Here is a 115343-nt window from a genome sequence, read left to right as displayed (position 1 = left end):
ACGACGACGTGCCACACGCCGTCGGAGGACCGGTGCATCTCGTGGTTGACCTGGGAACGGTCCGCGTGGACGAGGGCGAGCTCGACGCGGGTCGCGCGCGGGGCCCAGAGCGCGAAGGCCGTGCCCCCGTCGACGACGTGCGCGCCCAGCATGGAGGTGTCGCCGGGCACGGGCAACGAGATCGTCATCGGGAGCCTCCTGAGGGACGCCGCACCCCCGGTTCTTCAGGGATCGGCCGGTGCAGCACCGCGCGTCACGGGGCGCGGGCCCGCCCATCATGCCTGTTTCGCCGCGCCCGCGTGACCGCTCGTGCCAGTCGGTCGCGCCCACCCGGCCGCCCGGGCGACGACCGCCATACCCGGGCCGGCCGCAGCCACACCGGGGCGCCCGTGTTGAGACGCTTCGCACAATATTCTTCGGCTATAGACCTGCGCCCACCGGCAGGCTTACGGTTCCCGAGCCTCGTCGGTGCGGTTGTCACGGTCGAGGTGCCCACCCCTCCACCTCTCGGGAGCCCCATGCACCTCCGCTCGAGGCGAGCACGTCTGCTCGTCGCCGCGTCGACCCTGCTCGTCCCCGCCAGCCTGCTGGCGACCGTCCAGACCGCGAACGCCGCCCCGGCGTCCGGGCTGGTCGCCCTGCCCTCCACGCTGCCGCGCTGGCTGCCGACCAGCCAGGCCCGGATCGCCAGCAAGGCGGCCGGGGTCGACGAGGGCAAGACCCTCGAGGTCCGCGTCTTCCTCGCCCCGAAGGGCGGCGCCGACGCCCTGTCGACGGCGGCGCTGGCCGTCTCCACACCGGGCTCGGCCAGCTACGGCCAGTTCCTCACCGCCGACCAGTTCCACGCGAGCTACGCCCCGACCGCCGCGGCCGAGCAGACCGTGCGCTCGTACCTCACGGGCCAGGGCCTGACGGTGAGCGGGACGGCACCGTTCCGCCGCTACGTCACCGCGAAGGGCACGATCGCGCAGCTCGACCAGGCCTTCCACGTCTCGCTGCGCTCCTTCTCCCACCTCGACCAGAAGGTCGTCGCGCCGACGAGCGCCGCCGAGCTCCCCGCCCAGGTCGCGAAGGCGGTCCTCACCGTCGACGGGCTGGACACGACGCAGGTCAAGATGACCCGCCACGCGGCCACCGAGCCGCCGGCCGGCTTCCGCAACGCCAAGCCCTGCAGCCGGTACTACGGCCAGGTCGCGGCCTCGAAGCAGGCCGACTTCAAGACGGCGCTGCCGAAGTTCAAGGACACGACGCTCAGCTACGCGCCGTGCGGCTACACGGGCCCGCAGTACCGCAGCGCGTACGAGGGCGACACCAGCCTGACCGGCGCGGGCACGACCGTCGCGATCACCGACGCCTACCGCTGGCAGCTCATCGCCAGCGACGCCGAGAAGTACGCCGCGCAGCACGGCGACGGCAGCTACGCCGCCGGCCAGCTGACCGAGAACCTGCCGGCGAGCTACAACAGCGAGGACCTCTGCGACCCCTCCGGCTGGAGCGGCGAGGAGACCCTCGACGTCGAGGCCGTCCACGCCATGGCCCCGGGCGCGAAGATCCGCTACTACGCCTCGTCCAGCTGCCTGGACGACGACTTCCTCGACACCCTGGCGCGCGTCGCCGACGAGGGTGTCGCGCAGGTCGTCTCCAACTCGTGGGGCGACGCGGGCGAGGTCACCTCGTCCGACGCGGTCACCGCGTACGAGACGATCTTCCAGCAGGCCGCCCTCCAGGGCATCAGCGTGCTGTTCTCCTCCGGCGACAACGGCGACGAGCTCCAGAACACCGGGCTCAAGCAGGCCGACTACCCGGCCACCGAGCCGTTCGTGACCGCCGTCGGCGGCACCGCGACGGGCATCGGGGCCGACGGCCAGCGCGTCTTCGACACCGGCTGGGGTACGCGGACGTACTCCCTGGCCAAGGACGCCAAGTCCTGGACCCCGGGCGGCTACCTCTACGGCGCGGGCGGCGGCGTCTCGTCGCTGTTCAACCAGCCGTCGTACCAGCGCGGTGTCGTGGCCAAGCAGCTCTCGGGCGGCCGGGCCGTCCCCGACGTCGCGATGGACGCCGACCCGCAGACGGGCATGCTCGTCGGGCAGACCCAGAAGTTCAGCGACGGCACGTACTACTCGGAGTACCGCATCGGCGGCACCAGCCTCGCCAGCCCGCTGCTGGCCGGCATGACCGCGCTCGCGGTGCAGAACAACCAGGGCCGGGGCTTCGGTCTGCTCAACCCGGTGATCTACAAGCGCGGGTCGCTCGTCGACGACGTGCTGCCCGTGAAGTCGCCCGACTGGGGCGTCGTCCGGGTGAACTACAACAACAGCGAGAACGCCGACGACGGCCTGTCCTACATCGTGCGGACCTTCGGCCAGGACGCCTCGCTGCCGACCAGCAAGGGCTGGGACCAGGTGACGGGACGCGGTGTCCCGAACACCTCGTTCCTCAAGCTGACCACGCCCGCCCCGACCGCCGCAGCGGTGGCGAAGCGGTAGTCGGAACCGTCTGACGAGGGTCGACCGACCCTCGAGCACCATCGGGAGGGGCGTCGCGCGAGCGGCGCCCTCCTGCGCGTCGCGACAAGTTACCCACGGGTAACCTCGGGCGCGTGAAGATCGTGGTCTGCGTGAAGCATGTTCCCGACGCGAGCGCCGACCGGGTGTTCGCGGACGACCTGACGGTCGACCGCGAGGGCACCGACGGGCTCCTGTCCGAGCTCGACGAGTACGCGGTCGAGCAGGCCCTGCGCCTGGCCGAGGCCGGCGACGACGTCGAGGTGGTCGTGCTCACCGTCGGCCCCGACGACGCGACCGCGGCGATCAAGCGGGCCCTGCAGATGGGCGTGGGCTCCGGGGTCCACGTGCTCGACGACGCGCTGCACGGGACCGACGTGCTCGGCACCAGCACGGTGCTCGCGGCCGCCGTGACGAAGGCCGGCGCCGACCTCGTGGTCTGCGGCATGTCCTCCACCGACGGGGCCATGGGCGTGCTCCCGGCGATGCTCGCCGAGCGTCTCGGATGGCCCGGCGCCACGTACGCGGGCCGCCTCGAGGTCGCCGACGGGCACGCCACGATCGTCCGCGAGGACGACACCGCCCGGCTGACCGTCGAGGTCGACCTGCCCGCGGTGGTGAGCGTGACCGACCAGTCGGGCGAGGCGCGCTACCCGTCGATGAAGGGGATCCTCGCGGCGAAGAAGAAGCCGGTGCAGACCTGGGACCTCGACGACCTCGGGCTCGACCCCGCCGACGTCGGGCTGGGCGCCGCCTGGGCCCACGTGGTCGGCGCAGAGCCGCGTCCCGACCGCGGCGCCGGGCAGGTCGTGGAGGACCGTGACGGTTCCGGGGCGGGCGCCGTGCTCGAGTTCCTGGCCGCCGGCCGCTACGCCTGACGCGTCCTCCCGACGCCCACCCTGACGAAGGAGCACGCATGCCCACGGTCCTGGTCCTGGCCACGTTCGCCGACGCCGTCCCCAGCCGGGCCACGCTCGAGCTGCTGACGCTGGCCCGCCGCGTCGGCGACCCGGTCGTCGTCGTGCTCGAGGAGGTCTCCGAGGCGGCCGCCGCCGTCCTGGCCGCCCACGGCGTGACGCGGGTGCTGAGCGTGCAGGACCCGGCGTTCGACGCCTACCTCGTCGCGCCGAAGTCGGAGGCGCTGACCCAGGTCGTCGACGCGGTCGGGCCGGCCCTCGTGCTGCTCACGTCGAGCGTCGAGGGCAAGGAGGTCGCCGGCCGGCTCGCCGTACGGCTGGGCGCGAGCCTGGTGACCGACGCGGTCGACCTCGACGCCGACGGCACGGCGACGAAGTCCGTGTTCGCGGGCGGCTGGACGACCCGGGCCCGCGGCGGCCGCGACGTCGGCGTGGTCACGGTGAAGCCCAACTCGGTGACCCCCGAGCCGGTCGAGGGCTGGAGCCCGGTGGCGGTCGAGCCGGTCGCCGTCACCCTGTCCGACGCGGCCCGCGGCGCCCGGATCACCGCTCGTGACCCGCGGGCCGGCAGCGGTCGCCCGGGTCTGACCGAGGCCACCGTCGTGGTGTCCGGCGGGCGGGGGACCGGCGGGGACTTCGCCGAGGTCGAGGCCCTGGCCGACGCCCTCGGGGGCGCGGTCGGCGCCTCGCGCGCGGCGGTGGACGCGGGCTGGTACCCGCACGCCTACCAGGTCGGCCAGACCGGGACGACCGTCTCGCCGCAGCTCTACGTCGCCGCCGGCATCTCCGGTGCGATCCAGCACCGCGCCGGCATGCAGACGTCGAAGGCGGTCGTGGCGATCAACTCCGACGGCGAGGCGCCGATCTTCGCCCTCGCCGACCTCGGCGTGGTCGGCGACCTGCACGAGGTCCTCGACGCCGTCGTCGCCGGCCTGAAGGCCGACCAGGCCTGACGGACCCCTTCGCCGAGGTTGGAGACTGGGGACGTGCGGAGCTACCTGGACCACGCGGCGACCACGCCCATGCGGGCCGAGGCCGTGGCCGCGGTCACGGCGGAGCTGACCCGGACGGGCAACCCGTCCTCGGCGCACGGTTCCGGTCGCGCCGCGCGCCGCGTCGTGGAGGACGCACGTGAGCTGATCGCCGCACGGCTGGGCGCCGAGCCCGCCGAGGTCCTCTTCACCGGCGGCGGCACCGAGGCGGACAACCTGGCGGTCAAGGGCGCCTACTGGGCGCGCCGGGACGCGGACCGGCGCGACGTGCTGGTCAGCGCGGTCGAGCACCACGCGGTCGGGGACGCGGCGCTGTGGCTGGCCCAGACCCAGGGCGCGCACGTCACGCTCCTCGACGTCGACGCGACCGGCCGGCTCGACCTGGACGCGTACGCCGCGGCCCTCGGCCCCCGCAGCGCGGTCGTCTCCGTCATGTGGGCCAACAACGAGGTCGGCACGGTGCAGCCGGTCGCCGAGGTGGCCGCCGCCGGCCGTGCGGTCGGCGCCGTCGTGCACAGCGACGCGGTGCAGGCCGTCGGGCACGTCCCGGTCGACTTCGCCGCCAGCGGCCTCGACCTGCTCACCCTGACCGCGCACAAGCTCGGGGGACCGGTCGGGATCGGCGCGCTGATCGCCCGGCGGACGACCGCGCTGGCCGCGGTCCAGCACGGCGGCGGCCAGGAGCGTGACGTGCGCTCCGGGACGCTCGACGTCGTGGGCGCGGCCGGCTTCGCCGCGGCGGTCGACGTCGCCGTCGCCACCCTGGAGGCCGAGGCGACGCGCGAGGTCGCCCTGCGCGAGGAGCTGTACGCCCGGATCCGCATCGCGGTGCCCGATGCCGTCCGGCACGGTGCGGCCGCCGCCGAGCGGCTCGGTGCGGGTCTGCCGAGCGTGCTCAGCGTCGGTCTGCCCGGCGCTCCCGGCGACGCCGTGGTGATGCTGCTCGACGCGGCCGGCGTCGACGCCTCCACGGGGTCGGCCTGCTCGGCCGGCGTCACCGCCCCGAGCCACGTCCTCACCGCGCTGGGCGTGCCCGAGGCCGAGGCGCGCAGCGTCGTCCGGTTCTCCCTGGGCCACACGACCACGCCGGCCGACCTCGAGCGGGTCTCCGCCGTGCTGCCCGACGTCGTCGCGCGGGCGCGGGCGGCGGCCGCGTACGTCTGACGCCACTAAACTCAGGGATCGTCGGGTACGAGCTGAGGGGACGGTCGGGATGAGGGTGCTGGCCGCCATGTCCGGAGGCGTGGACTCGGCCGTGGCCGCGGCACGGGCCGTGGACGCGGGTCACGACGTCACCGGCGTGCACCTCGCCCTGTCGAAGAACCCGCAGTCGTTCCGCAGCGGGGCCCGCGGGTGCTGCTCGCGCGAGGACGCCCACGACGCCCGCCGGGCCGCCGACCGGCTGGGCATCCCGTTCTACGTCTGGGACCTGTCCGACCGCTTCGCCGCCGACGTGGTGGACGACTTCGTGGCCGAGTACGCCGCCGGCCGGACGCCGAACCCGTGCCTGCGCTGCAACGAGAAGATCAAGTTCTCCGCCGTGCTGGAGCGCGGCCTCGCCCTCGGCTTCGACGCCGTCTGCACCGGGCACTACGCCCGGCGGGTGGGGGACGAGCTCCACCGTGCCGTCGACGACGCCAAGGACCAGTCGTACGTGCTCGGGGTCCTGACTGCGCACCAAGTCGCGCACAGCTGGTTCCCGCTGGGCGGCTCGACCAAGACCGAGGTCCGCGCCGAGGCGGCCGCCCGCGGGCTGTCGGTCGCGGCGAAGCCCGACAGCCACGACATCTGCTTCATCCCCGACGGCGACACCGCCGGCTTCCTCGACGCCCGGCTCGGGACCCGACCGGGGTCGATCGTCGACGTCGACGGCACGGCCGTGGGCGAGCACGACGGGACCCACCACTTCACCGTCGGTCAGCGCCGGGGGCTGCGCCTGGGCGTGCCCGCGGCGGACGGCAAGCCCCGCTTCGTCCTCGACGTCACGCCCGTCACCGGGACCGTCACCGTCGGACCCCGCGAGGCGCTCGCGGTGACCCGGATCGCCGGCGTGCGCCCGACCTGGACCGGCACGACGCCCGCGGGTCCGTGGCGTGGCCTCGTCCAGGTGCGCGCCCATGGCGCGCCCGTGCCCGCGACGATCGAGGTGCGGGCGTCGGCCGCGGACGGGGACGAGCTCGTCGTCGACACCGACGAGCCGCTGTCCGGGGTCGCGCCGGGGCAGGCCGTCGTCTGCTACGACGGCACCCGCGTCGTGGGCAGCGCCACCATCGCGAGCACCGTAGCGGCGCCGCGGCCGGCGCTGGTCCCGTGAGCGGGCCCGAGGTCGAGACCGCACCGCCGCTCGGCCTGGCCGACCGCCGTCCGCCCTCGGTGCTCTGGACCGGGATCGGGTCCTGGCCCGGCACCGACATGGGCGACGCGGTCAGGATCGCCTTCGCCGAGTGCCCCGACCTGCCCTACCTGCCCGAGCTCCCGGCCCGCGGGCCGGCGGCCCAGCTGGTCGGCCGGGGCGCGTCGGTCCTGTCCGGGCTGGCGGTCGACCTCCAGCCCGCCGGCTGGCGCCTCGCCGACGCGCCCAACCGGGACGCCCGTCAGGCACGCTCGCTCTTCCGGCAGGACCTGGACGACCTCGAGGAGGTCGCGCAGGGATTTGTCGGGGCGTTCAAGCTCTCCGTCGCCGGCCCCTGGACCCTCGCCGCCGCCCTGGAACGTCCCCGGGGCGACCGCGTCGTCGCCGACCACGGTGCGCGCCGCGACGTGGTGCAGTCGCTGACCGAGGGGATCGGCGCGCTGGTCGACGAGCTCCGCCGGCGGCTGCCCGACCTCGCGCTGGTCGTGCAGCTCGACGAGCCGCTGCTGCCGGCGGTGCTGACCGGCGGCCTGAGCACGGCCAGCGGGTTCTCGCGGCACCGCTCGGTCGACCGGCCCGAGGTGGCGGAGGCGTACAGCCAGCTCGTCGCTCACCTCGCCGCGACGGGTCCGATGGGCGCCGCGGCCGTCCCCGTGGTCGTGCACTGCTGTGCCGCCGGGGCTCCGGTGTCCCTGCTGCGCGAGGTGGGCGTGGCCGGCGTCGCGCTCGACCTCGGCCAGATGGGCACCGAGACCTGGGACGAGGTCGGCGAGGGGCTGACCGAGGGCCTGTGGTTCGGCGCCGGAGCGCTGCCCACCACGGGCACGGCACCGCTCGCCCGACCGGAGCAGGTGGCGACGCGGGTGCTCGCCCGGCTCGACGACCTGGGCCTCGACGCCGACGCCGGGCTGCGGACCGTGCTCACCCCGGCCTGCGGGCTCGCCGGCTTCGACAGCGACGGCGCTCTCGCCGCCCTGCGGGTCCTCCGCTCGGCCGCGGACATCCTGTCCGACCGCCTGCTCGGCTGACGCTGTATCACGTGGGGGACGACCCCCCACACCCCCGCAGGGGTTCCGCTCGCTGGCGCTCCCGGAACCCTGCCCGAGACCGGCTGCGGCACAATGACCGCGTGGCCCAGATCCGGCAGCTCCGCATCGTCGCGACCCTGCTCTTCGCCTTCGCCGTCGCGCAGGCCGGTCTGGGGTCGGGCTACCTCGACGGGGTCGCCCCGCTGCTGATCGCGCACCTGACGAACGCGTTCGCCGTCCTCGTGCTCGCCGTCATCGGCGCGGTGCTGGGCGTGACGCTGCGGCGTTCCGGTCGCCCGGGCTGGACCCTCTTCCTGCCGGTCGGGATCATCGTGGCGATCGCCGTCCAGATGATGCTCGGCTTCGCCGAGGTCAAGGGCGCGCACGTCTTCCTCGGCGTGCTGATCCTCTGCACCATCACGGCCTACTGCTCGTACGCCTGGCGCCTCCGGCTGCCGGAGACCGGCGCGACCACCGCGGCCGCGCCGACCTCGGCCTGAGCCCCGACCCCCCGGGCTAGTAGCCGGCGGGCTTCGAGGGCACCTCGAGCCAGCTCCGGAAGAACCAGCCCAGGTCCTGGTCGCTGACCTTCTCCGCGAGCGCGACGAACTGGCTGGTCCGCACCGACCGGCCGGCCTGGTTCTTCGACCACGCGCGCAGCAGGGTCTTCATCTTCGCGTCGCCGATCCGGTGGCGCAGGGCCTCCAGCGTCAGCCCGCCGCGGGTGTAGACCGGCTCGCCGAAGAGGTCGGCCGGGTCCTCCAGCGCGTTCGGCGCGGGCTTCCAGAGGTCGGAGGACGCGTCGTTCCCGTCGTACGTCTTCTGGAAGGCCTGCCAGGTGGTCGGCCCACCGTGCTCGGCGGCCCAGTTCGCCTCCGCGTACGTGGCGAAGCCCTCGTTCAGCCAGATGTCGCCCCAGTCCCGCGGGGTGACCGAGTCGCCGAACCACTGGTGCGCGAGCTCGTGCACCAGGGTCGAGTCGTCGGGGACGCCGTCGAAGAACGGCCGGGTCTGGGTCTCGAGCGCGTAGCCCACGCCGAGGTCCTGGATGACCATGCCGGTGCCGTCGAAGGGGTAGCGGCCGTACTGCTTCTCGCTGAAGGCGAGGACCTTCGGCAGCAGCTTGCGCTGCGCCTCGGCCTTGCCCAGGCTCGGCTGGACGAAGCTCCACGCGGTGATCTTGCGACCGTGCTGGAGCTTGACCGTCGAGCGGTAGACGTCGAAGTCACCGATCGCGGCCAGCGAGAGGTAGGTCGCCATCGGCTGCTTCTGGCGCCAGCTCCACGTCGTCCGGCCGCCGGAGGTCTTGCGGCTCCGGAGGACGCCGTTGGACGCGGCCGCGAGCTTCTTCGGGACGGTGAGGGCGACGTCGAAGGTCGCCTTGTCCCGCGGGGTGTTGTTGTTCGGGAACCAGGTCTGCGCACCGACCGGCTCGGAGAGGGCGGTGGCCCCGGTCTTGCTCGGGACCCAGCCGTCCTGCGCGCCGTCCGGGTCGATGTGGGTCACGGGCTTGCCGTGGTACTTGACCACGACCGTGAACGTCCCGCCGGCGGCCTTGGCCGGCGTGACGACGAGCTTGGTCCCGGTGCGCGCGAACGTCGCGTCGCGCCCCTCGACCCGCACCCGGTCGACCTCCAGCCCCTCGAGGTCGAGGGAGAACGACGACAGCTTCTTGTCGGCCTTCGCCTCGATCGTCGTGGTCGCCTTCACGGAGCCGTCGGGCGCGTACGCGAGCGCGATCTTGTAGTGCCGCACGTCGTAGCCGGTGTTGCCGATCTCGGGAAACAGGGAGTCGTTGACGGTCGTGCCGCCGGCGACCGGTGCGGGCGCGGCGGCCGGGGCGACGGTCGCGACCGGCGCGGCCGATGCGGCCATCGGTGCGAGCGGCAGCAACGACACGGCGAGGGCGCCGGAGCCGAGCGTGACCGCCCAGCGGCGGAGGGGAGGGTGCATCTGGTGCTCCTTGGTTCGACGCCCGGGCCGGCCGGACCCGCGAGCGCGGGTCCCGTCCTGGTGGGCGGGCGTCACGCTAACGGGAGCCGCTGACACCGGCCGGGTCAGGTCGCCGACGTCCCCCGACCGGGACGAGCAATGCTCCGCTCGGGCCCGTCCGCGCTCGACGCTCCCTCAGGAGGCGTCGTCGGCCGGCGCGTCCTCCGCGAACGCTCCGGGGCCGTCGGCCAGGAGCCGACGGAAGCCCGCCGCGTCGAGCTGAGGCGTGCCGAAGGCCTCCGCCTTGGTCAGCTTGGAGGCGCCCGGGCTGTCCCCGACGACGACGAACGCGGTCCGCTTCGAGACGGTCGAGGCCGCCTTGCCGCCGCCGGCCAGGATCGCCTCGGCGGCCTCCTCGCGGCTGAAGCCCTCGACCGTGCCGGTGACGACGATCGACAGTCCCGCCAGCGGGCCGGCGGGCGCCGTCACCACGGCCTGCGGCCCGGGGTGGCCCGGGATCTCGAGCCGGACGCCGGACGCCGCCCAGCGGTCGACGATGGCGGCGTGCCAGTCGACGGCGAACCAGTCGACGAGCGCGTCGGCGATGATCGGTCCGACGCCGTCGACCGCGGCGAGCTCGTCGCGCGAGGCCGCCCGGATCGCGGTGACCGAGCCGAAGTGCTGCGCCAGCGCGCGGGCCGCGACCGGCCCGACGTGGCGGATCGACAGCGCGACCAGGTAGCGCCAGAGGTCCCGGGTCTTGGCGACCTCGAGGTTCTTCAGCAGCTCCTCGGCCTGCTTGGACGGGAAGCGCGCGTCGGCGTCGAGCGGGGCGCCCGCCTCGCGCGCGGCACGGCGCTCGGCCGCGCTCGCGTTCCGCTGGAACGGTGCGAGCCGCTTCTCGGTGCCGTCCTCGGCGAGGCGCGGCAGCCCGGTCTCGGGGTCGCGCGGCACGACGCGGATCGGGAGCAGGTCGTCCATCGTGAGGTCGAACAGGCCCGACTCGTCGACGAGGGGCGGCGTCGCGGGGACCGAGGGCTGCGTGAGGGCGGCCGCGGTCACCTCGCCGAGCGCCTCGACGTCCAGGGCGCCCCGGGAACCGATGTGCTCGACGCGGCCGCGCACCTGGGCGGGGCAGCTGCGGGCGTTCGGGCAGCGCAGGTCGACGTCGCCCTCCTTGGCCGGGCGCAGCTCCGTCCCGCACTCGGGGCAGCGCGTCGGCATGACGAACGCCCGCTCCGTCCCGTCGCGCAGCTCGACGACGGGGCCGAGGACCTCGGGGATGACGTCGCCGGCCTTGCGGAGCACGACGGTGTCACCGATCAGGACGCCCTTCTCCTTCACGACGTCCTGGTTGTGCAGGGTCGCCTGGCGCACCTCGGAGCCGGCGACGAGCGCCTTCTGCATCACCGCGAACGGCGTCGCGCGTCCGGTCCGGCCGATCGAGACGACGATGTCGAGCAGCTTGGTGTGCACCTCCTCGGGCGGGTACTTGAACGCGGTCGCCCAGCGCGGCGAGTGGCTCGTGGCCCCGAGCGCGACGTGCAGGTCGAGGTCGTCGACCTTGACGACGATGCCGTCGATCTGGTGCTCCACCGAGGCGCGCTCCGCGCGGTACCGCTCGATGAACGCCCAGACGTCGTCGACCGTGTCGAGGACGCGGTAGTGGGTGGAGGTCGGCAGGCCCCAGGTCGCGAGCAGCTCGTACACCTGGCTCTGCGACGTGACCGGACCGGTGGGCACCGACTCCGCGCGCTCGATCTGCTCCACCGGCCAGGCCCCGATGCCGTGCACGAGCATGCGCAGGCCGCGGATCCGGGCCTCCATCAGGGCCAGCCGCTCGGGGCCCTTGCCCTCGGCCTTCTGCCGCAGCGAGCCGGAGGCGGCGTTGCGGGGGTTCGCGAAGAGCCGCTCCCCGGCGGCGGCCTGCCGCGCGTTCAGCGCGTCGAAGTTCTCGACCGGGAAGAAGATCTCGCCGCGCACCTCGACGAGCTCGGGGTGGCCGGTCCCGGCCAGGCGAGTCGGGATCGTGCCCATGGTGCGCACGTTCGGCGTGACGTCCTCGCCCGTGACCCCGTCACCGCGGGTCGCGGCCGAGGTCAGCACGCCGCGCTCGTAGCGCAGGTTGATCGCCAGGCCGTCGATCTTCAGCTCGCACAGCCAGCGCACGGGGGCGTCGGGTGCGCGCTTCGCGGCGTCGCGCTGGACCCGGCCCGCCCACTCGTCGAGCTCGGCCCGGCTGAAGACGTTGTCGAGGGAGAGCATCGGCTCGCGGTGCACGACCGGCGCGAACAACGTCGTCTCCGGTGCGCCGCCCACCGTCTGCGTGGGACTGTCGGGCCGGAGCAGCTCGGGGTACTTCGCCTCGAGCGCTTGGAGACGTCGTACGAGGTCGTCGTACTCCTGGTCGGAGGCGGTCGAGGAGTCGCCCTCGTAGTACTCGTGCCGCAGCTGGTCGATCCGGCCGGTGAGGTCCGCGACCTCCTTCGCCGCCTCGGAGGACGCAGCGACCACGGTGTCGGTCATCCCGCGAGTTTAGGGGCGGGCCGAGCGGCGGCCCCGAGGGCACGACCGAGCGTCAGGCGAGCAGCAGACCGACCAGCGCGCCCGGGGCGAAGAAGCCGGAGTCGTCGCCGATCCCGAAGCCCCAGCTGCCCGTCATCGCGTGGTAGACGTACCAGCCCACCCCGAAGATCGCGAGCATCGCGCCGAGCAGGACCAGGCCGACCCAGATGCGCATCCGCCGCTTCTGGCCCGTGCTGGGGACGAGCTCGGGACCCCACTCGCCCAGCCGGGGCTGCACCCGAGGCGGGGTGGCTCCGTTGAGGTTGAGGTCCGAGAACGCCGCGCGCAGCCGCATGGCGCCAAGGGTAGCGAGCACCAGGTCACGCCCGGGGTGCCGAGACGAGCTCACAGCCAAGCATCAGGTAGGCCGTCCCTCCGCGCCGTGGGGTCAGCCCGGGTGGAGGACGGCCACGCCGCGGGCCACGAGCACGAACCGCGCCGTACGCCCGACGAGCACGGCCACGGCGAACCAGCCCAGCCGCATCTTCGTCGCCCCGGCCAGCAGGGCGACGGCGTAGAGCGGGGGGAGGCCGGTCACCGCGGCCAGGAGCACGATCGGCAGGCCCCAGCGCTTCTCGCCCACCAGCCGCAGCAGGGCGGCGACCGCCCGGCTGAGCCGACGCCGGGTCGGGCCGGCCGTGCCGCGCCGGAACCGGGCCCGCTCGCGACGGATGAAGGGGAACTGCTTCCCGCGCCGCACCCCGAGGAAGAGCAGCACCTTGCCGAGGGTCTGGCCCAGCGCGACGCCGAGCACGACGGGCGCCGCCCGGCCGATCGAGGAGAGGCCCGAGACGACGACGTAGCTCTCGGCGTTCACGAGCGGCACCAGGGCGGAGAGCACGCCGTAGCCGAACGACGTCACGAGCTCGCCCAGCTCCGCCCAGCCGTACCCCTCCACGCCCACCCCCTGCCCGGCATCATGCCTGGCGAGACGGCGGCGCGCAGCCGGCGGGGGCTCAGCGTCGGCGGCGGGGTCCTAGGTGACGAGAGCGGCGAGGTGGTGGAGCCGGGCGATCTCGGAGTCGAGGAACACGGGCCCGCCCTGACGGCCGATGACGATGACCCGGTCCTGCGTGATGGGCGTGACGACGACGGTGCAGTCCCCCCAGCCGGGCGCCCAGCCGCTCTCGAGATCGAGCCGGTGCGTGACGTCGAAGGGCGCGAGCCGGCCGGCGAGCTCGGGACCGACGTCCGGGGCGAGCGTGGTGGAGAAGGTCATCTCGGGCCCACCCGGTCCGGTGGCGACGAGGATCGCCCAGTGCGACCGGAACACGACCGGGCAGAGCGAGACGAGGGTCTCGGCCGCGTGCACCGGGTCGGCGGTCATCCGTTCGAGCGCCTCGAGGTCGGACTGCAGGCCCCCGCCCTCGGGGTAGCGGGCGATCCACTCGACGCGCACGCCCTCGAGGTTCTGGCAGGCGCTGACCAGCGTCTCGGGCAGCTGGTTCGGCGGCAGGTCGACGATGAAGTCGTCGACGACGACGCCGTCCCCCTTCTCCACGATCTCGACGGCGTTGATGTCACCGCCGACGCCACCCATCGCGGACGCCACCGAGCCGAGCGAACCGGGCCGGTCAGGCAGGGTCACGCGCATGAGGAACACGGCCACATCGTCGCAGAACGGCGTTACCGAATCATGTCGAGCGCGTAAGAGGCCTGGTGAGCCGTGTCCGGCCGGACGGGCGCTGCGTGGCAACCTCTCCTCATGCCGCGCTTCGAGCCGTTCCGCGCCCTCCGCTACGCGGCGCCCGACCTGGAACCGCTGCTCGCCCCGCCGTACGACGTCCTCGACGCCGCCGACGTCGACGCGCTCCAGGCCCGGTCGCCGCAGAACGTCACGCGCGTGGACGTGCCGCGCGGGGGAGCGGACCGGTACGGGGTCGCGGCGACCACGCTCGACGGCTGGGTCGCCGACGGCGTCCTGGTCCTCGACCCGGAACCGTCCTTCACGATCTACCGGCTCCGGTTCGCCGACGGCCACGGGGTCGCGCGCGACGTGGCCGGGGTCCTCGGCGCCCTCGAGGTCGTGGACGCCGGCGCGGGCGGGGTGCTGCCGCACGAACGCACCACGCCGAAGGACTCGACCGACCGGCTCGAGCTGACCCGGGCGACGCGGGCCAACCTGTCGCCGGTCTGGGGGCTGTCGCTGGCCGCTGGTCTGGCCGACCTCCTGGCCGCTCCGGGCGAGCTGGTCGGCCGCCTGGTCGACGACGCCTACGGACGCCGTGTCGAGCACGTCTGGGAGCGCGTCACCGACCCGGAGCGGGTCCGCGCGATCCGCGACCTGCTGGCCTCCGACGACGTGCTGATCGCCGACGGGCACCACCGCTACGCGGTCGGCCGGACGTTCCGCGACGAGGTGCGCGCCGCCACGGGGCGCACCGACACCGCCGCCGAGCTCACGCTCGCCTTCGTCGCCGAGCTCGTGGCCGACCAGCTGAGCGTGGAGCCGATCCACCGGCTGTACTCGGGCGTGGACCCGGCGGCGCTCCGCGCGGCGCTCGAGCGATCCTTCGTCCTCACCGAGGTGGCCGGCGACGAGGGGACCGTGTCCGCGGTGAACGCCACGTCGATGGTCCTCCTCACCGCCGACGGGGCCTGGCGGCTGGACCCACGACCCGGCGTCCTCGACGGCGTCCGCGCGCTCGACGGGGTCTGGCTGGAGACGACGCTCGACGGTCTGGACCCGCAGGTGGCCTACCACGCCGGGGTGCAGCCCGCCCTCGACGCCGTGACCCAGGGCAGGGCGGTGGCCGCGGTGCTCGTCCGGCCGCCGAGCCTGGCCGAGATCGAGCGGACGGCCCGTGAGGGCCTGCTGATGCCGCCGAAGTCGACGTTCTTCACGCCCAAGCTGAAGACCGGGGCGGTGCTGCGACCGCTCGACCTCTGAGCGCGCGCCCGCGCCGGGGGAAACGGCTCGGAGACCGACCGGGCCGCGGTCCTAGGATGGAACTTCGCCCGCTGCGCAGCGGCGGGCGCAGACGCGCACGTGATCTAGAGGAGTACGCCCCGTGGCCTTGACGCCCGACGACGTGGCCGAGCTGGGCCGGCTGGCCCGGATCGAGCTGACCCAGGACGAGCTCGCCCACCTGGCGCCGCAGCTGGACGCGATCCTGGAGGCGGTCGCCAAGGTGTCCGAGGTCGCCGCGGCCGACATCCCGCCGACCTCCCACCCGCTGCCCCTGCAGAACGTCTTCCGCGCCGACGTGGTCCGCCCGTCGCTGCCGCGCGAGGCGGTCCTTGCGGGCGCACCCGCGGCCGAGGACGACCGGTTCCGCGTCCCGCGGATCCTGGGGGAGGACGCCTGATGAGCGACGACCTGACCCGCGCCACCGCCGCCGACCTCGCCGGGCGGATCGCCTCGGGCGACGTCAGCTCGGTGGAGGTCACCCAGGCGCACCTCGACCGGATGACCGCCGTGGAGCCCGCGGTGCACGCGTTCCTGCACGTGGACGGCGAGCGTGCGCTGGCCGCCGCCGCCGAGGTCGACCGGGCCCGCGCGGCCGGTGAGACCCTCGGGCCGCTGGCTGGCGTCCCCGTGGCGCTCAAGGACGTGCTGACGTACGCCGGCGCCCCGACCACCGCAGGCTCCAAGGTCCTGCAGGGCTGGGTCCCGCCGTACGACGCCACCGTCACGCGCCGCATGCTCGACGCCGGGCTGGTCATCCTGGGCAAGACCAACCTCGACGAGTTCGCGATGGGCTCCTCGACCGAGAACTCCGCCTACGGCCCCACCCACAACCCGTGGGACCTCGACCGGATCCCCGGTGGTTCCGGGGGCGGCTCGGCCGCCGCGCTGGCCGCCTTCGAGGCGCCGCTCGCGATCGGCACCGACACCGGCGGCTCGATCCGCCAGCCGGCCTCGGTCACCGGCACCGTCGGGATCAAGCCGACGTACGGCGGCACCTCGCGCTACGGCCTCGTCGCCCTGGCCTCGAGCCTCGACCAGCCCGGGCCCTGCGCGCGTACGGTCCTCGACGCGGCCCTGCTGCACGCGGTCATCGGCGGGCACGACCCGCTCGACTCGACGTCGGCGGACGCGCCCGTGCCGGACGTCGTGGGCGCGGCCCGTTCCGGGGACGTGCGCGGGATGAAGATCGGCATCGTGCGCGAGCTCGGCGGCGAGGGCTACGCGCCCGGCGTCGAGCAGCGGTTCCGCGAGGCGGTCGACGTCCTGTCCGGCCTCGGCGCGGAGATCGTCGAGGTCTCCTGCCCGAGCTTCACCTACGCGCTGCCGGCGTACTACCTGATCCTGCCGAGCGAGGCGAGCTCCAACCTGGCCAAGTTCGACGGGATGCGCTTCGGCCTGCGGGCCGGCGACGACGGCAGCCACGACGCGGAGGAGGTCATGGGGCTGACCCGCGAGGCCGGCTTCGGTGCCGAGGTCAAGCGCCGGATCATCCTCGGCACGTACGCGCTCTCCAGCGGCTACTACGACGCCTACTACGGGCAGGCGCAGAAGGTCCGCACGCTCGTCACGCGCGACTTCGAGGCGGCGTTCGCGCAGGTGGACGTGCTCGTCTCGCCCTCGACGCCGACGACCGCGTTCCGGCTCGGGGAGAAGGTCGACGACCCGCTGGCCATGTACCTGAACGACCTCTGCACCATCCCGTCCAACCTCGCCGGCAACGCGAGCGCGTCGTTCCCGGTGGGCCTCGCCCCCGAGGACGGGCTTCCGGTCGGTCTGCAGGTGATGGCGCCGCCGCTGGCCGACGACCGGCTCTACCGCGTCGGTTCCGCGCTCGAACGCGCGCTCGAGGAGCGCTGGGGCGGTCCGTTGCTGGCCCAGGCCCCCGAGCTCGTCCTGCGTCCCGAGCTCGTCGAAGGAGGACCCCAGTGACCACCACCGCCCCCGACCTCGTCCTGGACTACGACGACGCGGTCGCCCGCTTCGACCCGGCGCTCGGCCTCGAGGTGCACGTCGAGCTGAACACCGCGTCGAAGATGTTCTGCGGCTGCTCGACCGTGTTCGGCGCCGAGCCGAACACCCAGGTCTGCCCGACCTGCCTCGGCCTGCCCGGCTCGCTGCCGGTCGTCAACGCCAAGGCGGTCGAGTCGGCGATCCGGATCGGTCTCGCCCTGAACTGCTCGATCGCGGGGTGGTGCCGCTTCGCGCGGAAGAACTACTTCTACCCCGACCAGCCGAAGAACTACCAGATCAGCCAGTACGACGAGCCCATCGCGTACGACGGCTGGGCCGAGGTCGAGGTGCCCGACGACGAGGGCGTGCTGCGCACGTACCGGATCGAGATCGAGCGCGCGCACATGGAGGAGGACACCGGCAAGTCGCTGCACGTGGGCGGCGCGACCGGGCGCATCCACGGCGCGGACCACTCGCTGCTGGACTACAACCGTTCCGGGGTGCCGCTGATCGAGATCGTCACGCGCCCGATCGAGGGTGCGGGGAAGTACGCGCCGGCCGTGGCGCGGGCGTACGTGGCGATGCTGCGCGACCTCCTGCGCTCGCTCGGGGTGTCGGACGTACGCATGGAGCAGGGCTCGCTGCGCTGCGACGCCAACGTGTCGCTGCGGCCGACGCCCGAGTCCCCGCTGGGCACGCGGACCGAGACCAAGAACGTCAACTCCCTGCGCAGCGTCGAGCGCGCCATCCGTTTCGAGATCGGCCGCCAGGCCGCCGTGCTCACCGACGGCCGCCGGGTCAAGCAGGAGACGCGGCACTGGCAGGAGGGTCCGGGCACGACCTCGTCCGGCCGGAGCAAGGAGCAGGCGGAGGAGTACCGCTACTTCCCCGACCCCGACCTCGTCCCCGTGGCGCCGAGCCGCGAGTGGGTCGAGGAGCTCCGAGCGTCGCTGCCCGAGGCCCCGGTCAAGCGGCTGCGCCGGCTCAGCTCGGCCTGGGGCTTCAGCGAGGCCGAGCTGCGTGACGTCGTCGCCTCGGGTGCGGTCGACCTGGTCGCCGCGACCGTCGACGCCGGCACGACGCCGCAGGCCGCCCGCAAGTGGTGGCTGGGCGAGCTGACCCGCCGCGCGAACGCCGACGGCGTCGAGCTCGAGCAGCTGCCCGTGGGCCCGGCCGAGGTGGCGCAGCTCCAGGGCCTGGTCGACGCCGGCACGCTCAACGACAAGCTGGCCCGCGAGGTCCTCGAGGGCGTGCTCGCGGGCGAGGGCTCGCCGTCCGAGGTCGTCGAGAAGCGTGGCCTCGCGGTCGTCTCCGACGACGGCGCTCTCGGCGCGGCCGTCGACGAGGCCATCGCCGCCAACCCGGGCGTCGCCGACAAGATCCGCGCCGGCAAGGTCCAGGCCGCCGGCGCCCTCATCGGCGCGGTCATGAAGTCCATGGGCGGCAAGGCCGACGCCGGCCGCGTACGCGAGCTGGTCCTCGAGCGCCTGACGTAGCGAGAGTGCGCTCGCGCACCTGGATCTGTCGGTCTCAGGTGCGCAGGTGCACTGTCGCGAAGAGGTGCCGCCACTCGTCGTCGAAGCTGGGTGCAGGACCGCGGTAGCCGCCCTCGACGATCGCCTCGTAGACGGTGAGCACGACCGCTCGCGGGGACCGCATCCTCTCGGCGGTCACCCGGACCAACCGATTCTTGTCGGCCACCAGCTGCTCCTGGCGTCGGATGTCGCGGTTCCACTGGGTGCGGTCGGTGCGGTGCTGATCGCCCTCGTACTCGATGACGGTGCGATACGCCCACAGCAGCAGGTCCACCCGGCCGACCGGACGCCCGCGCGCGAGGACGACTGGGTTCACGTCGGGCTCAGGAAGTCCGGCCAGGACGATCACCAGCCGGAGCCGCGTCTCCTGCACCGAGTCCACCCGCGCGCGGACGAGAGCCGCCGCTCGTCGTGCGACGCGGGACCCTCGCCCCGACGCGATGGATGCCGCTGCGACGAGCGCTTCCGGAGTGGTGCATCCGAGGCGTACGAGCCAGTCCCCGGCAGCCACCAGCTCGACGAGATCGAGGTCGACGGCGCTGGCGACGAACGCGTCCTCGGGTCCGAGGGACGGGAGCTCGCCGACGGTCGCCAGCTGCGGTTGGGTGGAGGTCCGCCTTACCCGGACCTCGGGCCGGCGTACCGGATGGGGGTGCGTGGTGACGAACCGGAGCGGGGCAGCCCCGCCGAGGTCGACACCCTGCAGACGGAGGGCGGTCAGTCCGTCCGCGCCGGTGCCGGACGGCAGGACGAGCAAGGCCGCAGCGACACGGTCCCGCTCGCCCGGATCCTCGTCACCGAGGAGGTAGGCACCGCGGAGCTGGCGCCTCACGCTCCGACCACGCAGCCGTCCGCGACCGAGGCCCGGGCTCGCGGCCTGGGAGGTGGTGAACGGCTTGGGCACGCACCGACTCTGCCCGAAGTCGGCGGCCATGCGCCCTTGCCCTGTGGACAACTTCGGCCGCAACCGCGAGCGTGCGCTTGGGCACCCCTTCAGGGCTTCGAAGGGTGCGCGAGCGCACTCTCGACGGGGTGACCCTAGCTGCGGGTCTCCGCGTCGGTGGTCTTCACCGACAGCACCGGAACCGTCGACTCGAGGATCAGGCGCTGGGCGATGCTGCCGAGGACGGCCTTGCCGATGGGGGAACGCTTGCGGACGCCGACGACGAGGCGGGTGACCTCGGAACGTTCCTCGATGGCCTGCAGCACCTGCTCGACCTCGTCGATGTCGGAGGCGCCGTCGGGGACGACGACCTCGACGGGGACGCCCGCGGCGAGCCGGGAGGTGTCGAGCTCGGCGCCGGTGAGGTTGATCGCGGTGAGCTGCACGTGGAGCTGGGCGGCCTCGTTGGCGGCGGCCTCGAGGGCGGCGAGGCCCTCCGGGCTGTCGGTGACGGCGACTAGAACGCTCATGGGCTTCCTCCTGCGTCAGACGGGCGGCACCCCGCCGCCTGCTGGCATGATGCCGCACCCCCGCCGCGACACGTACGAGGGGTCGGTGCCGTGCCGTCCCTACCGGCCGAGCGCCTCGTCGAGGAACAGCAGCATCGTGCCGAGCAGCAGCCGGCGCGAGTCCGCGCGCCGGTACTCGTGGCCCTCGCCGGGGATCGGCAGGAGCTCGACCGGCCGACCGAGCTCGCGCAGCGCCGCGACGACCTGCGTCGCCTCGCCGTACGGGACGTTGGTGTCGAGCTCGCCGTGGGCGACGAGCAGGGGGACGTCGATGTTGGCCACCTGCTGCATCGGCGACAGCGCGCGCAGCAGCGCCCAGTCGCGCTCCGGGTCGCCGTACTTGGTCACCGCCGCGGCCGCGATCCACGGCTCGGTGTCGCGGTAGAAGGTGTGCAGGTCCGACATCCCGCAGATGTCGACGCCGGCGGCGAAGACCCCGGGCACGAAGGCGAGCATGGCCAGGGTGAGGTAGCCGCCGTACGAGCGTCCCGTCACGGCGACGCGACCCGGCTCGGCGACCCCGAGCCGGACGAGGAACTCCTCGCACGCGAGCACGTCGTCGAACGCGTCGCGCCGGCCGCGGACGTCGTCGGCGTGCACGAACGCGCGGCCGAAGCCGGACGAGCCGCGGACGTTCGGGGCGAACACGGCGATGCCGGCCGCGGCCATGGCCTGGTGCTGGGGGCTGAAGGTCGGACGTTCCTGGGCCTCGGGCCCGCCGTGCAGGCTGAGCATCGCCGGGCCGGGGCCGACCGAGCCCGGCGGGCGGTAGAGCCAGCCGGTCAGCGGCAGCCCGTCGCGCCCGTGCAGGAACTCCAGCGTCGGCGTGACCAGCCGGTGCGTCGAGCGGGGCGGGGTCGCCGTCGCGAGCGACCACGTCCGCGTCGCGACGTCGAGGCGCCACAGCTCGCGCGGCCGCTCGGGTCCCTCGACGGCCATGAGCGCCGTCGAACCGTCGCGGCTCAGCAGCATCCCGGTGACGACCGAGCCGGGTACGCCGTCGACGACCTCGGCCTGACCGGTCCAGGCGTCGACGAGCTCGAGCTCCGACCGGCCGCCGGCCACGTTCCAGACGAGCAGCAGCGTGTGCCCGGCGTCGTCGGCGTCCAGGCCCTCGAGCTCGGCGTCGGGTCGCGGGGCGAGCACGCCCGACTGCCCGCGCCAGCCGGCCGGGCCGAGCGGAATGGCCACGAGCTGACGGCGGGGGAGCCCGGCGTCGGTCGCCAGGTAGGCGATGAGCGGCTGCAGCGCGGCGGGGTGGTCGGGCGGGAGCGGGTCGCCGGGCGGGGCCGGCCGGACGATCGCCCGGTCGGTCGAGCCGGTCGCGGGGTAGGGGAGCAGCGGGTGGTCGGCGTCGGCGACCCGGTCGACCACGACGCAGAACTGCCGGCCCCGCTGGCCGTCCTTGAGCACGACGAAGTCCTCGTCCTCCGAGAGGTCGAGCACGCTGATCAGCTCGCCGCTGGCCAGCGCGTACATCTCGCCGTTCGCGGGGTCGACCAGGTAGGCCCGCGTCGGCTCGCCGGCGTGCTCGGCGGGGATCGACAGGCTGAGCCGGTGCCCGCTGCGGGTCCACGGCCCGAGCTCGGCGTGCACGGTCTCCGACCCCGCGACCCGGCGCGCGTCGGTTCCGTCCGGGCGGACGACCCAGACCTGCGTCTTGACGCCGCCACCGGTGGCGACGGCGACGGCGAGCCATCCGCCGTCGGCCGACCAGCTCACCGACACCACGGGGTCCTCGGAGAGCTCGACCAGCCGGGCCTCGGGCGGGGCGCTCTCGCCCGAGTCGGACGGGGGGAGGTCCTGCACCCACAGGCGCGGGCTGCCGGTGCGGTCGCTCACGAAGGCGATCTGCGTGCAGTCCGACGAGAGGGTCGGCGCCCAGCTGCCCCAGGCGTCGGTCAGCTCGTCACCCAGGCGTACGGCGTCGGCCAGGGACGGCGAGGGCGGCCGGCGGGCGGGCGCGACGGGGTGCCTGGCGACGTCGGCCAGGTCCTGGAACCCCTCCATCAGCCCACCCCGTGGTGCTGCAGCCACATCTCCAGCAGGCCGAGCTGCCACAGCGCGTTGGAGCCGAGCTGCGTCCGCGTCCGGTTGGGGTCGGCCAGGAGCGCCTGCACGGCAGCATCGGAGAACAACCCCCGGCGCCGCGCAGCCGGATCGGTCAGGGCGTCGCGCACCTTGGCCAGCATCGGGCCCTGCAGCTGCCGGATCCCCGGCACCGGGAAGTAGCCCTTGGTCCGGTCGATGACCTCGTCCGGCACGATGCCGCGGGCCGCGCACTTGAGCACGCCCTTGCCGCCGTCGGCCAGCTTGAGCGCCGGCGGGATGCGGCCGGCAAGCTCGACCAGCTCGTGGTCCAGGAACGGGACCCGCGCCTCGAGGCCCCAGGCCATGGTCATGTTGTCGACGCGCTTGACCGGGTCGTCGACCAGCATCACCGTCGTGTCGCTGCGCAGGGCGGCGTCCACGGCGGTCTCCGCCCCCGGCTCGGCGAACCGTGCGGCGACGAACTCGCTCGGTGCGTCGTGGTCGATCAGCCACTCCGGCGAGACGAGCCCGGACATGGCCGACCAGCGCCGGTCGAAGAACACCCCCGCGTACGCCTCCGCCGCGTCCTCGCGCGCGACCCCGGCCAGCGGCGGGTACCAGTCGTAGCCACCCAGCACCTCGTCGGCGCCCTGCCCGGACTGCACGACCTTGACGCTCTGGGCGACGTCCTCGCTGAGGAGGAAGAAGGCCACGCAGTCGTGGCTGACCATCGGCTCGCTCATCGCCGCGATCGCCGCGTCGACGCCCGGGAGCAGGCGTGAGTCGTCGATCGCGATGCGGTGGTGGTCGGTGCCGAAGCGCTGCGCGACGAGGGTGGAGTACTCGAACTCGTCGCCGCGCTCCCCGCCGCTCGACTCGAAGCCGATGCTGAACGTCTTGAGGTCGCGCTGGCCCGCCTCGGCGAGCAGGGCGACGACGAGCGAGGAGTCGATGCCGCCCGACAGCAGCACCCCGACCGGCACGTCGGCGACCATCCGCCGGTCGACGGCGATTCGGAGCTTCTCCAGGAGCGCCTCCTGCCAGTCGCGCTCGCTCCAGCCGGCCTGCTCGGCGTCGCGGGTGAAGGCGGGCGACCAGTACGTGCGCTCGGTCCAGGTCCCGTCGGGCTCGACCACCCGTACGGTCGCGGGCGGGAGCTTCTTGATCCCGTTCAGGATCGTCCGCGGCGGCGGCACGATGCTGTGGAACGTCATGTAGCAGGCCAGCGCGACCGGGTCGAGCGACGTGTCCGTGCCGCCGCCCTTCAGCAGCGCGGGCAGGGACGACGCGAAGCGCAGCCGCGAGGCGGTCTGGTCGAGGTAGAGCGGCTTGATGCCGAGCCGGTCGCGGGCCAGCACCAGCCGGCCGGTCGCGTGCTCGGCGACCGCGAAGGCGAACATCCCCAGGAAGTGGTCGACGCACGCCGTGCCCCACTGCGCGTACGCCTTGCCGATCACCTCGGTGTCGGAGGTGGAGAAGAAGCGGTGCCCGTGGCCCTCGAGCTCGGCGCGCAGGTCCTGGTAGTTGTAGATGCAGCCGTTGAACGCCACGGTCAGGCCGAGCGGGGAGTCGACCATCGGCTGGCCCCCGGCGGCACTGAGGTCGATGATCGACAGCCGCCGGTGCCCGAGGGCGACCGGCCCGCGCGCCCACAGGCCGGAGCCGTCCGGGCCGCGGTGCGCCATCGCCTCGGTGATGCGCGAGCAGGCCTGCACCTCCGCGTCGCGTCCGTCGAACCGGATCTCACCGGCGAGTCCGCACATCAGGAGGCTCCTTCTTCGTCGAGGTCTCGGTCGACGTCCCCGACGATCCACGTGTCCTTGGCCCCGCCGCCGCGCGAGGAGTTCACCACCAGCGAGCCCTCCGGGGCCATCCGGGTCAGCCCCAGGCTGCCGAGGCGGACGTCGTCGGGACCCGTGCCGGTGACGTACGCGAAGACGCGCAGGTCGACGTGGCGCGGCTGCAGCAGGCTGCCGGTCAGCGTCGGGTGCGACGAGAGGGCGACGACCTCCTGCGCGACCCAGCCGGCCGGGTGGGCGGCGATCTCGGCCCGGCGCTCGGCCACCTCGGCCGCCGACGCGTCCGGGCCGATCAGCACGCCCGCCCCGCCGTGGCCGTCGACCGGCTTGGTGACCAGCTCGCCCACGCGGTCGAGGACCATCCGGTACTCCGACGCCTCGCTGGTGCGGTAGGTCGGCACCGACTCCAGCGTCGGGTGCTCGTCGAGGTAGTAGCCGATCAGCTCGGGGACGTAGCAGTACATGGCCTTGTCGTCGGCCACGCCGTTGCCGGGGGCGTTCGCGAGGAGCACGCCACAGGCCTCCGCGACCGCGAACACCTCGGCCCCCACCGGTCGCCCCTCGGCGTCCACGAGGTCCACGAGCTCGACGTCCAGGCGGAGGTAGAGGGCGTCGAGGCGCTCGCCGCTCGCCCGGTGGCGCACCTCACCGTCCGCGACGACGAGGTCGTCGGCCTGCACGAGGACGAGGTCGGCGCGCTCGGCGAGCAGCTGGTGCTCGAACCACGCGGAGCTGGCGGGACCGCTCGTGAGCAGGGCCGCGATGCCGTCGTCGCGACCGCCGAGGACGGTCGAGCGCAGGAGCGGCATCGCCGCGCCCGGGTCGAGCAGGCCGTCGGGGCGGGGCAGGTCCGGCATGACGTCGTCGAGCAGGTCGCGGATCGCCAGGGCGTAGCCGGCGCCGGACGGGTTGCGGACGTTGTCCTCCAGCACTCGCCAGCCGCCGAACTCGTTGCGGACCAGGTCGAAGCCCATCACGGGGGCGCGGACGACGTCGGCCGGCAGCCGGCCCGCCTCCGCACGCCAGCCCGGCGAGCCCTCGACGAGCTCCGGCGTGAGCAGGCCGTCGCGCAGGATGCGCTGCTCGCCGTAGACGTCGCGCAGGAACGATTCGATCGCGCGGGCGCGCTGGGCCAGCCCCCGGGCGAGGTCCGCCCACTCGTGCGGCGACACGATCCGCGGCATCAGGTCGACGCTGAAGAGCTGCTTGGTGCCCTCGACCCCGAAGGTGACCTCGTGCTCGGCGACCCACGCGTCCCGGGCCCGGGCGCGCTCGTCGATGCGGTCGGCGTCGAGGTCGCGGAACACCTCGACCAGGTCCTCGTACGCCGGGCGCGGGCGTCGGTTGGAGCTCACGGCCTCGTCGCCGGCGCGGGAACGGTAGCGGCTCAGCTCCGGCGCCGCCGGCCGGGGACCGCCGGCCGGGCCGCGGGTCTCGGCCACCACCAGCTCCATCACGTCGTCCAGCCGCCCCCGCTCGGCGTACGCGGCCCGCTGCCGGTCGGCGGAGTTGCCCCGGGCGAGCGCGGACTCGGCGAGCCAGCGCACCTCGTCGTAGTCGCCCAGCTCGGTGAGCGGACCCTCCAGCCGGGCCACCATCGCCCGGACGGCGTCGGCGGCCGGGACGGGGCGCGGGTGGGGGCTGCGGTCCAGCAGGTTGCCGGACAGGCCGCCGCGCGCGGCCTGCCAGAGGGCGGCCCGGTGCATCGGCGCCGCGACCGGCTCGTGCGGGAGGCCCTCGGCGATCTCGATCTCGGCGGCGCGGACCGCGGCCCGGAAGAGCCCGGCGATGAGGATCGCGTCGTCCACGACCGGGCAGACGTCGCAGACCCGCAGCTCCAGGGTCGGCGCGTGCGAGGAGGGCCGGACGTCGAAGTAGGCCATCTTCTCGTCGGCGATGACCCCGCTCTGGATCAGGTCGGCCAGCAGCGCGTCGTACTCGGCGGCGGAGCGCAGCGGTCCGGTCGCCCCGGCGGTGGGCCAGCGCTGCCAGATGATCGTGCGGATCGAGGAGTAGCCGGTGTCCTGCTCGTTGAAGTACGGCGAGCTGGCCGACAGGGCGGTCAGCACCGGCAGGTCGCGGGCGATGCGCTGCATGATCTCGACCGCGAGGTCGCGGTCGGAGACGCCGACGTGGATCTGCAGCCCGCAGATCAGCTGCTCGTCGACGAGCATCCGGTACTGCTCCTGCATCCGGCCGTAGCGCCCGGTGGTCGTGAGCTCGAAGTCGGCGAACGCGGCGCTCGGGGCGGTGCCCACGGCCGCGATCCCGACGTTGTCCCGCGCGGCCTCGGTGACCAGCAGGCGGCGCAGCCGGAGCAGCTCGGCCCGCAGCCCGTCGAGGGTGTCGACGACGTCGGTGTTGGTCTCGACCGTCGTCCGCTGGATCTCCGCGGAGTAGTTGGCGCTCGGGAGCCGGGACAGCAGCTGCGGGGCCCGGCCGACCAGCTTCCAGCTGTCGAGGTCGACGAGGTGCAGCTCCTCCTCGGCCCCCAGCGTCAGCTCGGCGGGCACGCGGGTCCTCCGTCGACGCTCATCCACGGGACCCTAGGCCCGCCGTGTTACAGCCCGGTCAAGCCGACGGCGGGACCGGGCGCCGGGAGAAGAAGAGGAGGGCGAGCCCGACCAGGACGAGGACGGCACCGACCCAGAACCAGAACAGCACCCCGGACATCGCCGACCCCGGGAGGACGCCGAGGCCCTGACCGACCCAGAGCGCTCCGATCAGGATGGCGATCACGCCGATCACGCGGGCGGTCGTGCGGGCAGCGGTGCTTCTCATGCCGCCAGTCTGCTCGCTCGTCGGCGCGGGGTGCGCAGGCGCGCTACTCGCTGAGCTCGCTGCCCAGCAGCTGCTCGACGGCCTCCGGCTCGCCTACGAGGCGGACCCGGGCGGCCTCCGTCCGGCCGTAGGCGAGGAGCGTCAGCTCGCTGGGTCGACCCACGGCGGTGACGATCGGGGTGCCGGGCGCGGCGCGGATCGTCTCCGGCTCGCCGTCGGCCCCGACCGCACCCTCACGTTCCAGGACCACGCCGACCTTCGAGCGCCGGAACTGCGCCCGGGCCAGCAGCTTGAGCCGGCGCCAGAGCCAGCCCTCGACGTCCTCGGGCAGCTCGCGAGGCGGCTGCGGCTCGCCGCCCCCGCGCCGGACGTCCTCGTGGTGCACGAAGTACTCGATGGTGTTCGCGCCTTCGTCGACCCCCGGGATGGCGAAGACCGAGAAGCGGGCCGGGCCGTTGCGGACCTTGTCCACGAGCTCCTCGTACGGCCAGCGCGCCTTCGTCTCGGCCATCCGCCGCTCCAGGAAGCCGGCGAGCGGGCGCGCGACGATGCCCCCCGCGCCGACCGGGTCGGTCTCGCGGATCCACAGGTGCGCGGCGAGGTCGTGGGCCGTCCAGCCCTCGCACAGCGTCGGGGCCTCGGGGCCCACCTGGTCGAAGAGGTCGGCCAGCTCGGCACGCTCGGACTGGGCAAACGTCACAAGGGTGGACTGTAGTGCCGCCGGGCGGCGCGGCGTACCGCTGGAACGGCGGGGGAGACTGGCTGCCATGACGTCCTCGCCCGCCCCGTCGTCGGGGCTCGACCCCGCCATCGCCGCGCTGCTCAAGCGCGACGCCGCCGGGCTCGTGCCCGCGGTGGTCCAGGACGAGGAGTCGCGCGACGTCCTCATGGTCGGCTGGATGGACGACGAGGCGCTGCACCGCACGCTCACCACCGGACGCTCCACCTTCTACTCCCGCAGCCGCGACGAGTACTGGGTGAAGGGCGAGACGAGCGGGCACCGGCAGTGGGTCCGCGGCGTCCGGCTCGACTGCGACGGCGACACGCTGCTGCTCACCGTGCGCCAGGACGGGGCGGCCTGCCACACCGGCGACGCGACGTGCTTCGACGCCCGACCGCTGCCCGCCGTGGTCCTGGCGTGACGGCGCAGCCTGCGGAGACGGCCCAGGCGCCGCAGCCCCTGCGGACGGGACGGGCCCGCGCGGCCCGGCTGCGGACGCCCGCGCTCGGCGGCCTCGCCGTCGGCGCCGTGCTCGCGCTCGTGGCCGGCTCCCGCCCCTGGTGGCGGGCGGCGGGCGACGGGGTCTCGGTGGCGTTCACCGGGACGGAGTCCAGCGGCGGGCTCGCCCAGGCGCTCGCGCTCGTCGTGCTCGCCGGCGCCCTGCTCGCGCTGGTGCTCAAGAGCCGTGGCCGCCGCGTGCTGGGCGTGCTCCTGCTGCTGACCGGCGCGGGCGCCGTGGTCCTCGGCCTGGACCGGTCGCGCCCCGCCACGCAGGCCGTCCGCAGCCGGGTGCTCGAGGTGAGCCTGGCCGACCAGTTCGCGCTGGTCGGCACCGCCTGGCCGTACGTCTTCGCCGCCGCCGGGCTCGTGGTCGTGCTCGCGGCCGGGACCATGGCCCTCACGGCCCCGCGCTGGCCGTCCCGCACCGCGCGCTACGAGCGTCCGGCCGTCACCCCGGGCGCACCGGCGAGCCCCGCCGCGGCCGTCGCCGACGCCCGCCGTGAGGACGACCCGGCGGCGCTCTGGCGCCTCCTCGACGCGGGCGTCGACCCGACCGCGGCGGACGGCAGGCCCGTCGCCGAGCCGGGGAACCGGGCCGTCGAGGACCCCGCGGAGCAGTCCGACGAACATCCCGGCGACGAACGTTCATCCAGGAGGGCCGTTGTGCAGGAACAACCCTCCGGGGTCACAATGAACCGCCGGGTCGACACCCGGACCGACGAACCCACCTGACCCGGTGGAGCAAGGAGCAGCGTGATGGCAGCACCGTCCCGTGCAGCGGACCCGTCCGGCACGGCCCAGCGCTCCGAGATCACCGACCGGTCCGGGCAGCGCAAGAAGCCCGTCCACCACGGCCAGACGCTGGCCGCCTGGGTCGGCAGCCTGACCGCGATGGTGGCCGTGCTCATCGGCGGCTTCGCCGTCGTGTTCCAGAACTGGGTGGTCTTCGGCATCGGTGTGGCGCTGCTCGCGCTGGCCGGGGTCGCCGCCCTGGTTCTGCAGAAGATGGGGCACGGAGCCCGCTGAGGGACCGCGCCGTTCACGAGACGTAGGACTCAGGGGAAGACGTCATGGGAGTGCTCGACGACATCGTCGCCGGGGTCCGCGAGGACCTCGAGCTGCGGCAGGCCGACGTCTCGTTGGAGCGGCTGAAGGAGCGGTGCCTGCACGTCGACCCCGCGCTGGACCCGATGCCGGTGTTCCGCGGTCCGGGCGTCTCGGTCATCGCCGAGGTCAAGCGGTCGAGCCCCAGCAAGGGCGCGCTCGCGACGATCGCGGACCCGGCCGCGCTGGCGGCCCAGTACGAGGCCGGCGGGGCCGCGGTGATCTCCGTGCTCACCGAGCAGCGCCGGTTCTCCGGCACGCTCGACGACCTGGTCCGCGTCCGGGCCTCCGTGGACGTCCCCGTCCTGCGCAAGGACTTCATCGTCACCGCGTACCAGCTCTTCGAGGCCCGCGCGGCCGGGGCCGACCTCGCCCTGCTCATCGTGGCCGCGCTGAGCGACACCGAGCTGATCAGCCTGGTCGAGCGCGCCGTGTCCATCGGGCTCACGCCCCTGGTCGAGGCGCACACCGAGGACGAGGTGCGCCGCGCGGTGGACGCCGGCGCGCGGCTCATCGGGGTCAACAACCGCAGCCTGCAGACCCTCGAGGTCGACACGACGACCTTCGCACGGCTGGCCCCGCTGATCCCCGACGGCGTCGTCCGCGTCGCCGAGTCGGGCGTGCGCGGCCCGCACGACGTCATCGAGCTGGCCCGGGCCGGGGCCGACGTGGTCCTGGTCGGCGAGGCCCTGGTCACCGGCCGGGACCCGCGGACCGGCGTGGCCGACCTCGTGGCGGCGGGCGCCCACCCGGCCGTCCACCGCAGCTGACGCGCGCCCCACCACGCCCCACCGCTCCGCACCAGCACGAACCCAGCCCCACCCCTGCCACCCCGGCGAAAACGCCGCGGCCCCTTGGGTCTCCCGCCGTATCCTGCGCGGGAGCCCGCGACGAGCGGGCCGCACACGAGACGAGGTTGATCTAGTGGTCAGCGCACTGCCCGACGCCCGCGGACACTTCGAGCAGTTCGGGGGCAAGTTCGTCCCCGAGGCGCTCTGGGCCGCGCTCGCGCAGCTCGAGCAGGAGTTCCACTCCGCGATGGACGACCCCGGCTTCGGCGTGGAGCTCGCCGGCCTGCTGGCCGACTACACCGGTCGCCCGTCGCCCATCACCGTCGCGAGCCGGTTCGCCGAGCACGCGCAGCCGGCCGAGGGCCCCGCCCCGCTGATCCTGCTCAAGCGCGAGGACCTGAACCACACGGGCTCCCACAAGATCAACAACGTCCTCGGCCAGGCGCTGCTCACCAAGCGGATGGGCAAGACGCGCGTCATCGCCGAGACCGGTGCCGGCCAGCACGGCGTGGCGACGGCGACCGCGGCCGCGCTCTTCGGCCTCGAGTGCACCGTCTACATGGGCAAGGTCGACACCGAGCGGCAGGCGCTCAACGTCGCCCGGATGCGCCTGCTCGGCGCCGAGGTGATCGCGGTCGAGTCCGGGACGCAGACGCTCAAGGACGCGATGAACGAGGCGATGCGCGACTGGGTCGCCAGCGTCGACAACACGCACTACCTGATCGGCACCGTCGCCGGGCCGCACCCGTTCCCGCTGCTCGTGCGTGAGTTCCAGCGCATCATCTCGACCGAGGCGCGCGCCCAGGTGCTCTCCCGCTACGGCCGGCTGCCGGACGCCGTGGCCGCCTGCGTCGGCGGCGGCTCGAACGCGCTCGGCATCTTCGCCGACTTCATCCCTGACGCCGAGGTCGCCCTCCACGGCTACGAGGCCGGGGGCGACGGCGTCTCGACCGGACGCCACGCCGCGACCATCTCGGCCGGCTCGGTCGGCGTCCTGCACGGCATGCGCACGTACGTGCTGCAGGACTCCGACGGCCAGACCAAGGATTCGCACTCGATCTCGGCGGGTCTCGACTACCCCGGGGTCGGCCCCGAGCACTCGTGGCTCGCGTCGACGGGACGGGCGACGTACGAGCCCGTCACCGACACGGAGGCGATGGAGGCCTTCCGCCTGCTGACGCAGACCGAGGGCATCCTGCCGGCCATCGAGTCGGCGCACGGCCTGGCCGGCGCGCTCCGCCTCGGGCGCTCGTTGAAGCCTCGGGCCGACGGCGAGCCGGCGATCATCCTCGTCAACCTCTCCGGCCGGGGCGACAAGGACGTCGACACCGCGATCCAGTGGTTCAACGTCGACACCCGCGGCACGGGCTCGGAGTCCGGCCGCCCGGTCGGGACGAACCTCAGCGCCGACCCGGAGCTCGACCTGTCGTTGGACCCGAGCGGTCCGGCCAGCACCACCGCGGTCCAGCTGTGAGCGCGCCCTCGGCCGCGCAGGTCACGTTCGACCGGGGGCGTACGGGCGACGTCTTCGCCGCGACCCGCGAGCAGGGCCGTGGCGCGCTCGTCGGGTTCCTCACCGTCGGCTACCCGGACGTCCCGACCTCCCTGGCGGCGATGCGCGCGCTGACCGGCGAGGGGGAGAGCGCCGGCGTCGACCTCGTCGAGGTCGGTCTGCCCTACAGCGACCCGATGATGGACGGGGTCACGATCCAGCGCGCCGGCACCCGCGCGCTCGCCCGCGGCGTGCGGACGAGGGACGCGTTCGCGGCGGTCGAGACGGTCGCGCAGGCCGGCACGCCGGCGGTCGTCATGACCTACTGGAACCTGATCGAGCACTACGGCCCCGAGGCCTTCGCCCGCGACCTCGCCGCGGCCGGCGGCTCCGGCGCGATCACCCCCGACCTCACGCCGGACGAGGCCGCGGCCTGGTTCGAGGTCTCCGACGCGTACGGGCTCGACCGCATCTTCCTCGTCTCGCCGTCGTCCACCGACGACCGCCTCGACGCCACCGTCGCCGCCTGCCGCGGGTGGGTCTACGCGACCTCCGTGATGGGCGTCACCGGCGCGCGCGCGACGAGCTCGACCGCCGCGCCCGGCCTCGTCGAGCGCGTGCGCGCGGCGGCCGACGGCGCCATGGTCGGCGTCGGCCTCGGGGTCTCGAACGGGGTGCAGGCGCGCGAGGTGACGGAGTACGCCGACGCCGTGATCGTGGGCTCGGCCCTCGTCAAGACGCTGCTCGACGCCGAGGAGGCCGGCACCCCCGACGACCTCTCGGGTCTGCGCGCCGTGGTCGCCGACCTCGCGCAGGGCGTGGCCGGCCCCGCGGCGGCCGCGGGGACGACGACCGCGTGAGCCCGCTCGTCGGGCTGGCGCCGCTGTTCATCCCGAGCCCGAGCCAGAACGTCTGGCACCTGGGCCCGCTGCCCATCCGTGCCTACGCGCTGTGCATCATCGCGGGGATCGTCGTCGGCATGGTCATCGCGACCCGGCGGTGGCGGGCGCGGGGCGGCACCTCCGACGGGCTCGAGTCCGTGGTCGTCCTGGCCGTCCCCTTCGGGATCGTCGGGGCCCGGATCTACCACGTCATCACCGACTACGAGCTCTACTTCGGTCCCGGCCGCAACCCGGTCGACGCGCTCAAGATCTGGCAGGGCGGCCTCGGCATCTGGGGTGCCGTCGCGTTCGGCGCGCTGGGCGGTTGGCTGGTCGCCCGTCGCCGCGGGATCCGCTTCCCGGCCCTGCTCGACGCCTGCGCTCCCGGCATCGCCGTGGCCCAGGGGATCGGCCGGCTCGGCAACTGGTTCAACTCCGAGCTCTTCGGCCGTCCGACCACGCTGCCGTGGGGGCTGGAGATCGACGCGCGGTTCCGCCCGGTCGGCTTCGAGCAGTACGCGACCTTCCACCCGACGTTCCTCTACGAGCTGATCTGGGACGTCCTCGTCGCGGTCGTCGTGATCCTGCTGGACCGCCGCTTCCGGCTGGGCCACGGCAAGGTCTTCACGCTCTACGTGCTCTTCTACACGCTCGGCCGCTTCTGGATCGAGGCGCTGCGGATCGACACCGTGAACGAGATCGGCGGCTTCCGGCTGAACAACTACACCTCGGTGATCGTCTTCGTCGGCGCGGCGCTCGTGCTCGCCTGGCTGGTGAAGAACCGGCCCGGGCGCGAGACCGTGGTCGAGCGTCCGGTCCCCGTGGAGGCCGGCAGCGCCACCGAGGACGGGACCGACGCCGGCACCACCGAGGCCGACGCCGAGTCCGAGGTCGAGACCTCCACGGCGGAGAGCCCGGAGACCGAGGACGCGGTCGAGCCGGGTCGCCCGCGCGCCGAGGGCTGACCGCAGCCGGGGCCACGTCCGCGCAGCGTACGAGTCCGCGGGCACCCGGTCGGCTTCGGTACGCTAGGGCTACCTAGCACCTCGGTCGCGCCACCCCGTCGACCCAGCACGCCAGCACCGTGACGCCGACGACGCAGCGCAACCAGACGCTCGTCCAGGCCGAAACATGATCAGGATGCCCGTGTCCCTGCGTTAGCATCCTCACCGCTCCTGGCCAGCGACGTCCTGGGTGCGCCACGCTCGTGCCCCTCGTCGAGCCCTGCCCGACGCAAGACGACAGGAGTCCACCCACGTGACTCTGCTCTCCACGCCTGCCGTGCCCGCAGCCTCGTCCTTCCGCCGCCCCCAGGCCCAGGGCCTGTACGACCCGGCGCTCGACCACGACGCGTGCGGTGTCGCCTTCGTCGCCACGCTCAGCGGCGTCCCCAGCCACGCGATCGTCGAGCAGGGCCTCGAGGCCCTGCGCAACCTCGACCACCGCGGCGCGACCGGCGCGGACCCGAAGACGGGCGACGGCGCGGGCATCCTGCTGCAGGTCCCGGACCGCTTCCTGCGCTCCGAGGCGGGTTTCGACCTGCCGCCGGCCGGCTCGTACGCGGTGGGCCTCGCGTTCCTGCCCGTCGACGACGCCGCGCGCGCCGAGGCGAAGGCGGTCATCGAGCGCGTCGCCGGCGAGGAGGGCCTCAACGTCCTCGGCTGGCGCGTCGTGGCGACGGAGAGTTCGTCGCTGTCCGACCTGACGCGCGACAACATGCCCGCCTTCGAGCAGCTGTTCGTCACGGCCTCCGGCCAGCCCGTGCAGGGCCTCGCGCTGGAGCGCCTCGCCTACTGCCTGCGCCGCCGGAGCCAGAACGAGGCCGGCGTCTACTTCTCCTCGCTGTCCTGCCGCACGCTCGTCTACAAGGGCATGCTCACCACCGAGCAGCTCGAGCTGGTGTTCCCCGAGCTCGGTGACGAGCGCATGGAGAGCGCGCTGGTCGTCGTGCACTCGCGGTTCTCGACCAACACGTTCCCGTCGTGGGAGCTGGCGCACCCGTTCCGGATGATCGCCCACAACGGCGAGATCAACACGGTCAAGGGCAACCGGAACTGGATGCGGGCCCGCGAGGCGCTGCTCTCCAGCCAGCTGATCCCCGGCGACCTGGAGCGGCTGTTCCCGATCTGCACGCCCGAGGCGTCGGACTCGGCCTCGTTCGACGAGGTCGTCGAGCTGCTGCACCTCGGCGGCCGGTCGCTGCCGCACGCGATGCTGATGATGATCCCGGAGGCCTGGGAGAACAACCCGACGATGGACGCCCGTCGTCGCGACTTCTACGCCTTCCACTCCTGCCTGATGGAGCCCTGGGACGGTCCCGCCGGCGTCGTCTTCACCGACGGCACGCAGGTCGGCGCGGTCCTCGACCGCAACGGCCTGCGCCCGGGCCGCTTCTGGGTCACCGACGACGGCCTCGTCGTGCTCGCCTCCGAGGCGGGCGTCCTCGACATCCCGGCCGAGAAGATCGTGCAGAAGGGCCGGCTGCAGCCGGGCCGCATGTTCCTCGTCGACCTGGCCGAGCACCGCCTGATCTCCAACGACGAGGTCAAGGACAGCCTCGCCGCGGAGGCCCCGTACGGGGAGTGGCTGCTCGGCGGCCGCATGTCGCTGACCGACCTGCCCGAGCGCGAGCACGTCGTGCACAGCCACGCCTCGGTCACCCGTCGTCAGCAGGTCTTCGGCTACACCGAGGAGGAGCTGCGGCTGATCCTCGCGCCGATGGCGTCCGGCGGTGCCGAGCCGATCGGTTCGATGGGCACCGACACCCCGATCGCCGCCCTGAGCGAGAAGCCGCGGCTGCTGTTCGACTACTTCAGCCAGCTCTTCGCGCAGGTGACCAACCCGCCGCTCGACGCGATCCGCGAGGAGCTCGTCACCTCGCTGTTCAACACGATCGGTTCCGAGCAGAACCTGCTGGAGCCCGGCCCGGCGTCCTGCCGACGCCTGGTGCTGCCGTTCCCGGTGCTCGACAACGACAGCCTGGCCAAGATCGTCAAGATCAACCGGCACGGCGACCTACCCGGCTACGCGACGTACGTCGCCCGCGGGCTGTACGAGGTGTCCGGCGGCCACGCGGCGCTGAGCGCGGCGCTCGACCGGCTCTGCGCCGAGATCAGCCAGGCCATCGCCGACGGCGCGCGGATCATCCTGCTGTCGGACCGGCACTCCAACGCCGAGCTGGCGCCGATCCCGTCGCTGCTCTTCACCGCCGCCGTGCACCACCACCTCGTCCGCGAGAAGACCCGGACCCAGGTGGGCCTGGTCGTCGAGGCGGGCGACGTCCGCGAGGTCCACCACGTCGCGCTCCTGATCGGCTACGGCGCGGCCGCGGTCAACCCGTACCTGGCCATCGAGTCGGCGGAGGACCTCGCGCGCCGCAACGTCTACACCGAGGCCGAGCCGGAGGCCGCGGTCAAGAACGTGGTCAAGGCGCTCGGCAAGGGCGTGCTCAAGGTCATGAGCAAGATGGGCGTCTCCACGGTCGCGTCCTACACCGGGGCGCAGATCTTCGAGGCGCTCGGCCTGTCCGCCGAGGTCGTCGACCGCTACTTCACCGGCACCACCTCCAAGCTCGGCGGCGTCACGCTCGAGCAGATCGCGGAGGAGGTGCACCGGCGCCACCTGCAGGCCTACCCGGCCAACGGCATCCCGCAGGCCCACCGCACGCTGCCCGTCGGCGGGGAGTACCAGTGGCGCCGCGAGGGCGAGCCGCACCTGTTCGACCCCGAGACCGTGTTCCGGCTGCAGCACAGCACCCGGACCGGGCGCTACGACATCTTCAAGCAGTACACGTCGCACATCGACTCCCAGGCCGAGCGGCTGATGACGCTGCGCGGGCTGCTCAAGATCAGCCCCGACCGCCCCTCGATCCCGATCGAGGACGTCGAGCCGGTCAGCGCGATCGTCAAGCGCTTCTCGACCGGGGCGATGTCGTACGGGTCGATCAGCCTCGAGGCGCACCAGACGCTGGCCATCGCGATGAACCGCCTCGGCGGCAAGTCCAACACCGGTGAGGGCGGCGAGGACACCGACCGCCTGCACGACCCGGAGCGACGCAGCGCGATCAAGCAGGTCGCGTCGGGCCGGTTCGGCGTGACCAGCGACTACCTGACCAACGCGAGCGACATCCAGATCAAGATGGCGCAGGGCGCGAAGCCCGGCGAGGGCGGCCAGCTGCCCGGCCAGAAGGTCTACCCGTGGGTCGCCAAGACGCGGCACTCGACGCCGGGCGTCGGCCTCATCTCGCCGCCGCCGCACCACGACATCTACTCCATCGAAGACCTCAAGCAGCTCATCCACGACCTCAAGTGCGCCAACCCGAGCGCACGCGTCCACGTCAAGCTCGTGGCCGAGGTCGGCGTCGGCACGGTGGCGGCCGGGGTGAGCAAGGCCAAGGCCGACGTGGTGCTGATCTCCGGCCACGACGGCGGCACGGGGGCGGCCCCGCTGACCTCGCTCAAGCACGCGGGCGGTCCCTGGGAGCTCGGCCTGGCCGAGACCCAGCAGACGCTGCTCGTCAACGGGCTGCGCGACCGCATCGTCGTGCAGGTCGACGGCCAGCTCAAGACCGGCCGCGACGTGATCATCGGCGCCCTGCTCGGGGCCGAGGAGTTCGGCTTCGCCACGGCGCCGCTGGTGGTGAGCGGCTGCATCATGATGCGGGTCTGCCACCTCGACACCTGCCCGGTGGGCGTCGCCACGCAGAACGCCGAGCTGCGCCAGAAGTTCTCCGGCAAGCCCGAGTTCGTCGTGAACTTCTTCGAGTTCATCGCCGAGGAGGTGCGCGAGCACCTGGCGGCGCTGGGGTTCCGCACGCTGGCCGAGGCCGTGGGCCACGTCGAGCTGCTCGACTCCACGATCGCCGAGACCCACTGGAAGGCGCACGGGCTCGACCTGGCGCCGATGCTGCACCGCCCGGAGCTGCCCGAGGGCGCGCCGCTGCACAACGTGACGAAGCAGGACCACGGTCTGGACGCCAAGCTCGACCAGCGCCTGATCGAGATCTGCCGACCTGCGCTCGAGTCCGGCGAGGCCGTCCGCGCGTCGCTGCCGGTCCGGAACATCGACCGGACGGTCGGCACGATCCTCGGCCACGAGGTCACCAAGGCGACCAACGGCGAGGGCCTGCCGGACGGCACGATCGACCTGACGTTCACCGGGTCGGCGGGGCAGAGCTTCGGCGCGTTCCTGCCGGCGGGGATCACGCTGCGCCTCGAGGGCGACAGCAACGACTACCTCGGCAAGGGGTTGTCGGGCGGTCGGCTCGTGCTGCGGCCGAACCGGGCCTCGACCTTCGTGGCCAGCGAGAACATCATCGCGGGCAACGTCATCGGCTACGGCGCCACCGGCGGCGAGATCTTCATCGCCGGACAGGTGGGCGAGCGGTTCTGCGTCCGCAACTCGGGCGCCACCGCCGTCGTCGAAGGCCTCGGCGACCACGGGTGCGAGTACATGACCGGAGGCGTGGCCGTCGTCCTCGGGCGTACGGGCCGCAACGTCGCCGCCGGCATGTCGGGCGGCATCGCCTACCTGCTCGACCTCGACGAGTCGCTGCTCAACACCGAGATGGTCGACGCGATCGAGCCCGGCGAGGCCGACCTGGAGCTGCTGCAGGGCCTGGTCAAGCGCCACCTCGAGGAGACGGGTTCCGTCGTCGCCGAGGGCCTGCTGAACGACTGGGCCTTCGCCTCGACCCGCTTCACCAAGGTGCTCCCGCGGGAGTACGCCAAGGTCGTCGCCGCCCGCGAGGCCGCGGAGTCGGAAGGTCTCGACGAGGCCGCCACGACGCTGCGGATGATGGAGGCGGTGAAGCGGTGATCGGGATCGTCGCTCATCCCTCGGGTCGGGTTCGCGGGTGCCCGGGCCACGAGCCGGTCGTCGCAACCATCCGCCCTCCGCAGGCTCCGGGCTCCCGCCAGACCCATCCACGCTCCGACCGGCTCGTACCCCGGGCACCCGCTCGGGCTGCGGGTCCTGCTCCTCTCCGGCTTCTTTCCTCCCGCGCTGCTGCGCGGCTCTCGTCCGTCACGGAGGCATCACATGGCTGACCCGCGTGGGTTCATCACGACGCCAAGGAAGGTCGCCGAGCGGCGGCCGGTCGCGGAGCGCGTGCACGACTGGAACGAGGTCTACCCGGGCTCGCCGGGGCGGGCGCTGCTGCCGATCATCTCGGAGCAGGCCGGGCGCTGCATGGACTGCGGCATCCCCTTCTGCCACACCGGCTGCCCGCTGGGCAACCTCATCCCCGAGTGGAACGACCTCGTCTGGCGTCGTGACTGGGACGAGGCGCTGGAGCGGCTGCACGCCACGAACAACTTCCCCGAGTTCACGGGTCGGCTGTGCCCGGCGCCGTGCGAGACGGCCTGCGTCGTCGGCATCAACCGCGACGCGGTGACGATCAAGAACGTCGAGGTGACGATCATCGACAAGGCGTGGGACGAGCGCCGCGTCGCCCCGCAGCCGGCGGACTGGCTGACGGGCAAGACCGTGGCCGTCGTCGGGTCGGGTCCGTCGGGCCTCGCCGCCGCGCAGCAGCTGACCCGGACGGGTCACACCGTCGCGGTGTACGAGCGGGCCGACGCCCCGGGCGGTCTGATGCGCTACGGGATCCCCGAGTTCAAGATGGAGAAGAAGGTCCTCGACCGCCGGATCCGGCAGATGCGCGACGAGGGCACGAACTTCCGCTGCGGCGTCGACGTCGGCGGGTCGGTGACCTGGTCCCAGCTCAAGGAGCGCTACGACGCGGTCGTGGTCGCCATCGGCTCGACCGTCGGGCGCGACCTCCCGGTGCCGGGCCGCGAGCTCGGCGGCATCCACCAGGCGATGGAGTACCTGCCGCAGGGCAACCGGGCCGCGCTCGGCAACGCGCCGGAGAACCAGATCAGCGCGCAGGGCAAGCACGTCGTGATCATCGGCGGCGGCGACACCGGTGCTGACTGCCTCGGTACGGCCATCCGGCAGGGCGCGGCCTCGGTCACGCAGCTGGAGATCATGCCGACCCCGCCGACCGACCGGCCCGAGAACCAGCCGTGGCCGACCTACCCGATGACCTACCGGGTCAGCTCGGCGCACGAGGAGTCGGGCGAGCGCGTCTACTCGGTCTCCACCTCGGAGTTCCGCGGCGACGAGCAGGGGAACGTGAAGACGCTCGTCCTGTCCGAGGTCGTGTTCCAGGGCGGCAAGCTCACGGCGATCGAGGGCACCGAGAAGGAGATCCCGGCCGAGCTCGTGCTGCTGGCCATGGGCTTCACCGGCCCGGAGAAGAAGCAGCTCGTCGAGCAGCTCGGCGTCGGCGTCGACCCGCGCGGGAACATCGCCCGCAACGGTGACTACGCCACGGACGTCGAGGGCGTCTTCGCCTGCGGCGACGCGGGCCGCGGCCAGTCGCTCATCGTCTGGGCGATCGCCGAGGGCCGCGCCTGCGCCAACGGCGTGGACAAGTTCCTCTCGGGCACGTCCGCCCTCCCGCGGCCGATCGGCCCCGAGGTCCGCCAGATGATGGTCTGAGCCTGAAGCTCACCCACCCCCAAGAACCCCCGCGAGCGGTAGGTTGCCGCGCCAGATCCTCACGATTCGGCGCGGCAACCTACCGCTCGCGGTGCCTTCGGCGGGAGGGCTACTGGGCAGCGCCGATGGAGGTGGCAGCCTCGACCTCGACCAGGCGGCCGGACTTCACGTCGTAGACGTAGCCGTAGACCGGGATGCCCGCGGGGACGAGCGGGTGGTTCCGGATGCGGGTGACGTCGTCGACGACCGCCTGGTCGGCGTCGGCGATGGTGAGCCAGTCGACGTACGCGCCCTCGGTCGAGCCGGGGCCGGTGCCGACGTCGTGGAAGCCGTCCTCGCCCAGCGCGGCCGTCTCGAGGCTGGACGCGAGCAGGCCGCGCATCACGTCGTCGGTGAAGAACTCCATGCCGCACTCGGTGTGATGCACCACGAAGAACTCGGCGGTGCCGAGCAGCTTGTAGCTGATGACGAGCGACCGGATGGCGTCGTCGCTGGCCCGGCCGCCCGCGTTCCGGATGACGTGGGCGTCGCCCTCGCTGAGCCCGGCGTACTTCGCGGGGTCGAGCCGGGCGTCCATGCAGGTGAGGATGGCGAAGTGGCGGGCCGGCGGCAGGGCGAGCGAGCCTAGGTCGCCGAACCCGGCGGCGTACGTCTCGTTGGCGGCCAGCACCTCGGGCAGCACGGACATGACATCTCCTCGTCGTTCGTGCGCGACCGGTGCCACGCGATACCCGACCCTAGCGCTAGGGAATAGCCGGTCAGCGGGCCCGCAGCGCCCGCCGCGTCGTCAGCAGGTCGACCAGGGTCTTGACCAGCAGCAGCACCACGACGGCGAGGACCGCGGGGCGTCCGAGCCAGTCCGGCAGCGTGCCGACCACCCGGCCGTACGACGCGACCGGCGAGTCCGGAAGGCCGGCGAAGAACGAGGCCATGAGCAGCAGGAAGGCCACGATGACGCCGACCTGCAGCACGACGATGCGCGGGTACGGCGCGAACATCGCCTGGCGCGGCGTCGTCCGGGCCCGCAGGCCCTCGGGCCCGAACCAGGTCCGGACCAGCTCGACCGCGTAGCGCAGGACGACGAGGACGACCGGCACCCCGAGGGCGAGGACGCCGAGGTCCCAGCCGAGGCGCCACGCGACGACGAGGGTGAAGCCCAGGTGCACCGAGCAGAAGATGCCGTAGTGCACGCAGAAGAACAGCGCGGTCTGCACGCGGCGCGAGGGGTCGACCTCGGCGGTTCCGACGCGGACCAGGGTGATGAGGCCGAGCACCACGTCCTCGCACCAGAACAGGAGGAACACGTTGCCCGCGGGCCAGCCCAGGGCGAGCACCCCGACCAGCGTGAGCAGGTTGACCGCCACCGACAGCCCGAGGGCGAGCCAGACGCCGCGCGGCTCGACGGGCGGCCCGGTCGGTGCGCTCGGACGGGGGGCAGGAGAGCCGGGCCGGGGACCGGCACCGCCGGACGGGAAGCCTTCCCCGTACGCGGGCGTCCGCGGGTAGGAGGGGCGCTGGTCGGGCGGCACGCGCCCAGCGTCGCACGGCCCGGGGCCGGCCGCCGCCCCTGCCGCGAGGTCCGCGGGAGGGGTCAGCCGGCCGGGTCAGCCGGCGGTGTCGACGCGGACGCCGTTGAAGCGGTAGCCGCGCTTGACCACGGTGGTGATCAGCCCCGGCACGTCCAGCGCACGCCGCAGCCGGCTCATCGCGACCTCGAGGGCGTGGTCGTCGAGCTGCTCGGGCAGGGCGGCGACGAGGTCGTGCCGGGAGACGACCCCCTCGGCGGCGGCCAGCGCCTTGAACAGGGCCAGCGCGCTCGGGCCGAGCAGCACGCTGCGCCCGCCGACCGCGACGCTGCGCCCGCGGACCTCGACGAGCGTCTCGTGGGCTCGGTAGACCTGCACGTGGTGGACCGCCAGGTCCTCGCAGACGAGCCGGATCAGGGCGCCGAGCCGGTAGCGGTCGGGGACGATCGGGACGATGCCGGCCTCGACGAGCGGCTGGGCGGTGACCGGCCCGACGGCCGCGGCCGTGACGTGGTCGCCGTGCGCGGCGACGAACGCCTCGCCCAACCCCATCCCGTACGCGGTCTCCAGCGTCGCGGCGGCGCCGGGCGCGCTGGTGTAGGTGATCGCGTCGAGCTGGCGCGAGCACGCCGACTCGATGAGCCGGGAGAGCCGGTCGCTGCCCGTGGGACGGACCCAGCGGTAGGGCGTGACGGTGACGACCTCCGAGCTCACCGCGCGCAGACGGCGCAGCTGCTCCTCGTCGGTGAAGCCGTGCAGCTGGATCGCGACGCGGGGGCGGACCAGGCCCGACTCGGTGACGGCGTCGACCAGCGCGGCCGTGGTGTCGGTCTCGCTCAGGTGGGCGTCCACCAGGCCGGCCGCGCGGACCGCGCCCACGGCCTTCGGGCCGCGGGCGAAGATGCGGGCCTGCTCCAGCACCGCCGTCAGCTCGGCGCCCAGCCCGACGGCGTCGGCGACCTCGAACCAGCGCCGCATGCCGTAGCCGGTCGTCACCAGCACCACCTCGGGACGGGCCCGGATGAGCGCGCGGGTCTCGTCGACGAGGGCGGAGTCCTGCTCGTTGGGCGCGATCTTGAGCGCCGGCGCGTGCAGCACCTGGGCGCCCCGGCGCTCGAGGGCGGCGATGAGGTCGCCCGAGCGACGGTCCGACGTGACCCCGATCCGGAACCCGCGCAGCTGGTCGACGCGGAGCCCGGGCGCCGGCCGGGCGTACGGGTCGGCGGCGCGGTCGGCCCGTGCGGCCCAGGCGCCGGTGCGCGCGCTCACGGTCCGGACCGGTCGGCGACGTCGTCCGGTGCCCGGGCGTCCTCGGAGGTCAGCGCGGCGTCGGGGGTCAGCGCGTCCGCCCAGGCAGGCAGGTCGTCGAGGACCCGGGCGGCGTCGGCCAGGCCGGGCGCGACGCTGACCACGGCACCGATGACCACGACCGCGGGCGAGGCCACCTGGAGCCGCCGTGCGTCGTCGGCGAGCGACCCGAGCCGGCTGAACGTGCTGCGCTGGGAGTCGGAGTAGCCACGCTCGACGACGGCGGCCGGAGTGTCCGGGTCCATCCCGGCGCGGAGCAGCCCGGTGGCGATCTGCTCGAGGTTGACGACGCCCATCAGCACGACGATCGTGCCGCCGAGGCGGGCCAGCCCGTCGAGCTCGGCCTCGCTCGGGCGCTGGTGGCCGGAGATGACGGTGAACGCGTGGCTCAGCCCGCGGTGGGTGACCGGGATCCCGCACGCGGCCGGGACGGCGACCGCGCTGCTGACGCCGGGGACGACGCGCACCCGCACGCCGGCGTCGAGGCAGGCGAGCATCTCCTCGCCACCCCGGCCGAAGACGAAGGGGTCGCCGCCCTTGAGCCGGACCACGGACTGGCCGGCGCGGGCCCGGTCGACGAGCAGCTGCTCGATCGAGCGCTGCTCGACCGGGTGGTGGAAGGGCGTCTTGCCGACGTCGACCAGCTCGGCGGCCGGCGCGAGGGCGGCGAGGTCGTCGGTGGGGGCCAGCCGGTCGTAGAAGACGACGTCGGCGGCGCCCAGCGCCGCCACGGCCTCGACGGTCAGCAGCCCCGCACGCCCGGGGCCGCCGCCCACGAGCGTCACGGCGCCGACCGTCTCGGCGGGCGCCTCGGTCGTGGTCATGACCCGGAGGTGCCCCGCCAGCTCGACGACGCGGTCGCGCAGGGGCGCGGCCGGGTCGACGAAGACGACGATCCAGGCCGGGCCGACCAGGCGGAGCAGCGCCGACGTGTCGTCGGGCGCCGGGGCGGCGACGTAGCGCACGGTGTCGAGGCGCGTGCCCGGTGGGCCGTCGGTCGCGACCAGGGTGACGCGGGCGCCGCCCCGGACGAAGCGGGCGACGCAGCGGCGTGCGCCGGCCGCGGAACCGAGGACGACGACCTTGCGGCCGGTGACGTCGAGGTCGAGCTGCACGGCAGCCACCTCCTGCGGACGTGAGCCGTCGGGGGGTGGCTCGGGTAGGCCTCACCCTAGGAAGCCGGCGTTACCCCTCGATGTCCTCCGCGTAACTCGTGGCTACGCCGTCGGGGCCGGGGCGGCACTTCGGGGTGACCTCGCCGACACCACGGCGTAACAACCGGTCGGTCGGGGGCGGCCGAAGAGCCTCTCACCCGCCCTCACGGGGCTTCCTACGGCGTGTGAGAGATCGGTGAACACGTCGTAACGCCGACGGTCACGGGCTGTGACAGCCCTGCCCAACCATGAAGGCGTGAGCGCGCCGCCCACGTCCGGGGCCACCCTGACGCACTGCCCGTACTGCTCGCTGCAGTGCGGCATCGAGCTGCGCCCGACCGTGCCGGGGCTGCCCGGGCCGCTGGCCCTCGAGCCGCAGAGCGACTTCCCGACGAACCTCGGCGGGCTGTGCTCCAAGGGCTGGACGGCCACCTCCCTGCTCGACCACCCGCAGCGGCTGCTGACCCCGCTGGTGCGCACGGTGCGGGGTGACCGGACCAGCCCGTTCCGCCCCGCGACCTGGGACGAGGCGCTCGGCCAGGTCGTGGACGGGATCACCGTCGCGCAGGGGACGTACGGGCGCGACGCCGTGGGCTGCTTCGGCGGCGGCGGGCTCACGAACGAGAAGGCGTACGCGTTCGGCAAGTTCGCCCGGGTCGCGCTGCGGACGTCGATGATCGACTACAACGGCCGCTTCTGCATGTCGTCGGCCGCGACCGCGTCGAACCTGGCGTTCGGGATCGACCGCGGCCTCCCGTTCCCGCTGGCCGACGTCGCCCGCGCCCGTACGGTGCTGCTCGTCGGCTCCAATCCGGCGGCCACGATGCCGCCGGCGATGCAGCACCTCGACGCCGGCCGGGCTGCCGGTGCCACGCACGTCGTGGTCGACCCGCGCCGGACCGCCACGGCCGCCGGCTCCACGCTGCACCTCGCGCCGCTGCCGGGCACCGACCTGGCCCTGGCCAACGGGCTGCTGCACCTCGCGGTCAAGCAGGGCGCGGTGGACGAGACCTACGTCGCCCGCCGTACGCGGGGCTTCGCCGCCGTCCGGGCCGGCGTGGCGTCGTACTGGCCCGATCGCGTCGAGCGGATCACCGGGGTGCCGACGGCGCAGCTGCAGCAGACCCTGGACGCGCTGACCGCCGAGAGCGCGATGATCCTCACCGCCCGCGGGGCCGAGCAGCACAGCAACGGCACCGCGACCGCGACCGCCTGGATCAACCTGGCCCTCGCGCTCGGGCTGCCCGGCAAGCCGTTCTCCGGCTACGGCACCGTGACCGGCCAGGGCAACGGCCAGGGCGGGCGCGAGCACGGCCAGAAGGCCGACCAGCTGCCCGGCTACCGCAAGCTCGCCGACGCGGCCGACCGCGCGCACGTCGCCGCGGTGTGGGGGATCGACCCCGACGAGCTGCCGCGGCCGGGGCTCTCGGCCTTCGAGATGCTCGACCGGATGGGGACCGAGGGCGGGGTCCGGGCGCTGGTCCTGATGGCGTCGAACCTGGTCGTCTCGGCGCCCGACGTCAACCGGGTCGCGGCCCGGATCGCCGCACTGGACTTCTTCGTGGTCTCCGACCTCTTCCTGTCCGAGACCGCCGAGCTCGCCGACGTCGTGCTGCCGACGGCGCAGTGGGCCGAGGAGTCGGGCACGATGACCAACCTCGAGGGCCGGGTGATCCGGCGCCGGCAGGCCCTCCCGCCGCCCGAGGGCGTGCACGACGACCTCTGGGTGATGAAGGAGCTGGCCGAGCGGCTGGACCGGGGGCGGTACTTCTCCGCCGACCCGGACGTCGTGTTCGCCGAGCTGCGCCGGGCCAGCGCCGGCGGTCTGGCCGACTACTCGGGCATCACCCACGCCCGGATCGACGCCGAGCAGGGGGTGTTCTGGCCCTGCCCCGACACGACGGCGGACGGCGGCGCACCCCACCCCGGCACCCCACGGCTCTTCGCCGAGACGTTCCCGACCCCGGACGGCCGGGCGCTGTTCCGACGGGTCGAGCACACCGAGGCGGCCGAGACACCCGACGCGGACTACCCGTACCTGCTGACGACCGGCCGGTTGATGGCGCAGTACCAGAGCGGCACCCAGACCCGGCGGGTGCCGGCCCCCAGCCAGTCGTCCGCCCAGCCCGAGGTGCAGCTGCACCCCGACCTCGCCCGCCGGCTGCAGATCGGGCACCACGACGTCGTGCTGCTCTCGACCCGGCGCGGGGCGGCCACGTTCCGGGCGCAGGTCAGCGAGGACATCCGCGCCGACACCGTGTTCGTGCCCTTCCACTGGGGCGGCGCCTCCGCGGCGAACGCGTTGACGAACCCCGCGCTCGACCCGCAGTCGAAGATGCCGGCCTTCAAGGTCTGCGCGGTCGCCGTCTCCCGGCTCGGCGCGCCCGACGACGACGAGCTCCTCGCTCGTCCCCCCGCTCACACCGTGCTCTCGGCGCCGACCGCGCCGACGCTCAACCAACGACTCCAGCCCAGCCGACGTAAGGACGTCCCGATGCTCGCCCAGAACCGTTTCCTGCAAGGCGTCTTCCCCTTCGAGGGCGCCGGGATGGACAAGCCCGCCCCGATCTCGCCCGAGCTGACCCACGTCGTGCCCGAGGGCGTGGTGAGCCAAGCGCTGTACTTCCGCGGAGGGAACTCCAGCGACGAGCTGGTGAGCCTCGTGCTCATGCGCGACGGCGTGGCCATGCGCTACTTCCCGATCGGCGCCAAGGCCGACGTCCACGTGCCGCTGCGCGTGGTCGAGGACATCGACGGGGGGTCGGTGGTCGAGCTCCGGCTCCTCGCGCCGGAGGGGACCAGCGGCACCCTCGTGGTCGACCTGGGTCTGGTGGAGCACTGATGACGGCGGTCGAGGAACGTTCTTTGAGCCTGTCGAAGGGCCAGAAGCGACGCCTCGTGGTCATCGGCAACGGCATGGCCGGTGCCCGGGCGGTCGAGGAGATCCTCGCCCGCGGCGGGGCGGAGCAGTTCGCGATCACGATGTTCGGCGACGAACCGTACGGCAACTACAACCGCATCATGCTCAGCCACGTCCTGTCGGGCGAGGAGAGCCACGAGGACATCTACCTCAACTCACTCGAGTGGTACGTCGAGAACGACATCGCGCTGCACCGCGGCGTCCGGGTCGACCGGATCGACCGGCACGCCAAGGTGGTGATCACCGACGACGGGCGGACGGAGCCGTACGACGAGCTGATCATCGCGACCGGGAGCCGGTCGTTCATGCCGCCGATGGACGGGCTGCGCCGCCCGGACGGCACGACCCTGCCCGGCGTCTTCGCCTTCCGGACGATCGACGACACCCGCGCGATGATCGAGCACGCCACGCACGACGAGCACCACCGCGCGGTCGTGATCGGCGGCGGGCTGCTCGGGCTCGAGGCGGCCCGCGGGCTGCAGCACTACGGGCTCGACGTCACCGTCGTGCACTCGCCGGCGCACCTGATGAACGCCCAGCTCGGGCCCGAGGGTGGCGAGATCCTGCGCCAGAGCATGGAGGCCCTGGGCATCCATGTCGTCTGCGGCAACCGCAGCACCGCGATCTGGGGCCCGGACAAGGTCCGCGGCCTGCGGCTCAAGGACGGCGCCGAGATCGAGTGCGACCTGGTCGTCGTCGCCGCCGGGATCCGGCCGAACACCGAGGTCGCGCTGGTCAGCGGGCTGACCGTCGAGCGGGCCATCGTCGTCGACGACGCGATGCGGGTGCTCGACGAGGACGACATCTACGCCGTGGGGGAGTGCGTGCAGCACCGCGGCGAGGTCTACGGGCTCGTCGCTCCCCTCTGGGAGCAGGCGGTCGTGCTGGCCGACCAGATCACCGGGGCCGACCCGACGGCGGCGTACCTCGGCTCGCGGACCGCGACCAAGCTCAAGGTCGCCGGGGTCGACGTCGCCTCGATGGGCCTGACGTCGCCCGAGCGGGAGACCGACGAGCACATCGTCTTCTCCGAGCCGAAGCGCGGTGTGTTCAAGTCGATCGTCATCCGCGACGACAAGATCGTCGGCGCGACGCTGCTCGGCGACAGCTCCAAGGTCGCGTTCCTGCAGCAGGCGTTCGACCGCGGACTACCGCTGCCCGAGCACCGGGTGGAGCTGATGTTCGACCTCGGCGGGCCGAGCGAGGAGGTCGGCGTCGCCGAGCTCGCCGACGACGCGCAGGTCTGCAACTGCAACGGCGTCTCCAAGAAGGCGATCGTCGACTGCGTCGGTGCCGGCTGCAAGACGGTGTCGGGCGTCATGGACAAGACGCGCGCCGGCAAGGGGTGCGGCACCTGCAAGGGCCTGGTCGCGCAGCTGGTCGAGCACGCCGCGGGCGGCGCGGTGGAGGAGGACCCGGCGGCCGGCTACTACGTGCCCGGCATCCCCATGGGCAAGGCGCCGCTCATGGAGATCATCCGGGAGCGCCGGCTGATGACCCCGTCGGCCGTGTTCGCCGCGCTCGCGCCCGACGGCGAGGACGCGCGGTCGAAGATGGGGCTGGCCTCGCTGCTCAAGATGATGTGGGGCGAGGACTACGTCGAGGAGAACGACTCCCGCTTCATCAACGACCGCGTCAACGCCAACATCCAGCGCGACGGCACCTTCTCCGTCGTCCCGCAGATGCGCGGGGGCGTCACCACGGCCGCGCAGCTGCGCCGGATCGCCGACGTCGCCGACAAGTACGCGGTGCCGATGGTCAAGCTCACGGGCGGGCAGCGGATCGACCTCCTGGGGATCAAGAAGGAGGACCTGCCCGGCGTCTGGGCCGACCTGGACATGCCGTCGGGGTACGCGTACGGCAAGTCGTTCCGGACGGTCAAGACCTGCGTCGGGCAGGAGTTCTGCCGCTTCGGCACCGGGGACTCCACCCGGCTCGGGGTCGAGCTCGAGACCCGCATGCAGGGCATGGAGTCGCCGGCCAAGATGAAGCTCGCGGTCTCGGGCTGCCCCCGCAACTGCGCCGAGTCGCTCTGCAAGGACGTCGGCATCGTCGCCATCGAGGGCGGGCGCTGGGAGATCTACGTCGGCGGCGCCGCCGGCGCGCACATCCGCAAGGGCGACCTGCTGTGCACGGTCGACACCGCCGACGAGGCGAAGACGATCACGGGCCGCTTCCTGCAGTACTACCGCGAGAGCGCGAACTGGCTCGAGCGCACCTACGCCTGGGTCCCGCGCGTCGGGGTCGAGCACATCCGCGCCGTGGTGGTCGAGGACTCCGAGGGCATCGCCGAACGTCTCGACGCGGCCGTCCAGCTCCACGCCGACACCCACGTCGACCCGTGGACGCAGGGGCGGGAGCCGTTGACGCCGGGGCAGTTCCGGACGGCTCTGCCGCTCGAGGTCCTGCCCCACGTGCCGGCCGACCGGGCGACCGAGCTGCTGGGCGGTGCCTGGTGAGCGCGTCCGTCGAGGTCGCTCCGGAGGTCGGGTCGGGCGTCGAGCACCGGCTGGGTCCGGTCGACCAGATCCCGTACGGCGAGGGCCGCGCCTTCGACGTCGCCGGCCGGCAGGTGGCCGTGTTCCGGATCCGCGACGGCCGGGTCCGCGCGCTGTCGGCGGTGTGCCCCCACCGCGGCGGCCCGATCGCCGACGGGCAGACCGACTCCGAGGTCGTCCTCTGCCCGCTGCACCTCAACGCGTTCGACCTCGACACGGGGTGCTCGACCACCGGAGCCGCCCCCCTCGAGCGGTTCGACGTCCGCCTCGACGGCGCCGAGCTCGTCGTCACCGTCTGACCCCGCCCGCCCGTCTCCGCCCCGCCCCTCCGACCCTCGGGAAGAACTCATGTCGACCGACCTCTCCACCACCCACCTCAGCAGCGCGGCGCAGAAGCAGCTCGGCGGCCGCTGGATCGACGACTGGCGCCCCGAGGACGAGGCCTTCTGGGCGTCCACCGGCCAGCGGGTCGCGAAGCGCAACCTGATCTTCTCGGTGATCAGCGAGCACATCGGCTTCTCGGTCTGGAGCCTGTGGTCGGTGCTCGTGCTGTTCCTGGGGCCGGCCTACGGCTTCGACCCGGCGCAGAAGTTCCTCCTCACCGCGCTGCCCACGCTCGTGGGGGCCGCGCTGCGGATCCCGTACACGTTCGCGGTCGGCACGTTCGGCGGGCGGAACTGGACGATCGTCGCCGCGCTGATGCTGCTGATCCCGACGATCGCCATCGCGATCGTGCTGAAGCCCGGGGTCTCGTTCGGCACCCTGCTCCTGGTCTCGCTCCTCGCCGGCGTCGGCGGCGGCAACTTCGCCTCGTCGATGACGAACATCAACGCGTACTACCCCTCCCGGCTGAAGGGCTGGGCCCTCGGCATCAACGCGGGCGGCGGCAACCTCGGCGTCCCGGTCGTCCAGCTCGTCGGCCTGCTCGTGCTGGCCACCGTCGGGGTGACGCACCCGCGGGTGCTGGTCGCCGTCTACATCCCGCTGATCGTGCTGGCCGCGCTCGGCGCGGCGCTGACCATGGACAACCTGACGCAGAACTCGAACGCGAAGGGCGCGATCCGCGAGGTCACGCGCCACCGCGAGACCTGGATCGTCGCGCTGCTCTACATCGGCACGTTCGGCTCGTTCATCGGCTTCGGCTTCGCCTTCGGTCAGGTCCTGCTCGTGCAGTTCCCGGAGCAGTTCCCGGTGCCGGTCAAGGCGGCGGCGCTGACGTTCCTGGGTCCGCTGCTCGGCTCGCTCGTCCGCCCGATCGGCGGCCGCCTCGCCGACCGCTACCAGGGGTCGCGCGTCAGCTGCGTCAACTTCGTGATCATGGCCGTCGGTGCCGTGATCGTGCTGCTCGCGTCGCGCGCGAACTCGCTGCCGGTCTTCATCACCGGCTTCGTGATCCTCTTCGTCTTCAGCGGGATCGGCAACGGCTCGGTCTACAAGATGATCCCCGCGATCTTCCACGCCAAGGCCGACACCGCCGTGGCCGACGGCACGAGCCGCGAGGCCGCGGACACGCAGGCCCGGCGCCGTTCCGGAGCCCTCATCGGGCTCGCCGGCGCGATCGGCGCCTTCGGGGGTGTGCTGGTGAACCTCGCCTTCCGCCAGTCGTTCCTCACCCTCAAGAACGGCGACGGTGCGTACGTCACGTTCATCGCCTTCTACGCGATCTGCGTCGTCGTGACCTGGGCCGTGTTCATCCGCAACCGCCCCGGCCGGCTCGTGGGCGTCTGAGGCCGGCCTCGACCCGCACCGCGCAGGTCAGACCGCGAGCAGCCGCTCGCACGCCTCGACCAGCCGCGCCCGCAGCGGGGCGCCCCGCTCGGCGAACCCGCGCTGAGCGGCGGCGTACTCCGCCTTGCCCGTCGCCGTCTCCACCGCCAGCGGCTCGACCCCGAGGGACGTGAGGTCGTACGGTGCCGCGCGCATGTCGACCAGGCGGATGTCGCGGGCGAGCTCGAAGCAGTCGGCGACCAGCTCGCTGGCGATCATCGGGGTCAGCCGGAAGGCGTGCTTGTAGAGGTCCATCCCGGCGTGCAGGCAGCCCGGCTGCTCGTGCTCGGCCCGGTCGCCCGCGGTGGGGCGCAGCACGTTGAGCCCGCGCGCCGGAGGCGTGAAGAAGCGGTACGCGTCGAAGTGCGAGCAGGTGATCCGGTGCGACTCCACGACCGTGTCGGTGCCCGCGGGCCCGAGCCGCAGCGGCCAGGCGGCGTGCCGGGTGTCGTCCGGCCCGAGCCGGTAGACCATCGCCCACTCGTGCATCCCGAAGCAGCCCAGGTGCGCGGGCCGGGACGCCGTCGCGGAGAGCAGTCGGTGCACCGACTCCACGAGCGGGCGCTGCGCGGCGACGTGGTCGTGCGTGACCGTGCCGTCGGCGTACCCCTTGAGCCGGTCGTGGTCCGCCGCGTCGAGCAGGCGGGTGCCCCACCCCGGGTGCCAGCGGCGCAGCTGACCCGGGCGCTGGGAGTAGTAGGTGAACAGGAAGTCGTGGACGGGGTGAGCGACCCCGCTGGCGCGGCGGGCCATGTGAGGGGCGACGAGGGCGTCGACCCGGGCCGCGTGCGCGGCGGCCCGGGGCTCCCAGTCCGCCCGCTCCATCGTCTGCACCCGCCGAGGCTAGTGGCGGGGGCCGGAGAGCGGGAACGGGCAGGATGAGCGCGTGACCACGTACGTCGCCCTCCTCCGCGGGGTGAACCTGGGTCCGCACCGGGCGGTGGCCATGCCGCGGTTGGCCGAGCTGGCTCGGGGCCTGGGGTACGACGACGTGTGGACCTGGGTGAACAGCGGGAACCTCGTGCTGACCACGCCGAGGGCGGCGGCGACCGTGGAGCGCGAGGTCGCCGACGCGCTCGAGCGGGAGTACGGGACGCGGATCGACGTCACCGTCCGGTCGGCGGACGAGCTGGCGGCCCTGCTCGGGGAGAACCCGTTCCCGGAGGGGTCCCCGAGCCGGGTGACGGTCGCGTTCCTGACCGGTCCGGCGCCCTACGGGCTGGAGGGGCGGATCGCAGCGGTCGCCACCGACGCGGAGCCGTTCGTCGTCGCGGACCGCGAGGTGTGGGTGCTCTACGGCGACGGCATCGCCGGCAGCCGGCTGGCGACGGGCTTCATCCGGACCGTCGGCGTGAGCGCCACGACCCGGACGTTGGGCACGGTCACCCGGGTCGTCGCCAAGATCCGGACCAGAGCGGGCTGAGTCCTCGTCCCGGCTGGCCCGGACCCGCACGGCCGGGCCAGCCGGACGGGCTCAGCCGACGGACGCGTCCATCACCAGCGCGCCCCGGTCGTCGGTGACCTGGACCTCGGCCGTCGCGTCGAGGCTCACCGCCGCGTTCACCGAGCAGTGCAGGGGCTGGGACCCGGTGCCGAGGAAGCTGCCCGCGGGCACCCGGGTGCCGTCCCGCGTGAGGAACACGACGGTGTAGGTCCCGCCGTCCGCGAGCCCGCTCGCCTGGAGGTCGAGCTCGGTGCCCCAGGTGTGGCGCACGAGGCCCGCCTGCGCCTCGACCGCGGCCGGCAGCACCCGCAGGCTGACGGCGACGACGGGCGGCGCGTCGGGCGTCCCGAGCGTGCGCCCGCCCAGCGCGAAGGCCCCGACGAGGCCGGCGGCGACGAGCCCCCCGGCCAGGACGCGCCGCACCCGGGAACGTCGCGCCGCGGCCCGGCGGCGCGCCCCGACCGTCGCGAAGATGTCGTCGGCCAGCCCGGCGGGCGGCGCGGCGTCGAGGGGAGCCAGCGTGTCCGGGTCGAGGCCGCGCAGAGCGGCGGCGACCGTGTCCAGCGACGCCAGCTCGGCGCGGCAGTCCGCGCACCCGGCCAGGTGCTCCTGCACCCGGGCCCGGTCGGCCGCGTCGAGCTGGCCCAGCGCGTACGCACCCAGCAGCTCGCGCTCCTGCCGGTGCTGATCGGGTCCCATCACTCCACCCCCATCCTCGTCATCGTCGTGCGCAGGGCCTTGAGGGCGTAGAACATCCGGCTGCGGAGCGTGCCGGCCGGCACGCCCGATTCTGCGGCCAGCTCGTCGTACGAGCGCCCCCGCAGGTAGGTCTCCACGATCACCTCCCGGTGCTCGGGGCTGAGCTCGCGCAGCGCCGTGCCGACGACGGCGCGGGCCAGGACGTGCTCGGTCGGGTCGTCCACGGGGTCCAGCCTGGCCTCCAGCCCGCCCTGCTCCATCGCGTGGGCCCACGACGGACGGCTGCGGCGGCGGTGGACGTCGAGCATGACGTTGCGGGCGATGGCGAAGAGCCAGACCCGCACGCTGGCGAGGGCCGGGTCGTAGCGGTGCGCCGCCTGCCACGCCCGCAGGAACGTCTCCTGCACGGCGTCCTGCGCCAGGCCGGGGTCACCGAGACCCCGCAGGACGAAGCGGTAGAGCTCCGAGCCGTGGGCGGCGTACGCGGCCCGCAGGCCGACGTCGTCGGACAGGTCCTCGGTGTGCGCCACGCAACCCTGCTCCTTCCGCGTTCCCCCGGTCGCTATCCCTACGCCGACCGGAGCCGCCGCGTTCATCTCGATTCGGAGCGGTCCACGCCGGAGGCGGTCCGATCGAAGCAGGACGTGGTCGCGGGTGCCGACATACGAGCGCATTCATTCGTAACCGCGACGAAACCAGCGCGGCTCTCGGCGTCCCTAGCGTGGCGAGCACGCCACCTCTTGCCCTCGGGAGCCCCTCATGACCGACACCGCACCTGCGCACCACGACGTCCTGGAGTCCGCCGGTCACCCCGGTGGCGACGGCCTGGTCAAGCCGGAGTACGACGACCGGCTCGCGAACACGGACCTCGCGCCGCTGAAGAAGCAGACCTGGTCCTCGTACAACATCTTCGCGTTCTGGATGTCCGACGTGCACAGCGTCGGCGGCTACGTCACCGCGGGCGCGCTCTTCAGCCTCGGCATCGCCGCCTGGCAGGTGCTCGTCGCGCTGGTGGTCGGCATCGGGATCGTCATGGTCTTCTGCAACCTGGTCGCCAAGCCCAGCCAGATCACCGGCGTGCCCTACCCGGTGATCAACCGGGCGGTCTTCGGCGTCCGGGGCGCGAACATCCCGGCCATCATCCGCGGCTGCATCGCCATCGCCTGGTACGGGGTGCAGACCTACCTGGCGGCGACGTCGCTGATGATCATCTTCCTCAAGTTCGCGCCCGGCTTCTCGGCGGCGCTGAACGGGACGACGTTCCTCGGGCTCTCGCCGCTCGGCTACCTCTGCTACGCGATCCTGTGGGTCGCCCAGGCCGCCGTGTTCTGGCGCGGCATGGAGGCGATCAAGAAGTTCATCGACTTCGCCGGGCCCGCCGTGTACGTGGTCATGATCGCCCTCTGCGTCTACCTGGTGAGCAAGGCCGGCATCGGGAACATCAGCCTCAACCTGTCCTCCGACCGGCTGAGCCTTGCGGCGTCGATCCCGGTGATGATCGCGGCGACCGCGGCGGTGGTCTCGTACTTCTCGGGCCCGATGCTGAACTTCGGCGACTTCTCCCGCTACGCCCGGTCGTTCAAGGCGGTGCGCAAGGGCAACTGGCTCGGGCTGCCGCTGAACTTCCTGTTCTTCTCGATCCTCACCGTCGTCACCGCCTCGGCCACGGTCCCGGTCTTCGGCGAGATGATCACGGACCCGATCGAGACCGTGCAGCGCATCGACTCGGCCTTCGCCATCCTGCTCGGCGGCCTCACCTTCGTCATCGCCACCGTCGGCATCAACATCGTCGCGAACTTCATCTCCCCGGCGTTCGACTTCTCCAACGTCAACCCGAAGCGGATCAGCTGGCGGATGGGCGGCATGATCGCCGCCGTCGGCTCCGTGCTCCTGACCCCGTGGAACTGGTACAACTCCGACGAGGGCATCCTCTTCACCCTCGGCATCCTCGGGGCGCTGATCGGCCCGCTCTTCGGCATCCTGATCTCGGGCTACTACGTGGTCAGCAAGCAGCGGGTCTGGGTCGACGACATGTACTCGATGGACACGACGAAGCGCTACTGGTTCCGCAACGGCTACAACCCGAACGCGGTCGCCTCGGTCCTGATCGGTGGTGTCCCGGCCATCGTCCTCGTGCTGGTCGGGGGCGTGGTCTGGGCCGACTCGTCCAGCGCGATCCTGTCGCACGCCGGCGACTTCAGCTGGTTCGTCGGCTGCGGGCTCGGCTTAGTCGCCTTCACGCTCCTCGAGCGGGCCAACCCGCGCATCGCGCACCTCGACCGTGACCTCGAGGTGGCCACGTCCGGGGTCGGCCAGTGACCGCGGCGGGCGTACGGCGGCGGATCGCGGTCATCAACCCGAACACCACGGAGTCGATGACCGCGAGCATCGCCGAGGCCGCGCGCAGCGTGGTCGACGTCTCGACCGAGGTCGTCTCGATCACCAACGCCCACGGCCCCGCCTCGATCGAGAGCCACTACGACGAGGCGATGGCCGTTCCCGGCTTGCTGGCCGAGATCGCCGCGGCGGAGGCGGACGGGGTCGACGGCTTCGTCATCGCCTGCTTCGGCGACCCGGGCCTGGACGCGGCGCGGGAGATCGCGTCGGGCCCGGTGGTCGGGATCGCGGAGGCGGGGTTCCACCTGGCCACGATGCTCGGCCGCTCGTTCAGCGTCGTGACGACGCTGGCCCGGACGATGGGGCAGGCCGAGCACCTCGTGCAGCGCTACGGCTTCGCGGGCCACTGCCGCAGCATCTACGCCTGCGAGGTCCCGGTGCTCGAGCTGGACGACCCGGCCTCGGACGCCCGCAAGCTCGTCATCGACTACTGCCGCCGCGCGGTCGAGCACGACGAGGCCGACTCGGTGGTGCTCGGCTGCGCCGGCATGGCCGACTTCTGCCACGACGTGTCCGAGCAGGTCGGCGTCCCGGTGATCGACGGCGTGAGCGCGGGTGTCCTGCTGGTCGAGTCGATGGTCAAGCTCGGCCTGCGCACCAGCACCCGCAGCGAGTACGCGCCCCCGCTGCCCAAGGAGTACCGGTAACCGCGTGCTCGCCTAGGCTCGGCCCATGACCACGACGGTGCCGCCGCGGGACGTGGCGCAGGACGCGGCGGCCGACGGTTCGTCGACGACGCTGCGGCGGATCGCGCGCCTGCTGGCCCCGTACAGCCGCAAGATGCTCCTGGTCGTGCTGGCCGTGGTCGTGGCCGCGCTGCTCGGCGTGGCGGCACCGTTCCTGACCAAGGCCGTCTTCGACGACGCGCTCTTCCCGACGGACGGGAGCCCGGCCGACTTCCACCTGCTCGGCTGGCTCGTCGCCGGGCTGTGCGTCATCCCGGTCGCGACCGCGCTGATCGGCATCGGGCAGAACCTGCTCACCAGCACCATCGGGAACTCGGCCATGGCCGACCTGCGCAGCGACCTCTTCGCGCACCTGCAGAAGATGGAGCTCGCCTTCTTCACCGCGACCAAGACCGGGGCGATCCAGTCCCGGCTGGCGAACGACGTGAGCGCCGTGCGGACCGTCCTCACCGACACCGCGACGACCATCGTGCAGAACTCCGTCACGGTCATCTCGGCGTTCATCGCCATGGTGCTGCTGAGCTGGCAGCTGACGGTCATCACGCTCGTCCTCATGCCGCTCTTCGTCTGGCTGCAGCTACGGGTGGGCCGGCGGCGCCAGCGCCTGGCCCGGCGCACGCAGGAGTCGCTCTCGGAGATGACCGCGATCACCGAGGAGTCGCTCTCGGTCTCGGGCATCCTGCTGGCCAAGGTCTTCAACCGCGCCGACTCCGAGGTGCAGCGCTACCGCGAGGAGAACGCGCGGCAGACGCGGCTCCAGGTCGAGCAGGCCATGACGGGGCGGGCGTTCTTCGCCCTGGTGCAGACGTTCTTCGCGATCACGCCCGCGCTGATCTACCTCGCGGCCGGCTTCATCATCACCGGCCGCGTCACGGTCGGGGCGGCGACGCTGACGACGGGCACGATCATCGCGTTCACCACGCTGCAGGCGCGGCTGCAGATGCCGCTCATCCAGCTGATGCGGGTCAGCCTCGACGTGCAGACCTCGCTCGCCCTGTTCCGCCGGATCTTCGAGTACCTCGACCTCGAGCCCGCCGTCGTCGAACGGCCCGACGCGCGGGCCCTGCCGCCGGGGGCGGCCGGCGGGTCGGTCGAGTTCGCCGACGTGTGGTTCCGCTACCCGGAGCCCCGCGAGCTCAGCGCGTCCACCGCCCGCGGCCCGCGGTTCGCTGGCGAGCGGGAGGCGGCGGCGTCCCGCGCCGCCGAGGAGGTGCGCGCCGTCGAGGCCGGGCAGGAGCGCGACCCCGCGCTCGACGACCCGCCCGCCGCCGACGTCGCCGACGCGGTGCCGGCGGCCGAGCGCTGGACGCTGAAGCACCTGTCGCTGAAGGTCCGGCCCGGCCAGCTCGCCGCGATCGTCGGACCGTCGGGCTCGGGCAAGACGACGATGACCTACCTCGTCCCGCGCTTCTACGACGTCACCGAGGGGGCCGTGCTCGTCGACGGCGTGGACGTCCGCGACCTGACCATGGACTCGCTCGCCGAGACCGTCGGGATGGTGACGCAGGAGCCGTACCTGTTCCACGGCACGATCTACGACAACATCGCGTACGCCCGGCCCGGGGCGAGCGAGGACGAGGTCCACCGGGCGGCGGTCAACGCCAACATCCACGACCGGATCATGGGCTTCGCGGAGGGCTACGAGACGATCACGGGGGAGCGCGGCTACCGGCTCTCGGGCGGGGAGAAGCAGCGGCTGGCCATCGCCCGGGTGTTCCTCATGGACCCGCGGGTCCTCATCCTCGACGAGGCGACCTCGGCGCTCGACACCGAGACCGAGCGGCTGGTCCAGGAGGCGCTCGAACGAGCGACCCAGGGCCGGACGACCATCGCCATCGCCCACCGCCTGTCGACCATCCAGAACGCCGACGTCATCTTCGGCCTCCAGGACGGCGAGCTGGTCGAGCAGGGCAACCACGCCCAGCTCCTCGCCCAGGGCGGCCTCTACGCACGCCTCTACGCCGAGCAGTTCGGCGGCGGCCAGGTCGAGGCCCGCTTCGCCGACGGCGTGCTGTTCACCGACGGGCGCACGTTCTGCGACCCGGAGGACGGCACCCGCGGCCGGCGTCGGGCGGACGTCTCCGTCTGATCTCGACTCGTGGCCGCGCCACGACATTGCGCCCCGTGAGCGTCTCTGCGCCCGTAGCAACGGGCGCAAAGTGGCCGGCGGGGCGCAGCGTGGCTCTGGCGCCGCGCCACGCGGGTGACGCGCAGGATCCACCGCTGCGACGCGCCTGCGTGCAAACGTGTGCTCGCTCCGCCTTCCCCCTCACGAGAGCGAGTTCCATGACCCTGCGCCCACGCGCCCTGGCCGCCTGCGCGGCGTTCGCCACGCTGCTGGCGTCGGGTGCCCTGCTGGCCCCCTCCGCCGCGGCCGAACCGGTGGCCGGTGCGGCCCCGAAGACCGCGGCCGCCGCCGCCAGCTCGGCCGCGGCCGGCTCGTACACGCCGGCGGCACCCGTCTGGGGCTCCTGCTCCGACGACGGGCTGAAGGAGGCCAAGGCGCAGTGCGCGAAGGTCACCGTGCCGCTCGACTACGCCCACCCCGGCGGAACGAAGATCAAGATCGCGGTCTCGAGGGTCCTCCACACGGCGAAGAAGTACCAGGGCGTCATGCTCGTCAACCCCGGCGGCCCGGGCGGGTCCGGCCTCGGGCTGGTGACGCTCGGCCAGTACGTCCCGGACGGAGCGGGCGACGGCTACGACTGGATCGGCTTCGACCCGCGCGGCGTCGGCGACTCCGAGCCCGCGGTCTCGTGCGACCCCGAGTTCGCGGGCTACGACCGGCCGCGCTACGTGCCCGCCAGCCCGGCGCTGAGCGAGGCCTGGTTCGCCAAGACCAACGCCTACACCGACGCGTGCGCCAAGAAGAACGGCCCGATCCTCGACCACCTGACCACGGTCGACTCGGCGAAGGACATGGAGAGCATCCGCAAGGCGCTCGGTCAGAAGAAGATCAACTACTACGGCTTCTCGTACGGCACCTACCTCGGCCAGGTCTACGGAACGCTCTACCCGACCCGCCTGCGCCGCGTGGTCTTCGACGGCACGGTCGACCCCCGCAAGATCTGGTACGACGCCAACCTCGACCAGGACCAGCCGTTCGACGTCAACATCGACATCTGGTTCGGCTGGATCGCCGAGCACGACAGCACCTATCACCTCGGCACGACCGAGAAGGCTGTCCGCTCGCTCTTCTACCGCACCGAGGAGAAGCTGTACCGCGACCCGGTCAAGGGCGAGGGCGGCGACCTCGGCGGCAGCGAGTGGGTCGACGCGTTCCTCTACGCCGGTTACTACCAGTCGACCTGGACCGATCTCGCGGCGACGTTCTCCGGCTTCGTCCGCAAGGGCGACGTGAAGGCCCTCGAGGCCGCGTACCTCGACGCCAGCGGCTACGACCCCGACAATCCAAAAGCCGACAACGGCTACGCGGTCTACCTCGGCGTCCAGTGCACCGACACCAAGGACTGGCCGCAGCGGTGGAGCACGTGGGAGCGCGACAGCTGGCGCATCTTCCGCACGGCGCCGTACGAGACCTGGGCCAACACCTGGTTCAACGAGCCGTGCCGGCACTGGCCCGCCCAGCAGCAGAAGGAGCTGAAGATCGACGGCTCGAAGGTCAAGAGCCTGCTGATGGTCAACGAGACGCTCGACGCGGCGACCCCGTACGCGGGCAGCCTCGAGGTCCGCAAGCGGTTTCCGAAGGCCCGGCTGATTGCCGAGCCCGGTGGGACCACCCACGCGGGCTCCCTCTACGGCAACGCGTGCGTGGACGACCGGATCGCCGCCTACCTCGCGACGGGCGACCTGCCGAAGCGGAGGTCGGGGAAGCGGGCCGACGTGAGCTGCAAGCCCCTGCCCCGGCCGGAGCCCGAGGCGTCGGGCACGAAGACGGCCAAGGCCAAGCAGGCCGCCAGGGCGGCCGCGCGGGCCGGCTCGCCCGAGCTGTCCGCCCTGCGTCGGGCGGCTCTCCCGCGCTGAAACGGGCTCTGACCAGCCCTCGGACGACGCGCCCGGTCCGCCTCCCGGCGGGCCGGGCGCGTCGTGGTCCGGGGCTGTCCGAGGACGCGCTTAGGCTGGTCCTCCGATGAGCACCAGCACCCTTTCTCCTCGCTCGAGCACCCGGGCGAACGACAGCTTCGTGCACCTCCACGTGCACTCCGAGTACTCCATGCTCGACGGCGCCGCCCGGATCTCGGACCTCTTCGCCGGGTGCGTGGAGCAGGGGATGCCGGCCATCGCCGTCACCGACCACGGCAACCTCTTCGGGGCCTACGAGTTCCACAAGGCGTCCAAGGGCACCGGCGTCAAGCCGATCGTGGGGCTCGAGGCGTACGTCACGCCCAAGACCCACCGCAGCGAGCGCAAGCGGGTCCGGTGGGGCGACGCCAAGGCCGCGGCGAACGGCGACGACGTCTCCGGTGGTGGTGCCTTCACGCACATGACGATGTGGGCGGAGTCGACCGCCGGGCTGCACAACCTCTTCCGGATGGGCTCGCTCGCCTCGCTCGAGGGCTACTACTTCAAGCCGCGCGTGGACCGCGAGCTGCTGAACACCTACGGCAAGGGCCTGATCGCCACCACGGGCTGCCCGTCGGGGGAGGTCCAGACCTACCTGCGCCTGGGCAAGTACGACGAGGCGGTCAAGAGCGCGGCCGAGTTCCGCGACATCTTCGGCGCCGACAGCTACTACGTCGAGCTGATGGACCACGGGCTCTCCATCGAGAACCGCGTCCGCCAGGACCTGCTCAAGCTGGCGAAGGACCTGCACCTGCCGCTCGTCGCGACCAACGACCTGCACTACGCGACCCAGGCCGAGGCCGCCGCCCACGAGGTCCTGCTCTGCGTCCAGTCCGGCTCGACGATGGCCGACGCCAACCGGTTCAAGTTCGACGGCGACGGCTACTACCTCAAGTCCGCGGCCGAGATGCGCGCGCTGTTCGCCGAGGTGCCGGAGGCCTGCGACAACACGCTGGCCATCGCCGAGCGCTGCGAGATCTCGTACGCCGAGGGCAGCGGCACCTACATGCCGCGCTTCCCCTGCCCGCCGGGGGAGGACGAGACGTCCTGGTTCATCAAGGAGGTCGAGACGGGCCTGCGGCGCCGCTACCCGACCGGCATCCCGGACGACGTGCGCCGCCAGGCCGAGTTCGAGACCGGCGTCATCACCCAGATGGGCTTCGCCGGCTACTTCCTCGTCGTCGCCGACTTCATCAACTGGGCCAAGGAGAACGGCATCCGCGTCGGCCCGGGCCGTGGGTCGGGTGCCGGGTCGATGGCCGCGTACGCTATGCGGATCACCGACCTCGACCCGCTCAGGCACGGCCTGATCTTCGAGCGCTTCCTCAACCCGGACCGCGTCTCGATGCCCGACTTCGACATCGACTTCGACGAGCGTCGCCGCGGCGAGGTGATCCGCTACGTCACGCAGAAGTACGGCGAGGACCGGGTCAGCCAGATCGTCACCTACGGCACGATCAAGGCCAAGCAGGCGGTCAAGGACGCCTCCCGCGTGCTCGGCTACCCGTTCGGGATGGGGGAGCGCCTCACCAAGGCGATGCCGCCGCCCGTGATGGGCAAGGACGTCCCGCTGGGCAAGCTCTTCGACAAGGAGCACGCGCGCTACGGCGAGGGCGGCGAGTTCCGCGCGCTGTACGAGTCCGACGCCGACGTGCAGAAGGTCGTCGACACCGCCCGCGACCTCGAGGGCCTGAAGCGCCAGTGGGGCGTGCACGCCGCCGGCGTGATCATGAGCAGCGAACCGCTGATCAACATCATCCCGATCATGCGCCGGGAGCAGGACGGCGCGATCATCACCCAGTTCGACTACCCGACGTGCGAGTCGCTGGGCCTGATCAAGATGGACTTCCTCGGGCTCCGCAACCTCACGGTGCTCGACGACGCGGTCAAGAACATCAAGCTCAACCGCGGCATCGACCTCGTGCTCGAGGACCTCATGCTCGACGACCCCGCGACGTACGCGCTGCTGGGCCACGGCGACACGCTCGGGGTGTTCCAGCTCGACGGCGGGCCGATGCGGTCGCTGCTGCGGCTGATGCGGCCGGACAACTTCGAGGACATCTCCGCCGTCCTCGCGCTCTACCGCCCCGGGCCGATGGGCGTGGACAGCCACACGAACTACGCCCTGCGCAAGAACGGCCGCCAGGACATCACGCCGATCCACCCGGAGCTGGAGGAGCCGCTCTCCGAGATCCTCGGGACGACGCACGGGCTGATCGTCTACCAGGAGCAGGTGATGGCGACCGCGCAGAAGGTCGCCGGCTACACGCTCGGGCAGGCCGACCTCCTGCGGCGCGCGATGGGCAAGAAGAAGAAGGAGATCCTCGACGCCGAGTACAAGCCGTTCTCGGCCGGCATGGCCAAGAACGGCTACTCCGCCGCCGCGACCAAGGCGCTCTGGGACGTCCTCGTCCCCTTCTCCGACTACGCCTTCAACAAGGCGCACACGGCGGCGTACGGGCTCGTCTCCTACTGGACCGCCTACCTCAAGGCCAACTTCCGGGCCGAGTTCATGGCCGCGCTCCTGACCTCGGTCGGGGACGACAAGGACAAGATGGCCATCTACCTGGGCGAGTGCCGCCGGATGGGGATCCAGGTCCTGCCGCCCGACGTCAACGAGTCCGAGGCCAACTTCACCCCGGTCGGGAGCGACATCCGCTTCGGCCTGACCGCGGTCCGCAACGTGGGCGCCAACGCGGTGGACAAGGTCGTCGTGGCGCGCACCGAGACCGGCAAGGCGCCCGACTTCTACTCGTTCCTGGACCAGGCCGACCTCGTGGTCTGCAACAAGCGGCTCATCGAGTCGCTGGTCAAGGCCGGGGCGTTCGACTCGATGGGTCACACCCGCAGGGCGCTGATGAGCGTGTACGAGTCCGCGGTCGACGGCGTGCTCGACCTCAAGCGGAACTCGGCGCGCGGCCAGGACTCCTTCGACTTCGGCTTCGACGAGTCGGACAGCGGGGCGGCGCACCTGTCCGGGACGGTGCCGGACCTGCCGGAGTGGGACAAGCGGACCAAGCTCGCCTTCGAGCGGGAGATGCTCGGCCTGTACGTCAGCGACCACCCGCTGCTCGGCCTCGAGCACATCCTGAGCCTCGAGCGCGACATCAGCATCGGCGAGCTGCTCGGCGACGACGGCCCCCGCGAGGGCCAGGTGACGATCGCCGGGATGATCACCAACGTCAACCGCAAGACGACCAAGCGCGGCGACCTCTGGGCGGTCGTCACCGTCGAGGACCTCGAGGCCTCGATCGAGGTCCTGCTCTTCCCCAAGGCGTACGACCTGGTGTCGACCGTCCTGGCCACGGACGTCGTCGTGCGGGTCAAGGGCCGGATCAAGTCCGACGACGACGCGGTCTCGCTCAACGCCACCGAGCTGACCCTGCCCGACGTGAGCGAGGGCCCGACCGGGCCCGTCGTCATCTCGCTGCCGGCCGTCCGCTGCACCCCGCCGGTGGTGGCGCAGCTGCGGGACGTGCTCGCGCAGTACCCGGGCACCACCGAGGTGCGGCTGCGGCTGCAGAGCTCGGGCCGCTCGACGCTGATGCGGCTCGACTCGGGGCTGAGCGTCAGCCCGTCGCCCCCGCTGATGGCCGATCTCAAGGCCCTCCTCGGCCCGTCCTGCCTCGCGTCCTGACCACCCGCCCATGACCGACCCGGCCCAGACCACGCTGCCGCCGACCGACGTCCCGACCACCCGCCGGTGGCCGGACGCCCGACGCGTCGGGCTGTTCGTCGCCCTGGGGCTCGGCCTCGGCGCGCTGAGCGGGGTCGTGTGGTGGTTGGTGACCGACCTGCCCACGTTCCGCGTGGTGGACGGCGGCGGTGCCTCGACGACGGAACGCGGCCTCGCGGGCTACATCGCCGCGGACGCGTCGTTCGTGGTGTGCGGCGTCGTCGTGGGTCTGGTCGTCGGCGTCCTCGCCTGGCGCTGGTTCGGGCGGTCCGGCTGGCTCGTCGTCGTCCTCGTCGCCGTCGTCGGCGCGGCCGCCGGCGCGCTGTGCTGGACGGTCGGCTACCGGATCGTGCCCGGCTCCTTCGCCGTCCGCCTCGCCGCCGCGCAGCCGGGGGACGTGGTCCCGGTCGACCTCACGGTCCGGGCGAGGGCCGCGCTGGCGGTGTGGCCGCTCTTCGCGGTCGTCCCGGTGCTGCTCGGCTCGTCGCTCGGTCGCGACCCCGAGGTGGACGAGCTCGACCCGGTCGACGAGGCCGACGCCACTCAGTGACCGACGGCCGCGACCTGGGCCCTGGTCACGGCGACCAGGTCTGCGGGGGACAGCTCGACCTGCAGGCCCCGCCGGCCCGCCGACACGAACACGGTCGGGAAGGTGAGCGCGGTCGCGTCGACCACGGTCGGGAGTGCCGTGCGCTGCCCGAGCGGGGAGATGCCGCCGAGCACGTAGCCGCTGGACCGCTGCGCCGCCACCGCGTCGGCCATCGCCGCCTTCTTGGCACCGAGGGCCCCGGCGAAGGCCTTGAGGTCGAGCTGGCGGGCCACGGGCACGACGGCCACCGCCAGGGCGCTCCGCTCGCCGCCGAGGTCGGCGACCAGGGTCTTGAACACCCGGGCCGGGTCCAGCCCCAGCGCAGCCGTCGCCTCGTCCCCGAAGTGCCGCTCGCCGTCCACGTGCTCGTACGGGTGGAGCGTGAAGGCCACGCCGGCGCGGGTCAGCGCCGCGGTGGCGGGGGTGCCGCCGGAGGTGTTCTGCTGCGCGTCGCGTCGCCGGGCCACGGGGTCATCCTCCCGCGGGCACGAGGAGCCGCAGCAGGGCGGTGACGGCGACGGCCACGACGAAGACGACCAGGAAGCCGCGACGCAGCAGCAGCGCGACCGCGCCGGCCCCGACGCCGGCGACGACGCGCCAGTCGAGCGCGTACGTGCCCCCGCCGCCGTCCACGAGCTGCACGCACACCAGCGCCGAGAGCATCGCCACCGGCAGGAGCGTCGTCACCCGCTGCACCCGCGGCTCCGCGAGGACCGACGAGGGGAGCGACAGCCCGGCGAGCTTGATCAGGTACGAGCCGACGCAGGCGACGAGCACCGGCACCCAGAGGTTCACGCGAGGCCTCCCTCGGCGCCCGTCGACCCGGGCTCCGCGTCGCGACGGGGCAGCAGGCCGCCGACCACGGCCGCCACCGCGGCGGCGAGCACCGGCACCCCGCTCGGCGCCAGCGGCACGAGCGCCACGGCGATCGCGGCCCCGGCCAGCCCGACCCAGCGGGCGCGCACCTGGCGGAAGGCCGGCCAGACCAGCGCCAGGAAGACGGCCGGCCCGGCCGCATCGAGACCGAACGCGTCGGTGTCGACGGCCGAGCCCAGCAGCGCCCCGAGGAACGTGCCCACGTTCCAGCAGGCGAAGAGCACGAGCGCCGTCCACCAGAAGGCCAGCCGCTGCTCGCGCCGCGCCGGCTGCGCGGTCGACATGGCCGTCGTCTCGTCGATCACGAAGTGGGCCGTCACGAGCCGCCGCAGGCCCCGGGCCTCGAGGACCGGCGCGAGCGTCACGCCGTAGAAGCCGTTCCGCAGGGCCAGCAGCAGCGTCGGCCCGAGCGCCGTCCAGGCCGAGCCGCCCGCCCCGACCACGCCGGAGAACGCGAGCTGCGACGCTCCGGAGAAGAGGACCAGGCTGAGGACCTGCGCCTGCCCGACGCTGAGCCCGGCGGCCACGGCGACGGCCCCGAAGGTCGCGCCGAACGCGGCGGCGTACACCCCGATCCCGACCGCGGAGCGGATGATCGCGGGACGTTCCGGGGAGGGTGGCACGCAGCGGACCCTATGAGAAACGCCGCGGGCCGGGCGACGCCGCCCGCCTAGACTCGCGCCCGTGCTTGCGACCATCGACCTGCGCGGCCGGCTGACCGGCGGAGCCGACGACGCCGTGATCGACTACCGCACCGTGGTCCCCCGCGCCGCCGTCGACGTCGAGGCCGCCCTCGGCGTGGTGCGGGGCGTGTGCGACGACGTCGCCGCTCGCGGCGAGGCCGCGCTGCGCGACTACTCCGAGCGGTTCGACCGGGTCGTCCCGGCGTCGTTCCGGGTGCCGGAGGAGGCCCTGGCGGCCGCCGTCGACGGTCTGGCCGACGACCTGCGCGCCGCGTTCGAGGAGTCCATCGCCCGGCGCCGGCAGGTCTGCGCCGCCGAGCTCGGCCCGGTCGCGGTCGACGTCGAGCTCGCCCCCGGCGCCCGCGTCACCCAGCGGATGGTCCCGATCGAGCGCGTCGGGCTCTACGTGCCGGGCGGGCTCGCCCCGCTCGCCTCCAGCGTGATCATGAACGTCGTCCCCGCCCAGGTCGCCGGCTGCCGCTCCATCGCGGTCGCGTCGCCGCCGCAGCGCGAGTTCGGCGGGCTCCCGCACCCCTCGATCCTCGCCGTCTGCCGGCTGCTCGGGATCGACGAGGTGTACGCCGTCGGCGGCGCGCAGGCCGTGGCGATGTTCGCGTACGGGGTGCCCGGGCTCTGCGAGCCGGTGAGCATGGTCACCGGCCCGGGCAACATCTACGTCGTGGCGGCCAAGCGGCTGCTGCGCGGGATCGTCAGCATCGACTCCGAGGCCGGCCCCACCGAGATCATGGTGCTGGCCGACGACACGGCCGACCCCGCGCTCGTGGCCGCCGACCTCGTGTCGCAGTCCGAGCACGACCCGCTCGCGGCGGCGGTCCTCGTGACCGACTCGCCCGCGCTCGCCGACCGCGTGCAGGAGGCGCTGCCCGGCCAGGTCGCCGCCACCAAGCACAGCGAGCGCATCACGACGTCGATGAGCGGGCGGCAGTCGGCCGTCGTCCTCGTCGACGACCTCGAGCAGGGCCTCGCGGTGGTCAACGCGTACGCCACGGAGCACCTGGAGATCCAGACCGCCGACGCCGCCGCGGTCGCCGCGCGCGTCACCAACGCCGGGGCCGTCTTCGTGGGGCGGTACTCGCCCGTCTCCCTCGGCGACTACACCGCGGGCAGCACGCACGTCCTGCCCACCGGCGGGTGCGCCTGCCACTCCTCGGGGCTCAACGTGAAGTCGTTCCTCAAGGCGATGCACGTGGTCGACTACAGCCGCGAGGCGCTTGCGGCCGTCGCCCGCCACGTCGAGGTGTTCGCCGAGGCCGAGGACCTGCCCGCGCACGGCTACGCCGTCACGGCCCGCTTCCTCGACGCCCCCGAGCTGGGCGTGTGAGCGGCCTCGCCACGTCGGGCCTGCCGCTCCGCCCCGAGCTGGTGGGGGAGGTGCCGTACGGCGCCCCGCAGCTCGACGTCCCGGTCCGGCTCAACGTCAACGAGAACCCGTACGGGCCCAGCGAGTCGGTGGTCGCGCAGATCGCCGCCGCGGCCGCCGAGACCGCCCGGGACCTCAACCGCTACCCGGAGCGGGACGCGGTGGCGCTGCGGGCCGACCTCGCCGCCTACCTCGGCCACGGCCTGACCGCGGACCACGTGTGGGCGGCCAACGGCAGCAACGAGGTCATGCTCCACGTCCTCCAGGCGTTCGCCGGCCCGGGGCGGACCGTGCTGAGCTTCGCGCCCACCTACTCGATGTATCCCGAGTACGCCCGTGACACCCACTCGGGCTTCGTGACCTTCCCGCGCGCCGAGGACTTCACCATCGACGTCGACGCGGCCGTGGCCGCGATCGAGGAGACCCGCCCCGACGTCGTCCTCGTCACCAGCCCGAACAACCCGACCGGCACCGCGCTGCCGCCCGAGGTCGTCGTCGCGCTCGTGGACGCCAGCCCGGGCGTCGTCGTGGTGGACGAGGCGTACGTCGAGTTCGCGCGGACGGGCACGCCGAGCGCGCTCGAGCTGCTGCCGGGCCGGCCGCGGCTCGCCGTCAGCCGCACGATGTCCAAGGCCTTCGCCTTCGCCGGCGGTCGGTTGGGCTACCTGGCTGCGGACCCCGCGTTCGTCGACGCCCTGCGCATCGTCCGGCTGCCGTACCACCTGTCGGCGATGACCCAGGCCGTCGCGCGCGTCGCCCTGGCCAACGCCGGCGAGATGCTGGCCGCGGTCGACCGGCTGCGTGAGGCACGCGACGACCTGGCCGGCTGGCTCGTGGACCGCGGCCTGCAGGTCGCCGACTCCGACGCCAACTTCGTCCTCTTCGGCCGCTTCGCCGACCGCCACGCGCTGTGGCAGGCGCTCCTCGACCGCGGGGTGCTGATCCGCGAGGTCGGCCCCGACGGCTGGTTGCGCGTGTCCGCCGGCACGCCGGAGGAGATGGCCGCGTTCAAGGCGGCCCTCGACGAGATCCTGTCCGACCACGACCCTGCAGCAGCGAGCGCGAGGATGCCATGAGCGAGACCGCTCCGACCGACACCGCACGGGCCCCCCGGCGGGCCGCTCTCGAACGTGCGACCAGCGAGTCGAGCGTCCGGGTGTCCGTCGACCTCGACGGGACCGGCACCTCGTCGATCTCGACCGGCGTCGGCTTCTACGACCACATGCTCACCGCGCTGGCGCGCCACGCGCTGCTCGACCTCGAGGTCACTGCCACGGGCGACGCGTACATCGACGCCCACCACACCGTCGAGGACACCGCCATCGTGCTCGGCCAGGCGATCCGGCAGGCCCTCGGCGACAAGACCGGCATCCGGCGCTTCGGCGATGCCGTCGTCCCGCTCGACGAGGCCCTGGCCCAGGCCGTCGTCGACGTCTCAGGGCGCCCGTACTGCGTGTGCACCGGCGAGCCCGAGGCGCAGGCGTACGTCCGCATCGGCGGCGGCGACGTCACTCCGGACGGGCGGACGAGCGTCCCCTACACGGGCTCGCTCACCCGGCACGTCTTCGAGTCGCTCGCCTTCCACGCCCACCTCTGCCTGCACGTGCGCGTGCTGGGCGGGCGCGATCCGCACCACGTGGTCGAGGCGCAGTTCAAGGCCGTCGCCCGGGCCCTGCGCGACGCGGTCGCGTACGACCCGCGCGTGCTGGGCGTGCCGAGCACCAAGGGCGCGCTGTGAGCGACGCCCTGTGGGTGACGCCCGATGAGTGACCTCCGGGGGACCGTCGTCGTCCTCGACTACGGCTCCGGGAACCTGCGGTCCGCGGAACGGGCCGTCGCCCGGACCGGGGTCGACGTCGTCGTCACGGCCGACCCCGAGGTCGCGCTCGCCGCGCCCGGGCTGGTCGTGCCGGGGGTCGGCGCGTACGCCGCGTGCATGGCCGGGCTGCGCGCGGTCGGCGGGCCGGACGTCATCGCCGCCCGCCAGGCGGCGGGGCTGCCGACGCTGGCCATCTGCGTCGGCCACCAGGTGCTGTTCGAGGCGGGCATCGAGCACGGCGTGGAGGCCGACGGCGTCGGCGTCTGGCCGGGCGTCGTCGAGCGGCTGCAGTCCGAGCGGCTGCCGCACATGGGCTGGAACACCGTGGCGCCGGCCGCCGGCAGCCGGCTCTTCGGCGGTGTCGGCGACGAGCGGTTCTACTTCGTCCACAGCTACGGCGTCCGCGCCCTGGCGGAGAAGCCCGGCCGGCTTGTCACCTGGGCCGAGCACGGCGGCGACCGCTTCGTCGCCGCCGTCGAGGAGGGCGCGCTCTGGTCGACCCAGTTCCACCCGGAGAAGAGCGGCGACGCGGGCGCCCGGCTGATCGCCAACTGGGTCGCCACGCTCTCCTCGCCCGCCGCGTAATCCGACGCGAGGCAGCCGAAAAGCCGTCCGGGAACTTTGCTCGACCCACCTGCCGACCTGTCAGAGGCACGCCCTAACGTCGCCCTCCTCAGCGCTCGACGGCGAGGGCTGGGGAGGGGAGCGGACATGCGACGCAGGTGGGGACGAGCAGGAGCGGTGCTCGCGGCAGCGGCACTGGTCGGCGGGGCGCTCGGCGCGACCGGACCGGCTCAGGCGGCACCGGCCCGGGCGTCTGACCCGGCACTGCTGCGGTCGCCGGAGCTCTCGGAGACGAGCCGGCTGCCCGAGCGGCGCACGGTGGTCACGGGTGACCGGGCCTGGGTGCTGGGCAGCGCGGACGGGCGGTTCCCGGCGGCCGGGTTCCACACCCGCGGGGAGATGGGCGGCTTCTGGACGCCGAGCCTCAAGCTGCTGGACGGCGTCTGGTTCGGCATCGGCGACCAGTGGATCGGCCAGGGCACGCAGACCACCTCCGGCTGGGGCTACGTCCGCACCGACTTCCCCGCCACCGACGGCGTCGCCGCGAGCCGCACGGACCTCGTCCCGGACGGCGTCCCGGGCGCCCTCGTCGGGCTGACGCTGCGGTCCTCGACCTCGCGCAGCGTCGTGCTGCGGGCCGACGCCCACTCCGAGCTCATGGGCTCCTACCCCTGGGGCGAGACGAAGCCCAGCCAGACCACGGTCAACCTGCCCGACACCGGGTCCGTCGAGGGCAACGCCCTCGTCTTCCGCGACCAGGGGACCCCGCCGGGGGCCGACCAGACCGCGCACGACTGGGCCGCGGCCTTCGGCTCGGCCGCCATGCCGACCACGACCGCGCTGGGGAAGAACTTCCGCGGTCCGCAGGACCCGGCCGTCATCTGCCCGGCCTCCGGGCCCGACGCCCCGGCCGCGCCCGCCCGCTGCGACGACACCGCGTACGGGAAGGGGACCGGCGGGCAGCTCGCCTACAAGCTCCGGCTGAAGGCCGGCGAGCCGACGACGGTGTGGTTCGGCGTGGGTGGTTCCCGCGACGGGACGGCCGACGCGCAGCGGGCGCTGGCGAAGGTGCTGGCCGACCCCGGCGCGGCGCTCGCGGCCAAGGTCCGCGGGCGGGAGGAGGTCGCCGACCTCACCGACGTGTCGCTGCCCGGCGACCCGCTCGTCGAGCAGAGCGTCGCGTGGTCCAAGCAGATGCTGGCCGCCTCGGTGCAGCGGTCCGACGACGTCGCGCTGCGGGTGGTGGACGCCGGCACGACCTACCCCGCCCCGGTGAAGACGCTCGACTCGATGCGCTGGATCGGTGCGGGCTGGCCCGACTACACCTGGCTCTTCGGCACCGACGGCGAGTTCACGGCGTTCGCGTCGGTGGCCGCGGGGCAGTTCGGACCGATCAAGGCGCACCTGCGGACGCTCCGCGACGTCTCCGAGGCGGTCAACGGCGGCAGCGGCAAGATCGTCCACGAGGTCACGCCCGACGGCGCGGTCTACTTCGGCTCGAACGCCGACGAGGGCAACACCGACGAGTCGGCCAAGTACCCGTCGGCCGTCGCCCTCGTGTGGCGCTGGAGCGGTGACCAGAAGTTCCTCCGCGACCTCTACCCGGCCAGCGTCAGGGCCATGCGCCACGTCGACTCCCTCGACGCGGACGGTGACGGGTGGCCCGAGGGCCTCGGCAACGTCGAGCGCAACGGGATGGGGACGGAGAAGCTGGACAACACCGTCTACACGATCCGCGGGTACGCCGACCTCGCCGACCTGGCGAAGGCGCGCGGCGACGGCAAGACCCAGCGGTGGGCGACGCAGCGGGCGCAGAAGCTGACCGAGGCGTTCGAGCGCGCCTGGTGGTACCCGAAGGACGGGGCCCGCTCGTACGCCGACTCGCTCGACCCGGAGCCCGTGGGTGGTGGCAACACGCGCATCTTCCAGCGGCACTGGATCGGGCTCACCCCGACCGACGCCGTGCTCCCGGCCCTGCCGGGTCGCCCGGCCGGTCCGCTGGCGTCCGACGAGCACGCGCGGACGACCCTCGCCCAGCACGAGCGCAGCTGCTACACCGGCGAGCTCGGGCTCTACCACACCGGCACCGGCGCCAACAGCGTCGCGGGTGACACCGACGGGACCCGCTGCGACCAGGTCGTCTCCTCGGTGACGAACGAGACGAGCATCTTCACCCTCAACAGCGCGATCGCCGGCGTCAGCGAGGGCAACTACGGCCGCCTCGGCGACGACCAGCAGGGCGTCTACACCCACGGGAACGCGCGGGCCCAGCTCGACCCGGACCTGTGGGAGATGCCGGGCGCGATGCCGGAGATCGTCCCCGGCGGGTCGTTCGGCGCGAACATCGAAAAGCCGTTCAACGAGAGGTCGATGGTCCTGCAGGCCTGGGGCGCGTACGGCGTGCTGTGGCCGGTCGTGCACCAGTGGCTCGGCGTCTCGCCCGACATGGGCCGCGGCCGGGTCGCCGTGGTCCCGCAGCTGCCGCCGGACCAGCCGAAGGCGTCGGCCCGCTCGATCAAGGTCGGCTCCGGGCGGCTCGACGTCACGGCCAGCCGGAGCACCGACGGTGGCGTCACGCGGTACGACACCACGGTCGTCCGGCACGGTCGCTCGACGCTGGTCCTCGGCGCCGTGCTGCCGCGCGACAGCAGGGTCGGCTCGGCCACGCTCGACGGCCGGAAGGTGAAGACGGTGCTGACGCCGACCAGCCGCGGCCTCGAGGTCACCGTCCGGGCACCGGGCAAGAAGGGGACCTCGCACCTGGTGGTGACGACTGGCTAGCGCCGGCGGGGCCCCGCCCGCAGGGACGGACGGGGCCCGGGCAGCCGGTAGGGTCGTCCGGTGCTCCCGCGTGCCGATCGTGCCGGTTCCGACCGCCTGGTCCTGCTGCCCGCCGTCGACGTGGCGGGCGGCCAGGCCGTCCAGCTCGTGCAGGGTGTCGCCGGGTCCGAGAAGGTGTTCGGCGACCCGATGGCCGCCGCCCAGCGGTGGGTCGACGAGGGCGCGGAGTGGATCCACCTGGTCGACCTCGACGCCGCCTTCGGGCGGGGGAGCAACGCCGCCGTCCTCGCACCGATCGTGGCCGCGGTGAAGGCGGCCGGCGTGCAGGTCGAGCTGTCGGGCGGGATCCGCGACGACGCCAGCCTGGAACGCGCGCTCGGCACCGGCTGCGCCCGGGTGAACATCGGCACAGCGGCTCTCGAGTCGCCGGAGTGGTGCGAGCGGATCATCGGCGCCCACGGTGAGCAGATCGCCATCGGCCTCGACGTGCGCGGCACCCGTCTCGCGGCCCGCGGGTGGACGCGCGAGGGCGGCGAGCTGGACGAGACGCTCGCGCGGCTCGACGCCGCCGGCTGCGCGCGCTTCGTGGTCACCGACGTGGCCAGCGACGGCATGCTCTCCGGGCCCAACCTCGACCTGCTCGCCCACGTGTGCGCGCGCACGGACGCGCCGGTGGTGGCCAGCGGCGGCATCAGCAGCCTCGACGACGTCGCCGCGCTGTCGGGTCTCGTCGGCTCCGGCGTGGAGGGCGCGATCATCGGGACCGCGCTCTACGTCGGCAGCTTCACCCTGCCCGAGGCGCTGGCGGTGACCCGGTGGTCGTCCGACCGGCCGCGCCAGGACACGGCCCCGGAGGTCCGCGCGTGAGCGTCCCCGCCGACACGTTCCACCGCGGTCCGGCGCTGAGCGAGCTCCGGGAGCCGGTCCACGGTCCGCTGCTCGACGGCCGGCTTCGCGACCTGCTGGGCGGCAAGAAGATCGTCATGACCGGGGTGACCGGCTTCATCGGCGAGCAGCTGCTGTGGAAGATGCTGACCGACCTGCCGGACACCCGGCCGTCGGTGCTCGTGCGTCGCAAGGGCTCGGCGGGAGCGACCGCCCGCGTCCGGAACCTGCTGAAGAAGAAGATCTTCGCCGACCTGGCCGAGCAGCACGGCGGGCTCGACGGCCTGCTCGCCCGCATCGAGGTCATCGAGGGCGACCTCCCGAACGTGCCCGCGCTGCCCGCCGACCTAGACGTCGTCGTGCACTGCGCCGGCGACGTCTCGTTCGACCCGCCCATCGACCAGGCCTTCACCACCAACGTCGTCGGCACCCGGGTGCTGATGGAGCGGATGCTCGAGGCGGTCACCGGACCCGACGGCGAGCGCACGAAGGTCCCGCACTACGTCCACATCTCCACCGCGTACACCGCCGGCCGACGCCGGGGCGCGATCCCCGAGGCCGGGCACGTGCACGGCATCGACTACGAGGCCGAGACGCGCGCCGGCCTGGCCATGCGAGAGCAGGTCGAGGCCGCCTCGCGGATGCCCGAGCGGCTGACCGAGCTACGCCACCAGGCCGAGCGGGTGCACCGCCAGGCGGGCTACCTCACCACCGCCGCCGACACCGAACGGCGCCGCCAGGAGTGGGTGACCGCCGAGCTCGTGGCGGCCGGGACCGAACGGGCCCGCTCGCTCGGGTGGACCGACGTCTACACGTTCACCAAGGCGCTCGGGGAGCGCGTCGTCACCGACCTCGGCGCCGACATCGAGATCTCCATCGTCCGCCCGGCCATCGTCGAGTCCAGCTGGCTCCACCCCTACCCGGGCTGGATCGAGGGCTTCAAGATGGCCGAGCCGCTGATCCTGGCGTACGGGCGCGGCGAGCTGCCCGAGTTCCCGGCCTCGGCCGACGCGGTCATCGACATCGTGCCGTGCGACTACGTCGTGAACGCGATCCTCGCGGTCTGCGCGACGGACCCCACGCCGGGGGAGCCCGAGTACTACCACGTCAGCTCCGGCGCGCGGAACCCGCTGACGTTCCACGACATCTACGGCCACATCCGCTCGTACTTCACCGCCCATCCGCTGGAGAACGTGTCCAAGCCGGGCGCCCCGCTGCCGGAGTGGAAGTTCCCCGGCGCGGTCTCGGTCGAGCGGCTGCTGTCGACCTCCGAGCGGGCGCACGACCTGGCCGAGCGCGTGATCTCGCGGGCCCCGCGCTCGCACCAGACGCGCAAGCTGGCGCGCGACCTCGACCTCATGCGCGGGCGGCTCGACTTCTGGCGGCGCTACCACACGCTCTACAACGAGTACGCGCAGTCGGAGCTCCACTTCGTCGACGACAACACGCTGGCGCTGACCCGGTCGCTCGACCCGGCCGACGTCGCCACGTTCGCCTTCGACACGGCGGGCTACGACTGGACGACCTACCTCGAGGACGTCCACTGCCCGGCGATCACGGCCTCCGTGCGCCGGATGGACGCGCTGCGCAAGAAGCGGGCGAACCGGCCGACCACGTTCAAGGACCTCTCCACGAACACCGCCGGCGCCTCGGCGGTCGCCGTCTTCGACCTCGACGGCACGATCATGTCGACCAACGTCATCGAGCAGTACCTGTGGGCGCGTCTGCCCGAGCTGTCCCCGCTCGACCGCGCTGTCGAGCTGGGCGGGGTCCTCGGCCGGCTGCCGAGCTACCTGCTGACCGAGCAGCGCGACCGCGGCAGCTTCCTCCGCGCGGTCTACCGCCGCTACCGCGGGCTGGACCTGGCCGAGCTCGAGCACCGTGTCGACACGACGATGAACGACTTCATCCTGGACCGCGTCTCCCCGGACGCGATCCGGCGGATCGAGGAGCACCGCGCGGCGGGGCACACGACGATCCTGATCACCGGCGCGGTGTCGGTCCTGACCCGACCGCTGCGCGGCCTGTTCGACATCATCCTGGCCGCCGAGCTGGGCTCCGACGCCGACGGGAAGGCCACCGGCTACCTGGCCACCTCGCCGCTGGTGGGGGAGTCGCGCGCCGCCTGGCTGCAGCACTACGCCGCGCTGCGCGGGGTCGACCTGACGCGGAGCTTCGCCTACGCCGACAGCCACTCCGACCTGCCGATGCTCTCCACGGTCGGCAACCCCGTCGCGGTCAGCCCCGACATCTCCCTGATGCGGGCGGCGCAGCGCAAGAACTGGTCGATCGTGGAGTGGAAGACGAAGTCCCCCACCCCGCGCTGGCGCCTGCCCGCCTGACCCCGGCTGCCCCACCGGCCCCGCCCCTTTCGCCCCCTCCCCCCCTCGTCAGGAAACGCTGACTCCCGACACGGCAGATCGAGGTTCGGGCGTCCGGAGTCAGCGGTTTCTCGGCGCTCGCACGTTGTCCACAGGTTCGCGGGGTGGGACCGGCAGGATCGGTGACTCCTGACCATCCTCCAGACGTGGAGGACGTCGTCCGGGGCAGGGTCAGGCGGGCCGGGTGGACCGCGGTCGCGCGAGGGGTGCATGCGGCGGGTGTGGAGCCCGACCTGGCCCACCGGCTCAGGGGCTGGAGCCTGGTGCTGCCGGAGTCGGCCGTGATCACGCACCTCACCGCGGCGGCCCTACGGGGATGGTGGCTGCCGCAGGCGCTGCCGCAGCCGGTGTTCGCCGCGGTCGCGGAGCGGGACCGCCATCCGCAGCGGCACGGTCTGAAGGTGCTCCGTCTGAACGGGAACGGCACGGTCGAGCAGGTCGACGGCGTACGGCTGGCCACCCCTGCCGAGACCCTGTTGACGTGCGCGGCCGACCTCGACGTGCTCGATCTCGTGGTGCTGGCCGACTCGGCGCTCCACCTCGGCCACTGCACGACGGCCGACCTCGTCGAGGCGACCTGCGCGCGGCGACGCGGCGTCCGGATGCTGCGAGAGGTCCTACCCCTGCTCGACGGCCGCAGCGAGTCTGCGTGGGAGTCTGTCCTGCGGCTGCTGCACGTCACAGCCGACGTCGAGGTCGAGCCGCAGCACGAGATCCGTACGGCCGCAGGGACGTTCGTCGCCCGGGCCGACCTCTGGCTGGTGGGCACTCGGCGCATCCACGAGTACGACGGCGCCGACCACCGGGACGTCGAGACGCACCGCGCCGACCTCGCCCGCGAACGGCGGCTGGTGGACGACCGGTGGGAGCGCTGCGGTTACACGGCGCGGGAGGTGCTCCGCCGCGGCGGCGAGATCATCGCCGCCGCCGACGCCGCGCTGCAGCGGTCGTGGCACCCCGGCCGGCTCGCGGCGTGGCGCGACCTCGTCTCGCGCTCGTCCTACGGATCGGCCGGCCGCCGCCGGCTGCTGGAGCGCTGGGCGCCCACGAACCGCTGACTCCCGACCCGTGGAGCCGGCCAGCAGCTGTCGGGAGTCAGCGTTTCCCGTGGATCCCGGCGAGAGGAGAACGGGTGGAGAGGGAGCGGGTGCGGCGGGACTACGATCTAGAACCATGTCGGGTCATTCCAAGTGGGCCACCACCAAGCATCAGAAGGCCGTCGTCGACGCGCGTCGCGCGAAGTCCTTCGCCAAGCTCATCAAGAACATCGAGGTCGCCGCTCGGCTGGGCGGCGGTGATCTCGACGGCAACCCCACGCTGTACGACGCCGTCCAGAAGGCCCGCAAGACTTCGGTCCCCAAGGACAACATCGAGCGCGCCATCAAGCGCGGCTCCGGTGCCGAGGGCGGCGGCGCCGCGTACGAGACGCTGTTCTACGAGGCGTACGGCCCGGCCGGCATCGCGATGCTCATCGAGTGCCTGACCGACAACCGGAACCGTTCCGCCTCCGACGTCCGCGTCGCGGTCACCCGCAACGGCGGCACGATGGCCGACGTCGGGTCGACCGCGCGGGTGTTCAGCCGCAAGGGCGTCGTCCTGCTGACCAAGCAGCAGGAGGGGCGCACCCTCACCGAGGACGACGTCCTCGAGGCGACCCTGGACGCCGGGCCCGACGAGGTCAACGACCTCGACGACGCCTTCGAGATCATCAGCGACCCGGCGGTCACCGTCGCCGTGCGCACCGCGGTGCAGGAGGCCGGGCTCGACTACGACTCGGCCGAGGTCTCCTTCGTGCCCGAGTTCACGCAGCCGGCCGACGCGGAGACGCTAGAGAAGCTCGAGCGCCTCGTCGACGCCCTCGAGGACTCCGACGACGTGCAGAACGTCTTCACCAACGCCGACGTCCAGAACGACGCCCTGGTCAACGCCGGCTGAGCCTGATCGGGGCGGCCGCGCGCGTGTCGGGCGGCCGGGGTCCACGACTCCTCGGTTAGCGTACGAACGCGTGTTCGGTTCCGCACGCGCTCCGACGACGAGGGAGACCCCGTGCGCGTGCTCGGCATCGACCCCGGCCTGACCCGCTGTGGTCTCGGCATGGTGGACGGCGTGCCCGGGCGCAAGCCGTTCGTCCTGGCCGTCGACGTGCTCCGGACGTCCCCGCACGAGGAGACCGGCGTACGGCTGGCCGCCCTCGAGGCGACGTTCGAGGAGTGGGTGCAGCGCTACCGCCCGTCCGTCGTCGCCGTGGAACGCGTCTTCGCCCAGCACAACGTGGGCACCGTCATGGGGACGGCGCAGGCCGCGGGGATCGCCCTGCTGGTCGCTGCCCGGCACGGCATCCCGGCCGCCCTCCACACGCCCAGCGAGGTGAAGGCGGCCATCACCGGGTCCGGCCGGGCCGGCAAGGACCAGGTCGGGGCCATGGTGGCCCGCATCCTCCAGCTGACCGAGGTGCCCAAGCCGGCCGACGCCGCCGACGCCCTCGCGCTCGCCATCTGCCACGTCTGGCGGGGGAGCAGCACCGACCGGCTCGACCAGGCCCAGCAGTCCGCCTCGAGCGTGGCCGCGCGACAGCAGCGGGCCTACGCCCAGGCCGCTACCCAGGCCCGTACGAAGGGAGCACGTGCATGATCGCCCAGGTCAGCGGGAACGTGGCCGCCCTCGGCCCCACGTCCGCGGTCGTCGAGACCGGTGGGGTCGGGCTGCTCGCGCTGTGCAGCCCGGGCACCCTCGCCGCCCTGCGGGTGGGGCAGCGCACCACGCTGTTCACCTCGTTGGTGGTGCGCGAGGACTCCCTGACGCTCTTCGGCTTCGCCACCGTGGACGAGCGGGAGTTCTTCGAGCTCCTGACGACCGCGACCGGGGTCGGCCCCAAGCTGGCGCAGGCGGCGCTCGCGGTGCTCAGCCCGAACGAGCTGCGCACCGCCATCGCGACGGAGAACCTCGTCACGCTGTGCCGGGTCCCGGGGATCGGTCGCAAGGGCGCCCAGCGGATCGTCCTCGAGCTGAAGGACAAGATCAACACCGTCGGCCTGGTCGCCGAGCTCGGCGCCCCGACCCTCCCGGCCCAGGCGGTCTGGCGCCACCAGGTGGCTCAGGGCCTCGTCGGGCTCGGCTGGACGCTGCGTGACGCCGAGGCGGCCTGCGACGACGTCGAGCCGATGCTCGTCGAGCAGCCCGACCTGGGCGTGCCGGCCCTCATGCGCGCTGCTCTGCTCAGCCTGGCGCGCCCGTGAGCCTCGACCCCGTGGACATGCACTCCGTGGCCGACCCGGACGAGCGGGCGGCCGAGTCGGCGTTGCGGCCGACCTCGCTGGCCGAGTTCGAGGGTCAGCCCCGCGTCTCCGAGCAGCTCGGCCTGGTGCTGGCCGCCGCCCGCCGTCGGGGCGGGGTCGCGGACCACGTCCTGCTGTCCGGCCCGCCCGGGCTGGGCAAGACGACGCTGGCGATGATCATCGCTGCCGAGATGACGGCGCCGCTCCGCATCTCCAGCGGGCCGGCCATCCAGCACGCGGGCGACCTCGCCGCGATCCTGTCCGGGCTGACCGAGGGCGAGGTGCTGTTCCTCGACGAGATCCACCGGCTCTCGCGGCCGGCCGAGGAGATGCTCTACCTCGCGATGGAGGACTTCCGCGTCGACGTCGTCGTCGGCAAGGGTCCCGGCGCCACGGCGATCCCCATCGAGATCCCGCGCTTCACCCTCGTCGGCGCGACCACGCGGGCCGGCCTGCTCCCGAGCCCCCTGCGCGACCGCTTCGGGTTCACCGGCCAGCTCGAGTTCTACGACCCGGCCGACCTCGAGCACATCGTGCGGCGCTCGGCCGTCCTGCTGGGCGTCGAGCTCGAGCCCGACGCGGCGCGCGAGATCGCCGGCCGGTCCCGCGGCACCCCGCGCATCGTCAACCGGCTGCTCCGCCGCGTCCGGGACTTCGCCGAGGTGCGCGGCTCGGGCCGGCTGACCCAGGCGGTCGCCGCCGCGGCGCTCGAGCTGTACGAGGTCGACTCCATCGGCCTGGACCGCCTCGACCGCGCCGTCCTCGTCGCGATCTGCAAGCGGTTCGCCGGCGGACCCGTCGGTCTGTCCACCCTGGCCATCTCCGTGGGCGAGGAGCGCGAGACCGTCGAGGAGGTCGCGGAACCGTTCCTGGTGCGCGAGGGGTTCCTGATGCGGACGCCGCGCGGTCGCGTCGCCACGCCCGCGGCCTGGGCCCACCTCGGGCTCACGCCTCCGGGCAGCACCGCGTGGACGCCGCCGGGCGGCGCGCCCGACCCGGGCCTGTTCGGCTGACTACAGGGATTCGGCGGATCGCTGGGTAGAGTTCACCGGTCGGGCCGTGGTCTCCACCACGTCCGGCACCCTCCGACCCCAACCCGGAACGGCACATCGTGGCTTCCAACCAATACAGCACGCTGATCCTCGTCCTCCTCATGGTGGTCGCGTTCTACTTCCTGATCCTGCGGCCGCAGAAGAAGCGCCAGCAGGCTCTGCAGAAGATGACGCGCGAGCTCCAGCCCGGCGACCAGGTGCTGCTCGGCAGCGGCCTGTTCGGCACGCTCGTCTCGCTCGGCACCAAGCAGGCCGTCCTCGAGATCGCCCCCGGCGTCGAGCTGACGGTGCTCAAGCAGGCCATCGTGCGCCGCGCGACCGAGGCCGACGTCGACGCGGTCTCCGAGGACGAGGTCGGCGACGAGCTCGAGGCCGAGGCGACCTCCACGTACGACTCCGGCGCCGTCCCGCCCGTGGTCCGCGCCGACGCCGACGTCGACGCCTCCTCGCCGTACCCGTCGAGCACCACCAGCCCGACGTACCCCTCCACCGACACCGACCGCAGCAACCTGCGCTGACCACGCGTCCCCGCCGTACGCCTGGCGTGCGGCGGTCCGCCGTGGCTTCTCCCGAACGAGGTAAGCACTGAAGTGGCAGCGATGACCGGGCGCCCGTTGCGCATGCTGGTGGCCCTGGCGGTCATCACCGCGGGCCTGATCGCCCTGATGGCCGTGGGCAACACCTGGACCCCCAAGCTGGGGCTCGACCTGCGGGGCGGCACGACCGTCACGCTCACCGCGCGGAACACCACCGGCGGCGGGTCGGTCGACCCGGCCAGCCTGCAGCAGGCGCGCCAGATCATCGAGTCGCGGGTCAACGCGCTCGGGGTCGGCGAGAGCGAGGTGACCGTCTCGGGCGACCGGCAGATCATCGTCAGCGTCCCGAACGTCCAGCAGGACCAGCTGGTGCAGCAGGTCGGCCAGACCGCCAACCTGCGGTTCCGCGCCGTGTACGCGGCGGAGCAGGTCCAGCCGCCCGTCACCGCGCCGTCCGGCAGCGAGACGGGTGCGGCGACGCCGACCCCCGCGCCCAGCGGCGAGCCCACCGGGGCGGCCAGCCCGAGCGCCCCGGCCGCCACCGAGTCGGCCAACCCGGCCCCCTCGCCCGCCGCGAGCGGTGGCTCCGGTCAGGTGCCCGCCGGCAACAACCGGCCGATGATGCCGCAGCCGCAGCTGCCCACCGCGCCTCCGACACCGACCGCACCCCGGCCGACCGTCGAGGGCCAGGGCACCCCGCCCGACAAGGCGCTGGACTGGCAGCCCTCGCAGGCCGACACGACCGACTTCGCCAGCTACACCTGCGGCGACCCGCAGGTCGACGTCTCCGACCAGCCGCTGTTCTCCTGCAGCCGCGAGGGCACCGAGAAGTACCTGCTCGGCCCGACCCTCATCGAGGGCAACGAGCTCACCAGCGCCAACGCCGGCATCCCGCAGAACGGGATCGAGTGGGTCGTCAACCTGCAGTTCAACGGGCAGGGCTCGACCCAGTTCGAGGACGCGACCCGCGCCCTCGCGGCCAAGAGCGACCCGATGAACCGCTTCTCGATCGTCCTGGACGGCCAGTCGATCTCCGCCCCGTCGGTCAGCACGGCGATCCCCGGCGGCGCCGCGCAGATCTCCGGCGGGTTCACCCAGCAGACCGCGACCGACCTCGCCAACGTGCTGAAGTACGGCGCCCTGCCGCTGGCCTTCGACATCTCGCAGGTCAGCAACGTCTCCGCCACCCTCGGCGGCGAGCAGCTGCACGCGGGGATCGTGGCCGGCATCGTCGGCCTGATCCTGGTCGTGCTCTTCTGCTTCCTCTACTACCGCGGGCTCGGCATCGTCGTGGTGGCCTCGCTGGCCATCGCGGCGGTGATCACGTACGCGTGCATGGTGCTGCTCGGCAGCTCGGTCGGCTTCGCGCTCAACCTGCCCGGCATCGCGGGCGCGATCGTGGCCATCGGGGTGACGGCGGACAGCTTCGTCATCTACTTCGAACGCATCCGCGACGAGGTCCGCGACGGACGCAGCCTGCGGACGGCCGTCGAGACCGGCTGGCGCCGCGCGCGGCACACGATCCTGATCGCCGACGCCGTGTCGATGCTCTCCGCGGTCGTGCTGTTCATCCTGGCGATCGGCTCGGTGCGGGGCTTCGCCTTCACGCTCGGGCTGACCACGCTGATCGACGTCTTCATCGTCTTCTTCTTCACCAAGCCGCTGATGTCGCTGCTGGCCCGCACCCGCTTCTTCGGGGGCGGTCACAAGCTGTCCGGTCTCGACCCCGCGCACCTCGGGGTCAAGGCGCTGCCGGGTATCCGCACACGTCGGGCCTCCGCGGCCGGATCGAGGGTCTGATCTCTCATGTCCAAGTTCTCTGACCTGGGCCACCGCCTCTACACGGGCGAGGTCTCGTACGACTTCATCGCCCGCCGGCGTCGCTGGTACATCTTCTCCGGCATCCTGCTGACCGTCTCGATCCTCGCGCTGCTGCTCAAGGGCCTGACCCTGGGCATCGAGTTCGAGGGTGGCGCCGACTTCCAGGCGCCGACGAACGTCAGCGCGTCGCAGATGGTGCAGCCGGTGCGGGACGCCCTCGAGCGTTCCGGGGTCCCGAACCTCAACGAGGCGACGGTCAACACGATCGGCAGCAACCAGGTCCGCGTGCAGACGCGCACCCTCGACACCACGACCGAGGTCCCCGCCGTCCGCGGGGCGATCGGCCAGGCGGTCGGGGTCCCGGGCGACCAGGTGAACTACAGCCTCATCGGCGCGTCGTGGGGCGGCCAGATCACCGAGCGGGCGCTCATCGCGCTGATCGTGTTCCTGGTGCTGGTCTCGCTGGTGATCTGGATCTACTTCCGCGACGCCAAGATGTCGGGCGCCGCCCTGGTCGCCCTGCTGCACGACCTCCTGCTGACGGTCGGCATCTACGCGCTGGTCGGCTTCACGGTCACACCGGCGACGTTGATCGGCGTCCTGACCATCCTCGGCTACTCGCTCTACGACACCGTCGTCGTCTTCGACAAGGTGCGCGAGAACGTCAAGGGCGTCAAGACCAGCACGACGAAGACGTACTCGGAGGCGGCGAACCTCGCCGTCAACCAGGTGCTCGTGCGCTCGATCAACACGACGATCATCGGTGTCCTGCCCGTGGCCGCGCTGCTCTTCGCCGGCACGTTCATCCTGGGCGAGGGCCCGCTGAAGGACCTGTCGCTGGCGCTGTTCGTCGGCATGGTCTCCGGCGCGTACTCCTCGATCTTCATCGCCACGCCGCTGCTGGCCCAGCTCAAGGAGCGGGAGCCGGACATGGCCCGCCACCGTGCTCGGGTCCAGACCCGTCGCGACAAGGCCGAGGGTCGTTCGGCCCCCGCCGCTGCGGCTGACGACACGTCGGCCGACGACCGGCTGGACGAGCCCGACGGCCTCGTCGGGGTCGCGCCGGGCGCGGCCGAGGAGGTCGCGCTGGGCGCCAAGGGCGGCACCCGCGTGACGGCGGTGCCCGCGTCCGCGCGGCCCGCCGTACGGCCGGTCGTCGAGGGTGCGGCCAAGCGGCCGCAGCCGCAGAACGCGCCGCGCAGCCAACGGAAGCGGTGACGTGGCGCCGGACGGTGGCCGGTCCCGCGCCGAGCTGATCTCCAGCCTCGTCGTCGACGTCCCGGACTTCCCGAAGCCCGGGGTCACGTTCTCCGACATCACGCCGCTGCTCGGGTCGGCCGCCGGCCTCGCCGCCGCCGTCGAGGGTCTGACCGCTGCCGCGCCCGCCGGCATCGAGGCCGTCGTCGCCCTGGAGGCCCGCGGCTTCATCTTCGGCGGTCCGGTGGCGCTCGCGCTCGGCGTCGGCTTCGTCCCCGTCCGCAAGCCCAACAAGCTGCCCCGCGAGCACGTCGAGATCACCTACGACCTCGAGTACGCGACCGAGACGCTCGCCGTGCACGCCGACGCGCTCCACGCGGGTCAGCGGGTCCTCGTGGTCGACGACGTGCTCGCCACCGGCGGCACGATCGCCGCCACGGCCGAGCTGGTGCGCACGCTCGGCGCCGAGGTCGCCGCCGTCGCCGTGGTGCTCGAGCTCGGGTTCCTGGGGGGCCGGGCCCGGTTGCACCAGGCCGGCCTCGACGACGTGCGGGCCCTGGTCACCGTCGAGCGGGGCTGACGTGGGCATGGTGCGCATGCGCCGCCTCGACCAGGAGCGGCGCTGGACCTCCGAGGCCCTCGTCTCGCTCCCGGCCCGGAGCGCCTCGCCCGGCGTCGAGCTGGCGCGGCGCGGCGGGCTCGCCCTGCTGCTGCTCACCATCGTGGTCGTGCTGGTCTTCCTCGACCGGGACTCGTACAACGACACCAGCGACGGCACGGTCGGTCTGATCGACGCGATCTACTACGCCACGGTCACCATCACGACCACCGGGTACGGCGACATCACGCCCGTCGCCCCGCACGCCCGGGTGCTGAACGCCATCATCGTGACCCCCCTGCGGATCGGCTTCCTGGTCCTGCTGGTCGGCACGACCCTGGAGGTGCTGGCCAACCAGGGCCGGCAGATCTACCGGGACCGACGCTGGAGGAGTGGCATGCGCAACCACGTCGTCGTCGTGGGCTACGGCACCAAGGGCCGCAGCGCCGTCGAGACCCTGGAGACGAATGGCGCCAACGCGTCGCAGGTCGTCATCATCGACTCCCGCCCGACCGCCGTGGCCGACGCGAACGTCCGCGGCTACGCCGCCATCGAGGGCGACGCCACCCGGCGCGACATCCTCCGCCGCGCCGAGATCGCCCGGGCGCGCGAGATCGTCATCACCCTCGACCGAGACGACTCCGCGATCCTCACCATGCTCACGGTGCGGCAGCTCAACCCGAGCGCGCACGTCGTGGTCGCGGTCCGCGAGGACGACAACGCCTCGCTGCTGCGCCAGTGCGGGGCCAACGTCGTCGTCACCTCGTCCGAGGCCGTCGGGCGGCTGCTCGGGCTCTCGGCGACCAGCCCGAACATCGGCACCGTCATCGAGGACCTCCTCTCGTCCCGCGAGGGCCTGGAGGTGGGGGAGCGCCAGGTGACCGCAGCCGAGGCCGGTCACGCGCCGGGCGAGGTCGAGGGCGAACGCGTCATCGCGGTCGTCCGGAACAAGACCCTGCGGCGCTTCTACGACCCCGCCGTCGCCACCCTCCAGACGGGCGACCAGGTCGTCGTCGTCCGCAAGGCCGCTGACGCCTGACGCGCACGTGCCGACCGCCTGACTAGACTCCTCCCACAGTCGACATGACGGGTGTGGTGGATTCGAGCGTGGTGGACCAGACGGTCGTCGAGACGCCGGCAGCCTCCGGCGAGCCGCCGCGCGTCCGCATGCGGCAGCGCCTGGCCCGGCTGGGCGCGACGCGCCCGCAGACGGCGGCGCTCGACCCCCTGTTCCAGGTCATCCGGGCCAACCACCCCAAGGCCGACCTCTCGCTGGTCGAGCGGGCGTTCCACACCGCCGAGCGCTACCACCGTGACCAGCGGCGCAAGAGCGGCGACGCGTACATCACGCACCCGCTGGCCGTGACGACGATCCTCGCCGAGCTCGGGATGACCGAGGCGACGCTCTGCGCGGCCCTGCTCCACGACACGGTCGAGGACACCGCGTACACGCTGAAGGAGCTGACCAAGGACTTCGGCGAGGAGATCGCGCTCCTGGTCGACGGCTGCACCAAGGTCGACAAGATCAAGTACGGCGAGTCGGCCAAGTCCGACACGATCCGCAAGATGGTCGTGGCGATGAGCCGCGACATCCGCGTGCTCGTCATCAAGCTCGCCGACCGCCTGCACAACATGCGCACGCTGCACTACCTGCGGCCGGACAAGCAGTCCCGCATCGCGCTCGAGACGCTCGAGATCTACGCGCCGCTCGCCCACCGGCTCGGCATGAACACGATCAAGTGGGAGCTCGAGGACCTCTCGTTCGCGACCATGCACCCCAAGGTCTACGACGAGATCGTGCGTCTCGTCGCCGAGGCGGCCCCGAGCCGTGACGAGTTCCTGTCGACCGTCGTCACCCAGGCGCAGGCGGACCTCAAGAACGCCAAGATCAAGGCGAACGTCACCGGCCGGCCCAAGCACTACTACTCGATCTACCAGAAGATGGTCGTCCGCGGCCGCGACTTCGCCGACATCTACGACCTCGTCGGCCTGCGGATCCTGGTCGAGAACCAGTCCGACTGCTACGCCGCGATGGGCGTCATGCACGTCCGCTGGACCCCCCTGCCGGGGCGGTTCAAGGACTACATCGCGATGCCCAAGTTCAACCTGTACCAGTCGCTGCACACCTCGGTGATCGGGCCGGGCGGCAAGCCCGTCGAGCTCCAGATCCGCACCGAGGAGATGCACCGCCGCGCCGAGTTCGGGGTGGCCGCGCACTGGAAGTACAAGGAGGGCGCCAAGAACGGCGGTCCGGTCGTGGCCGCCGACGGCGCCGACGACGAGCTCGTGTGGGTGCGCCAGCTGCTCGACTGGCAGCGCGAGACCGCCGACCCGGGCGAGTTCCTCGACTCGTTGCGCTTCGAGATCAACTCCACCGAGGTGTACGCCTTCACCCCCCGCGGCGAGGTCAAGGCCCTGCCGCAGGGATCGACCCCGGTCGACTTCGCCTACTCGGTGCACACCGAGGTCGGCAACCGCACGATCGGCGCCCGCGTCAACGGCAAGCTCGTGCCGCTCGAGTCGGAGCTCCACAACGGCGACGTCGTCGAGATCTTCACCTCCAAGGCCGAGAACGCCGGCCCGAGCCGCGACTGGCTGCAGTTCGTCCGCAGCCCGCGCGCCCGCAGCAAGATCCGGCACCACTTCACGCGCGAGCGCCGCGAGGAGTCGATCGAGAACGGCAAGGAGGCGCTGGCCCGCCAGCTCCGTAAGGCCGGCCTGCCGCTGCAGCGTCTGCTGACCCTCGAGGCGCTCACCGCCATCTCGACGCACTTCAAGCTCGCCGACGTCAATGCCCTGTACGCGGGGATCGGCGAGGGCACGGTCGGTGCGCAGGCCGTGGTCAACCAGCTCACCGTCGCCTCGGGCGGCGAGGACGCGGTCGCCGACGAGCTCGGTGAGGACCGCGTCGTCACCGGCCGACGGAGCCGGCGCGCGACCAGCGGCACCACGACCGGCGTCATGGTCAAGGGCGCGGACGACCTGCTGGTCAAGCTGGCCAAGTGCTGCACCCCGGTGCCCGGCGACCCGATCCTCGGCTTCGTCACCCGCGGCTCCGGCGTCTCGGTCCACCGCACCGACTGCCCCAACACCGCCGAGCTGCTCAAGGTGCCCGAGCGCATCGTCGAGGTCGAGTGGGCGCCGACCACGCTGAGCTCGTTCCTGGTGGCGATCCAGGTCGAGGCGCTGGACCGCAACCGCCTGCTCTCCGACATCACGCGCTGCCTCTCGGACCAGCACGTGAACATCCTCTCCGCCGCCCTCAGCACGACCAAGGACCGGATCTGCAAGGCGAAGTTCACCTTCCAGACCGGCGACCCGACCCACCTCGACCACGTCCTCGGCGCCGTACGGCAGGTTCCGTCGGTTTTCGACGTCTACCGCGTCTCGCAGTAGTCCGACCGCTCGCAAGCCGGTCGTGGGCTCAGCAGCGCTCCCTGAGCCTGTCGAAGGGCCTCGAAGAGGTTGGCGTTCGTCAACCGGCGGCGCTAACCCGTTCCGGGCCCTTCGACAAGCTCAGGGAGCGTTCGAGAGGTTTCACGTTCATCTAGAGGCAGGGGTCGGTGCTCCGCGTGAACCAACGAGCTCAGGGCGCGTGAGCACCCCCTTCAGCCGGAGAACTGGCGGGCGGAGCGGACGCTGAAGCCGGGGTGCGGGGCCCCCGTCCCGGTGGGCGGGCGTTTGCCGCCGTCCGGAGCGCTAGCGGAGGACGACGGCGAGGGCAGGACGGGGGCCCCGCACCCCGGCGACCGGAACCACGAAGAACCCGAGCACCAGCAAAAGTTCACCCACTGAAGTCGCTCACCGCCTGCTGCGCCTGCGCGAGCCACTCGCGGTACGTCGCCGCCGAGTCGCGGGCCTGCTGCGCCGCCTTGTCGTCACCGCTGGCCGACGCCTTGGTCGCCTGCTCCTCGAGCGTGGCGATCTGGGCCTCGAGCTTGGCGGCGGTGTCCTCGGCCCGGGCGCGGGCCTCGGGGTTGGTGCGGTTCCAGCGCCGGTCCTCGGCCTCGGTCACGGCGGTCTCGATCGCGTGCAACCGCGTGTCGAGCGGACGCATCGAGTCGCGCGGGACCTTGCCGATCGCCGACCAGCGCTCGAGCAGCTCGCGGTAGGCGACCCGGGCCGCCCCGAGATCGGTGACCGGCAGCATCCGGGCCTCGGCCTCGTCGAGCAGGGCCTCCTTGGCCTCCGCGTTCGCGCGGAACTCGACGTCCTGCGCGGCGTTGATCGTCTGCTTCGCCCCGAAGAACGTGTCCTGCGCCGTACGGAACCGGCGCCACAGCTGCTCGTCGACGCCCCGGGGGGCGGCGCCGGCGGCCTTCCACCGGGTCATCAGGTCGCGGTACGCGCCGGTCGTGGGGCCCCAGTCGGTGCTCGAGGCGAGCGCCTCCGCCTCGACGACCAGCTGCTCCTTGACCTCGCGCGCGCTCTCGCGCTCGCCGTTCTGCTGCGCGAACTGGGCCTTGCGCCGCCGGGTGTAGGTCGTCCGGGCGGTCGAGAAGCGGTGCCACAGCGCGTCGTCGGTGGCCCGGTCGAGCCGGGGGAGCGCCTTCCAGTCCTCGAGCAGCGAGCGGAAGCGGTTCACCCCGCCGCGCCAGTCGTTGCCGGTGGCCAGCGCCTCGGCCTCGGTGACCGCGTGCTCCTTCTTGACCCGCACCTCGTCGAGCTGGCGCGCCTTCTCCGCCCGCTGGGCGGCGCGGGCCTCGTCTACGACCGGGCTCAGGGCCTGCAGCCGGGTCAGCAGACCGTCGAGGTCGCCGACGGCGTTCGCGCCGGTGACGGCCGTCCGCACGGTCTTGATCGACCCGGCTGCGTCGTCGGGCGACAGCGCCTTGGAGGCGATGCGCCGCTCGAGCAGGGACACCTCCAGCACCAGCGCGTCGTAGCGCCGCGTGAAGAAGGCGAGGGCCTCCTCCGGCGGCACGTCCGGGACCTGGCCCACCGCACGCTCGCCGTCGGCGGTCCGGACGTAGACCGTGCCGTCAGGATCCACCCGCCCGAAAGGCTGCGGAGCGTCACCGTCACTCATGCGTCCATCCTGCCCGATAGTCTCCGACGAGTGTTCATCGCGTCGTTCCCCGCCGGCCCGTGGCAGACCAGCTGCTACGTGCTCGCCACCTCCGCCCGCTCCGAGTGCATCGTCATCGACCCCGGCATGGGGGCCCTCGACGGGGTCCGCGAGATCGTCGCCGAGCACCACCTCAAGCCCGTGGCCGCGGTGCTGACGCACGGCCACCTCGACCACATGTTCTCGGTCGCGCCGCTGTGCGCCGGCTACGACGCCACCTGCTGGGTGCACCCCGACGACCGGGCCCTGCTGAGCGACCCGCTCGCCGGGATGAGCCCCGAGACCGGGGCCATGCTCGCCCAGCTCGGAGGATCGGCCACCGCGTTCACCGAGCCCGACGACGTACGGCTGCTCACCGACGGCGCCCGCGTCGAGGTGGCCGGGCTCGAGCTCGACGCGCTGCACGCGCCCGGGCACACCGCGGGCTCGACCATGTTCCGCTCCGCCTACCCCCTCGACGACGACGTCGACTCCCTGCTGTTCTCCGGCGACGTGCTCTTCGCCGGGTCGGTCGGTCGGACGGACCTGCCAGGCGGGAGCGCCGAGGCGATGGTGCGCAGCCTGCGCGACAAGGTCCTGCCGCTGCCCGACGAGGTGGTCGTCCTGCCCGGCCACGGTCCCCAGACGACGATGGCCGCGGAACGCCGGGGCAACCCGTACCTGCAGGCGTCGTTCCTCGAAGGAGCACTCACGTGAGCCGCCCCCGCGCCCTGTCGGGCTTCCCCGAGCTCACGCCCGAGCAGCGCGTCGTCGAGCAGCAGGTCCTCGACCGCCTGCGCGAGGTCTTCGAGCTGTACGGGTTCGCGTCGGTCGAGACCCGGGCCGTCGAACCGCTCGACACGCTGGCCAAGCAGGGCGAGATCGACAAGGAGGTGTACGCGGTCCAGCGCGTCGCCGCCGAGCCCGGCAGCCCCGCTGAGCTGGGCCTGCACTTCGACCTGACGGTGCCGTTCGCGCGCTACGTGCTGGAGCACGCCCACCAGCTGGCGTTCCCGTTCCGCCGCTACCAGATCCAGAAGGTCTGGCGGGGCGAGCGGCCGCAGGAGGGGCGCTACCGCGAATTCACCCAGGCCGACGTCGACATCGTCAACCCGGGGGCGCTGCCCGCCCACTTCGACGTCGAACTGCCCCTGGTCACCCTCGCCGCTCTCGAGCGGCTGCACGTCGACCTCGGCCTGCCGCCGGTGCTGATGCGGGTCAACAACCGGATGCTGGCCCAGGGCTTCTACCGCGGGCTCGGCATCGAGGACACCGTCGCCGTGCTCCGCCAGGTCGACAAGCTCGACAAGATCGGGCCCGACAAGGTGGCCGACCTGCTGGTCTCCGACGTCGGGGTCACGCCGGCCCAGGCGCAGGCGTGCGTACGGCTGGCCTCGATCTCGAGCGCGGACGCGTCGTTCGTGGACGCGGTGCAGGCGCTCGGCGTCACCGACCCGATGCTCGACGAGGGCCTCGCGCTGCTCGCCGACGTCGTGCGGACCGCGAGCGAGCACGTCCCGGGGCGGATCGTCGCCGACCTCAAGATCGCGCGGGGCCTCGACTACTACACCGGCACGGTCTACGAGACCGAGCTCGTCGGCTACGAGCGCACCGGCTCGATCTCCTCGGGCGGGCGCTACGACTCGCTGGCCAGCGACGGGAAGACGACCTACCCGGGCGTCGGCCTCTCGATCGGGGTCACGCGGCTGCTCGTGCCGCTGCTCGGGGCCGGGGTGCTGCGGGCGACGCGTTCCGTGCCGACCGCCGTTGTCGTCGCGGTCACGAGCGAGGACCAGCGGCCGGCGGCCAACACCGTCGCGGCCCGGCTCCGGGCCCGGGGCATCCCGACCGAGGTCGCGCCCGAGGCGGCGAAGTTCGGGCGGCAGATCCGCTACGCCGACCGCCGGGGGATCCCGTACGTCTGGTTCGGCGCCGGCCCGGACGGCGGCGCCGACGAGGTCAAGGACATCCGCTCCGGCGACCAGGTGCCCGCCGACGCCGCGACCTGGGAGCCGCCGGCGGAGGACCTGCACCCGCGCGTCGTTCGCAGCGAGTAAGGGCCGCCGCCGCTCATTTCTGACTGCTCGTCCGGTGTCGTCGCGCAGGCCGAGGCGGGCTGCGGCAAGTTCGAGACCGTCGAGCCGTCAGAAATGAGCGGCTGCGCTCACGCCTCCCACCCCGCGGCGCGCCGGACGTCGTGCGCGACCGACTGCGGCGAACGGTCCGTGGTGTTGATCCGCACGTCCTCGAACGGGTCGGCGTCGAGGATCGCCGTCAGCTCGACCGTGCGCTCGAGGTGCCAGGCGAGGGCCGCCGCGTCGTCGTGGTGCCGGGCCTGCAGCCGGGCGCGCACGACCTCGAGGTCGACGGTCAGCCGGCAGAGCAGCAGGCGGCTCCCGCAGAGCGCGGCGACGTAGCGGGGCACCTCGCGCGCGTCCTCGACGACGCCGGCCAGGACCAGCCGCTCGGCACCGGCGGCGCGGTAGTTGCGGGCGAGGTCGCGCAGGTTGGCCAGCTCGACCTCGTGGGCGAACGGGTCGCCGGACGGCGCCGGCTGCAGCAGCCGCACCTGGTCCAGGTCGACCACCGCGTGCCGGCGGCCCTCGGTGCGCTCGAGGTCGGAGAGCGCGGCCGCGGTGGTGGTCTTGCCCGCGCCGACGGTCCCGCTGAGGAGGACGACGTCGTACGCGGCCGGTCGGCTCAGCACCACGCGAGCCTCCCACAGGTCCCACGAGGGGAGGTTGTCGCGGGCGGACGCGCTGGCGAGGCGCCGCGACCTACCGCTTGCGCGAGGGATGGGTCAGGGTGGCGGGGTGGACGTCGACGCCACCTGGGTCCGGGAACGGCGGCTCCGGGCCCAGGGCCTGGGGCTCCCGACGGACCGCAGCCCGACCGAGGCCGTCCGCCGGCTGGCCGCGGTCCAGTCCCAGGAACCCGCCTACGCCTTCTGGTCGCTCGCCCTGCGCTCGACGGCGACGACCGAGGCCGAGGTGCGGACCGCCTACGACGCCGGCGCCTTCCTGCGCACCCACGTGCTGCGACCCACCTGGCACCTCGTCGCGGCCGAGGACGTGCGCTGGCTGCTCGCCACCACCGCCGGTCGCGTGCACCAGACGAACGCCTCGATGGTGCGGCGGGAAGGCCTCGGGACCGCCGAGCTGGAGCGCGGGGCGCGAGCCTTGGCCGATGCGCTCTCGGGCGGCGCGGTCCTGACCCGCCCCGAGCTGGCCACCGTGCTCGCGTCCGCCGGCCTGCCGACGACGCAGCTCGCGGTGGTCCTGCTCGTCATGCACGCCGAGCTCGAGCAGGTCGTCGTCAGCGGGCCGATGCGCGGCGCGAGCCACACGTACGCCCTCCTCGACGCCCGCGTCCCGCGCTCCGCCACCGACGGCCCCGACCCCACGCGGCTCCTGCGTCGGTTCTTCGACGGGCACGGGCCAGCCACCGTGCGCGACGTGGCCCGGTGGTCGTCGCTGACCCTCACTGCCGTACGGACGGCGCTCGTCGGGCTCCGCGACCAGCTGGACGGTGACCTGGTCGAGGTCGTGGTGGACGGCGAGACGTACGTCGACCTCCCCCGGGAACCGACCGGTGCGGCTCCGGCGGTCCTGCTGCTGCCGCTCTTCGACGAGCTGCCGCTGGCCTACCGCGACCTCGCCTTCCCGCCCGCCCCGGGCCACCCGCACCCGCCCGACGCCGACCTGCGGTCCGGCAGCGTCCTAGGTGGCGACGCCAACCTCGGCACCTGGCGTCGCGAGGTCAAGGGCCGCCGGGTCGAGGTCACGCTCGACCTCGCCCCCGGGGTGAGGGACGCGCTGCGGCAGGCGGCCGAGGCCGAGGCGTCGCGGTTGGCCGTGTATCTGGGACGTGACCTCGATCTGCGGCACGGGGGCGCCTGATCCCCTAACGTCGAGCCCGTGACGGACCGCAACGGTGCAGCCGACGGCCCCGCCGTGCCGGGACCCTCCCCGTCCACCGGGCACACGGTGCTGGCGACCGCGGACAGCGACTCCTTCGCGTCCCTGCGGCGACGCCCGACGGCGCGCGAGGAGCGCTACGCGATGGGCAAGGCGCTGCGTCGCGAGGTCCCGCGACGCAGCCTCGGCGACTGGCAGCCGCCGCCCGACCGGGCCGACCCCGTCGCCCTCATCGAGGAGTCGCACCGCGGCCGGGTGCCCGAGCTCGTCCCGATCCGCGTCGCGCGGATGATCTCCTCGCCGTACGGGTTCCTGCGGGGGACCGCCGTCGTCATGGCCGCGGACGTCGCCGGGCTGCCGGCGACCGGGATCATGCCCGTGGCCTGCGGCGACTCCCACCTCGGCAACTTCGGCTTCTACGCCTCGCCCGAGGGCGAGCTCGTCATCGACCTCAACGACTTCGACGAGGCGCACCCCGGCTCCTGGGAGTGGGACCTGCGCCGCCTCGTCGCCAGCATCTGGGTCGCCGGACGTGAGAACGGCCGGACCGAGGACGAGTGCCACGACGCCGTGCTCGCCTGCGTCGGCGCGTACCGCGACGAGGTGCGGCTGCTGGCCGACATGCCGCTCCTGGCCCGCAGCTACAACCGCCTCGACGTCGGCCGGCTGCACGAGACAGCGACCGAGAAGTCGCTGCGCGACGAGATCGAACGTTCCGTCCGGCGTGCCCGCCAGAAGACCTCCGACCGGGCGCTGCCGCGCTTCACCACGGTCGACAAGGGCGACAAGGGGCAGCCCGGGCAGCGGCGCATCGTGCAGGAGCCGCCGCTCATCACGCGCCTGCCCGAGGCCGAGCGCGACGCCGTCGCCGAGGCGCTCGACGCCTACCTGCTGACGCTCGCGCCGCACTGGCGGCGTGCGATCGGCGGCTACACGCTGGTCGACGTCGCGCACAAGGTCGTCGGCGTGGGCAGCGTCGGCCTGCGCGCGTACGTGGCCCTGCTCGAGGGCAGCGCGCCCGACGACGTCGTGTTCCTGCAGCTGAAGCAGGCCCGCCGGTCGGTCCTCGCCCCGTTCGTGCACGGCGGCGACGCCTGGCACCAGCACCAGGGCCAGCGGGTCGTGGAGTACCAGCAGGCGCTGCAGACCGTGAGCGACCCCCTGCTCGGCTGGACGACGGTCGACCTGCCGGGGGAGGGGCCGCTGGACTTCTACGTCCGCCAGTTCCGGAACTCGAAGGGCACCATCCCCCTCGACGCGATCGACGCGGCGGCGCTGACCGACTACGCCGGGATCGTCGGCCACCTGCTGGCCAAGGGCCACGTCCGGACCAGCGGCGCCTCGATGATCGCGGGCTACGCCGGCAAGGGCGACAAGCTGGGCGAGGCGTTCGGCCGCTTCGCCCGTTCGTACGCCGACCAGACGGAGGCCGACCACGCGCTGCTCGTCGCCGCCGTCCGCTCCGGACGGGTGCCCGCGTCCGAGGGCGCCCTGGACCGGATGGGCTCGGCGTTCCGGCCCTGATCCACCCGAGCCGGGGGGTGGGACGACCCGTACGGCCGCCCCACCCCGTCGGTCAGGACGTGCTCAGCGCACCGTCAGCGCGGTGAGCGCGACGTTGCTCCCCAGCGCCGGGTCCGGGGTCTTCAGCGACGCGGCCGCTCCCGCGACCTTCCAGCTGCCCTTCGCGGTGGCCTTGACGGTCACCGTGTAGGTCGTCGACGAGCCCGACGCCAGCGACGCGAGGGTCGGCCAGACCACGAGGTTGCCGACCTGCTTGCCGCCCCCGGTGGAGGTCACCGACACCCCGCACGGGAACGCGAGCGACGAGAGCACGTCGACCGCGGTGTCCGGGCCCTGGTTCTTGACCGTGAGGACGTAGGTCCCCGACTGACCCCGGGTGAGCTGCGCCGGGCCGGTGAGCGTCACCTTGAGGTCGGCCCGCTTGGCCGGGGCCGCGGTGTTGGTCAGCGAGAACGACGCCGGCGTCAGGCCGGTGACCGTCGCGGCACCCTTCCAGGTGCCCGTGCTTCCGGTCGCGGTCACGGTGACGGCGGCGACTCCGTCGTCGTCGGTGGTCGCTGCGCTGTTGACGAACGTGCCGGTCGCGCCGGAGGCCGGGGCCGAGAACGTGACCGGGACGGCCGCGACCGGGTTGCCCCCGGCGTCGGTGACCTTGACCTTGACCGGCTGTGCGAACGCGGTGCCGACCGGCGCGGACTGCCCGCCGCCGGAGACCAGCGTCACCGAGGCGGGTGCCCCGGCGACGATGGTGTACGAGCAGTCGGTCGACGAGGAGTTGCCCGCGACGTCGCTGGCCGAGAGCGTCACCTTCTTGGCGCCCAAGGACGTGGTGTCCGCCGCGGCCGACACGGTCGCCGCGCTCACGCCGGAGCCGTCGTCGGTGACCGCGGCCGTGATCTGGGCGGTGCTGCCGTACGTGAGCGTCGGCCCGGGATCCGGGACGGCGCAGGTCAGCGTGGGCCCGGTCGTGTCGGGGACCTTGTCGCTGAAGGTGTAGCGGTCGCCGTTGAAGTTGATGGCGTTCAGGACGCCGTCACCCTTGACCCCGGAACCGAGCGAGAAGCCGAAGAACTGCACCGTCGCGTTCGGGAAGCTCGCGCGCCAGCCGTCGAGCGTCCCGTGGTTCGGGCTGCCGGAACCGGCGTCGTGAGACGGAGCGCCGTCCTTGACGAACTGCTTGGCGCGGTCTGACACCCACCAGTCGTTCCCGTACGAGGCGGGTTCGCCGACCAGGATTCCGTCGGGCGTGCCGTCGGCGTCGAAGTCCACGACGAGCTGGAAGCCCGGGACCCCACCGGCCGTGTTCGTGTAGTCCAGCGACGGCTCGCCGACCCCGGCGAGCGGGACTCCGGCGGCGAGGTATTCCGCCACCTTGTCGGTGCTCGTCGTCCCCGTGGTGGAGATGTGCAGCCCGCTGCCGACGACCTCGTACTTCCCCGTGGCCCTGGTGTCGCTCTGCGTTTTCACAAAATCCCTCGACGGGACGATGGTCTGCTCCGCCGCCTGTGCCGCCCCCGGCACCGCCGCCCAGACCAGACCCACTGCGACGGCCGTGACCGTCGCCCCCCAAGCCTTCTTCAACGCCGACTCCCTTGTCTGCCGCCCTGCACGTCGCGTCACGAACGTGCCGGACGGGGGCGGGGCGTTGCATAGTGAAGCGTCTCAGTCGCCTTTCAGCAAGACCTCAGACTGAGGAACGCTCTCGGGTCGTCCGTGCGGGGGACAACCCCCGGCGCCCGACGACTCCCCGATACTGGGCGAATGTCCGACGACTCCGCGTACGGCCCGCTGCGGGTCAGCGACGCGCTCGTGATCGGGCCCGAGGAGCTGCGGTGGCGGTTCTCGCGCTCGTCCGGCCCCGGCGGGCAGGGCGTCAACACCGCCGACAGCCGGGTCGAGCTGACCTGGGAGCCCGCCACCTCGACGGCCGTCGCCGGCCTGCCCGAGCCGCTTCGGGAACGTCTCCTCCAACGCCTCGCCCCCACCCTGGTGAACGGGGCGGTCGTCGTGGCCGCCTCCACGCAGCGCGCCCAGCTGCGCAACCGCGACGAGGCCCGTACGCGGCTCGCGGCCCAGCTCCGCGCAGCCCTGGCACCGCCGCCCCGGTCCCGGCGGCCCACCCGTCCGACCCGTGGCTCGGTGGAACGACGGCTCGGGGCCAAGTCCGTCCGCGCCCGGGTGAAGGCGCAGCGCCGCCGCCCCGTCGACTGAGCGGCCCGGTCGACCAGCGCGAGCCCGAAAGGCCTGAGGGCCCGGGGGACCGGGACGCCTAGGATGAGTGGTCGCTCCTCGAGCGACCCCTGACTGCTGACCGAAAGGCTCTGAACCCCGTGATGCGCACCCACGGTGCTGGCATGCTCCGTTCGACGGACGCCGGCACGACCGTGACCCTGGCGGGCTGGGTGGCCCGCCGCCGCGACCACGGCGGAGTCGCCTTCCTGGACGTGCGGGACTCCACCGGCATCGCCCAGGTGGTCGTCCGCGACGAGCTGCTCGCGTCCTCCGACGCCCACGACCTGCGCAACGAGTACTGCGTCACCGTCTCCGGCGAGGTCGCCGCCCGCCCCGAGGGCAACGCCAACCCGGACCTGCCGAGCGGCGAGATCGAGCTCGTGGCCAGCAGCATCGAGGTGCTGAGCGCGGCCGCGCCGCTGCCGTTCCCGATCGACGACCGGGTGACCGTCGGCGAGGAGACCCGCCTGCGGTACCGCTACCTCGACCTGCGACGTTCCGGCCCGGGGGCGGCGCTGCGGCTCCGCAGCCAGGTCAGCCGCGTGGCGCGCGAGACGCTGCTCGACCGGGACTTCGTCGAGGTCGAGACCCCCACGCTCACCCGCTCGACGCCGGAGGGGGCGCGCGACTTCCTCGTGCCCGCCCGCCTGCGTCCCGGCTCCTGGTACGCCCTGCCGCAGAGCCCGCAGCTGTTCAAGCAGCTGCTGATGGTCGCCGGGATGGAGCGCTACTTCCAGATCGCGCGCTGCTACCGCGACGAGGACTTCCGCGCCGACCGGCAGCCCGAGTTCACCCAGCTCGACGTCGAGATGAGCTTCGTCGACCAGGACGACATCATCGCGCTGACCGAGGCGCTGCTCACGAACATCTGGGCCCTCATCGGCGTGCAGGTCCCCACGCCGTTCCTGCGCCTGACCTACGCCGAGGCGATGGACCGCTACGGCAGCGACAAGCCCGACCTGCGCTTCGGCCTCGAGCTCACCGAGCTCACCTCCTACTTCGCCGAGACGCCGTTCCGGGTGTTCCAGGCCGACTACGTCGGTGCCGTGGTCATGCCCGGTGGCGGCAGCCAGCCGCGCCGCACGTTCGACGCCTGGCAGGAGTTCGCCAAGCAGCGCGGGCACCGCGGGCTGGCGTACGTGACGGTGGCCGAGGACGGCACGCTCGGCGGACCGGTGGCCAAGAACCTGTCGGAGACCGAGCGCGACGGCCTGGTGGCTGCGGTGGGTGCGACCCCTGGTGACTGCGTGTTCTTCGCCGCCGGCCCGCGCTCGCAGGCCCAGGCCCTGCTCGGCGCCACCCGGCTCGAGGTCGCCCGCCGTACGGGGCTGCTCGAGGCGGCGGCCGACGAGTGGGCGTTCTGCTGGGTCGTCGACGCCCCGCTCTTCGAGCCGGCGGACAAGGCGGTCGCCGCGGGCGACGTGGCGGTCGGCGCAGGCGCGTGGACCGCGGTCCACCACGCCTTCACCTCGCCCAAGCCCGAGTTCTTCGACACCTTCGACACCGACCCGGGCCCCGCGCTCGCGTACGCCTACGACGTGGTCTGCAACGGCAACGAGCTCGGCGGCGGGTCGATACGTATCCACCGCCGTGACATCCAGGAGCGCGTCTTCGCGGTCATGGGGCTGACGCAGGAGGAGGCCCGGACCAAGTTCGGCTTCCTGCTCGACGCCTTCGACTTCGGCCCGCCGCCCCACGGCGGCATCGCCATCGGGTGGGACCGGCTCTGCATGCTGCTCAGCGGCGAGGACTCGATCCGCGAGGTCATCGCGTTCCCCAAGAGCGGCGGCGGCTTCGACCCGCTGACCGAGGCGCCCGCCCCGATCACCGCGGCCCAGCGCCGCGAGGCCGGGGTGGACGCGAAGCCGGTGACCAAGCCGGAACCGAAGCCCGCCGACTGACGTGAGCAGGGCGGCGCGGGCGCGCGCGGCGGGTGCCGCGCTGCTCTGCCTCGCCCTGGTCCAGGCGTGCAGCGCGCCGGACCGAGCGCCGGCGCCGGTGCAGGTCTCCTGGCCGGGCTGCGCCGCGGTGGGCGCGTTCCTCGACGAACGCGGGCAGGGTCCGAGCGGCGTCGGCGGCGTGCCGGCCGGGTTCGCCCCCGTGACGGTCGTGCTCTGCCAGGAGGGTGGCGCCCCCGACGCCGCCGGTGACCCGGTGGGCGGCCTCGAGCGAACCTCCACCGAGGTCGGTCCGCTCCTGACCTACCTCGACCAGCCCAGCAAGCGGCCGAGCGACGGACCGTGCACGGCGGACGGCTGGCTGGCTCCGTGGCTGTTCCTCCTCGACGCGGACGACCGTTACGTGGCGCCCGCGATCCCGGTGGACGGGTGCGGCAAGCCCCTCGGCTGGAGTGACCGCGACCGACTCGCCTGGCTGACGCTGCCGTACACCGACCGCGTCGTGCGGTGAGCACGTCCGACCCCGCAACGACGAGGATCCGACACCGGAGTCGGTGTCGGATCCTCAGCGCTGCTGGCCCCGACGGTGCCGGGCCAGGTGGTGCTACTTCTGGCAGCTCTTGTTGCTGATGCCGTCGGCGCCGGAGGGCACGACGGTGTCGCAGCCGACCACGTTGCCGATGTTCACGTAGGCGACCCGCACGCCGTAGCCCGGGATGCCGGAGGTGAACTTGTTGGCGTACAGGGTGTTGTTGCGGCCCCACACGTCATAGGCCTGCCACACCTGGATGCCGTCCTCCTTGGCGTTCTTGCCCGTGTTGTGCGCGACCACCCAGTTGTTGGTCTGCACGCTGATGAGGGTCTCGCCGACCTTCATCGAGCCGCCGTCGAGGGTGTTGCCCCAGACGGTCCCGTCCACCGCGCCCTCCTTGAGGTCGATCGGCTCGGACGAGGTCCGGCTGATGTGGTTGGCGACGATCGCGTTGCGGTTGCTGGCGTCGGGGTTGCAGCCGTTGTACTTGCACCAGTTGGGCTTGGCCGTGCCGACGTAGACGCCCTCGCCGTAGGTCGTGGTCTGCAGGCCCGTGTCCCGGATCGTGTTGCCGACCACGACGCTGTCGGTGGTGTTGTTCTTGAGGTGGATCGCCTCCTGGCCGATGTGCTCGACCAGCACGTCGGACACGACGACGTGGTCGCTGTTCAGGACCGAGATGCCCTTCTGGCTGTTGCGCACGGTCATCCCCGCGATGCGGAGATAGCTGGAGCCGTCGACGCGGAACCCGCCGTTGCCCGAGACGCCCGGTCCGCTGAGCACGGCCGAGCGGGGTCCGCAGATCCAGACCGGGTTGCTCGCGGTGCCCGAGGCCTTGACGGCCATGCCCCACGGGACCGAGTAGGTGCCCGGGGCCATCTTGATCACGGTGCCGGCGCGGGCGTTGCCCACGGCCGACTGCAGCTGCTTCCAGGTCGAGACGTTCACGGTCGCGCCGGGGCAGGAGCTGGCGCGCACGTCGTTGTACGACGTCGCGGCCCCCGTCGTGGCGGTCACGGTCGAGGAGTTGCCGGACACGTTGCCGGCCTTGTCCATCGAGCGGACCCAGTAGACGTAGCGGGTGCTGTTGGCCAGGCCGACGTCGGCGAACGTCGTCGTGCCCGCCGGGAGCCAGGCGACCTGCGTCGTGGCCCCGGAGCCCACCTTGCGGTAGACGCGGTAGCCGAGCAGGTCGGACGCGCCCGGGCGGCTCCAGGAGAGGGTGTAGCCGGTGCGGTTCTTGACCGCGGAGACGCCGGTCGGCGCCGACGGGGCGCTGACGTCGAGGACCCGGAACGCGTCCACGACGAGGTTCGAGCCGCCCGCGGCGCTGTTCTTCTTGCCGGTCCGGACGACCTTGACGGTGTGCGTGCCGTCGCTCAGGCCCTTGACGGACCACACGGTCTTCTTGAACTCGGTCTTCTTCTTGTACAGGTCGAGCGTCTTGACGAGCTTGCCGTCGAGGTAGACCTGCGCCACCCCGTTCTGCGGACCGGGCCGCGAGACCCAGGAGACGCCGGTGGCCTTGAAGGTCAGCGACGCGTAGCCGCTCTTGCCGACGAGCGTCGAGAACGTGCCGCCGCTGGCGGTCGTGGTCTTCGTGGTCTTCCAGCCACCGGAGAGCACGAGGGCGGAGGTGCCGTTCTCGTGCACGCCCGGGGTGGCGACGGCGGCGGTGGCCGGAGCGACGGGGACCAGGGCGGTCGCCGCGAGCGTGGCCAGCCCGAGCGAGGCCCGGCCCATCCAGCGAGCGGTGCGGGCGGTGCGGGAAGGGGTGGTGCCGGGTGGGTTCGTGAGGGTGGGTGAGGCAGACATCGCGATCTCCTGTGGGGGTCTGGCCCGGCCTCGTGGGAAGGCCGGTCATCGATCGGTCCCGAGTGAGAGAAACGCAAAGAAATTTCTGACGCAACTGACAGGAATACCGTGAGAAGGCTTCTCGCATTACTAAGACCTGCATTTCAGGCCTGAGAGCGAGAACTCGCGTGATCTGGGCGTGATCAACCTCATACGATCACGAGACGATAACGACTGTCGGTAGTTCGACTCTCGAGTGTTTCGCGTCGTGTACGAATCGCCCGCGGACCGGCACCGGGGTCGCGCAGGTGCTCCGTACGCTGACCCCGTGAGCGAGGACCTCTTCGGCGGCGGCCAGGACGCTGCGGGCGGCCCCGGGGGTGCCGGCGTGGCCCTGTCGTCCGGCGGCAGCCTGTCCGACGCCGACCGACCCGGCCTGCCGCTGGCGGTCCGGATGCGGCCCCGTTCGCTGGACGAGATCGTGGGCCAGACGCACCTGCTCGCGGCGGGCTCCCCGTTGCGACGCCTGGCGGCCGGCGAGCCGATGTCGGTGTTCCTCTGGGGTCCGCCGGGCACCGGCAAGACCACCATCGCCTCCGTCGTCTCCCGGCAGAGCGGCGCCCGCTTCGTCGAGGTCTCCGCCGTGACCGCCGGCGTCAAGGAGGTGCGCGCCGTCCTGGACCAGGCGCGGCGCGAGCTCGCCCGCGGGCAGCGGACGGTGCTGTTCGTCGACGAGGTGCACCGCTTCTCCAAGACCCAGCAGGACGTGCTCCTGCCGGCGGTCGAGAACCGCCTCGTCACGCTCGTGGCGGCCACCACCGAGAACCCGAGCTTCTCCGTCATCTCCCCGCTGCTCTCGCGCTCGCTGCTGCTCACCCTGCGGCCGCTGACCGACACCGACGTCTCGCTCCTGCTCGACCGGGCGCTGGTCGACGAGCGCGGGCTCGGCGGCGCCTGCACCCTCGACGACGACGCCCGCGCCACGCTGCTCCGCCTCGCCGGCGGCGACGCCCGCCGGGCGCTCACCTACCTCGAGGAGTCCGCGGCCGGGGCGCTCGCGCTGGGGGAGACCCGGGTGAGCACGGACGTCGTGGAACGTGCCGTCGACCGCGCCGCCATCCGCTACGACCGCGACGGCGACCAGCACTACGACGTCATCAGCGCGTTCATCAAGTCGGTGCGCGGCTCCGACGTGCAGGCCTCGCTGCACTACCTCGCCCGGATGCTCGGGGCGGGGGAGGACCCGCGCTTCGTGGCCCGGCGCCTGATCATCCTGGCCAGCGAGGACATCGGGCTGGCCGACCCGACCGCGCTGACCACCGCGGTCGCCGCGGCGGAGGCGGTGGCGATGATCGGGATGCCGGAGGGCCGCATCACCCTGGCCCACGCGACCATCGCGCTCGCCCTGGCCCCCAAGTCCAACGCGGTCGTCGCCGCGATCGGGGCCGCGGCGGCGGACGTGACCGCCGGCCGCGTGGGTGTGGTGCCGGCCCACCTCCGCGACGCCCACTACGCGGGGGCCAAGACCTACGGGCACGGTCAGGGCTACCGCTACGCCCACGACGAGCCGCACGGGATCGCCGCCCAGCAGTACCTGCCGGACGAGCTGGTCGGCACGGCCTACTACGTCCCGACCGACCACGGCAACGAGGCCGCGGTGTCCGCGCGGCTGGCGCGCATCGAGGAACGGCTCGGCCGACCCCCGTCGCGGTAGGTCTGACGCATCCGGGGGCGAACGCTCAGGTCTGGGGGAAGCGCGTGCCCCGCGCGATCCGGACGGGCCCGCGCGCCGTACGGACGTCGACCCGCTCGCCCTTCTGCCGCACCTCGACCACGCCCTCGTCGGCGAGCCGGGCGGCGACGTCGCGGGCCAGCGGCATCGCCGAGCGCCAGCCCGGGCCGCCCTCCGCGCGCGCCGCGTCGCTGGGGCAGATCGTGCTCGTCGCGGCCCGGCCGGCGAGCAGCGCGAGCATCGACGCGCGCAGCCGTGCCTCCAGGTCGTCGCTCGCGGCAGGCACGTCCTCACGGTAGGTGTGCCGGGAGAAACGCGGCGGTCGAGGTCGGTCCCGCGCGCTAAAGTCCTGCGGTGACCCTGGGACAGATCGCCGGACTCCTGGCTGCCCTGGCCTGCGTCGGGCTGGTGGCCTTCCTCGCCGTCCCGCTGCTCAAGCTGGGCCGCGTGCTCGACGAGCTGCGCGTGACGGTGCGGGACCTCGGCCAGGAGACGGTGCCGATCCTCACCGAGCTGCAGGGCACCGTCCGGGCGACGAACGAGGAGCTGGGCAAGCTCAGCCTCGTGACGGCCGACGTGGCCAAGGTGAGCGCGAACGCCAGCCTGGTCAGCGACAACGCCGCCCAGCTCTCGGGCATCGTCAACGCCACGGTCGCCCGGCCCCTGGTGAAGACCGCCGCCCTCGGCCACGGCCTGCGCCAGGCCGTCCGCCGTAGTGCCACCGACGACCCGGACGGCCGTCGCGCCGGACGGCGGGCGCGCCGCGCGGAGGTCAAGGTGGCCATGGCCGAGCGCGAGGCCGAGCTGCGCGCCCTCTCCGGCGGGACGTCCGCGGGCGCTCCGGCCACCGAGCCGGGACCGCGCCGAGCCGCCGAGCGGCCGGGCCGCGCATCCTGACCGTCTGCTCCACCCCCCGACAACACGAGGACCTCCTGCCATGAAGACCGCTGAGATCCGGCGCCGTTTCCTGGACTACTTCTCCGCCCGCGGCCACCAGGTGGTGCCGTCGGCACCCCTGCTCTACAACGACCCCACCCTGCTGTTCGTCAACGCCGGGATGGTGCCCTTCAAGCCCTACTTCACCGGTGCGGAGACCCCGCCGTGGGACCGGGCGACCTCGGTCCAGAAGTGCGTGCGCACCCTCGACATCGAGGAGGTCGGCAAGACCACCCGGCACGGCACGTTCTTCCAGATGCAGGGCAACTTCTCCTTCGGCGACTACTTCAAGGCCGAGGCCATCCGCTTCGCGTGGGAGCTCGTCACCGGGAGCCAGGACGGCGGGTTCCTGGGGTTCGACCCGAACCGCATCTGGGTGACGGTGCTGCACTCCGACGACGAGGCGGCCGGGCTGTGGGCGAGCATCGCCGGCCTGCCGCCGGAACGGATCCAGCGCCGCGGGCTGCTCGACAACTACTGGAACATGGGCGTGCCGGGTCCGGGCGGGCCCTGCAGCGAGATCTACTACGACCGCGGGCCGGCGTACGGGGCCGAGGGCGGGCCGGTCGTCGACGAGGACCGCTTCCTGGAGATCTGGAACCTCGTGTTCATGCAGGAGGAGCTGTCGGTCGTCCGCGCCAAGGACGACTTCGACGTGCTCGCCGACCTGCCGCGCAAGAACATCGACACCGGCATGGGTCTCGAGCGCGTGGCCACCCTGCTGCAGGGCGTCGACAACCTGTACGAGATCGACGAGGTCGTCGGCGTGCTGAACCGCGCCGCCGAGCTCTCGGGCAAGGCGTACGGGGCCGAGGGCGGCCACGAGGACGACGTCCGGATGCGCGTCGTCGCCGACCACGTCCGCTCCGGGCTGATGCTCATGGCCGACGGCGTCACGCCCGGCAACGAGGCGCGCGGCTACGTGCTGCGCCGGCTGCTGCGCCGCGTCGTCCGCTCGATGCGCCTGCTCGGCGTCACCGACCCGGTGCTGCCCGAGCTGCTGCCGGTCAGCCGGGACGCGATGAAGGCGTCCTACCCCGAGGTCGAGCGGGACTGGGACCGGATCGCGGCGATCGCGTACGGCGAGGAGGAGGCCTTCCGGCGCACCCTCGTCGCCGGCACGCAGATCTTCGACGTCGCGGCCCGGGACACCCGCTCCGGCGGGGGCACCACGCTGAGCGGCGACCGCGCGTTCCAGCTGCACGACACCTACGGCTTCCCGATCGACCTCACCCTCGAGATGGCGTCGGAGCAGGGCCTGAGCGTGGACGCGGACGGCTTCCGCGCGCTCATGGCGGAGCAGAAGGCGCGGGCCAAGGCCGACTCGAAGAGCAAGAAGGCGGGCGCGCAGGCGACCGACGTCTACCGCGAGCTGCGGGCGACCGGCGTCACCCCGTTCACCGGCTACAGCGAGCTGGCCAACGAGACGAGCGTGCGCGGCCTGGTGGTCGACGGCGAGCTGGTCGCGGGCGCCGCCGAGGGCGACGTCGTCGAGGTCGTCCTCGAGCGCACCCCCTTCTACGCCGAGTCCGGCGGGCAGGACTCCGACGCGGGCACGATCACCGGCGACGGGTTCGAGCTCGAGGTGCTCGACGTGCAGCGCCCGGTCAAGGGCCTGGTCGTGCACCGGGTGCGCGTCGCGCGCGGCGAGCTGCAGTCCGGGACCGACGTGCTCGCGCAGGTCGACGGCGAGTGGCGCCTCGGCGCCTGCCAGGCGCACTCCGGCACCCACGTGGTGCACGCGGCGCTGCGCCAGGTGCTCGGCCCGACCGCCCTGCAGAGTGGCTCGTACAACAAGCCCGGCTACCTGCGGCTCGACTTCGCCTGGCAGGGCGGGTTGTCGGCGGCGACGCGCTCGGACGTGGAGGAGGCGGCCAACCGTGCGCTGCGGGCCGACCTCGACGTGACCGCCACGTACATGCCGCTGGCCCAGGCCCGCGACCTCGGGGCGCTGGCGCTCTTCGGCGAGACGTACGACGAGGAGGTCCGCGTCGTCGAGATGGGCGGGCGCTGGTCGCGCGAGCTCTGTGGCGGCACGCACGTGCAGCACTCCTCGCAGATCGGTCTCGTCACGCTCACGACCGAGTCGTCGGTGGGGTCCGGGGTCCGTCGCGTCGAGGCGTTCGTCGGCATCGAGGCGTTCCGCTACCTCGCGGCCGAGCGCACCCTGGTGCACGGTCTCACCGACGCGCTCAAGGTGCAGCCCGACCAGCTGACCGACCGGGTCCAGCGCCTGGTCGCGCAGCTCAAGGACGCCGAGCGCCAGATCGCCGAGCTGCGCAGCCGTGAGGTGCTGGCCGCGGCCGGGACGATCGCCGCGGGTGGGCACGAGATGTGGGGCGTGCAGTACATCAGCCACGCCGCGCCCGGCCTGGCCGGGAACGACCTCCGCTCGCTCGCCCTCGAGGTGCGCAATCGGGTGTCCGACCGGCCCGCGGTCGTCGCCGTGGTCGGCGGCAGCGCGGACAAGCCGAGCGTCGTCGTCGTGACGACCGAGGGTGCCCGCAACCGTCGGCTCTCCGCCGGCGACCTCGTCCGCGTGGCGAGCGAGACCCTCGGCGGACGCGGCGGCGGCAAGCCCGACATCGCCCAGGGCGGCGGCAGCGACGGCAGCAAGTCCGCCGACGCGCTGGTGGCGGTCGAGCACGCCATCGGGCACACGCTCCTGTCCGCGTGAGCTTCCGGCGCGGCGTACGACTGGGTCTCGACTGGGGGGACGCGCGGATCGGGGTCGCGCGCTGCGACCCCGACGGTGTGCTCGCCACGCCGTACGCCACGGTCAAGGCGGGGGAGACCGAGGTCGCGGACCTGCTCGCGATCCTGGTCGAGCTGGAGCCGATCGAGGTCGTCGTCGGGCTGCCGACGACCCTCGCGGGCACCGAGGGGCCGGCGACGCGCAAGGTCCGCGAACGGGCCGGACGCCTGGCCACGGCCACCGCCGTGCCGGTCCGGCTGGTCGACGAGCGCTTCACCACGGTCGAGGTGTCGCGCCGGATGCGCGAGAGCGGGCGCAAGACGCGGGACCAGCGCAGCGTCATCGACGCCGCCGCGGCCGCCGCGATCCTGGAGCACGCGCTGGGCGTCGAACGTTCCCGGGGTGAGCCACCCGGCGCGTTACTCTTGCCGGACGGCCCTGCCTGACCGAGCTGCCCGACCCCCGCGGCTCTGGACGGAACGCCTGCCCCACCTGCTTCACCCGCCGGGTCGAGGCGCGCCCCGACTCCGAGGAGGACGCAGACCGTGACGTCGATGCTCCCCGACACCAAGCCGAGCGCGGCCAAGGAGGCGATCCACCAGGGCAAGGGCTGCCTGGCGGTGCTGCTGGCCCTCGCCGTCCTCGTCGTCGGCGGCTACCTGGTCTACGACCAGGGCAAGGCGCTGATGAGCAACTTCGGCGAGACGCCGGACTACACCGGCAAGGGCGTCGCGCCCATCACGGTGACGATCCCGACCGGCGCCACGCTGGACGAGATCGGCGGCGTCCTCAAGCAGGCCGACGTGGTCAAGTCCGTCCAGGCCTGGGACAACGCGGTCGCCTCCGAGGAGCGCGCCACGAGCGTGCAGCCCGGGCGGTACGTGATGCGCACCCAGATGCCCGCGATCGACGCCCTCCGCCTGCTGATCAACCCCGGCGAGTCTCGCGTCCGCGCGCAGTTCACGATCCCGGAGGGGCTCCGCCTCACCCGCCAGGTCGACGCGCTGGCCAAGAACACCAAGATCAAGAAGTCGGCCTACGAGGCGGCGCTCAAGAAGCCGCAGAGCCTGGGCCTGCCGGCGTACGCGAAGAACCGGCCCGAGGGCTTCCTCTTCCCCGACACCTACGAGCTCACCGCGGACGCCACAGCGACCTCGACGCTCAAGCAGATGGTCGACCAGTACAAGGCGGTCACGAACGACATCGGGCTGAACGCGGCGGCGAAGAAGCTCAACCGCAGCCCGTACGAGGTCCTCATCGTCGCCAGCATCATCGAGCGCGAGGTCAACCAGGACCAGTACCGCGCGAAGGTCGCCCAGGTCCTCTACAACCGGCTCGACCAGGGCATCCCCCTGGGTCTGGACTCCACGATCATCTACGCGGAGAACCTCAGCACGAACACGACGACGCCGAAGGACCGGGCGAGCAAGTCGAAGTACAACACCTACCTGCGCAAGGGCCTCCCGCCCGGCCCGATCTCCGCCCCGGGCAAGGCCGCGCTGCAGGCGGCGGCGAACCCGGAGCCGGGCAAGTGGCTCTACTTCACGACCGTCGACTTCGACACGGGTGAGACGAAGTTCGCCGAGACCGACGCCGAGTTCCAGCAGATCGTGGCGCAGTTCCAGGCGTGGTGCCAGAGCCACCCCGGCCGCTGTGACAGCTGAGCCGGCCGCTCCGGCTGCAGCGGGCGACCACGCGGTCGAGCACCGGTGCGCGGTGCTCGGCTCGCCGGTCGCCCACTCGCTCTCGCCCGTCCTGCACGCGGCCGCGTACGCCGAGCTGGGCCTGACCGGCTGGTTGTACGGCCGGGCCGAGGTGCGGGGCGACGGGCTGGCCGCGTTCGTGGACGGGCTCGACGCCACCTGGCGCGGGCTCAGCCTGACCATGCCGCTCAAGGTGGCCGTCCTGGAGCTGCCCGGCCTCACGGTCGTCTCCGACGCCGCCCGCCTGACCGGCGCCGGCAACACGCTGCTCCTCGGGCCCGGGGTCCGCGAGGTCCACAACACCGACGTGGGCGGGCTGGTCGCGGCCGTCCGAGGGATGCTGCCCGGGCCGGTCCGGACCGTGACGGTGGTCGGGTCCGGCGCGACAGCCCGCTCCAGCGTGGCGTCCGCCGCCGAGCTCGGGGCGGCCCGGGTGCAGGTCCTGGCGCGCGACCGGAGCAAGGCCGAGGCCCTGCGGCCGCTCGCCGAGGCCGTCGGCGTCGACCTCGTCGCGCTGGCCTGGGGCACCACGCCGCCGGCGGCCGACCTGCTCGTCTCCACGGTCACCGCGGGCGCGGTCGACGACCGGGCCGACGAGCTCGCCGACAGCGCGGGCGTGGTGTTCGACGTGGTCTACGACCCCTGGCCCACCGCGCTGGCCGCCGCGGCCGCCCGCGCCGGAGCCCGCGTCGTCGACGGCCTGGACCTGCTGGTCGGGCAGGCCGTCCTGCAGGTCGGGCTGATGACCGGGCGCCGTCCCTCACCCGGTGTCCTCCGGGCCGCCGGCGACGCCGCGCTGGCCGCCGCGCACGTCTGAACGACGCCACCCCGATCTGAGCGGTCGGACCTCGGGCTGGTAGGCATGGCTCGCATGACAGTCACCGACGACGGTCGACGCGGCGGCTCCGCCGCCGACGCCTTCCCCACGCGAACGCTGCCGCGACCCGAGGTCCGTGACCTGCCGGACGCGCCCAAGGCCTACCGCCGGCTGATCGGGCCGGGCATCATCGCCGCCGGGGTCGGTCTGTCCTCCGGCGAGTTCGTCCTGTTCCCCTACATCGCCAGCCAGGTCGGGCTGGTCTTCGTCTGGGCCGCCCTGGTCGGCCTGGGCACCCAGTACTTCATCAACCTCGAGATCGAGCGCTACACGCTCGCGACGGGGGAGACCGCGCTGACGGGGTTCAGCCGCTACTGGCGGCACTGGGGCCTCGTCTTCGCGCTCCTCGCCTACTTCGCCAACCTCTGGCCCGGCTGGGCGACGAGCAGCGCGACGCTTGCGTCGTACGTGTTCGGGGGGAAGCCCACCTTCATCGCCATCGGGATGCTCGTCGTCATCGGGCTGGTCCTCACGCTGGCCCCGGTCGTCTACGTCGCCCTCGAGCGGGCGCAGATGCTCAAGGTGGCGGCGGTGATCCTGCTCTTCGTCATCGGGGCGATCGTCGCGGTCGGGGCCTCGGCCTGGTCCGACGTCCCCCAGATCGTGACCCGGGCCGACATCCCGTACGAGCAGCTCGGCTTCGCGACCCTGCTCGGCGCGCTCGCCTTCGCCGGGGCGGGCGGCGGCCAGAACCTGGTGCAGTCCAACTGGATCCGCGACAAGGGCTTCGGCATGGGGGAGTTCGTGCCCCGGCTCGTCAGTCCGGTGACCGGCCAGCCCGAGGCCACGCCGTCGCCCGGCTACATCTTCGAGCCGACCGAGCAGAACCTCTCCCGCTGGAAGGGCTGGTGGAAGTTCGCCAACCTCGAGCAGCTCTTCACCTTCGTGCTGATCACCTTCCTCACGATCATGTTCACCTCGCTGCTCGCCTACTCCACGGTCTACGGCCGCGACGACCTCGCCAACGGCATCGCCTTCGTGCGCACCGAGGGCGAGGTGCTGGCCGAGCGGGTCGGCTCGTGGTTCAAGTTCTTCTTCTGGATCGTCGGCTCCTTCTCGCTCTTCGGCGCCGCCCTGGGCATCGTCGACTACACCAGCCGGCTCGCCGCCGACGTCATCAAGACGAGCTACAAGCGCGACGCGAACGAGTCGAAGGTCTACGCCGGACTCGTCTGGGGCCTCGTCGGAATCGGGATCGTCGTGCTGGCGGCCGGCTTCGACCAGCCGATCGTGCTGCTGGTGATCGCGGCCGTCGTCGGCGGCTTCATGATGTTCATCTATTCCGGGCTGCTGATCCTGATCAACCGCAAGACCCTGCCGGCGGCGATCCGGGTCCGCGGGTTCCGCCTCGGGGCGCTGGTCTGGGCGGTCCTGCTCTTCGGGACGCTGTCGTTCCTGACGTTCCGCGACCAGCTGGGCAAGCTCTTCGGCTGAGCCGGCGCACAAGACGTCGGGCCTGCACCGACGTCACCGTGGAACACTGGCCCGCGTGCTTCGCTGGCTGACCGCAGGAGAGTCCCACGGACCAGCGCTGGTCGCGGTCCTCGAGGGCATGCCCGCCCACGTCGAGGTGACGACGGCCGACGTCGCCGACGCGCTCGCCCGGCGCCGGCTCGGCTTCGGCCGCGGTGCGCGGATGAAGTTCGAGGCCGACGCGGTCACGATCCTCGGCGGGGTGCGCCACGGCGAGACCCAGGGCGGACCCGTCGCGATCGAGGTCGGCAACACCGAGTGGCCCAAGTGGGAGACGGTCATGTCGGCCGACCCCGTCGAGGCCTCGGTGCTCGACGCGCAGGCGCGCAACGCCAAGCTCACCCGCCCCCGGCCCGGTCACGCCGACCTCGTCGGCATGCAGAAGTACGACTTCGACGAGGCCCGGCCCGTCCTCGAGCGCGCCAGCGCGCGGGAGACCGCGGCCCGGGTGGCGCTCGGCTGCGTAGCCCGCCGCTTCCTGGAGCAGGCGTACGGCGTGCAGGTGCTCAGCCACGTCGTCGAGCTGGGATCGGTCAAGGCCCCCGCCGGCGTCGTCCCGGGCCCGGACGACCTCGAGGCCATCGACGCCGACCCGGTGCGCTGCTACGACCGCGACGCGAGCGCCGCGATGATCGCCGAGGTGGAGAGCGCGCAGAAGGACGGCGACACCCTCGGTGGGGTCGTCGAGGTCGTCGTCTGGGGCCTGCCCCCGGGGCTCGGCTCGCACGTCCACGGCGACCGCCGCCTCGACGCGCGCCTCGCCGGCGCGATGATGGGGATCCAGGCGATCAAGGGCGTCGAGATCGGTGACGGCTTCGAGCTGGCCCGGACCCGCGGCAGCCTCGCGCACGACGAGATCACCTCCAACGGTGACGGCATCGCCCGGGTGTCCGGACGTTCTGGCGGGACCGAGGGCGGCATGAGCACCGGTGAGGTGCTGCGCGTCCGGGTCGCCATGAAGCCGATCGCCACCGTGCCGCGCGCGCTGCGGACCATCGACACCTCCACCGGCGAGGCCGCCGTCGCCCACCACCAGCGCTCCGACGTCTGCGCCGTGCCCGCGGCGGGGGTCGTCGCCGAGGCGATGGCGGCGCTGGTGCTGGCCGACGCGGCGCTGGAGAAGTTCGGCGGGGACTCCGTGGCCGAGACCCGGCGCAACTGGGAGTCCTACCTCGCCGACGTCGCGAGCCGGGGCCTCGCCCTGGCCGCCGGCGTCCGGTGACCACGCCGTGAGCGCTCGCCTGGTGCTGGTCGGCTCCCCGGGGTCGGGCAAGTCGACCGTCGGGGCGCTGCTCGCCGAGCGCTGGGGCGAGCCGTTCGCCGACGTCGACGCCGTGATCGAGGCCCGGGTGGGCAAGAGCGTGGCGGAGATCTTCGCCGACGACGGCGAGGCCGTCTTCCGCGCGTTCGAGGAGTCCACGACCGCGGAGCTGCTGGACGCGCCCGGCGTCCTCGCGCTCGGCGGCGGGGCGGTGCTCTCGCCCGCGACCCGCGCCGCCCTCGCCGGCCGACCCGTCGTCTGGCTCCGCGTGACCATCGCGCACGCGGCCGGGCGCGTCGGGCTGAACGAGGCCCGTCCGCTGCTGCTGGGGAACGTCCGCGGCCGCCTGGTCAAGCTGCTCAACGAGCGCACCCCGCTCTACGCCGAGGTCGCCCGGGCGAGCGTCGACACGGACGCGCAGACTCCCGAGCAGGTCGCGGACGCCGTCGAGGCGCTGGGCTGGGCGCGTGACTGACCCCGAGTCCGGCGGCGTGACCCTGATCGGTGTCGCGGCCGAGCGCCCGTACGACGTCGTCGTCGGTCGCGGCGTCCTCGCGCGGGTCGCCGACGTGCTCGGTGCGCCGCGGCGGGTGGCCGTGCTGCACCCAGCCGCCCTCATCGACGTCGCCGTTCGGGTCTCCGCGTCGCTCGAGCACGCCGGGCACGAGGTCGTGCGGATCGACGTGCCCGACGCCGAGGCGGCGAAGACGGTCGAGGTGGCCGCGCGCTGCTGGGCGGTGCTCGGGAACGCCGGCTTCACCCGCAGCGACGCGGTCGTCGGCGTCGGCGGCGGGTCGACGACCGACCTCGCGGGCTTCGTGGCCGCGACCTGGCTGCGCGGCGTGGCCCTGGTGACCGTGCCGACGAGCCTGCTGGCCATGGTCGACGCGGCCGTGGGCGGCAAGACCGGCATCAACACCGCCGAGGGCAAGAACCTGGTCGGCGTGTTCCACGAGCCGGTCGGCGTCGTCTGCGACCTCGACCTGCTGGCCACGCTCCCGCCGGTCGACCTGCGGGCCGGTCTCGGCGAGGTGGTCAAGTGCGGCTTCATCGCCGACCCCCGCATCCTGGAGCTGGTCGAGCAGGAGCCGGAGGCGGCCCTCGACCCCGCGTCGCCGGTGCTCCGCGAGCTCGTCGAGCGCTCGGTCCGGGTCAAGGCCCGCGTCGTCTCCGCCGACCTGCGCGAGGCGACGTCCGAGGGGCGTCAGGTCGGTCGGGAGCTGCTCAACTACGGCCACACGCTGGGCCACGCGGTCGAGCGCCGCGAACGCTTCCGCTGGCGCCACGGCGAGGCGGTCAGCGTCGGGATGGTGTTCGTGGCCGAGCTGGCCCGTGCCGCCGGCGTCCTCGACGACGCCGTCGCCGACCGGCACCGGGCCGTCCTCGGCTCGCTCGGCCTGCCCACCACGTACGCGCCGGACGCCCTCGAAGACCTCGTCGCCACGATGGGCCTGGACAAGAAGACCCGCGGGTCCACGTTGCGCTTCGTCGTCCTCAACGACCTGGCGAGCGCCGAGATCCTCTCGGCCCCGTCCGACGAGCTCCTGCGCACCGCGTTCGCGGCCCTCACACGGGTCTGACGGCTCAGGGGGCGTTGACGCCAGGCGCACCGGTGCCACAGTGGGGAGCATGAGCGCACCCGCGGGGCCGGCCGGCGTGTTCGACCGGGCGGCCGCGACCTACGACGCCGTCGGGGTTCCCTGGTTCGGCCCGATCGCCGCGGGCCTGGTGGCCGCGCTGGAGCCGCAGCCGGGCGAGCGGGTGCTGGACGTCGGCTGCGGGCGCGGGGCGGTGCTCGGCCGGGTCGCACCCCTCGTCGGCGCGCAGGGGCGGGCCGTGGGCCTGGACCTCGCGCCGGAGATGGTGCGCCGGACCGCCGCCGACCTCGCGGACCTCGAGTGGGTCGAGGTGCTCGTCGGGGACGCGCAGGCGCCCGACCTGCCGCCCCGCTCGTACGACGTCGTGGCCTCGTCGCTCGTGCTGTTCTTCCTCGACGACCCCGCCGCCGCGCTGCGTCGCTGGACGGAGCTGCTGGTCCCGGGCGGTCGGCTGGGGGTGACGACGTTCGGCGAGGAGGACCCGCGGTGGCGCAGCGTCGACGCGGTCTTCGGGCCCTATCTCCCCGCCCGGCTCAAGGACGCCCGCACCTCGGGCGCGACGGGGCCGTTCGACTCCGACGCCGGGATGGAGGCCCTCCTCGCCGAGGCCGGGCTGGTCGAGGTCCGCACCGTCCGCGCGACGGTGGAGGCGAGGTTCCGCGACGTGGAGCACCTGCTCGCGTTCACCTGGTCGCACGGGCAGCGCGCCATGTGGGAGGCCGTCCCCGAGACCGACCGCGACGCCGTCCGGACCCGGATCGTCGAGCGGGTGGCCGAGCTCGGGCTGGGGGCGCCGGGGTTCACGTTCACCCAGGACGTGCGCCACACGCTCGCGCGCCGACCCCTGTCGCCCGGCGGCTAGACTCACCCACTGCTCGGACGAAGTAGAAGTGAAGTCGAAGAGGGGTACGTAAGCGTGGCGTCCACGAACGATCTGAAGAACGGCATGGTCCTCGACCTGGACGGCCAGCTGTGGTCCGTGATCTGGTTCCAGCACCACAAGCCGGGCAAGGGCAACACCGTCGTCCGGACCAAGCTCAAGCACGTGCTGTCCGGCAAGGTCGTCGACCGCACCTTCAACTCCGACACCAAGGTCGACACGGCCAGCGTCGACCGCCGTGAGATGCAGTACCTCTACCACGACGGCGCGGGCTACGTGTTCATGGACACCAGCAGCTACGAGCAGCTGGTCATCCCCGACGACACCGTCGGCGACGCGAAGAACTACCTGCTCCCCGAGCACATGGCGACCGTGGCGATCCACGAGGAGACGCCGCTCTACCTCGACCTGCCGGCGTCGGTGGAGCTCGAGGTCACCTACACCGAGCCCGGCCTGCAGGGCGACCGGAGCACCGGCGGCACCAAGCCCGCCACCGTCGAGACCGGCCTCCAGATCCAGGTGCCGCTGTTCCTCACCACCGGTGAGCGGGTCAAGGTCGACACGCGCGACGGCAGCTATCTCGGCCGCGTCGGCTGAGGTGAGCGACTCCGCCCCCACGCCGTCGGCTCCTGCGGCCCCGCCCACCCCGGTCCGGGTCTCGGCCCGCTCCAAGGCGCGCAAGCGCGCGCTCGACATCCTCTTCGAGTCCGAGGTGCGCGGCACCGGCGTCCTGGAGACGCTCGCCGCCCGCGCGGCCGACGCCGACCCGCCGCTGCGCGACTACACGCGCACCCTCGTCGAGGGGGTCGCCGACCACCAGGAGGCGATCGACGCACGGATCTCCGCAGCCCTGGCCAAGGGCTGGACCCTGCCGCGCACGCCGCGGGTCGACCGCAGCGCGCTGCGGATCGCCGTGCTCGAGATCGACCACCTGGCGGTGCCTGACGCGGTCGCGGTCT

96 protein-coding genes and 1 pseudogene (2 of these 97 cut by a window edge) are annotated in these 115343 nt (G+C 73.0%); 69 read left to right on the top strand and 28 right to left on the bottom strand.

The window, feature by feature from the left end; genetic code table 11:
• Window positions 1-188 carry the beginning of a glycogen debranching protein GlgX gene (gene glgX / locus FHX39_RS11645; RefSeq protein WP_183338601.1) on the bottom strand. It extends 1915 nt beyond the left edge of the window, so 188 of the gene's 2103 nt are visible here — the first part of the coding sequence; its start codon is at window positions 186-188; the stop codon falls past the left edge of the window.
• A gap of 330 nt (window positions 189-518) precedes the next feature.
• Between glgX and FHX39_RS11640 the strand changes: the two genes are divergently transcribed.
• The 7 genes from FHX39_RS11640 (at window position 519) to FHX39_RS11610 (ending at window position 8297) form a co-directional block, all read left to right on the top strand.
• Window positions 519-2489: a S53 family peptidase gene (locus tag FHX39_RS11640; protein ID WP_183338599.1), complete on the top strand. Its 1971-nt coding sequence runs from the start codon at window positions 519-521 to the stop codon at window positions 2487-2489.
• Between the two features lie 113 nt (window positions 2490-2602).
• The gene (locus FHX39_RS11635) at window positions 2603-3385 is read left to right on the top strand and encodes an electron transfer flavoprotein subunit beta/FixA family protein (RefSeq protein ID WP_183338597.1); all 783 of its coding nucleotides are present in this window, start codon (window positions 2603-2605) and stop codon (window positions 3383-3385) included.
• A gap of 38 nt (window positions 3386-3423) precedes the next feature.
• Window positions 3424-4377, top strand: coding sequence for an electron transfer flavoprotein subunit alpha/FixB family protein (locus FHX39_RS11630; RefSeq protein ID WP_183338595.1), 954 nt, complete (start codon window positions 3424-3426; stop codon window positions 4375-4377).
• A 33-nt stretch (window positions 4378-4410) separates the two neighbouring features.
• On the top strand, window positions 4411-5580 hold the full coding sequence (locus FHX39_RS11625; RefSeq protein ID WP_183338593.1) for a cysteine desulfurase family protein: 1170 nt from the start codon (window positions 4411-4413) through the stop codon (window positions 5578-5580).
• A 49-nt stretch (window positions 5581-5629) separates the two neighbouring features.
• The gene (mnmA, locus tag FHX39_RS11620) at window positions 5630-6730 is read left to right on the top strand and encodes a tRNA 2-thiouridine(34) synthase MnmA (RefSeq protein ID WP_183338591.1); all 1101 of its coding nucleotides are present in this window, start codon (window positions 5630-5632) and stop codon (window positions 6728-6730) included.
• A complete protein-coding gene (locus FHX39_RS11615) occupies window positions 6727-7797 on the top strand; it encodes a uroporphyrinogen decarboxylase/cobalamine-independent methonine synthase family protein (protein WP_332836791.1) in 1071 nt (356 codons plus the stop codon). The genes mnmA and FHX39_RS11615 overlap by 4 nt, the downstream gene beginning before the upstream one ends.
• 101 nt (window positions 7798-7898) lie before the next feature.
• On the top strand, window positions 7899-8297 hold the full coding sequence (locus FHX39_RS11610; RefSeq protein ID WP_183338589.1) for a hypothetical protein: 399 nt from the start codon (window positions 7899-7901) through the stop codon (window positions 8295-8297).
• A gap of 16 nt (window positions 8298-8313) precedes the next feature.
• On the opposite strand, the gene FHX39_RS11605 is transcribed toward FHX39_RS11610, so the two are convergent.
• The 5 genes from FHX39_RS11605 to FHX39_RS11585 form a co-directional block, all read right to left on the bottom strand.
• The gene (locus FHX39_RS11605; RefSeq protein ID WP_183338587.1) at window positions 8314-9750 is read right to left on the bottom strand and encodes a M1 family metallopeptidase; all 1437 of its coding nucleotides are present in this window, start codon (window positions 9748-9750) and stop codon (window positions 8314-8316) included.
• 174 nt (window positions 9751-9924) lie between these two features.
• Entirely contained in the window at window positions 9925-12255 is a 2331-nt protein-coding gene (gene ligA / locus FHX39_RS11600) for an NAD-dependent DNA ligase LigA (RefSeq protein ID WP_183338585.1), read from the bottom strand.
• A gap of 52 nt (window positions 12256-12307) precedes the next feature.
• A complete protein-coding gene (locus FHX39_RS11595) occupies window positions 12308-12589 on the bottom strand; it encodes a hypothetical protein (RefSeq protein WP_183338583.1) in 282 nt (93 codons plus the stop codon).
• Window positions 12590-12682: 93 nt separating this feature from the next.
• The gene (locus FHX39_RS11590) at window positions 12683-13192 is read right to left on the bottom strand and encodes a YqaA family protein (protein ID WP_183338581.1); all 510 of its coding nucleotides are present in this window, start codon (window positions 13190-13192) and stop codon (window positions 12683-12685) included.
• A 78-nt stretch (window positions 13193-13270) separates the two neighbouring features.
• Window positions 13271-13888 (bottom strand): ACT domain-containing protein, encoded by a 618-nt coding sequence (locus FHX39_RS11585; RefSeq protein WP_183341305.1) that lies wholly within the window; start codon window positions 13886-13888, stop codon window positions 13271-13273.
• Window positions 13889-13999: 111 nt separating this feature from the next.
• Here FHX39_RS11585 and FHX39_RS11580 point away from each other — a divergent pair, with 111 nt between their 5' ends.
• The 4 genes from FHX39_RS11580 to gatB all read left to right on the top strand — a co-directional run bounded on the left by FHX39_RS11580 (window position 14000) and on the right by gatB (window position 18651).
• Window positions 14000-15184, top strand: coding sequence for a DUF1015 family protein (locus FHX39_RS11580; RefSeq protein WP_183338579.1), 1185 nt, complete (start codon window positions 14000-14002; stop codon window positions 15182-15184).
• Between the two features lie 121 nt (window positions 15185-15305).
• A complete protein-coding gene (gene gatC / locus FHX39_RS11575; protein ID WP_183338577.1) occupies window positions 15306-15602 on the top strand; it encodes an Asp-tRNA(Asn)/Glu-tRNA(Gln) amidotransferase subunit GatC in 297 nt (98 codons plus the stop codon).
• Window positions 15602-17134, top strand: a complete 1533-nt coding sequence (gene gatA, locus FHX39_RS11570; protein ID WP_183338575.1) for an Asp-tRNA(Asn)/Glu-tRNA(Gln) amidotransferase subunit GatA — start codon at window positions 15602-15604, stop codon at window positions 17132-17134. The genes gatC and gatA overlap by 1 nt, the downstream gene beginning before the upstream one ends.
• Window positions 17131-18651, top strand: coding sequence for an Asp-tRNA(Asn)/Glu-tRNA(Gln) amidotransferase subunit GatB (gene gatB, locus FHX39_RS11565; RefSeq protein WP_183338573.1), 1521 nt, complete (start codon window positions 17131-17133; stop codon window positions 18649-18651). The genes gatA and gatB overlap by 4 nt, the downstream gene beginning before the upstream one ends.
• 34 nt (window positions 18652-18685) lie before the next feature.
• On the opposite strand, the gene FHX39_RS11560 is transcribed toward gatB, so the two are convergent.
• The 7 genes from FHX39_RS11560 to FHX39_RS11530 all read right to left on the bottom strand — a co-directional run bounded on the left by FHX39_RS11560 (window position 18686) and on the right by FHX39_RS11530 (window position 27453).
• Window positions 18686-19594, bottom strand: coding sequence for a hypothetical protein (locus tag FHX39_RS11560; RefSeq protein WP_183338571.1), 909 nt, complete (start codon window positions 19592-19594; stop codon window positions 18686-18688).
• 134 nt (window positions 19595-19728) lie between these two features.
• Complete coding sequence (locus FHX39_RS11555) at window positions 19729-20103, bottom strand: universal stress protein (protein WP_183338569.1); 375 nt, start codon at window positions 20101-20103, stop codon at window positions 19729-19731.
• Between the two features lie 99 nt (window positions 20104-20202).
• A complete protein-coding gene (locus FHX39_RS11550) occupies window positions 20203-22152 on the bottom strand; it encodes a S9 family peptidase (protein WP_183338567.1) in 1950 nt (649 codons plus the stop codon).
• Window positions 22152-23936, bottom strand: coding sequence for an N-acetylglutaminylglutamine amidotransferase (locus tag FHX39_RS11545; protein ID WP_183338565.1), 1785 nt, complete (start codon window positions 23934-23936; stop codon window positions 22152-22154). Before FHX39_RS11545 ends, FHX39_RS11550 begins: the two co-directional genes overlap by 1 nt.
• Window positions 23936-26485 (bottom strand): glutamate--cysteine ligase, encoded by a 2550-nt coding sequence (locus FHX39_RS11540; protein WP_198423365.1) that lies wholly within the window; start codon window positions 26483-26485, stop codon window positions 23936-23938. The genes FHX39_RS11545 and FHX39_RS11540 overlap by 1 nt, the downstream gene beginning before the upstream one ends.
• A gap of 58 nt (window positions 26486-26543) precedes the next feature.
• Complete coding sequence (locus tag FHX39_RS11535; protein ID WP_183338563.1) at window positions 26544-26753, bottom strand: hypothetical protein; 210 nt, start codon at window positions 26751-26753, stop codon at window positions 26544-26546.
• A gap of 43 nt (window positions 26754-26796) precedes the next feature.
• Window positions 26797-27453, bottom strand: coding sequence for a TIGR03085 family metal-binding protein (locus tag FHX39_RS11530; protein ID WP_198423364.1), 657 nt, complete (start codon window positions 27451-27453; stop codon window positions 26797-26799).
• A 67-nt stretch (window positions 27454-27520) separates the two neighbouring features.
• On the opposite strand from FHX39_RS11530, the gene hisI reads away from it, so the two are divergent.
• From hisI to FHX39_RS11485, 9 genes and pseudogenes are all read left to right on the top strand, one after another.
• The gene (gene hisI / locus FHX39_RS11525; protein ID WP_183338559.1) at window positions 27521-27895 is read left to right on the top strand and encodes a phosphoribosyl-AMP cyclohydrolase; all 375 of its coding nucleotides are present in this window, start codon (window positions 27521-27523) and stop codon (window positions 27893-27895) included.
• Complete coding sequence (locus tag FHX39_RS11520; RefSeq protein WP_183338558.1) at window positions 27892-28707, top strand: Trp biosynthesis-associated membrane protein; 816 nt, start codon at window positions 27892-27894, stop codon at window positions 28705-28707. Before hisI ends, FHX39_RS11520 begins: the two co-directional genes overlap by 4 nt.
• Before the next feature lie 24 nt (window positions 28708-28731).
• Window positions 28732-29001, top strand: coding sequence for an HGxxPAAW family protein (locus tag FHX39_RS11515; protein WP_183338556.1), 270 nt, complete (start codon window positions 28732-28734; stop codon window positions 28999-29001).
• Window positions 29002-29045: 44 nt separating this feature from the next.
• Window positions 29046-29849, top strand: coding sequence for an indole-3-glycerol phosphate synthase TrpC (trpC, locus tag FHX39_RS11510; RefSeq protein WP_183338554.1), 804 nt, complete (start codon window positions 29046-29048; stop codon window positions 29847-29849).
• Window positions 29850-30003: 154 nt separating this feature from the next.
• Window positions 30004-31224: pseudogene (trpB, locus tag FHX39_RS11505) on the top strand (tryptophan synthase subunit beta); the annotation flags it as partial.
• 116 nt (window positions 31225-31340) lie between these two features.
• Window positions 31341-32222 (top strand): tryptophan synthase subunit alpha, encoded by an 882-nt coding sequence (trpA, locus tag FHX39_RS11500; protein ID WP_183338550.1) that lies wholly within the window; start codon window positions 31341-31343, stop codon window positions 32220-32222.
• Window positions 32219-33208 carry a prolipoprotein diacylglyceryl transferase gene (gene lgt, locus FHX39_RS11495; protein WP_332836790.1) on the top strand — a complete coding sequence of 330 codons (990 nt, stop codon included), beginning with the start codon at window positions 32219-32221 and terminating at the stop codon, window positions 33206-33208. The genes trpA and lgt overlap by 4 nt, the downstream gene beginning before the upstream one ends.
• A 316-nt stretch (window positions 33209-33524) precedes the next feature.
• A complete protein-coding gene (gene gltB, locus FHX39_RS11490) occupies window positions 33525-38060 on the top strand; it encodes a glutamate synthase large subunit (protein WP_183341298.1) in 4536 nt (1511 codons plus the stop codon).
• Window positions 38061-38282: 222 nt separating this feature from the next.
• A complete protein-coding gene (locus FHX39_RS11485) occupies window positions 38283-39749 on the top strand; it encodes a glutamate synthase subunit beta (protein WP_183338548.1) in 1467 nt (488 codons plus the stop codon).
• A 109-nt stretch (window positions 39750-39858) separates the two neighbouring features.
• Here the strand turns inward: FHX39_RS11485 and FHX39_RS11480 are convergent, their stop codons facing one another.
• The 4 genes from FHX39_RS11480 to cobA form a co-directional block, all read right to left on the bottom strand.
• Window positions 39859-40437, bottom strand: a complete 579-nt coding sequence (locus FHX39_RS11480) for a beta-class carbonic anhydrase (RefSeq protein ID WP_183338546.1) — start codon at window positions 40435-40437, stop codon at window positions 39859-39861.
• Window positions 40438-40507: 70 nt separating this feature from the next.
• Window positions 40508-41278 (bottom strand): DUF6498-containing protein, encoded by a 771-nt coding sequence (locus FHX39_RS11475; RefSeq protein WP_183338544.1) that lies wholly within the window; start codon window positions 41276-41278, stop codon window positions 40508-40510.
• Window positions 41279-41353: 75 nt separating this feature from the next.
• A complete protein-coding gene (locus FHX39_RS11470) occupies window positions 41354-42544 on the bottom strand; it encodes a uroporphyrinogen-III synthase (RefSeq protein WP_183338542.1) in 1191 nt (396 codons plus the stop codon).
• A complete protein-coding gene (gene cobA / locus FHX39_RS11465) occupies window positions 42541-43698 on the bottom strand; it encodes a uroporphyrinogen-III C-methyltransferase (RefSeq protein WP_183338540.1) in 1158 nt (385 codons plus the stop codon). Before cobA ends, FHX39_RS11470 begins: the two co-directional genes overlap by 4 nt.
• A gap of 295 nt (window positions 43699-43993) precedes the next feature.
• On the opposite strand from cobA, the gene FHX39_RS11460 reads away from it, so the two are divergent.
• From FHX39_RS11460 to FHX39_RS11445, 4 genes are read left to right on the top strand one after another with little or no spacing between them, the layout of a single operon-like run.
• Entirely contained in the window at window positions 43994-46579 is a 2586-nt protein-coding gene (locus FHX39_RS11460; RefSeq protein WP_183338538.1) for a molybdopterin oxidoreductase family protein, read from the top strand.
• A complete protein-coding gene (nirB, locus tag FHX39_RS11455; RefSeq protein WP_183338537.1) occupies window positions 46579-49116 on the top strand; it encodes a nitrite reductase large subunit NirB in 2538 nt (845 codons plus the stop codon). The genes FHX39_RS11460 and nirB overlap by 1 nt, the downstream gene beginning before the upstream one ends.
• The gene (locus tag FHX39_RS11450) at window positions 49113-49454 is read left to right on the top strand and encodes a Rieske (2Fe-2S) protein (RefSeq protein WP_183338535.1); all 342 of its coding nucleotides are present in this window, start codon (window positions 49113-49115) and stop codon (window positions 49452-49454) included. The genes nirB and FHX39_RS11450 overlap by 4 nt, the downstream gene beginning before the upstream one ends.
• Before the next feature lie 49 nt (window positions 49455-49503).
• Entirely contained in the window at window positions 49504-50883 is a 1380-nt protein-coding gene (locus tag FHX39_RS11445) for a nitrate/nitrite transporter (protein ID WP_183338533.1), read from the top strand.
• Window positions 50884-50910: 27 nt separating this feature from the next.
• Here FHX39_RS11445 and FHX39_RS11440 read toward each other — a convergent pair whose 3' ends face one another.
• Complete coding sequence (locus FHX39_RS11440; RefSeq protein ID WP_183341296.1) at window positions 50911-51747, bottom strand: 3-methyladenine DNA glycosylase; 837 nt, start codon at window positions 51745-51747, stop codon at window positions 50911-50913.
• A gap of 61 nt (window positions 51748-51808) precedes the next feature.
• Here FHX39_RS11440 and FHX39_RS11435 point away from each other — a divergent pair, with 61 nt between their 5' ends.
• A complete protein-coding gene (locus FHX39_RS11435) occupies window positions 51809-52345 on the top strand; it encodes a DUF1697 domain-containing protein (RefSeq protein WP_183338531.1) in 537 nt (178 codons plus the stop codon).
• Window positions 52346-52396: 51 nt separating this feature from the next.
• Here FHX39_RS11435 and FHX39_RS11430 read toward each other — a convergent pair whose 3' ends face one another.
• Entirely contained in the window at window positions 52397-53065 is a 669-nt protein-coding gene (locus FHX39_RS11430) for an anti-sigma factor (protein WP_183338529.1), read from the bottom strand.
• A complete protein-coding gene (locus FHX39_RS11425) occupies window positions 53065-53595 on the bottom strand; it encodes a sigma-70 family RNA polymerase sigma factor (RefSeq protein ID WP_332836789.1) in 531 nt (176 codons plus the stop codon). The genes FHX39_RS11430 and FHX39_RS11425 overlap by 1 nt, the downstream gene beginning before the upstream one ends.
• 229 nt (window positions 53596-53824) lie before the next feature.
• On the opposite strand from FHX39_RS11425, the gene FHX39_RS11420 reads away from it, so the two are divergent.
• The 6 genes from FHX39_RS11420 to FHX39_RS11395 all read left to right on the top strand — a co-directional run bounded on the left by FHX39_RS11420 (window position 53825) and on the right by FHX39_RS11395 (window position 64397).
• A complete protein-coding gene (locus tag FHX39_RS11420) occupies window positions 53825-55384 on the top strand; it encodes an NCS1 family nucleobase:cation symporter-1 (protein ID WP_183338525.1) in 1560 nt (519 codons plus the stop codon).
• The gene (locus FHX39_RS11415; protein WP_332836788.1) at window positions 55381-56109 is read left to right on the top strand and encodes an aspartate/glutamate racemase family protein; all 729 of its coding nucleotides are present in this window, start codon (window positions 55381-55383) and stop codon (window positions 56107-56109) included. Before FHX39_RS11420 ends, FHX39_RS11415 begins: the two co-directional genes overlap by 4 nt.
• Before the next feature lie 25 nt (window positions 56110-56134).
• Entirely contained in the window at window positions 56135-58237 is a 2103-nt protein-coding gene (locus tag FHX39_RS11410) for an ABC transporter ATP-binding protein (RefSeq protein WP_183338523.1), read from the top strand.
• Window positions 58238-58434: 197 nt separating this feature from the next.
• A complete protein-coding gene (locus tag FHX39_RS11405) occupies window positions 58435-60132 on the top strand; it encodes an alpha/beta hydrolase (protein ID WP_183338521.1) in 1698 nt (565 codons plus the stop codon).
• A 106-nt stretch (window positions 60133-60238) separates the two neighbouring features.
• Window positions 60239-63808, top strand: a complete 3570-nt coding sequence (dnaE, locus tag FHX39_RS11400; RefSeq protein ID WP_183338519.1) for a DNA polymerase III subunit alpha — start codon at window positions 60239-60241, stop codon at window positions 63806-63808.
• A 10-nt stretch (window positions 63809-63818) separates the two neighbouring features.
• Entirely contained in the window at window positions 63819-64397 is a 579-nt protein-coding gene (locus FHX39_RS11395; RefSeq protein ID WP_183338517.1) for a hypothetical protein, read from the top strand.
• Here the strand turns inward: FHX39_RS11395 and ybaK are convergent.
• Genes ybaK through FHX39_RS22130 form a run of 3 tightly spaced genes read right to left on the bottom strand, consistent with a single transcriptional unit; the run spans window position 64391 to window position 65935 of the window.
• Window positions 64391-64903 carry a Cys-tRNA(Pro) deacylase gene (ybaK, locus tag FHX39_RS11390; RefSeq protein WP_183338515.1) on the bottom strand — a complete coding sequence of 171 codons (513 nt, stop codon included), beginning with the start codon at window positions 64901-64903 and terminating at the stop codon, window positions 64391-64393. The genes FHX39_RS11395 and ybaK overlap by 7 nt on opposite strands.
• A gap of 4 nt (window positions 64904-64907) precedes the next feature.
• The gene (locus tag FHX39_RS21775; RefSeq protein WP_183338513.1) at window positions 64908-65231 is read right to left on the bottom strand and encodes an AzlD domain-containing protein; all 324 of its coding nucleotides are present in this window, start codon (window positions 65229-65231) and stop codon (window positions 64908-64910) included.
• Window positions 65228-65935, bottom strand: a complete 708-nt coding sequence (locus FHX39_RS22130; protein WP_332836787.1) for an AzlC family ABC transporter permease — start codon at window positions 65933-65935, stop codon at window positions 65228-65230. The genes FHX39_RS21775 and FHX39_RS22130 overlap by 4 nt, the downstream gene beginning before the upstream one ends.
• A 61-nt stretch (window positions 65936-65996) precedes the next feature.
• Here FHX39_RS22130 and hisD point away from each other — a divergent pair, with 61 nt between their 5' ends.
• The 18 genes from hisD (at window position 65997) to FHX39_RS11290 (ending at window position 87681) form a co-directional block, all read left to right on the top strand.
• Window positions 65997-67337, top strand: coding sequence for a histidinol dehydrogenase (gene hisD / locus FHX39_RS11375; RefSeq protein WP_183338509.1), 1341 nt, complete (start codon window positions 65997-65999; stop codon window positions 67335-67337).
• Complete coding sequence (locus FHX39_RS11370; RefSeq protein ID WP_183338507.1) at window positions 67334-68452, top strand: histidinol-phosphate transaminase; 1119 nt, start codon at window positions 67334-67336, stop codon at window positions 68450-68452. Before hisD ends, FHX39_RS11370 begins: the two co-directional genes overlap by 4 nt.
• Entirely contained in the window at window positions 68449-69114 is a 666-nt protein-coding gene (gene hisB / locus FHX39_RS11365; RefSeq protein WP_183338505.1) for an imidazoleglycerol-phosphate dehydratase HisB, read from the top strand. The genes FHX39_RS11370 and hisB overlap by 4 nt, the downstream gene beginning before the upstream one ends.
• 24 nt (window positions 69115-69138) lie before the next feature.
• Window positions 69139-69780 carry an imidazole glycerol phosphate synthase subunit HisH gene (gene hisH / locus FHX39_RS11360; protein WP_183338503.1) on the top strand — a complete coding sequence of 214 codons (642 nt, stop codon included), beginning with the start codon at window positions 69139-69141 and terminating at the stop codon, window positions 69778-69780.
• 156 nt (window positions 69781-69936) lie between these two features.
• Complete coding sequence (locus FHX39_RS11355; RefSeq protein WP_332836786.1) at window positions 69937-72540, top strand: glucosidase family protein; 2604 nt, start codon at window positions 69937-69939, stop codon at window positions 72538-72540.
• Between the two features lie 60 nt (window positions 72541-72600).
• The gene (gene priA, locus FHX39_RS11350) at window positions 72601-73407 is read left to right on the top strand and encodes a bifunctional 1-(5-phosphoribosyl)-5-((5-phosphoribosylamino)methylideneamino)imidazole-4-carboxamide isomerase/phosphoribosylanthranilate isomerase PriA (protein WP_183338499.1); all 807 of its coding nucleotides are present in this window, start codon (window positions 72601-72603) and stop codon (window positions 73405-73407) included.
• Complete coding sequence (locus FHX39_RS11345) at window positions 73404-75767, top strand: HAD-IB family hydrolase (RefSeq protein ID WP_332836785.1); 2364 nt, start codon at window positions 73404-73406, stop codon at window positions 75765-75767. The genes priA and FHX39_RS11345 overlap by 4 nt, the downstream gene beginning before the upstream one ends.
• A gap of 185 nt (window positions 75768-75952) precedes the next feature.
• On the top strand, window positions 75953-76864 hold the full coding sequence (locus FHX39_RS11340; RefSeq protein ID WP_183338497.1) for a hypothetical protein: 912 nt from the start codon (window positions 75953-75955) through the stop codon (window positions 76862-76864).
• A 115-nt stretch (window positions 76865-76979) separates the two neighbouring features.
• On the top strand, window positions 76980-77741 hold the full coding sequence (locus FHX39_RS11335; protein ID WP_183338495.1) for a YebC/PmpR family DNA-binding transcriptional regulator: 762 nt from the start codon (window positions 76980-76982) through the stop codon (window positions 77739-77741).
• A gap of 111 nt (window positions 77742-77852) precedes the next feature.
• Window positions 77853-78437 carry a crossover junction endodeoxyribonuclease RuvC gene (gene ruvC / locus FHX39_RS11330; protein ID WP_183338493.1) on the top strand — a complete coding sequence of 195 codons (585 nt, stop codon included), beginning with the start codon at window positions 77853-77855 and terminating at the stop codon, window positions 78435-78437.
• Window positions 78434-79042 carry a Holliday junction branch migration protein RuvA gene (gene ruvA, locus FHX39_RS11325; protein ID WP_183338491.1) on the top strand — a complete coding sequence of 203 codons (609 nt, stop codon included), beginning with the start codon at window positions 78434-78436 and terminating at the stop codon, window positions 79040-79042. The genes ruvC and ruvA overlap by 4 nt, the downstream gene beginning before the upstream one ends.
• Window positions 79043-79059: 17 nt before the next feature.
• The gene (gene ruvB, locus FHX39_RS11320; protein ID WP_183341290.1) at window positions 79060-80094 is read left to right on the top strand and encodes a Holliday junction branch migration DNA helicase RuvB; all 1035 of its coding nucleotides are present in this window, start codon (window positions 79060-79062) and stop codon (window positions 80092-80094) included.
• A 98-nt stretch (window positions 80095-80192) separates the two neighbouring features.
• Window positions 80193-80651, top strand: a complete 459-nt coding sequence (yajC, locus tag FHX39_RS11315) for a preprotein translocase subunit YajC (protein WP_198423363.1) — start codon at window positions 80193-80195, stop codon at window positions 80649-80651.
• A gap of 81 nt (window positions 80652-80732) precedes the next feature.
• Window positions 80733-82469, top strand: a complete 1737-nt coding sequence (secD, locus tag FHX39_RS11310; RefSeq protein ID WP_183338489.1) for a protein translocase subunit SecD — start codon at window positions 80733-80735, stop codon at window positions 82467-82469.
• A gap of 6 nt (window positions 82470-82475) precedes the next feature.
• Window positions 82476-83708: a protein translocase subunit SecF gene (gene secF / locus FHX39_RS11305; RefSeq protein ID WP_183338487.1), complete on the top strand. Its 1233-nt coding sequence runs from the start codon at window positions 82476-82478 to the stop codon at window positions 83706-83708.
• A 1-nt stretch (window position 83709) separates the two neighbouring features.
• Window positions 83710-84267, top strand: a complete 558-nt coding sequence (locus tag FHX39_RS11300) for an adenine phosphoribosyltransferase (protein ID WP_183338485.1) — start codon at window positions 83710-83712, stop codon at window positions 84265-84267.
• A gap of 7 nt (window positions 84268-84274) precedes the next feature.
• Window positions 84275-85324: a potassium channel family protein gene (locus FHX39_RS11295; RefSeq protein WP_183341286.1), complete on the top strand. Its 1050-nt coding sequence runs from the start codon at window positions 84275-84277 to the stop codon at window positions 85322-85324.
• 128 nt (window positions 85325-85452) lie between these two features.
• Complete coding sequence (locus FHX39_RS11290) at window positions 85453-87681, top strand: RelA/SpoT family protein (protein ID WP_183341284.1); 2229 nt, start codon at window positions 85453-85455, stop codon at window positions 87679-87681.
• Window positions 87682-88069: 388 nt separating this feature from the next.
• Here the strand turns inward: FHX39_RS11290 and FHX39_RS11285 are convergent, their stop codons facing one another.
• Window positions 88070-89314, bottom strand: a complete 1245-nt coding sequence (locus tag FHX39_RS11285; RefSeq protein ID WP_183338483.1) for a DUF349 domain-containing protein — start codon at window positions 89312-89314, stop codon at window positions 88070-88072.
• 30 nt (window positions 89315-89344) lie between these two features.
• Here FHX39_RS11285 and FHX39_RS11280 point away from each other — a divergent pair, with 30 nt between their 5' ends.
• Entirely contained in the window at window positions 89345-90049 is a 705-nt protein-coding gene (locus FHX39_RS11280; RefSeq protein WP_183338481.1) for an MBL fold metallo-hydrolase, read from the top strand.
• Window positions 90046-91389 carry a histidine--tRNA ligase gene (gene hisS / locus FHX39_RS11275; protein ID WP_183338479.1) on the top strand — a complete coding sequence of 448 codons (1344 nt, stop codon included), beginning with the start codon at window positions 90046-90048 and terminating at the stop codon, window positions 91387-91389. Before FHX39_RS11280 ends, hisS begins: the two co-directional genes overlap by 4 nt.
• Before the next feature lie 107 nt (window positions 91390-91496).
• On the opposite strand, the gene FHX39_RS11270 is transcribed toward hisS, so the two are convergent.
• Window positions 91497-92039: an AAA family ATPase gene (locus FHX39_RS11270; RefSeq protein ID WP_198423362.1), complete on the bottom strand. Its 543-nt coding sequence runs from the start codon at window positions 92037-92039 to the stop codon at window positions 91497-91499.
• A gap of 106 nt (window positions 92040-92145) precedes the next feature.
• On the opposite strand from FHX39_RS11270, the gene FHX39_RS11265 reads away from it, so the two are divergent.
• Window positions 92146-93231: a winged helix DNA-binding domain-containing protein gene (locus FHX39_RS11265; protein ID WP_183338477.1), complete on the top strand. Its 1086-nt coding sequence runs from the start codon at window positions 92146-92148 to the stop codon at window positions 93229-93231.
• 18 nt (window positions 93232-93249) lie between these two features.
• A complete protein-coding gene (locus FHX39_RS11260; RefSeq protein ID WP_332836784.1) occupies window positions 93250-94773 on the top strand; it encodes a DUF2252 domain-containing protein in 1524 nt (507 codons plus the stop codon).
• A gap of 63 nt (window positions 94774-94836) precedes the next feature.
• Here FHX39_RS11260 and FHX39_RS11255 read toward each other — a convergent pair whose 3' ends face one another.
• Complete coding sequence (locus FHX39_RS11255) at window positions 94837-96354, bottom strand: Ig-like domain-containing protein (protein WP_183338474.1); 1518 nt, start codon at window positions 96352-96354, stop codon at window positions 94837-94839.
• A gap of 180 nt (window positions 96355-96534) precedes the next feature.
• Here FHX39_RS11255 and arfB point away from each other — a divergent pair, with 180 nt between their 5' ends.
• The 3 genes from arfB (at window position 96535) to FHX39_RS11240 (ending at window position 99414) form a co-directional block, all read left to right on the top strand.
• The gene (arfB, locus tag FHX39_RS11250) at window positions 96535-96984 is read left to right on the top strand and encodes an alternative ribosome rescue aminoacyl-tRNA hydrolase ArfB (protein WP_183338472.1); all 450 of its coding nucleotides are present in this window, start codon (window positions 96535-96537) and stop codon (window positions 96982-96984) included.
• Window positions 96985-97103: 119 nt separating this feature from the next.
• Window positions 97104-98906, top strand: a complete 1803-nt coding sequence (gene aspS, locus FHX39_RS11245; protein ID WP_183338470.1) for an aspartate--tRNA ligase — start codon at window positions 97104-97106, stop codon at window positions 98904-98906.
• Window position 98907: 1 nt separating this feature from the next.
• Window positions 98908-99414, top strand: coding sequence for a hypothetical protein (locus tag FHX39_RS11240; RefSeq protein WP_183338468.1), 507 nt, complete (start codon window positions 98908-98910; stop codon window positions 99412-99414).
• A 93-nt stretch (window positions 99415-99507) separates the two neighbouring features.
• Here the strand turns inward: FHX39_RS11240 and FHX39_RS11235 are convergent, their stop codons facing one another.
• On the bottom strand, window positions 99508-101250 hold the full coding sequence (locus FHX39_RS11235; RefSeq protein ID WP_183338466.1) for a right-handed parallel beta-helix repeat-containing protein: 1743 nt from the start codon (window positions 101248-101250) through the stop codon (window positions 99508-99510).
• Between the two features lie 307 nt (window positions 101251-101557).
• Here FHX39_RS11235 and FHX39_RS11230 point away from each other — a divergent pair, with 307 nt between their 5' ends.
• A complete protein-coding gene (locus FHX39_RS11230) occupies window positions 101558-102943 on the top strand; it encodes a replication-associated recombination protein A (protein WP_408631487.1) in 1386 nt (461 codons plus the stop codon).
• Window positions 102944-102968: 25 nt separating this feature from the next.
• On the opposite strand, the gene FHX39_RS11225 is transcribed toward FHX39_RS11230, so the two are convergent.
• Window positions 102969-103247, bottom strand: a complete 279-nt coding sequence (locus FHX39_RS11225) for a DUF3253 domain-containing protein (RefSeq protein WP_332836783.1) — start codon at window positions 103245-103247, stop codon at window positions 102969-102971.
• 68 nt (window positions 103248-103315) lie between these two features.
• Here FHX39_RS11225 and FHX39_RS11220 point away from each other — a divergent pair, with 68 nt between their 5' ends.
• The 12 genes from FHX39_RS11220 to nusB all read left to right on the top strand — a co-directional run.
• Window positions 103316-103858: a DUF948 domain-containing protein gene (locus FHX39_RS11220; protein WP_183338464.1), complete on the top strand. Its 543-nt coding sequence runs from the start codon at window positions 103316-103318 to the stop codon at window positions 103856-103858.
• 40 nt (window positions 103859-103898) lie between these two features.
• The gene (alaS, locus tag FHX39_RS11215) at window positions 103899-106574 is read left to right on the top strand and encodes an alanine--tRNA ligase (protein ID WP_183338462.1); all 2676 of its coding nucleotides are present in this window, start codon (window positions 103899-103901) and stop codon (window positions 106572-106574) included.
• Window positions 106571-107038 carry a Holliday junction resolvase RuvX gene (gene ruvX / locus FHX39_RS11210; RefSeq protein ID WP_183338460.1) on the top strand — a complete coding sequence of 156 codons (468 nt, stop codon included), beginning with the start codon at window positions 106571-106573 and terminating at the stop codon, window positions 107036-107038. Before alaS ends, ruvX begins: the two co-directional genes overlap by 4 nt.
• Window positions 107039-107146: 108 nt before the next feature.
• Window positions 107147-108256 carry an endolytic transglycosylase MltG gene (gene mltG / locus FHX39_RS11205; protein WP_232531133.1) on the top strand — a complete coding sequence of 370 codons (1110 nt, stop codon included), beginning with the start codon at window positions 107147-107149 and terminating at the stop codon, window positions 108254-108256.
• Entirely contained in the window at window positions 108246-109112 is an 867-nt protein-coding gene (locus tag FHX39_RS11200; protein ID WP_332836782.1) for a shikimate dehydrogenase, read from the top strand. Before mltG ends, FHX39_RS11200 begins: the two co-directional genes overlap by 11 nt.
• A 54-nt stretch (window positions 109113-109166) precedes the next feature.
• On the top strand, window positions 109167-110606 hold the full coding sequence (locus tag FHX39_RS11195; protein WP_183338456.1) for an Nramp family divalent metal transporter: 1440 nt from the start codon (window positions 109167-109169) through the stop codon (window positions 110604-110606).
• Between the two features lie 55 nt (window positions 110607-110661).
• Entirely contained in the window at window positions 110662-111867 is a 1206-nt protein-coding gene (gene aroC, locus FHX39_RS11190) for a chorismate synthase (RefSeq protein WP_183338454.1), read from the top strand.
• 7 nt (window positions 111868-111874) lie between these two features.
• Entirely contained in the window at window positions 111875-112381 is a 507-nt protein-coding gene (locus tag FHX39_RS11185; RefSeq protein WP_183338452.1) for a shikimate kinase, read from the top strand.
• Window positions 112374-113486 carry a 3-dehydroquinate synthase gene (gene aroB / locus FHX39_RS11180; protein ID WP_332836781.1) on the top strand — a complete coding sequence of 371 codons (1113 nt, stop codon included), beginning with the start codon at window positions 112374-112376 and terminating at the stop codon, window positions 113484-113486. The genes FHX39_RS11185 and aroB overlap by 8 nt, the downstream gene beginning before the upstream one ends.
• 49 nt (window positions 113487-113535) lie before the next feature.
• Window positions 113536-114366 carry a class I SAM-dependent methyltransferase gene (locus FHX39_RS11175; protein WP_183338450.1) on the top strand — a complete coding sequence of 277 codons (831 nt, stop codon included), beginning with the start codon at window positions 113536-113538 and terminating at the stop codon, window positions 114364-114366.
• A 54-nt stretch (window positions 114367-114420) separates the two neighbouring features.
• Complete coding sequence (efp, locus tag FHX39_RS11170; protein WP_183338448.1) at window positions 114421-114981, top strand: elongation factor P; 561 nt, start codon at window positions 114421-114423, stop codon at window positions 114979-114981.
• 1 nt (window position 114982) lies between these two features.
• On the top strand, window positions 114983-115343 hold the 5' portion of the coding sequence (gene nusB, locus FHX39_RS11165; protein ID WP_183338446.1) for a transcription antitermination factor NusB. It continues 122 nt past the right edge of the window; the window shows 361 of its 483 coding nt (coding positions 1-361); its start codon is at window positions 114983-114985; its stop codon lies beyond the right edge, outside the window.

It is taken from the genome of Microlunatus antarcticus, from assembly GCF_014193425.1.
In the GTDB taxonomy this organism is placed as follows: domain Bacteria; phylum Actinomycetota; class Actinomycetes; order Propionibacteriales; family Propionibacteriaceae; genus Microlunatus; species Microlunatus antarcticus.
Note: the sequence above shows the minus strand (reverse complement) of the source record. Positions and strands in the feature narration are given on the sequence as shown.

What these genes read in the sequence shown, in the direction of transcription:
- FHX39_RS11640 (WP_183338599.1), top strand. Translation starts at nt 519, where the DNA reads ATGCACCTCCGCTCGAGGCGAGCACGTCTGCTCGTCGCCGCGTCGACC.
- FHX39_RS11630 (WP_183338595.1), top strand. Translation starts at nt 3,424, where the DNA reads ATGCCCACGGTCCTGGTCCTGGCCACGTTCGCCGACGCCGTCCCCAGC.
- mnmA (WP_183338591.1), top strand. Translation starts at nt 5,630, where the DNA reads ATGAGGGTGCTGGCCGCCATGTCCGGAGGCGTGGACTCGGCCGTGGCC.
- FHX39_RS11605 (WP_183338587.1), bottom strand. Translation starts at nt 9,750, where the DNA reads ATGCACCCTCCCCTCCGCCGCTGGGCGGTCACGCTCGGCTCCGGCGCC.
- ligA (WP_183338585.1), bottom strand. Translation starts at nt 12,255, where the DNA reads ATGACCGACACCGTGGTCGCTGCGTCCTCCGAGGCGGCGAAGGAGGTC.
- FHX39_RS11595 (WP_183338583.1), bottom strand. Translation starts at nt 12,589, where the DNA reads ATGCGGCTGCGCGCGGCGTTCTCGGACCTCAACCTCAACGGAGCCACC.
- FHX39_RS11585 (WP_183341305.1), bottom strand. Translation starts at nt 13,888, where the DNA reads ATGCGCGTGACCCTGCCTGACCGGCCCGGTTCGCTCGGCTCGGTGGCG.
- FHX39_RS11580 (WP_183338579.1), top strand. Translation starts at nt 14,000, where the DNA reads ATGCCGCGCTTCGAGCCGTTCCGCGCCCTCCGCTACGCGGCGCCCGAC.
- gatA (WP_183338575.1), top strand. Translation starts at nt 15,602, where the DNA reads ATGAGCGACGACCTGACCCGCGCCACCGCCGCCGACCTCGCCGGGCGG.
- FHX39_RS11555 (WP_183338569.1), bottom strand. Translation starts at nt 20,103, where the DNA reads ATGAGCGTTCTAGTCGCCGTCACCGACAGCCCGGAGGGCCTCGCCGCC.
- FHX39_RS11550 (WP_183338567.1), bottom strand. Translation starts at nt 22,152, where the DNA reads ATGGAGGGGTTCCAGGACCTGGCCGACGTCGCCAGGCACCCCGTCGCG.
- FHX39_RS11545 (WP_183338565.1), bottom strand. Translation starts at nt 23,936, where the DNA reads ATGTGCGGACTCGCCGGTGAGATCCGGTTCGACGGACGCGACGCGGAG.
- FHX39_RS11535 (WP_183338563.1), bottom strand. Translation starts at nt 26,753, where the DNA reads ATGAGAAGCACCGCTGCCCGCACGACCGCCCGCGTGATCGGCGTGATC.
- hisI (WP_183338559.1), top strand. Translation starts at nt 27,521, where the DNA reads ATGACGTCCTCGCCCGCCCCGTCGTCGGGGCTCGACCCCGCCATCGCC.
- FHX39_RS11515 (WP_183338556.1), top strand. Translation starts at nt 28,732, where the DNA reads ATGGCAGCACCGTCCCGTGCAGCGGACCCGTCCGGCACGGCCCAGCGC.
- trpC (WP_183338554.1), top strand. Translation starts at nt 29,046, where the DNA reads ATGGGAGTGCTCGACGACATCGTCGCCGGGGTCCGCGAGGACCTCGAG.
- FHX39_RS11485 (WP_183338548.1), top strand. Translation starts at nt 38,283, where the DNA reads ATGGCTGACCCGCGTGGGTTCATCACGACGCCAAGGAAGGTCGCCGAG.
- FHX39_RS11480 (WP_183338546.1), bottom strand. Translation starts at nt 40,437, where the DNA reads ATGTCCGTGCTGCCCGAGGTGCTGGCCGCCAACGAGACGTACGCCGCC.
- nirB (WP_183338537.1), top strand. Translation starts at nt 46,579, where the DNA reads ATGACGGCGGTCGAGGAACGTTCTTTGAGCCTGTCGAAGGGCCAGAAG.
- FHX39_RS11445 (WP_183338533.1), top strand. Translation starts at nt 49,504, where the DNA reads ATGTCGACCGACCTCTCCACCACCCACCTCAGCAGCGCGGCGCAGAAG.
- FHX39_RS11440 (WP_183341296.1), bottom strand. Translation starts at nt 51,747, where the DNA reads ATGGAGCGGGCGGACTGGGAGCCCCGGGCCGCCGCGCACGCGGCCCGG.
- FHX39_RS11430 (WP_183338529.1), bottom strand. Translation starts at nt 53,065, where the DNA reads ATGGGACCCGATCAGCACCGGCAGGAGCGCGAGCTGCTGGGTGCGTAC.
- FHX39_RS11420 (WP_183338525.1), top strand. Translation starts at nt 53,825, where the DNA reads ATGACCGACACCGCACCTGCGCACCACGACGTCCTGGAGTCCGCCGGT.
- FHX39_RS11410 (WP_183338523.1), top strand. Translation starts at nt 56,135, where the DNA reads ATGACCACGACGGTGCCGCCGCGGGACGTGGCGCAGGACGCGGCGGCC.
- FHX39_RS11405 (WP_183338521.1), top strand. Translation starts at nt 58,435, where the DNA reads ATGACCCTGCGCCCACGCGCCCTGGCCGCCTGCGCGGCGTTCGCCACG.
- dnaE (WP_183338519.1), top strand. Translation starts at nt 60,239, where the DNA reads ATGAGCACCAGCACCCTTTCTCCTCGCTCGAGCACCCGGGCGAACGAC.
- FHX39_RS11395 (WP_183338517.1), top strand. Translation starts at nt 63,819, where the DNA reads ATGACCGACCCGGCCCAGACCACGCTGCCGCCGACCGACGTCCCGACC.
- hisB (WP_183338505.1), top strand. Translation starts at nt 68,449, where the DNA reads ATGAGCGAGACCGCTCCGACCGACACCGCACGGGCCCCCCGGCGGGCC.
- hisH (WP_183338503.1), top strand. Translation starts at nt 69,139, where the DNA reads ATGAGTGACCTCCGGGGGACCGTCGTCGTCCTCGACTACGGCTCCGGG.
- FHX39_RS11335 (WP_183338495.1), top strand. Translation starts at nt 76,980, where the DNA reads ATGTCGGGTCATTCCAAGTGGGCCACCACCAAGCATCAGAAGGCCGTC.
- ruvA (WP_183338491.1), top strand. Translation starts at nt 78,434, where the DNA reads ATGATCGCCCAGGTCAGCGGGAACGTGGCCGCCCTCGGCCCCACGTCC.
- ruvB (WP_183341290.1), top strand. Translation starts at nt 79,060, where the DNA reads ATGCACTCCGTGGCCGACCCGGACGAGCGGGCGGCCGAGTCGGCGTTG.
- secD (WP_183338489.1), top strand. Translation starts at nt 80,733, where the DNA reads ATGACCGGGCGCCCGTTGCGCATGCTGGTGGCCCTGGCGGTCATCACC.
- secF (WP_183338487.1), top strand. Translation starts at nt 82,476, where the DNA reads ATGTCCAAGTTCTCTGACCTGGGCCACCGCCTCTACACGGGCGAGGTC.
- FHX39_RS11295 (WP_183341286.1), top strand. Translation starts at nt 84,275, where the DNA reads ATGGTGCGCATGCGCCGCCTCGACCAGGAGCGGCGCTGGACCTCCGAG.
- FHX39_RS11290 (WP_183341284.1), top strand. Translation starts at nt 85,453, where the DNA reads ATGCGGCAGCGCCTGGCCCGGCTGGGCGCGACGCGCCCGCAGACGGCG.
- FHX39_RS11285 (WP_183338483.1), bottom strand. Translation starts at nt 89,314, where the DNA reads ATGAGTGACGGTGACGCTCCGCAGCCTTTCGGGCGGGTGGATCCTGAC.
- arfB (WP_183338472.1), top strand. Translation starts at nt 96,535, where the DNA reads ATGTCCGACGACTCCGCGTACGGCCCGCTGCGGGTCAGCGACGCGCTC.
- FHX39_RS11235 (WP_183338466.1), bottom strand. Translation starts at nt 101,250, where the DNA reads ATGTCTGCCTCACCCACCCTCACGAACCCACCCGGCACCACCCCTTCC.
- alaS (WP_183338462.1), top strand. Translation starts at nt 103,899, where the DNA reads ATGAAGACCGCTGAGATCCGGCGCCGTTTCCTGGACTACTTCTCCGCC.
- mltG (WP_232531133.1), top strand. Translation starts at nt 107,147, where the DNA reads ATGCTCCCCGACACCAAGCCGAGCGCGGCCAAGGAGGCGATCCACCAG.
- FHX39_RS11195 (WP_183338456.1), top strand. Translation starts at nt 109,167, where the DNA reads ATGACAGTCACCGACGACGGTCGACGCGGCGGCTCCGCCGCCGACGCC.
- FHX39_RS11175 (WP_183338450.1), top strand. Translation starts at nt 113,536, where the DNA reads ATGAGCGCACCCGCGGGGCCGGCCGGCGTGTTCGACCGGGCGGCCGCG.